The organism is Streptomonospora halophila (assembly GCF_039542725.1).
GTDB lineage: Bacteria > Actinomycetota > Actinomycetes > Streptosporangiales > Streptosporangiaceae > Streptomonospora > Streptomonospora halophila.
Genome location: NZ_BAABIK010000025.1, coordinates 1 through 85,304, shown reverse-complemented (window position 1 = coordinate 85,304; position 85,304 = coordinate 1). Strand labels below are relative to the sequence as shown.

The 85,304-nt window shown below is 71.9% G+C and carries 82 protein-coding genes, 1 tRNA gene and 2 pseudogenes; 69 read left to right on the top strand and 16 right to left on the bottom strand.

The features are described from left to right. Positions 1–912 precede the first annotated feature (912 nt). A complete protein-coding gene (locus tag ABEA15_RS19675) occupies positions 913–1,503 on the top strand; it encodes a TMEM165/GDT1 family protein (protein WP_345558108.1) in 591 nt (196 codons plus the stop codon). A gap of 1 nt (position 1,504) precedes the next feature. Here the strand turns inward: ABEA15_RS19675 and ABEA15_RS19670 are convergent, their stop codons facing one another. Both ABEA15_RS19670 and ABEA15_RS19665 read right to left on the bottom strand, forming a co-directional pair. Continuing rightward, the gene (locus ABEA15_RS19670; RefSeq protein WP_345558106.1) at positions 1,505–2,551 is read right to left on the bottom strand and encodes an adenosine deaminase; all 1,047 of its coding nucleotides are present in this window, start codon (positions 2,549–2,551) and stop codon (positions 1,505–1,507) included. 81 nt (positions 2,552–2,632) lie between these two features. Then, entirely contained in the window at positions 2,633–3,841 is a 1,209-nt protein-coding gene (locus tag ABEA15_RS19665; protein ID WP_345558104.1) for a pyridoxal phosphate-dependent aminotransferase, read from the bottom strand. A 243-nt stretch (positions 3,842–4,084) separates the two neighbouring features. On the opposite strand from ABEA15_RS19665, the gene ABEA15_RS19660 reads away from it, so the two are divergent. The 46 genes from ABEA15_RS19660 to truA all read left to right on the top strand — a co-directional run bounded on the left by ABEA15_RS19660 (position 4,085) and on the right by truA (position 43,646). After that, positions 4,085–4,157 (top strand) — tRNA-Trp (locus ABEA15_RS19660). Between the two features lie 114 nt (positions 4,158–4,271). Then, positions 4,272–4,556, top strand: coding sequence for a preprotein translocase subunit SecE (gene secE, locus ABEA15_RS19655; protein WP_344141908.1), 285 nt, complete (start codon positions 4,272–4,274; stop codon positions 4,554–4,556). Between the two features lie 124 nt (positions 4,557–4,680). Further along, positions 4,681–5,553, top strand: a complete 873-nt coding sequence (nusG, locus tag ABEA15_RS19650; protein WP_345558102.1) for a transcription termination/antitermination protein NusG — start codon at positions 4,681–4,683, stop codon at positions 5,551–5,553. Positions 5,554–5,812: 259 nt separating this feature from the next. Next, positions 5,813–6,241 (top strand): 50S ribosomal protein L11, encoded by a 429-nt coding sequence (gene rplK, locus ABEA15_RS19645; protein ID WP_344141906.1) that lies wholly within the window; start codon positions 5,813–5,815, stop codon positions 6,239–6,241. Between the two features lie 85 nt (positions 6,242–6,326). Further along, positions 6,327–7,028, top strand: coding sequence for a 50S ribosomal protein L1 (gene rplA, locus ABEA15_RS19640; RefSeq protein ID WP_344141905.1), 702 nt, complete (start codon positions 6,327–6,329; stop codon positions 7,026–7,028). A 412-nt stretch (positions 7,029–7,440) separates the two neighbouring features. Further along, complete coding sequence (gene rplJ, locus ABEA15_RS19635) at positions 7,441–7,974, top strand: 50S ribosomal protein L10 (protein WP_344141904.1); 534 nt, start codon at positions 7,441–7,443, stop codon at positions 7,972–7,974. Between the two features lie 87 nt (positions 7,975–8,061). Further along, positions 8,062–8,448 carry a 50S ribosomal protein L7/L12 gene (rplL, locus tag ABEA15_RS19630; RefSeq protein ID WP_344141902.1) on the top strand — a complete coding sequence of 129 codons (387 nt, stop codon included), beginning with the start codon at positions 8,062–8,064 and terminating at the stop codon, positions 8,446–8,448. Positions 8,449–9,263: 815 nt separating this feature from the next. Further along, on the top strand, positions 9,264–12,731 hold the full coding sequence (gene rpoB, locus ABEA15_RS19625) for a DNA-directed RNA polymerase subunit beta (protein WP_344141901.1): 3,468 nt from the start codon (positions 9,264–9,266) through the stop codon (positions 12,729–12,731). Positions 12,732–12,765: 34 nt separating this feature from the next. Beyond that, complete coding sequence (locus ABEA15_RS19620) at positions 12,766–16,641, top strand: DNA-directed RNA polymerase subunit beta' (protein WP_344141900.1); 3,876 nt, start codon at positions 12,766–12,768, stop codon at positions 16,639–16,641. A gap of 157 nt (positions 16,642–16,798) precedes the next feature. Continuing rightward, a complete protein-coding gene (locus tag ABEA15_RS19615; RefSeq protein ID WP_345558098.1) occupies positions 16,799–20,410 on the top strand; it encodes a hypothetical protein in 3,612 nt (1,203 codons plus the stop codon). A 537-nt stretch (positions 20,411–20,947) separates the two neighbouring features. Then, positions 20,948–21,319, top strand: coding sequence for a 30S ribosomal protein S12 (rpsL, locus tag ABEA15_RS19610; protein WP_040274940.1), 372 nt, complete (start codon positions 20,948–20,950; stop codon positions 21,317–21,319). Between the two features lie 2 nt (positions 21,320–21,321). Beyond that, positions 21,322–21,792, top strand: a complete 471-nt coding sequence (rpsG, locus tag ABEA15_RS19605) for a 30S ribosomal protein S7 (RefSeq protein WP_311545737.1) — start codon at positions 21,322–21,324, stop codon at positions 21,790–21,792. 45 nt (positions 21,793–21,837) lie between these two features. After that, entirely contained in the window at positions 21,838–23,952 is a 2,115-nt protein-coding gene (gene fusA, locus ABEA15_RS19600) for an elongation factor G (protein ID WP_344141897.1), read from the top strand. A 53-nt stretch (positions 23,953–24,005) separates the two neighbouring features. Continuing rightward, complete coding sequence (tuf, locus tag ABEA15_RS19595; protein WP_344141896.1) at positions 24,006–25,199, top strand: elongation factor Tu; 1,194 nt, start codon at positions 24,006–24,008, stop codon at positions 25,197–25,199. Positions 25,200–25,459: 260 nt separating this feature from the next. Further along, positions 25,460–25,768, top strand: coding sequence for a 30S ribosomal protein S10 (gene rpsJ / locus ABEA15_RS19590; protein ID WP_017621536.1), 309 nt, complete (start codon positions 25,460–25,462; stop codon positions 25,766–25,768). 13 nt (positions 25,769–25,781) lie between these two features. After that, positions 25,782–26,432 carry a 50S ribosomal protein L3 gene (gene rplC, locus ABEA15_RS19585; RefSeq protein ID WP_344141894.1) on the top strand — a complete coding sequence of 217 codons (651 nt, stop codon included), beginning with the start codon at positions 25,782–25,784 and terminating at the stop codon, positions 26,430–26,432. 3 nt (positions 26,433–26,435) lie between these two features. Beyond that, complete coding sequence (rplD, locus tag ABEA15_RS19580; protein ID WP_345558095.1) at positions 26,436–27,113, top strand: 50S ribosomal protein L4; 678 nt, start codon at positions 26,436–26,438, stop codon at positions 27,111–27,113. Then, a complete protein-coding gene (rplW, locus tag ABEA15_RS19575; RefSeq protein ID WP_311545732.1) occupies positions 27,110–27,400 on the top strand; it encodes a 50S ribosomal protein L23 in 291 nt (96 codons plus the stop codon). Before rplD ends, rplW begins: the two co-directional genes overlap by 4 nt. A gap of 74 nt (positions 27,401–27,474) precedes the next feature. Beyond that, positions 27,475–28,308, top strand: a complete 834-nt coding sequence (gene rplB, locus ABEA15_RS19570) for a 50S ribosomal protein L2 (RefSeq protein WP_311545731.1) — start codon at positions 27,475–27,477, stop codon at positions 28,306–28,308. Between the two features lie 12 nt (positions 28,309–28,320). Continuing rightward, complete coding sequence (rpsS, locus tag ABEA15_RS19565) at positions 28,321–28,599, top strand: 30S ribosomal protein S19 (protein ID WP_156001696.1); 279 nt, start codon at positions 28,321–28,323, stop codon at positions 28,597–28,599. Positions 28,600–28,670: 71 nt separating this feature from the next. Next, positions 28,671–29,048 carry a 50S ribosomal protein L22 gene (rplV, locus tag ABEA15_RS19560; protein WP_156001857.1) on the top strand — a complete coding sequence of 126 codons (378 nt, stop codon included), beginning with the start codon at positions 28,671–28,673 and terminating at the stop codon, positions 29,046–29,048. Further along, a complete protein-coding gene (gene rpsC / locus ABEA15_RS19555; protein WP_344141889.1) occupies positions 29,048–29,869 on the top strand; it encodes a 30S ribosomal protein S3 in 822 nt (273 codons plus the stop codon). Before rplV ends, rpsC begins: the two co-directional genes overlap by 1 nt. 3 nt (positions 29,870–29,872) lie before the next feature. Beyond that, the gene (gene rplP, locus ABEA15_RS19550; RefSeq protein WP_344141888.1) at positions 29,873–30,289 is read left to right on the top strand and encodes a 50S ribosomal protein L16; all 417 of its coding nucleotides are present in this window, start codon (positions 29,873–29,875) and stop codon (positions 30,287–30,289) included. A gap of 76 nt (positions 30,290–30,365) precedes the next feature. Continuing rightward, on the top strand, positions 30,366–30,620 hold the full coding sequence (gene rpmC / locus ABEA15_RS19545) for a 50S ribosomal protein L29 (RefSeq protein ID WP_040274920.1): 255 nt from the start codon (positions 30,366–30,368) through the stop codon (positions 30,618–30,620). Then, positions 30,617–30,892, top strand: a complete 276-nt coding sequence (gene rpsQ / locus ABEA15_RS19540) for a 30S ribosomal protein S17 (RefSeq protein WP_344141887.1) — start codon at positions 30,617–30,619, stop codon at positions 30,890–30,892. Before rpmC ends, rpsQ begins: the two co-directional genes overlap by 4 nt. A 105-nt stretch (positions 30,893–30,997) precedes the next feature. Then, on the top strand, positions 30,998–31,366 hold the full coding sequence (gene rplN, locus ABEA15_RS19535; RefSeq protein ID WP_311545726.1) for a 50S ribosomal protein L14: 369 nt from the start codon (positions 30,998–31,000) through the stop codon (positions 31,364–31,366). 3 nt (positions 31,367–31,369) lie between these two features. After that, positions 31,370–31,675: a 50S ribosomal protein L24 gene (rplX, locus tag ABEA15_RS19530; protein WP_311545725.1), complete on the top strand. Its 306-nt coding sequence runs from the start codon at positions 31,370–31,372 to the stop codon at positions 31,673–31,675. Next, a complete protein-coding gene (gene rplE / locus ABEA15_RS19525; protein WP_344141885.1) occupies positions 31,675–32,259 on the top strand; it encodes a 50S ribosomal protein L5 in 585 nt (194 codons plus the stop codon). The genes rplX and rplE overlap by 1 nt, the downstream gene beginning before the upstream one ends. A gap of 8 nt (positions 32,260–32,267) precedes the next feature. Beyond that, complete coding sequence (locus tag ABEA15_RS19520; protein WP_311545723.1) at positions 32,268–32,453, top strand: type Z 30S ribosomal protein S14; 186 nt, start codon at positions 32,268–32,270, stop codon at positions 32,451–32,453. A gap of 300 nt (positions 32,454–32,753) precedes the next feature. Continuing rightward, on the top strand, positions 32,754–33,152 hold the full coding sequence (rpsH, locus tag ABEA15_RS19515; RefSeq protein ID WP_344142033.1) for a 30S ribosomal protein S8: 399 nt from the start codon (positions 32,754–32,756) through the stop codon (positions 33,150–33,152). Positions 33,153–33,168: 16 nt separating this feature from the next. Next, positions 33,169–33,705, top strand: a complete 537-nt coding sequence (gene rplF, locus ABEA15_RS19510; protein ID WP_344141884.1) for a 50S ribosomal protein L6 — start codon at positions 33,169–33,171, stop codon at positions 33,703–33,705. 2 nt (positions 33,706–33,707) lie between these two features. After that, a complete protein-coding gene (gene rplR, locus ABEA15_RS19505) occupies positions 33,708–34,097 on the top strand; it encodes a 50S ribosomal protein L18 (protein WP_345558090.1) in 390 nt (129 codons plus the stop codon). Between the two features lie 46 nt (positions 34,098–34,143). Further along, positions 34,144–34,746, top strand: a complete 603-nt coding sequence (gene rpsE, locus ABEA15_RS19500; RefSeq protein WP_156001687.1) for a 30S ribosomal protein S5 — start codon at positions 34,144–34,146, stop codon at positions 34,744–34,746. A gap of 2 nt (positions 34,747–34,748) precedes the next feature. After that, positions 34,749–34,937 (top strand): 50S ribosomal protein L30, encoded by a 189-nt coding sequence (gene rpmD, locus ABEA15_RS19495; RefSeq protein WP_311545720.1) that lies wholly within the window; start codon positions 34,749–34,751, stop codon positions 34,935–34,937. After that, entirely contained in the window at positions 34,934–35,398 is a 465-nt protein-coding gene (gene rplO / locus ABEA15_RS19490) for a 50S ribosomal protein L15 (RefSeq protein ID WP_311545719.1), read from the top strand. The genes rpmD and rplO overlap by 4 nt, the downstream gene beginning before the upstream one ends. Positions 35,399–35,716: 318 nt before the next feature. Continuing rightward, complete coding sequence (secY, locus tag ABEA15_RS19485; protein ID WP_344141881.1) at positions 35,717–37,030, top strand: preprotein translocase subunit SecY; 1,314 nt, start codon at positions 35,717–35,719, stop codon at positions 37,028–37,030. Next, a complete protein-coding gene (locus ABEA15_RS19480; RefSeq protein ID WP_344141880.1) occupies positions 37,030–37,680 on the top strand; it encodes an adenylate kinase in 651 nt (216 codons plus the stop codon). The genes secY and ABEA15_RS19480 overlap by 1 nt, the downstream gene beginning before the upstream one ends. Next, the gene (gene map, locus ABEA15_RS19475) at positions 37,680–38,504 is read left to right on the top strand and encodes a type I methionyl aminopeptidase (protein WP_345558086.1); all 825 of its coding nucleotides are present in this window, start codon (positions 37,680–37,682) and stop codon (positions 38,502–38,504) included. The genes ABEA15_RS19480 and map overlap by 1 nt, the downstream gene beginning before the upstream one ends. Positions 38,505–38,639: 135 nt before the next feature. Further along, positions 38,640–39,107 carry a DUF1707 SHOCT-like domain-containing protein gene (locus ABEA15_RS19470; protein WP_344141876.1) on the top strand — a complete coding sequence of 156 codons (468 nt, stop codon included), beginning with the start codon at positions 38,640–38,642 and terminating at the stop codon, positions 39,105–39,107. Positions 39,108–39,392: 285 nt separating this feature from the next. Beyond that, entirely contained in the window at positions 39,393–39,614 is a 222-nt protein-coding gene (gene infA / locus ABEA15_RS19465) for a translation initiation factor IF-1 (RefSeq protein ID WP_017593374.1), read from the top strand. 67 nt (positions 39,615–39,681) lie between these two features. Beyond that, positions 39,682–39,795, top strand: a complete 114-nt coding sequence (rpmJ, locus tag ABEA15_RS19460) for a 50S ribosomal protein L36 (RefSeq protein WP_040274893.1) — start codon at positions 39,682–39,684, stop codon at positions 39,793–39,795. Between the two features lie 214 nt (positions 39,796–40,009). After that, positions 40,010–40,390 carry a 30S ribosomal protein S13 gene (gene rpsM / locus ABEA15_RS19455; protein ID WP_344141874.1) on the top strand — a complete coding sequence of 127 codons (381 nt, stop codon included), beginning with the start codon at positions 40,010–40,012 and terminating at the stop codon, positions 40,388–40,390. 82 nt (positions 40,391–40,472) lie between these two features. Then, positions 40,473–40,877, top strand: a complete 405-nt coding sequence (gene rpsK / locus ABEA15_RS19450) for a 30S ribosomal protein S11 (protein WP_156001680.1) — start codon at positions 40,473–40,475, stop codon at positions 40,875–40,877. A 130-nt stretch (positions 40,878–41,007) separates the two neighbouring features. Further along, positions 41,008–42,027, top strand: a complete 1,020-nt coding sequence (locus ABEA15_RS19445; RefSeq protein WP_344141873.1) for a DNA-directed RNA polymerase subunit alpha — start codon at positions 41,008–41,010, stop codon at positions 42,025–42,027. 106 nt (positions 42,028–42,133) lie between these two features. Continuing rightward, a complete protein-coding gene (gene rplQ, locus ABEA15_RS19440; protein WP_345558083.1) occupies positions 42,134–42,676 on the top strand; it encodes a 50S ribosomal protein L17 in 543 nt (180 codons plus the stop codon). Positions 42,677–42,797: 121 nt separating this feature from the next. Further along, positions 42,798–43,646, top strand: coding sequence for a tRNA pseudouridine(38-40) synthase TruA (truA, locus tag ABEA15_RS19435; protein ID WP_345558081.1), 849 nt, complete (start codon positions 42,798–42,800; stop codon positions 43,644–43,646). Positions 43,647–43,860: 214 nt separating this feature from the next. Here truA and ABEA15_RS19430 read toward each other — a convergent pair whose 3' ends face one another. Next, positions 43,861–44,751: a hypothetical protein gene (locus tag ABEA15_RS19430; RefSeq protein ID WP_345558079.1), complete on the bottom strand. Its 891-nt coding sequence runs from the start codon at positions 44,749–44,751 to the stop codon at positions 43,861–43,863. Positions 44,752–44,940: 189 nt separating this feature from the next. Here ABEA15_RS19430 and ABEA15_RS19425 point away from each other — a divergent pair, with 189 nt between their 5' ends. The 4 genes from ABEA15_RS19425 to glmM all read left to right on the top strand — a co-directional run bounded on the left by ABEA15_RS19425 (position 44,941) and on the right by glmM (position 49,412). Continuing rightward, positions 44,941–45,873, top strand: a complete 933-nt coding sequence (locus ABEA15_RS19425) for a hypothetical protein (RefSeq protein WP_345558077.1) — start codon at positions 44,941–44,943, stop codon at positions 45,871–45,873. 933 nt (positions 45,874–46,806) lie between these two features. Next, positions 46,807–47,256: a 50S ribosomal protein L13 gene (gene rplM, locus ABEA15_RS19420; protein ID WP_344141865.1), complete on the top strand. Its 450-nt coding sequence runs from the start codon at positions 46,807–46,809 to the stop codon at positions 47,254–47,256. 35 nt (positions 47,257–47,291) lie between these two features. Then, the gene (gene rpsI / locus ABEA15_RS19415; RefSeq protein ID WP_344141864.1) at positions 47,292–47,807 is read left to right on the top strand and encodes a 30S ribosomal protein S9; all 516 of its coding nucleotides are present in this window, start codon (positions 47,292–47,294) and stop codon (positions 47,805–47,807) included. Between the two features lie 258 nt (positions 47,808–48,065). Next, entirely contained in the window at positions 48,066–49,412 is a 1,347-nt protein-coding gene (gene glmM, locus ABEA15_RS19410; RefSeq protein ID WP_344141862.1) for a phosphoglucosamine mutase, read from the top strand. A gap of 236 nt (positions 49,413–49,648) precedes the next feature. Here the strand turns inward: glmM and ABEA15_RS19405 are convergent, their stop codons facing one another. From ABEA15_RS19405 to ABEA15_RS19395, 3 genes are read right to left on the bottom strand one after another with little or no spacing between them, the layout of a single operon-like run. After that, positions 49,649–50,539, bottom strand: coding sequence for an ABC transporter ATP-binding protein (locus tag ABEA15_RS19405; RefSeq protein ID WP_345558074.1), 891 nt, complete (start codon positions 50,537–50,539; stop codon positions 49,649–49,651). Then, positions 50,536–51,651: a FecCD family ABC transporter permease gene (locus ABEA15_RS19400; RefSeq protein WP_345558072.1), complete on the bottom strand. Its 1,116-nt coding sequence runs from the start codon at positions 51,649–51,651 to the stop codon at positions 50,536–50,538. The genes ABEA15_RS19405 and ABEA15_RS19400 overlap by 4 nt, the downstream gene beginning before the upstream one ends. Continuing rightward, positions 51,648–52,709, bottom strand: coding sequence for a FecCD family ABC transporter permease (locus tag ABEA15_RS19395; RefSeq protein ID WP_345558070.1), 1,062 nt, complete (start codon positions 52,707–52,709; stop codon positions 51,648–51,650). The genes ABEA15_RS19400 and ABEA15_RS19395 overlap by 4 nt, the downstream gene beginning before the upstream one ends. A 144-nt stretch (positions 52,710–52,853) precedes the next feature. Here ABEA15_RS19395 and ABEA15_RS19390 point away from each other — a divergent pair, with 144 nt between their 5' ends. Further along, the gene (locus ABEA15_RS19390; protein ID WP_345558068.1) at positions 52,854–53,867 is read left to right on the top strand and encodes an ABC transporter substrate-binding protein; all 1,014 of its coding nucleotides are present in this window, start codon (positions 52,854–52,856) and stop codon (positions 53,865–53,867) included. 552 nt (positions 53,868–54,419) lie between these two features. Here ABEA15_RS19390 and glmS read toward each other — a convergent pair. Next, a complete protein-coding gene (gene glmS / locus ABEA15_RS19385; protein WP_344141856.1) occupies positions 54,420–56,270 on the bottom strand; it encodes a glutamine--fructose-6-phosphate transaminase (isomerizing) in 1,851 nt (616 codons plus the stop codon). A 669-nt stretch (positions 56,271–56,939) separates the two neighbouring features. On the opposite strand from glmS, the gene coaA reads away from it, so the two are divergent. Next, positions 56,940–57,845 (top strand): type I pantothenate kinase, encoded by a 906-nt coding sequence (gene coaA, locus ABEA15_RS19380; RefSeq protein ID WP_344142032.1) that lies wholly within the window; start codon positions 56,940–56,942, stop codon positions 57,843–57,845. Between the two features lie 57 nt (positions 57,846–57,902). On the opposite strand, the gene ABEA15_RS19375 is transcribed toward coaA, so the two are convergent. Continuing rightward, positions 57,903–58,457, bottom strand: a complete 555-nt coding sequence (locus tag ABEA15_RS19375; protein ID WP_345558066.1) for a DUF4913 domain-containing protein — start codon at positions 58,455–58,457, stop codon at positions 57,903–57,905. Positions 58,458–58,863: 406 nt separating this feature from the next. Between ABEA15_RS19375 and ABEA15_RS19370 the strand changes: the two genes are divergently transcribed. From ABEA15_RS19370 to ABEA15_RS19360, 3 genes and pseudogenes are all read left to right on the top strand, one after another. After that, complete coding sequence (locus ABEA15_RS19370; protein ID WP_344141853.1) at positions 58,864–59,574, top strand: alpha/beta fold hydrolase; 711 nt, start codon at positions 58,864–58,866, stop codon at positions 59,572–59,574. Positions 59,575–59,729: 155 nt separating this feature from the next. After that, positions 59,730–59,953, top strand: a pseudogene (locus ABEA15_RS19365) (Uma2 family endonuclease); the annotation flags it as partial. 131 nt (positions 59,954–60,084) lie between these two features. Further along, positions 60,085–61,575 (top strand): NAD(P)H-hydrate dehydratase, encoded by a 1,491-nt coding sequence (locus ABEA15_RS19360; protein WP_344141850.1) that lies wholly within the window; start codon positions 60,085–60,087, stop codon positions 61,573–61,575. A gap of 79 nt (positions 61,576–61,654) precedes the next feature. Here ABEA15_RS19360 and ABEA15_RS25660 read toward each other — a convergent pair. Further along, positions 61,655–62,224: pseudogene (locus ABEA15_RS25660) on the bottom strand (IS982 family transposase); the annotation flags it as partial. A gap of 62 nt (positions 62,225–62,286) precedes the next feature. Further along, entirely contained in the window at positions 62,287–62,787 is a 501-nt protein-coding gene (locus ABEA15_RS19350) for an NUDIX hydrolase (RefSeq protein ID WP_345558064.1), read from the bottom strand. Between the two features lie 147 nt (positions 62,788–62,934). Between ABEA15_RS19350 and ABEA15_RS19345 the strand changes: the two genes are divergently transcribed. Beyond that, positions 62,935–63,975 (top strand): endonuclease/exonuclease/phosphatase family protein, encoded by a 1,041-nt coding sequence (locus ABEA15_RS19345; RefSeq protein ID WP_345558062.1) that lies wholly within the window; start codon positions 62,935–62,937, stop codon positions 63,973–63,975. A gap of 265 nt (positions 63,976–64,240) precedes the next feature. Continuing rightward, positions 64,241–66,469 carry a PrsW family intramembrane metalloprotease gene (locus tag ABEA15_RS19340; RefSeq protein ID WP_345558060.1) on the top strand — a complete coding sequence of 743 codons (2,229 nt, stop codon included), beginning with the start codon at positions 64,241–64,243 and terminating at the stop codon, positions 66,467–66,469. A gap of 406 nt (positions 66,470–66,875) precedes the next feature. Here the strand turns inward: ABEA15_RS19340 and ABEA15_RS19335 are convergent, their stop codons facing one another. From ABEA15_RS19335 to ABEA15_RS19320, 4 genes are read right to left on the bottom strand one after another with little or no spacing between them, the layout of a single operon-like run. After that, positions 66,876–67,976 (bottom strand): ABC transporter ATP-binding protein, encoded by a 1,101-nt coding sequence (locus ABEA15_RS19335; RefSeq protein ID WP_345558111.1) that lies wholly within the window; start codon positions 67,974–67,976, stop codon positions 66,876–66,878. A gap of 38 nt (positions 67,977–68,014) precedes the next feature. Further along, positions 68,015–68,869 (bottom strand): ABC transporter permease, encoded by an 855-nt coding sequence (locus ABEA15_RS19330; protein WP_345558058.1) that lies wholly within the window; start codon positions 68,867–68,869, stop codon positions 68,015–68,017. Continuing rightward, a complete protein-coding gene (modA, locus tag ABEA15_RS19325) occupies positions 68,844–69,629 on the bottom strand; it encodes a molybdate ABC transporter substrate-binding protein (protein ID WP_345558057.1) in 786 nt (261 codons plus the stop codon). The genes ABEA15_RS19330 and modA overlap by 26 nt, the downstream gene beginning before the upstream one ends. After that, entirely contained in the window at positions 69,622–70,032 is a 411-nt protein-coding gene (locus tag ABEA15_RS19320; protein ID WP_344141843.1) for a TOBE domain-containing protein, read from the bottom strand. Before ABEA15_RS19320 ends, modA begins: the two co-directional genes overlap by 8 nt. A gap of 233 nt (positions 70,033–70,265) precedes the next feature. On the opposite strand from ABEA15_RS19320, the gene ABEA15_RS19315 reads away from it, so the two are divergent. The 4 genes from ABEA15_RS19315 (at position 70,266) to ABEA15_RS19300 (ending at position 74,216) form a co-directional block, all read left to right on the top strand. Then, positions 70,266–71,624 carry a sensor histidine kinase gene (locus ABEA15_RS19315; RefSeq protein WP_345558055.1) on the top strand — a complete coding sequence of 453 codons (1,359 nt, stop codon included), beginning with the start codon at positions 70,266–70,268 and terminating at the stop codon, positions 71,622–71,624. 2 nt (positions 71,625–71,626) lie between these two features. Continuing rightward, positions 71,627–72,295, top strand: coding sequence for a response regulator transcription factor (locus ABEA15_RS19310; RefSeq protein ID WP_345558109.1), 669 nt, complete (start codon positions 71,627–71,629; stop codon positions 72,293–72,295). Between the two features lie 68 nt (positions 72,296–72,363). Continuing rightward, positions 72,364–73,344 carry a DUF4097 family beta strand repeat-containing protein gene (locus ABEA15_RS19305; RefSeq protein ID WP_345558053.1) on the top strand — a complete coding sequence of 327 codons (981 nt, stop codon included), beginning with the start codon at positions 72,364–72,366 and terminating at the stop codon, positions 73,342–73,344. A gap of 161 nt (positions 73,345–73,505) precedes the next feature. Then, on the top strand, positions 73,506–74,216 hold the full coding sequence (locus tag ABEA15_RS19300) for a M50 family metallopeptidase (protein WP_344141840.1): 711 nt from the start codon (positions 73,506–73,508) through the stop codon (positions 74,214–74,216). Between the two features lie 95 nt (positions 74,217–74,311). On the opposite strand, the gene ABEA15_RS19295 is transcribed toward ABEA15_RS19300, so the two are convergent. Then, positions 74,312–74,677, bottom strand: coding sequence for an STAS domain-containing protein (locus ABEA15_RS19295; protein WP_344141838.1), 366 nt, complete (start codon positions 74,675–74,677; stop codon positions 74,312–74,314). A 633-nt stretch (positions 74,678–75,310) separates the two neighbouring features. Between ABEA15_RS19295 and paaC the strand changes: the two genes are divergently transcribed. Next, complete coding sequence (gene paaC / locus ABEA15_RS19290) at positions 75,311–76,114, top strand: 1,2-phenylacetyl-CoA epoxidase subunit PaaC (protein ID WP_345558051.1); 804 nt, start codon at positions 75,311–75,313, stop codon at positions 76,112–76,114. 193 nt (positions 76,115–76,307) lie between these two features. On the opposite strand, the gene ABEA15_RS19285 is transcribed toward paaC, so the two are convergent. Continuing rightward, positions 76,308–76,916 carry a DUF6069 family protein gene (locus ABEA15_RS19285; protein WP_345558049.1) on the bottom strand — a complete coding sequence of 203 codons (609 nt, stop codon included), beginning with the start codon at positions 76,914–76,916 and terminating at the stop codon, positions 76,308–76,310. An 807-nt stretch (positions 76,917–77,723) separates the two neighbouring features. On the opposite strand from ABEA15_RS19285, the gene ABEA15_RS19280 reads away from it, so the two are divergent. The 6 genes from ABEA15_RS19280 (at position 77,724) to ABEA15_RS19255 (ending at position 85,019) form a co-directional block, all read left to right on the top strand. Then, positions 77,724–79,379 (top strand): glycine/sarcosine N-methyltransferase, encoded by a 1,656-nt coding sequence (locus ABEA15_RS19280; protein ID WP_344141832.1) that lies wholly within the window; start codon positions 77,724–77,726, stop codon positions 79,377–79,379. A 258-nt stretch (positions 79,380–79,637) separates the two neighbouring features. Then, the gene (locus ABEA15_RS19275) at positions 79,638–80,546 is read left to right on the top strand and encodes a universal stress protein (protein ID WP_345558045.1); all 909 of its coding nucleotides are present in this window, start codon (positions 79,638–79,640) and stop codon (positions 80,544–80,546) included. Positions 80,547–81,035: 489 nt separating this feature from the next. Continuing rightward, positions 81,036–82,019, top strand: coding sequence for an NADPH:quinone oxidoreductase family protein (locus ABEA15_RS19270; RefSeq protein ID WP_345558043.1), 984 nt, complete (start codon positions 81,036–81,038; stop codon positions 82,017–82,019). 144 nt (positions 82,020–82,163) lie between these two features. Beyond that, positions 82,164–82,967, top strand: coding sequence for an SDR family oxidoreductase (locus tag ABEA15_RS19265; RefSeq protein ID WP_344141829.1), 804 nt, complete (start codon positions 82,164–82,166; stop codon positions 82,965–82,967). An 11-nt stretch (positions 82,968–82,978) separates the two neighbouring features. Further along, positions 82,979–84,205: an acyl-CoA dehydrogenase family protein gene (locus ABEA15_RS19260; protein WP_345558041.1), complete on the top strand. Its 1,227-nt coding sequence runs from the start codon at positions 82,979–82,981 to the stop codon at positions 84,203–84,205. Positions 84,206–84,473: 268 nt separating this feature from the next. Then, positions 84,474–85,019 (top strand): hypothetical protein, encoded by a 546-nt coding sequence (locus ABEA15_RS19255; RefSeq protein ID WP_344141827.1) that lies wholly within the window; start codon positions 84,474–84,476, stop codon positions 85,017–85,019. The last annotated feature ends 285 nt before the right edge of the window (positions 85,020–85,304 follow it).

Genomic DNA, 85,304 nt, shown 5'->3' with positions numbered 1-85,304 from the left:
AATCGGGCATGGGGTGCTCTGGTCCGGCCCGCGCGGGCGAAGAGCCGCGCCGAAAACCCCTCACGCCCTCACCGCCGCCGTCGCGACCGCCACCGGCGGGCACGGGGACCGATGCGCGCGGGCTGGACCGTCCAGCGCCGGCGCCGGCGCCGCCCTCGTCGTGACCGCGACCGGCGGGCACCGGGACCAATGGCCGCGGGCCTGGCTACCCACCGCCGCCGTTGCTGCCCCCGTTGGATGCGTGATCGGCGGGCACGGGGACCGATGCGCGCGGGCTGGACCGCCCAGCGCCGGCGCCGTACCCGTTGCTCGGCCCAACCGGCGGGCACCGGGACCGATGGTCGCGGGCTCGGCCATCCGTCGCCGTTGCCGCCTCGTCGCGACCGCTACCGGCGGGCACCGGGAGCGATGGTCGTGGGCTGGGCCGTCCGCTGCCTTTGCTGCTCCGTTGGATGCGTGACCGGCGGGCACCGGGACTGATGGTCGTGGGCTGGGCCGTCCGCTGCCTTTGCTGCCCCCGTCGCGACCGCTACCGGCGGGCACCCGAACCGTCGGCCGCGGGCCCGGCCGCCCACCCACCCTCGCGCCGGCAATGGAAAACCGCCCTAAGCACCTTTTATGTTCGCCCCGCCCAACTCCGGTATTGGCCATTCTTTCCGCCGGTGGACGCCATTCCCAAGAATTGCGAAATCGAATTCCCCTGCTACCGTGGAAAACATCGAAGGGGAGTAGTCCTCGATTCGCGCGGTCGACACACCGGCGGATCCGCCGCGGGCACAGGTGCCCGGGCCGATCTGCCCGGCCGCGCGGGCCTGTGTTGCGAGCGGGCGGACGAGACCTTCGTCCCGGCGGTGAACGGCCGGGGCGAGGCGCCTTTTTTCGCTTCCGCCCGGCGCAGACGACGGAGGACGCATGGAGTTTCTGCTCGCGATCGCGGCCAGTACCGCTGTGGTGTTCGTCGCAGAATTGGGCGACAAGACCCAGCTGGTCGCGATGTCGCTGGCGACCCGCTACCGGGCCGCGACCGTGCTGCTGGGCATCACGATCGCCACCCTCCTGGTGCACGGGCTGAGCGTCCTCATCGCCGAGGTCGTGGGACTGGCCCTGCCGACCGATTGGATCACGCTCGCCGCGGGGATCGCCTTCGTCGGGTTCGGCGTGTGGACCCTGCTCGGCGACGAGCTGACCGACAAGGACGAGGAGCGCGCGGCCTCCCGCAGGATCGGATCCGGGCTCATCACCGTGGCCGTGGTGTTCTTCACGGCCGAGCTCGGCGACAAGACCATGCTCGCCACGATCACCGTCGGCACCCACTACGACTGGCTGCCGGTGTGGATCGGGTCCACCGTCGGCATGGTGGTCGCCGACGCGCTGGCCATCGCGCTGGCAGCCGTCCTCGGCAAGAAGCTGCCCGAACGGGCCGTGCAGATCGGTGCGGCTCTGCTGTTCTTCCTCGCGGGCGGCGCCATGGTCGTCGAGGGCGTGCGTGCGGTCGCCGGGTGACTCAGCCGGCCGAAGCGCCCTCCTCCGCTCCCGGCGGCGTGGTCAGCCAGGTGTCCACCCCCGCCAGCAGCTCCTTCTTCAGCGCGTCCGGGGCCGCGGACCCGCGGATCGACATCCGCGCCAGCTCGGCCAGCTCCCCGTCGTCGAATCCGAACACCTCGCGGGCGATGCGGTACTGCTCGGCCAGGCGCGGACCGAAGAGCAGCGGGTCGTCGGCGCCCAGGGCGATGGGGGCGCCCGCGTCGAAGAGCCGGCGCAGCGGGACGCGGCCCAGCTCGTCATAGACCCCAAGCGCCACGTTGGAGCTGGGGCAGACCTCCAAGGTGACGCCCTGGGTGGCGATGCGCTCCAGCAGATAGGGGTCGCCGGTCGCGCCCACGCCGTGGCCGACGCGGTCGGCCGCCAGCTCGTCCAGGCACTCGCGCACGCTGCGCGCCCCCAGCAGCTCCCCGCCGTGCGGGGCCGACAGCAGGCCGGCGCGCCGCGCGATGCGGAAGGCGCCCTCGAAGTCCAGGGCGCGCCCCCGCCGCTCATCGTTGTTCAGGCCGAAGGAGACCACGCCGCGGCCCGCGTACTGGGCGGCCAGCCGGGCCAGCGCCTTGGCGTCGAGGGGGTGCTTGGTGCGGTTGGCCGCGACCATGATCCCGATTCCCACACCGCTCTCGCGCTCGGCGGCGCGCGCGGCGTCGAGCACCAGCTCCAGCGTGGAGGTCAGGCCGTCGAAGCGCGAGGCGTAGCCGCTGGGATCCACCTGGATCTCCAGCCAGCCCGACCCGGCGGCCCGCTCCTCCTCGGCGGTCTCGCTGAGCAGCCGGTACATCACCTCGGGGGTGCGCAGCACCGACCGTGCGATGTCGTAGAGCCGCTGGAACCGGAACCATCCGCGCTCGTCGGTGGCACGCAGCCGGGGCGGCCAGTCCGTGGCCAGCGACTGCGGCAGGTGGACGCCGTGGCGCTCGGCGAGCTCGATCAGCGTCGCGTGCCGCATCGAACCGGTGAAGTGCTGGTGCAGGTGGGCCTTGGGGAGTCGGGAGATGGGACGTTCCATGTCCCAAGGGTGCCTCAGACGGCGGGGCGGTGCCGGAGGTCCCCCGAAAACCTCCGGCACCGCCCCGGGGCGCTCGGGTCCCTACGCGGACTCGCCGATGAGCTTCTGGATGCGGCCGACGCCCTCGGCGAGGTCGGAGTCGCCCAGCGCGTAGGACAGCCGCAGGTAGCCCGGCGTGCCGAACGCCTCACCCGGCACCACCGCGACCTCGGCCTGCTCCAGGATGACCTCGGCCAGTTCGGCGGAGGTCTGCGGCCGCCGCCCGCGGATCTCGCGGCCCAGGAGGCCCTTGACCGAGGGGTAGGCGTAGAACGCGCCCTCGGGCTCGGGGCACAGCACGCCGTCGATCTCGTTGAGCATGCGCACGATGGTCTGCCGGCGCCGGTCGAACGCCGTGCGCATCTCGGCGACGGCCGCCAGGTCGCCGGAGACCGCGGCGAGCGCGGCGGCCTGGGAGACGTTGGCGACGTTGGAGGTGGCGTGCGACTGGAGGTTGCCCGCCGCCTTGACGACGTCCGCGGGCCCCGCGATCCAGCCCACGCGCCAGCCCGTCATCGCGTAGGTCTTGGCCACGCCGTTGACGACCACGGTGCGGTCGGCGATCTCGGGCACCTCGACCGGCAGCGAGGTGAAGGTCGCGTCGCCGTAGACCAGGTGCTCGTAGATCTCGTCGGTGAGCACCCACAGCCCGTGCTCGGCGGCCCACCGGCCGACGGCGCGGACCTGCTCGGGCGGATACACCGCGCCCGTCGGGTTGGACGGCGAGACGAACACGAGCACCTTGGTGCGCTCGGTGCGGGCGGCCTCCAGGTCCTCGACCGAGGCGAGGTAGCCGGTGGACTCGTCGGTGACGACGTAGCGGGGCACACCGCCGGCCAGCTTGACCGACTCGGGGTAGGTCGTCCAGTACGGCGCCACGATCAGGGCCTCGTCGCCCGGGTCCAGCAGTGTGGCGAAGGCCTCGTAGATGGCCTGCTTGCCGCCGTTGGTGACCAGGACCTGGGAGGGCTCGACGGAGTAGCCGGAGTCGCGCAGGGTCTTGGCCGCGATCGCCTCCTTGAGCTCGGGGAGCCCGCCCGCGGGGGTGTAGCGGTGGAACCGCGGCTCGTGGCAGGCCTGCGCCGCGGCCTCGACGATGTAGTCGGGAGTCGGGAAGTCGGGCTCGCCGGCGCCGAACCCGATGACGGGGCGCCCTTGGGCCTTCATTGCCTTTGCCTTGGCATCCACCGCCAGCGTCGCTGACTCGGAGATGCCGCCGATACGTGCGGAGATGCGAGGTCGGTCAGTCATGTCACCATGCTTACACGCGCGGGCGAGTCGTTTTCAGCGTCCGGGCGCGAGGGTGCGGACCTCGTGCTGCGGCGGGTCCCGGACGTCCTTGGAGGCCCCTCCTCCGCGGATTCGGGTTGGTTCCGCAACGCGATTGGGCATACACTCGTGCAACCGATGGTCCGGACACCGGGCGCCGAGTGCTGTACTCGGTACACGGGCACTCCGAACCACGGTTATTGTGGGTGCCGCGGTATCCGCTGAAGGGCAGTGGCTCAATTGGAAGAGCACCGGTCTCCAAAACCGGCGGTTGGGGGTTCGAGTCCCTCCTGCCCTGCAAAGGACACTTGGGCGAGGCACGGCGCACCGCGCTCGGCGCGGTTGGCGTCCTCGATCGAGGCAGTTCCGCCGGAACAGTCCAGCCGAACCGTCGACTCCTAAGGACCTACAGGTGACACAGACTGACGCGGACGCCAAGCCGGAGAAGCCCAAGCGTCGTACCGGTCCGGTGACCTTCACCAAGCAGGTCGTCGGTGAACTCCGCAAGGTTCGCTGGCCCACGCGGCGCGAGCTCATCACCTACACGATCGTCGTGATCGTGTTCGTGCTCATCATGGTCGGTTACGTCTCGCTGCTCGACTTCGGATTCGGCGAGGCCGTCACATGGCTCTACGGCCAGTTCACCCCCGACGCCGGCGGCGGCGCGGGTGCGGGGACCGGGACCCCCGGCCAGTAACGGCGCGCGCGGTCGGCGAAGCATGGCCGCGAAGCGTCCGACTAGCCCCTAAGCTGGCAGTAACCGGCGACGGCGCTATCGAAGCGCGCCGTCCAGCGCGCAACCGACGAGAGAAAGAGCAGCCGTGTCCGAGTCCCCACTGAGCCCCGGCGATCTCCCTATTGAGGAGCGGGACGGGTCGTCGGAGGAAGAGGCCGGTCAGCGCGCCGAGTACATCGACCCCGCCGACGAGGCCGCGTTCGCGGCCGAGTCCGAGCAGGGCGGCGCCGACGACGAGGCCCGAGCCGAGCAGGCCGAGGGCGGCGACGCGGCAGGCGCCGGGGAAGCCTCCGAGGCCGAGGGCGGAGAGGAGGCCGACGAGTCTCTTGCGGAGGACGAGGCCGACGAGCCCGCCGCCCCCCGCGTCGACCCCGTCGAGGAGTTCAAGCAGGAGCTGCTGCTGCTCCCCGGCGACTGGTACGTGGTGCACACCTACGCCGGCTACGAGAACCGCGTCAAGGCCAACGTCGAGAGCCGCACCCAGTCGCTGAACATGGAGGAGTACATCTTCCAGGTCGAGGTGCCCACCCAGGAGGTCACCGAGGTCAAGAGCGGCAAGCGGCAGCAGGTCACCGAGAAGGTGCTGCCCGGCTACGTGCTGGTGCGCCTGGAGCTCACCGACGAGTCCTGGGCGGCCATCCGCAACACCCCCGGTGTGACCGGGTTCGTCGGCCTGTCGAACAAGCCCGCTCCCCTGAGCCTGCAGGAGGTCGCCGACCTCCTCGCGCCCGAGCCCGAGGAGCAGCCCGAGCAGCCGGCGAAGGAGAAGGCCGAGCCGCGCTCCGACGTCGCCTACGAGGTCGGGGAGTCCGTCACCGTGATGGAGGGTCCGTTCGCGACCCTGCCCGCCACGGTGAGCGAGATCAACGCCGATACCCAGAAGCTCAAGGTGCTGGTCTCGATCTTCGGCCGCGAGACCCCGGTCGAGCTCGGTTTCAACCAGGTCTCCAAGATCTAGGGCCCCCTCGGGGAGTCCCCGCCCAGCGGTCGCCGCGCCACCGGTGCCCGGCGGCGCGTAGACTTGACGGGTTCGCCCTTGGACGGGCGGACCCGTCGCGCCCCTCCGCGCCCGTGCGCCTGGGGCGTCCCACGCCTGAGCGCGGATCCCGCGCAGGTGTGGCCACCACCGCGGACGCGAAGCCTCCGCGCTGCGGTCAGGCCCGCGGGCCGACCGTCCGGGATCCACGACACACAGCAGATCAGGCAAAGGACCCGAAATGCCTCCGAAGAAGAAGATCGCCGCGCTGGTTAAGGTCCAGCTCCCCGCGGGCCAGGCCACCCCGGCGCCGCCCGTCGGTACCGCGCTCGGTCCGCACGGCGTCAACATCATGGACTTCTGCAAGCAGTACAACGCTGCCACGGAAGCCCAGCGCGGGAGCGTCATCCCCGTAGAGATCACCATCTACGAGGACCGCTCGTTCACCTTCATCACCAAGACGCCGCCGGCGCCCAAGCTGATCCTCAAGGCCGCCGGCCTCGACAAGGGCAGCAACGACCCCAGCCGCAAGACGGCCGGTTCGGTGAGCGAGGACCAGATCCGCGAGATCGCGCAGACCAAGCTGCCCGACCTCAACACCGACGACCTGGACGTCGCGTCCAAGATCGTCGCCGGCACCGCCCGCTCCATGGGCATCCGGATCAAGTAGGCGGACGGCCGGACCACGAGCCGACAGGCAACCCGTGGCAGGGCCCAGCGCTGGCCCCTACCACACCTCTCGATTTGGAGAAGCAGTGAAGCGCAGCAAGAACCACCGCAAGGCCAGCCAGCTGGTCGACCGCGACAAGCTCTACGCGCCCCTGGAGGCCGTAAAGCTGGCCAAGCAGACCGCCGTGGTCAAGTTCGACCCCACCGTGGAGGTCGCCCTGCGCCTGGGCGTCGACCCGCGCAAGGCCGACCAGATGGTCCGCGGCACCGTGAACCTGCCGCACGGCACCGGCAAGACCGCCCGGGTCCTGGTCTTCGCCACCGGTGACCGCGCCGAGCAGGCCCGCGAGGCCGGCGCCGACTACGTCGGCGACGACGACCTCGTCGAGGCGATCCAGAAGGGCTTCCTCGACTTCGACGCCGTCGTGGCAACGCCCGACCTGATGGGCAAGGTCGGCCGCCTGGGCCGGGTGCTCGGCCCCCGCGGCATGATGCCCAACCCCAAGACCGGCACCGTCACGCCCGACGTCGTCAAGGCCGTCACCGAGATCAAGGGCGGCAAGATCGAGTTCCGCGTCGACCGGCACGGCAACCTGCACTTCATCATCGGCAAGCTCTCCTTCGACGAGGCGCAGCTGGTGGAGAACTACGGCGCCGCGCTGGACGAGGTGATCCGGCTCAAGCCTTCCGCCGCCAAGGGGCGCTACCTCAAGAAGGCGACCATGACCACCACCATGGGCCCGGGCATCCCGGTCGACCCCAACATCACCCGGCCCGCCGCCGCCTGACGGCGGACCGTGTGACGGCAGCGCGACGGCGCCCCGGCTCCCGCGAGGAGCCGGGGCGCCGTTCTCGTGTGCAGGCCGCGGGCGGGCCGCCGGATCACGAGGCCCCATCCCCGGGGCGCGGTGGGCGCGGCCGTCCGCCGCGCGGGCCGGCGAGGGCCCGGACCGGCGGACGGCGGCGGCAGCACTCCCGGGCGTCGGTTAGACTGGTAGACGCCGAAGACCGCCGGTCGCCACCCCGAGGGTGGCCTAAGGTCCCATGCGAATGGGCGGCCCGCGCAGGTGTACCGAGAGCGACGGCGTTTTTCCCCGTCGCGCCCCGTGCCCCTGCGCCGGGGCTTTTTTCATGCGCCTCTCGCCTTCCCACCGCCAGGACCTTTGCTTCGGACCGGCGTTCACAGTTGGAAGGAGTCCCATGGCGAGGCCGGACAAGGCAGCCGCGGTCGCCGAGCTCAAAGAGGAATTCGAGAGCTCGCAGGGCGCAGTGCTGACCGAATACCGGGGGCTCAGCGTGGCGCAGGTTACTCAACTGCGCCGCAGCCTCGGCCAGAACGCGCGTTTCCGTATCGTCAAGAACACGCTGAGCAAGATCGCGGCCACCGAGGCCGGTCTGGACGAGCAGGTCCTGGACCTGTTCGAGGGCCCCTCGGCCATCGCCTTCGTCCGCGGGGACGTCGTCGAGGCCGCCAAGGGTCTGCGTGACTTCGCGAAGGCGAACGCGCCGCTGGTGATCAAGGGCGGCGTCATCGACGGCAAGGCGATGAGCCCCGAGCAGATCACCAAGATGGCCGACCTCGAGTCCCGCGAGGTGCTGCTCTCCAAGATGGCCGGCGTCCTGAAGGCCAAGCAGGGCCAGGCCGCAGCGGTGTTCCAGGCGCTGCCGCTCAAGACGGCGCGACTGGCCAAGGCGCTGCACGACAAGCGTTCCGATGAGGGCGCGGAGAGCTAGCGACGACCCCCGCCGGCGTACCCGCGCCGGTATCAGGCTTGGCACGGCCGCAGGGCGCGTGTCGGTAGAGGAAAGAGAGACCGCATTATGGCGAAGCTCAGCAACGAAGAGCTCCTTAGCGCCTTCGAGGAGATGACCCTCCTGGAGCTGTCGGAGTTCGTCAAGCTGTTCGAGGACAAGTTCGACGTCGAGGCCGCCGCTCCGGCCGCCGCCGTCGTCGCCGCCCCGGGTGCCGGTGCCCCCGAGGAAGAGGTCGAGGAGCAGTCGGAGTTCGACGTCGTCCTCGAGTCCGCCGGCGACAAGAAGATCCAGGTCATCAAGGAGGTCCGCGGGCTGACGAGCCTCGGCCTCAAGGAGGCCAAGGACCTGGTCGACAACGCCCCGAAGCCGCTGATGGAGGGCGTCAGCAAGGACAACGCCGACAAGGCCAAGGAGGCCCTGGAAGGCGCCGGCGCCACCGTCACGCTCAAGTAGGACCGGGCGTGCGACCGCCTGCCGCGTGCGCGCGGCCCGGCGGGTCTGCGCATCAGGGCGGCCGCCCCGCGGGGCGGCCGCCCTTTTCGCGTCGGGGCCCGGCGCACCGGGCCTCCGGTGCGCCTGCGGCGCGGAAGCCGCCTCGATGCGGCGGGCCCCTGCGGCCCCGTGGACGGGGCCGCCCGATGCGGCGCGGCGAGGCCGCGGCCGCCCGCGGACGGGGCGGTGCCGCGGACGGCCGGGCTCATGGGACCATGGCCGAAACCGGGATTCGATGATGCCCGGAACATGCTCGAAAGCGGTGCGCGACGCGGCCGGGCGAGGGGTGCGAAGAGGTGGTCGGGTGTCACACGCGGTGTGCGCGCCCGCGCGCGGCGGCACCGGCGCGGTAGCGGAGGGGCGTGGGGGCGGCTCCGGGAAAGAAGATACGTTCCCGCATGTCCGGCGCCTCACACCCCGAATTTCCTGTGGGGCCTCTCACGGGCACCGAACCGCGCGCACGGCGCCGCCCGGGCTTGACGGATCCGCCTGTTGGGGCGATGCTGCGTGGTGTCGTGACTGACTTCGGGGGGTGCGGTTGGACAGCGGTGTAGTATTCGGCTACACTGCCCTTTTGCGCTGCCCATTGACGATCCGTGTGCCGGTGTCCGTGCTCCGCGGCCGGATTCCGAGGCTCCCTCGGTGTTCCCGGACCCCACCGTACGTTCTCCACTTAGAGCTCCCGCCCGATGTCCGTCGGCGGGTCTCGGCCAGACATTCCGGATCGTCCGGCGTGCGCGCGCATCAACCGCCACAAGCCTTCGGAAGGACCCCTGTTGGCAGCCTCGCGCAACGCCTCCGCTAACGACCTTGGTCCGAACCGCGTTTCCTTCGCCCGTATTCGGGAGCCACTCGAAGTCCCGAACCTCCTGGCCCTGCAGACCGAGTCGTTCGACTGGCTGCTCGGTAACGAGAAGTGGAGTACCCGAGTCGAGGCGGCTCGTAACGCCGGCCGCAAGGACGTTCCGGAGCAGTCCGGTCTCGAAGAGATCTTCGAGGAGATCAGTCCCATCGAGGACTTCTCCGGGACCATGTCGCTCTCGTTCCGCGACCACCGGTTCGAGCCGCCCAAGTACTCCGAAGAGGAGTGCAAGGACAAGGACATGACCTACTCCGCCCCGATGTTCGTCACGGCGGAGTTCATCAACAACGACACCGGTGAGATCAAGAGCCAGACGGTCTTCATGGGCGACTTCCCGCTCATGACCGCGAAGGGCACGTTCATCATCAACGGCACCGAGCGCGTCGTGGTGTCGCAGCTCGTCCGTTCGCCTGGCGTGTACTTCGACCGCCAGGTCGACAAGACCTCCGACAAGGACCTCTACGGCTGCAAGGTCATCCCGTCGCGCGGCGCCTGGCTGGAGTTCGAGGTCGACAAGCGCGACTTCGTGGGCGTCCGCATCGACCGCAAGCGCAAGCAGGGCGTCACCGTGCTGCTCAAGGCGCTGGGCTGGACCACCGACCAGATCCTGGAGCGCTTCGGCTCCTACGAGTCGATCCGCAACACGCTGGAGAAGGACCCCACCGCGGGTACCGACGACGCGCTCCTGGACATCTACCGCAAGCTCCGCCCGGGCGAGCCGCCGACGAAGGAGTCCGCCCAGGCGCTGCTGGAGAACCTCTACTTCAATCCCAAGCGCTACGACCTCGCCAAGGTCGGCCGGTACAAGATCAACAAGAAGCTCGGCCTCGACACCGAGTTCACGCAGGGCACGCTCACCGAAGACGACATCGTCGCCACGATCGACTACCTCGTGCGGCTGCACGCCGGCGAGGAGGAGCTGGAGACCAGCCAGGGCGCCCGCCCGATCGAGACCGACGACATCGACCACTTCGGCAACCGCCGCCTGCGTACCGTCGGCGAGCTCATCCAGAACCAGGTGCGCCTGGGGCTGGCCCGCATGGAGCGCGTCGTCCGCGAGCGGATGACCACCCAGGACGTCGAGGCGATCACGCCGCAGACCCTGATCAACATCCGGCCGGTCGTCGCCTCCATCAAGGAGTTCTTCGGCACCAGCCAGTTGTCCCAGTTCATGGACCAGACCAACCCCCTGGCGGGGCTGACCCACAAGCGGCGGCTCAACGCGCTGGGTCCGGGCGGTCTGTCGCGCGAGCGCGCCGGCTTCGAGGTGCGCGACGTGCACCCGTCGCACTACGGCCGCATGTGCCCGATCGAGACCCCTGAGGGTCCCAACATCGGCCTGATGGGTTCGCTGGCGGGCTACGGCCGCGTCAACTCCTTCGGCTTCGTCGAGACCCCCTACCGCAAGGTCGTCGACAACAAGCTGACCGACGAGGTCTTCTACCTCACCGCCGACGAGGAGGACCGCTACGTCATCGCCCAGGCGAACACGCCTGTGGACGCCGAGGGCAACTTCCTCGACGACCGCGTGCTGGTCCGCCGGAAGGGCGGGGAGTTCGAGGCCGTCACGGTCGACGAGGTCGAGTACATGGACGTGTCGCCGCGCCAGATGGTGTCGGTCGCCACCGCCATGATCCCCTTCCTGGAGCACGACGACGCCAACCGCGCGCTGATGGGCTCCAACATGCAGCGCCAGGCGGTGCCGCTGCTGCGCGCCGAGTCGCCGATCGTGGGCACCGGCATGGAGTACCGGGCGGCCACCGACGCCGGCGAGGTCGTCCTCGCCGAGAAGGCGGGCGTGGTCGAGGACGTCACGGCCGACTACGTCACCGTGATGGCCGACGACGGCACGCGCAAGACCTACCGGCTCGGCAAGTTCCGCCGCAGCAACCAGGGCACGTGCTTCAACCAGCGCCCGATCGTCGAGGAGGGCCAGCGGGTCGAGGAGACCCAGGTGCTCGCCGACGGCCCGTCCACCGACCACGGCGAGATGTCGCTGGGCCGCAACCTGCTCGTGGCGTACATGTCCTGGGAGGGCCACAACTACGAGGACGCCATCGTCCTCTCCCAGCGCCTGGTCCAGGACGACGTGCTCTCCTCGATCCACATCGAGGAGCACGAGGTCGACGCCCGCGACACCAAGCTGGGCCCCGAGGAGATCACCCGCGAGATCCCCAACGTCAGCGAGGAGGTCCTGGCCGACCTCGACGACCGCGGGATCATCCGCATCGGCGCCGAGGTCATCGACGGCGACATCCTCGTCGGCAAGGTCACGCCCAAGGGCGAGACCGAGCTGACCCCCGAGGAGCGCCTGCTTCGCGCGATCTTCGGCGAGAAGGCGCGCGAGGTCCGCGACACCTCGCTGAAGGTGCCCCACGGCGAGTCCGGCAAGGTCATCGGCGTTCGCGTCTTCAGCCGCGAGGAGGGCGACGAGCTCCCGCCCGGCGTCAATGAGCTGGTGCGCGTCTACGTCGCGCAGAAGCGCAAGATCACCGACGGCGACAAGCTCGCCGGCCGCCACGGCAACAAGGGTGTCATCGCCAAGATCCTGCCGCAGGAGGACATGCCGTTCATGGAGGACGGCACCCCTGTCGACATCGTTCTCAACCCGCTGGGCGTGCCCGGCCGGATGAACGTCGGGCAGGTCCTGGAGATCCACCTGGGCTGGCTGGCGAAGAACGGCTGGAAGGTCGACGGCGACGACGAGGCCTGGAAGCAGGCGATGCACGAGATCGGCGCCGCCGACATCACACCCGGAACGAAGGTGGCCACCCCGGTCTTCGACGGTCTGCGCGAGGACGAGATCGGCGGTCTGCTGGCCTCCAGCCTCCCCAACGAGGACGGAGTCCGGCTGGTCGACGAGCACGGCAAGGCGCAGCTGTACGACGGCCGCACCGGCGAGCCGTTCGCCGAACCGATCGCGGTGGGCTACACCTACTTCCTCAAGCTGCACCACCTGGTCGACGACAAGATCCACGCACGCTCCACCGGGCCGTACTCGATGATCACCCAGCAGCCGCTGGGCGGTAAGGCGCAGTTCGGGGGCCAGCGCTTCGGCGAGATGGAGGTCTGGGCCCTGGAGGCCTACGGCGCCGCCTACGCGCTGCAGGAGCTGCTGACGATCAAGTCCGACGACGTCCTGGGCCGCGTGAAGGTCTACGAGGCGATCGTCAAGGGCGAGAACATCCCCGAGCCGGGCATCCCCGAATCCTTCAAGGTGCTCATCAAGGAGATGCAGTCGCTCTGTCTGAATGTGGAGGTGCTGTCCAGCGACGGTATGTCGATCGAGATGCGGGATACCGATGAGGACGTCTTCCGGGCAGCGGAGGAACTGGGAATCGACCTTGGCCGGCGCGAGCCGAGCAGTGTCGAAGAGGTCTAACTTCCGCGATCTTCAAGAGCAGGGGACGAATTAAGTGCTCGACGTCAACTTCTTCGACGAGCTCCGGATTGGCCTCGCCACCGCCGACGAGATCCGACAGTGGTCGCACGGCGAGGTCAAGAAGCCGGAAACCATCAACTACCGGACCCTTAAGCCGGAAAAGGACGGGCTCTTCTGCGAGAAGATCTTCGGTCCGACCCGCGACTGGGAGTGCTACTGCGGCAAGTACAAGCGCGTCCGGTTCAAGGGCATCATCTGCGAGCGCTGCGGTGTGGAGGTCACCCGGGCCAAGGTCCGGCGTGAGCGCATGGGCCACATCGAGCTCGCCGCCCCGGTGACCCACATCTGGTACTTCAAGGGTGTTCCCAGCCGCTTGGGCTACCTGCTCGACCTGGCGCCGAAGGATCTCGAGAAGATCATCTACTTCGCCGCCTACATGGTCACCTGGGTCGACACCGAGGCCCGCGAGCGCGACCTGCAGTCGCTGGAGGCCCGCATCTCGGTGGAGCGCCAGCACCTGGAGCAGCGCCGCGACTCCGCCGTCGAGGAGCGCCACAAGAAGCTCGAGAACGACCTCGCCGAGCTGGAGGAGCAGGGCGCCAAGGGCGACGCGCGGCGCAAGGTCCGCGAGTCGGCCGAGCGCGAGATGCGCCAGATCCGCGACCGGGTCCAGCGCGAGATCGACCGGCTCGAAGAGGTCTGGAACCGCTTCAAGAACCTCAAGGTGCAGGACCTCGAGGGCGACGAGATGCTCTACCGCGAGATGCGGGACCGCTTCGGCAAGTACTTCCGCGGCGGCATGGGCGCTCAGGCGATCCAGGAGCGGCTGGCCAACTTCGACCTCGACGCCGAGGCCGAGCGGCTGCGCGAGACCATCCGCAGCGGCAAGGGCCAGAAGAAGGCGCGTGCCCTCAAGCGCCTCAAGGTCGTCTCGGCGTTCCTCAACACCCGCAACAGCCCCATGGGCATGGTGCTTGACTGCATCCCGGTCATCCCGCCGGACCTGCGCCCGATGGTGCAGCTCGACGGCGGCCGGTTCGCCACCTCGGACCTGAACGACCTGTACCGCCGGGTCATCAACCGCAACAACCGCCTCAAGCGGCTGCTGGACCTCGGCGCGCCCGAGATCATCGTCAACAACGAGAAGCGGATGCTGCAGGAGGCCGTCGACGCGCTGTTCGACAACGGCCGCCGCGGCCGCCCGGTCACCGGGCCGGGCAACCGTCCGCTGAAGTCGCTGTCCGACATGCTCAAGGGCAAGCAGGGCCGCTTCCGGCAGAACCTGCTGGGCAAGCGCGTCGACTACTCCGGCCGCTCGGTCATCGTGGTCGGCCCGCAGCTCAAGCTGCACCAGTGCGGCCTGCCCAAGCAGATGGCCCTGGAGCTGTTCAAGCCGTTCGTGATGAAGCGCCTGGTCGACCTGAACCACGCGCAGAACATCAAGAGCGCCAAGCGCATGGTCGAGCGGTCCCGCCCGGTGGTCTGGGACGTCCTCGAAGAGGTCATCACCGAGCACCCGGTGCTGCTCAACCGCGCGCCGACGCTGCACCGCCTGGGGATCCAGGCCTTCGAGCCGCAGCTGGTCGAGGGCAAGGCCATCCAGATCCACCCGCTGGTGTGCACCGCCTTCAACGCCGACTTCGACGGCGACCAGATGGCGGTCCACCTGCCGCTGTCCGCCGAGGCCCAGGCCGAGGCGCGGCTGCTGATGCTGGCCAGCAACAACATCCTCAAGCCGTCCGACGGCAAGCCGGTGACCATGCCCACCCAGGACATGATCATCGGGCTGTACTACCTGACCACCCTCAAGGAGGACGGCCAGGGAGCCGGCCGGGCGTACCGCACCCCGGCGGAGGCCATCATGGCCTACGACCTGGGCGAGCTCGACCTTCAGGCGCCGATCAAGCTGCGTGTTGACGGCGATGTGCCGCCGCCGCGCGAGTGGGTCGAGCCCGAGGCCCACGAGCCCGGCGAGCCCTACACGCTCGACACGACCCTGGGGCGCTACCTCTTCAACGAGACCACGCCCTCGGACTACCCGTTCGTGAACTACCAGGTGGGCAAGAAGCAGGTGTCCTCCCTGGTCAACGAGCTGGCCGAGAACTACCCCAAGGTCCAGGTCGCGTCCACGCTGGACGCGTTCAAGGACGCCGGGTACCACTGGGCCACCCGGTCGGGCCTGACCATCGGGATCTCCGACGTGCTCGCGCCGCCGCGCAAGACGGAGATCCTGGAGGGCCACGAGCGCCAGGCCGACAAGATCCAGCGCGAGTTCGACCGCGGTCTCATCACCGACGACGAGCGCCGCCAGGAGCTCACGGAGATCTGGACCAAGGCCACCAACGAGGTCGCCAAGGACATGGAGGACAACGCTCCCGCCGACAACCCGGTGTGGATGATGGTGAACTCCGGCGCCCGAGGCAACCCGATGCAGGTGCGCCAGATCGCGGGCATCCGCGGCCTGGTCTCCAACACGCGCGGCGAGACCATCCCGCGTCCGATCAAGTCCTCCTACCGCGAGGGCCTGTCGGTGCTGGAGTACTTCATCTCCACGCACGGACAGCGCAAGGGACTGGCCGACACCGCGCTGCGTACGGCCGACTCCGGGTACCTGACCCGGCGCCTGGTCGACGTCGCCCAGGACGTCATCGTGCGCGAGGTCGACTGCCAGACGGACCGCTCGCTGTGGCACGAGTTCGGCGAGGAGAACGCCGCGGGCACCGTGGTGCGCAAGCACAACGTCGAGAACACCGGCTTCGGCCGGACCATCGCCGAGGACGTCGTCGTCGACGGCAAGGTCGTCGTGCCGGCCGGAACCGACACCTCCGAGCCGATCATCGACAAGCTGGTCGAGAACGGCGTCGAGCGGGTCCGCGTGCGCAGCTCGCTCACCTGCGAGGCCAAGATCGGCGTGTGCAGCACCTGCTACGGCCGTTCGATGGCGACGGGCAAGCCCGTCGACGTCGGCGAGGCCATCGGCATCATCGCCGCGCAGTCCATCGGTGAGCCCGGTACCCAGCTGACCATGCGGACCTTCCACATGGGCGGTTCGGCCGGCAAGGACATCACCCACGGCCTGCCGCGTGTGACCGAGCTGTTCGAGGCCCGCATCCCCAAGGGTGTGGCCCCGATCAGCGAACTCGAAGGCCGCATCCGCATCGAGGACACCGAGAAGAGCCGGAAGATCATCCTCGTGCCCGACGACGGGTCCGACGAGATCTCCTACCCGGTGCCCATGCGCGCCCAGCTGCTGGTGGGCGAGGGCGACCACGTCGCCGTCGGCCAGCAGCTCATCCAGGGCGCCATCAACCCGCACGAGGTGCTGCGCATCCAGGGCCCGCGGGCCGTGCAGCAGCACCTGGTGTCGGAGGTGCAGGAGGTCTACAAGTCGCAGGGCGTCTCGATCCACGACAAGCACATCGAGATCATCGTGCGGCAGATGCTCAAGCGGGTGAACATCCTGGAGTCCGGCGACTCCGAGCTGCTGCCCGGCGAGATGGTCGAGCGGCCCAAGTTCGAGTCCATCAACCGCCGCGTCGTGGCCGAAGGCGGTCAGCCCGCGGCCGGCCGCCCGGTGCTGCTCGGCATCACCAAGGCGTCGCTGGCCACGGAGTCGTGGCTGTCGGCGGCGTCGTTCCAGGAGACCACCCGGGTTCTCACCGAGAACGCCATCCACGGCAAGAGCGACCCGCTGGTGGGCCTCAAGGAGAACGTCATCATCGGTAAGCTCATCCCGGCCGGTACCGGCTTGCCGCAGTACCGCAACGTCCGGGTCGAGCCGACCGAGGAGGCGAAGGCGTCGATGTATTCGGTGTCGGGCTACGAGGAGCCCAGCGAGTACACCTTCGGGCAGGGTTCGGGAGAGGCCGTGCCGCTGGAGGAGTACGACTTCGGGCCCTACAACAGGTGACCTGAAGAGTCGATCGGCGAATTCGCTTGGTAGAACGAGCGGCGGCGGTGGTCCACCCGTTTACCGGGTGGGCTACCGCCGTTCGTCGTTGCGGCTCGGCATACTCGGTTATCGATGGGGAGAGCAGCGCCTAGGCGCGGTCGGGAGATCGAAGACAGTGACGGACAACGGGGGACAGCGGTACGTGCCGCCCGATGGTGACCACGGTGCCCGCCGGGACGCCGAGGGATCGTGGTTCAGGCCGAGCGGCGACCGCCACCGGACGCAGTCCCAGTACGAGGAGACCTATCAGGAAGCCGGCGCCGCCGAGGAGGGCGAGGCGGCCCGGCCCGGCGAGGACGGACGCGCGCAGGCGCGCCCGCAGGACCCCTACGCCGGGCACCCGCACGAGGGTGACCGGCAGCGGTCGGCCTTCCCCAACAGCGGGGGCTACCCGGGCGTCGGCGGCGGGCGCCCCGGCATGGCCGAGCCCTATCCCTCGGCGCTGGGCGACCTCGGGCTGCCCGGCGACGACCCGCGCGGCGCGGCTCCCGGGCAGGAACCGCCGCCGCTCAGCCGCCCGTACACGGCGTCCGCAGAGCCCGGGGGCGGCGCGAACGCCGGTGCGGATCGGCCGGTCTCCGAGCCGGCCCCGACCCGCGATCCCCGTTCCTTCGGCGAGCCCGGCAGCGGCGGCACGGGAGGGCCGGCGCACCAGGCCCGGTCGGGCTACGCCGAACCGAGGGGAGCCGGCACCGGCGAAGCCGGCACCGTCGGGGGGTACCGGCTGCCCGACGCCCCCGGCTCCGGTTCCCAGGACGCCCCGCTGAGCGCCCTTGAAGGCACCGGCGGCTACCCCGGATTCGGGTCGACGGTGCGCTCATCGCGCGACGACCACCGTCCGAGCGCCCCCGGCGCCGCGTACGCAGGTCCCTCCGCCGACGAGTCCCGGCAGTACCCGGGCTCCGGTCGTATGCAGGCCGGTCCCGGCCTCGGCGGCCGCCCGGAACCGGGCGAAGCCGACTCCGGACCCGATACCGAGCCGTTCTCCGCGAGGGATGTGGAGAACACGGCCGATCCGGCCCGCCCGACCGATCACCGCGGCTCCGGGACCGCTCCGCGGCCCGGCGGGGATCCCGCGCCCGCGGCGCGGGACGAGCGGGAGGGCGCCGGCCGGCAGCCGGGGGGCGCCCCTGCCCCCTTCGGCGAGCCGGGCGGCCCGGCCGCCCGCGAGGCGCCCGGCCCCTACGGCCGCGCCGAGACCGCGGGCCCGGCGGAGCCGCAGTGGCCGGCCGGCGGGTCCTACGGCGCGGGCGCGGGCGCGGGCGCGGGCGCGGGTGCGGGTGCGACCGGGTCCTGGGACCGCGCCTCGTTCGGCGAGCAGCGCGAGCCCGAGCGGTTCGGTCCCTCCGAACAGGCCCCCGACGACTTCCGCGGCGCTGCCGAGCGGTTCGGTCCCTCCGAACACGCCTCCGACGACTTCCGCGGCGCTGCCGACCGGTTCGGCGCGCCGGAGGCCGAACCGCACGCGGGCGCCCGGTCGGCGGGCGCACCCTGGCCGGCGGACCCCGCGCTCGGTGCGGCGGGCGGCGGCGCGCCGTACGGCGAGGCGTCCTACGGCGACCACTCCGCGTACGGCGACCGGCGCGACCCGCGCAGCGGCGAGGAGCCGCGGTGGGAGCGCCCCGGCACCGACCACCCGCATCAGGACGAGCGCCCCTCCTCCTATGGAACAGACTTCCCCGGCCCGGCCGAGCCCGGCGGTGCCGCAGGCGAGCCCCGGCGCTTCGCCTCCGGCGCCGCGTACCGGCTCGACCCCGAGTCCGGGCCGCTGCCCCGCTGGGACGCCGCGAACGCGGACCCGCTCGACCCGCCGCGCGGCGGGTCGGCCGGAAACGACCCCGCGGCGCGGCCCGGCGCCGAGCCGGACCCCGCCAGCGGCTACGACGACGAGCTGTCCCGCCCCTACTCCCACCGGATCCAGATGGAGGACGACCCGTCCTCGCGGTCGGCGTACTCCTGGTCGGACCCCTCCCGCGGCGAGCCCGGCCCGACCCCCTCGGAGTGGACCCCCGCTCCGTCCGAGCCCGGGGCTTCCCCGCCCGAGTGGACCCCCGCTGCGTCCGAGCCCGGATTCGGGCCGGAAGCCGGCTCCGGGCGGCCGGAGCCCGGCCGCGGCCCAGCGGAGGGCCCCTCCGGCGGTCCCGACGGCGGCCTGGGTACAGGCAGCGGCAACACCTGGGCGTTCAGCCGCGACGACACCCGGCTGCCGGACGAGGTCCGCCAGGCCGTCGACGAGGCGCAGCGCCGGCGCCGCGAGGGCTCGCCGGACCAGACGACCCGGTTCCCGCAGTCGCGGGACGAGGGCGGCTCGGGTGAACCGCCGGCGCCCGGGCCGGGCAGCGCATCCGCAGCGGGGCCGGGCTCCGGTCTCGGCGACGACCCGCTGTCGGCGATCGCGGCTCAGCAGGCGCGCGCCCGCGGCGGCGAGCCGGCCCGCGGCGCCCCCTACGCGGGGGAGCCCTTCGCGCCGGGCACCGCGGCCGGGGGCGAAGACGGGCCGCACACCGGGGCGGTGCCCGCCTCCGGCGACGAACTCGGGCCGGACCTGCGCGGCGGCGGCGACTTCCCCGCCGGCGACGAGCTCGGGCCGGACCTGCGCGGCGGCGGTCCCGCCGACGCCGGCGTCGGGGGTCCGCACGGCGGATTCGACGAGTACGGCGAAGGCCACCACGACCGCCACGGTCGGCCCGGCTATGAGGAGCGGTACGGCGACGCGCGGTCCGGCGAGTACGGACGCGAAGCCGACTACGGGCAGTACGGCGGCTACGGGCGCGAAGCCGACTTCGGGTACGGCCGCGGCGAGGCCGCGGGCGGGCCCGCACCGGAGTACGGCCCCGGCCCCGAAGGCGGCATCGGGTACGACTCCTACACCCAGGCGCCCGGCCCGGACCACCGGCCCGGCGGCCAGGACGGCCCCGGCTCCGTCGCCGATTCCTACCCGGAGTACGCCGACCGGCGCGGCGGCGAGCCGCCGCGCGGGGACGCCTTCTCCGGAGGGGACGGTTCCGCCTACGAGGGCCTGTCCACCGCGGGCGCGCCGCCCGCCGACTACGGGCGGCCGGGCGGTGCGGGGCCCGAAGGCCCGGAGACCGCCGCCATGGACCTCGGCGCGTACGCGGCGGACGCCGGCGGGTACGGCTCCGGACCCACACAGGATGCGGACCCCTACGGCGAGGGGTACGGCACCTCGCCCTACGGCTCGGGCGGCTACGGAGGCGCGCCGCCGGAGGGCTACGGCGGCGGCTACGGTCCCGGCGGCGAGGGGTACGGCACCCCGCCCTACGGCCCGGGCGGCTCCGAGGGCATGCGGCCCGAGGACTACGGCACCGACCCCGGCGCCTACGGCGAGGACGACCGGAGCGGCCGGGCGCCCCGCGACTCCCGCGATCCGATAAGGCAGGAGTTCCCCGGCTTCGACCGCCCGCTCGGCGGCGCGGCCGGCGACCCCTACCCCGGCTACGACAACATCGACCACTGGCCCGACACCGCGCCGGAGGCGTCGGCCACCCTGTGGCTGGGCATCGCCGCGCTGGTGCCGGTGATCGGTCTGTTCACCGCCGTTGCGGCCCTGATGACGGGCTCGCGGGCGCGGCGCGCGATCCGCCGCTCGCAGGGTGAGCTCGAAGGACTGAACCTGGTCCGGCTGGGCACGATCCTGGCCTGGGCCGGCATCGGGCTGCTGCTGGTGGAGGTCGCGGTCTACGTGGGGGTGTTCGTGCTCTCCTGACGCCGCTCCGCAGGCACCCGCCGCGGGTGCCTGCAAAGGAGGCTCCGGTGCCCGGTGCGGCCGCGACCGCACCGGGCACCGGTGTCTTCGGCCACATCCGCGGGCGCGCCGCGCGGACAGTGGCGGGAAGTCCCGGACCTGATGGGGATTATTCCGCACGAGCACTCCTGAGAGCCCGTACACTAGAGGAAGACCTACGACAGCATGAGGCTGCGGAATCAGGAGTACCGAAGCTGGCGGTCGTCATTTTGACCTGCTACAGAGCCTTCGGTACTCTGTAAATTCGTGCCCGTGAGTCGACGGGTCAGCACGTGCGCACTCTGCGAACGGCTTTCGCCGGACAGTGCAGAGCGCGGAGCGTGACACCTCCTCCCAGCGAAACGACCGCAGGGTCGGACGTTATCCGGATTCCGCCATGCTTGGGGTAGAGCGCGACACGCCCGGGTGCGGGGGTAGGGGAGGACGGGAAGTCCAGCAGGTCACAGGACACATCGGCTAAGAAGAACCGGCGTAGGTCACGAGAAAGACGGAGACGCGGTGCCCACCATCCAGCAGCTGGTCCGCAAGGGCCGACAGGACAAGGTCGCAAAGAACAAGACCCCGGCGCTGAAGGGGAGTCCGCAGCGTCGTGGTGTGTGCACGCGTGTCTACACCACTACGCCGAAGAAGCCGAACTCCGCCCTGCGCAAGGTCGCCCGTGTGCGCTTGAGCAGCGGGATCGAGGTCACGGCCTACATCCCCGGTATCGGACACAACCTCCAGGAGCACTCCATCGTGCTCGTGCGCGGCGGTCGTGTGAAGGACCTGCCGGGTGTCCGGTACCGGATCGTCCGCGGCTCTCTCGACACCCAGGGCGTGCGTAACCGCAAGCAGGCGCGAAGCCGTTACGGCGCTAAGAAGGAGAAGTAAGCATGCCGCGCAAGGGCCCGGCGCCGAAGCGCCAGCTCATTACCGACCCGGTCTACGGATCGCCGCTCGTCACCTCGCTGATCAACAAGGTGCTGCTCGACGGCAAGCGCTCGATCGCCCAGGGGATCGTCTACAAGGCCCTCGAAGGCGCGCGCGAGAAGACCGGCCAGGACCCGCTCGTGGTGCTCAAGCGTGCGCTGGACAACGTGAAGCCCGCCCTCGAGGTGCGCAGCCGCCGTGTCGGCGGCGCCACCTACCAGGTGCCGGTCGAGGTCCGCTCGTCCCGCAGCACGACCCTCGCTCTCCGCTGGCTGGTCACCTACTCGCGCAAGCGCCGCGAGAAGACCATGACCGAGCGGCTGTTGAACGAGCTGGTCGACGCCAGCAACGGGCTGGGCGCCAGCGTCAAGCGCCGCGAGGACACCCACAAGATGGCGGAGTCGAACAAGGCCTTCGCCCACTACCGCTGGTAATCCCCGCGGCTTTATCGATACGAGACCGAGAGAAGACGAGCCCTCATGGCTACCACTGCTCTTGACCTTGCCAAGGTCCGCAACATCGGGATCATGGCGCACATCGACGCGGGTAAGACCACGACCACCGAGCGCATCCTCTTCTACACCGGCGTGAACTACAAGCTGGGTGAGGTCCATGACGGCGCGGCCACCATGGACTGGATGAAGGAGGAGCAGCAGCGGGGTATCACGATCACGTCCGCGGCTACGACCACCCACTGGGACGACCACACGATCAACATCATCGACACGCCCGGCCACGTCGACTTCACGGTCGAGGTCGAGCGTTCGCTGCGTGTGCTCGACGGTGCCGTCGCTGTGTTCGACGCCAAGGAGGGTGTCGAGCCGCAGTCGGAGCAGGTCTGGCGCCAGGCCGACCGCTACGGGGTTCCGCGGATCTGCTTCATCAACAAGATGGACAAGATCGGTGCGGAGTTCCAGCGCTGTGTCGACATGTTCTCCGACCGCCTGAACACGAACCCGCTGCCGGTGCAGCTGCCGATCGGCGCCGAGTCGGACTTCAAGGGCGTCATCGACCTGGTGCACATGAAGGCGCTGGTCTGGAGCGAGGAGACGAAGCTGGGGGAGATGTACGACACCGTCGACATCCCCGACAGCCACGCCGAGGCCGCCCGTGAGGCCCACGACAAGATGATCGAGACGCTGGCCGAGGCCGACGACGAGATCATGGAGCTGTACCTGGAGGGCGTCGAGCCCACGATCGAGCAGGTCAAGCCGGCCATCCGGCGCGCGACGATCGCCGGCACCGCTATCCCGGTGCTGTGCGGCACCGCGTTCAAGAACAAGGGTGTGCAGCCGCTGCTCGACGCCGTGGTCGACTACCTCCCCGCGCCGCTGGACGTCGAGGCCATCGAGGGCCACGACCCCAAGGACGAGTCCGAGGAGGCCGCACTCTCCCGGCGTCCGTCCGAGGAGGAGCCGTTCTCGGCTCTGGTCTTCAAGATCATGAGCGACCCGCACCTGGGCAAGCTCACCTACATCCGGGTCTACTCGGGTGTGCTGGACACCGGCACGCAGGTCCTGAACAGCGTGAAGGGCCGCAAGGAGCGCATCGGCAAGATCTACCGGATGCACTCCAACAAGCGCGAGGAGATCCAGCGTGTGGGCGCCGGCGACATCGTCGCGGTGATGGGTCTGAAGGACACCACCACCGGCGAGACGCTGTGCGACTCCGCCAAGCCGATCGTGCTGGAGTCGATGACGTTCCCGGCGCCGGTCATCGAGGTCGCCATCGAGCCCAAGAGCAAGAGCGACCAGGAGAAGCTGGGTGTGGCCATCCAGCGCCTCGTCGACGAGGACCCCTCCTTCCGGGTGTCCACCGACGAGGAGACCGGCCAGACGGTCATCTCGGGCATGGGGGAACTGCACCTCGAGGTGTTCGTCCACCGCATGCGCGACGAGTTCAAGGTCGAGGCGAACATCGGCCGGCCGCAGGTGGCCTACCGCGAGACCATTCGCAAGAAGGTCGAGAAGGTCGACTACACCCACAAGAAGCAGACGGGTGGCCAGGGCCAGTTCGGCCGCGTGGTGATCGACCTGGAGCCGCTGCTGTCCGAGGACGGCGGCGACAGCGCGGGCTACGAGTTCGTCAACAACATCACGGGCGGCCGCATCCCCCGGGAGTACATCCCCTCGGTGGACGCCGGCTGCCAGGAGACTGCCGAGTTCGGCATTCTCGCCGGATACCCCCTGGTGGGGATCAAGGTGACGCTGCAGGACGGCGCGTACCACGACGTCGACTCCTCCGAGCTCGCCTTCAAGGTCGCCGGCTCCATGGCGTTCAAGGAAGCGGCGCGCAAGGCCAAGCCGGTTCTGCTTGAGCCCGTCATGGCGGTGGAGGTCACGACGCCCGACGACTACATGGGCGACGTGATCGGCGACCTGAACAGTCGGCGCGGTCAGATCCAGTCGATGGAGGAGCGCTCGGGCACCCGTGTGGTCAAGGCCCAGGTGCCCCTCTCGGAGATGTTCGGCTACGTGGGTGACCTGCGCAGCCGTACGCAGGGTCGAGCCACGTACACGATGGTGTTCGACTCCTACGCGGAGGTCCCGTCCAGCGTCGCAGAAGAGATTGTGGCGAAGGCGCGCGGCGAGTAACCGCGATACGTATCCAGTCCAGCTAGCAACCCTGTACGTCTAGGAGAAATCCAGTGGCGAAGGCCAAGTTCGAGCGGAGCAAGCCGCACGTCAACATCGGCACCATCGGTCACATCGACCACGGTAAGACCACGCTTACCGCCGCCATCACCAAGGTTCTGCACGACGCTTACCCGCAGCTGAACCCGTTCACGCCGTTCGAGGACATCGACAACGCTCCTGAGGAGCGCGAGCGCGGTATCACCATCTCCGTCGCGCACGTCGAGTACGAGACCGAGCAGCGCCACTACGCGCACGTCGACTGCCCCGGCCACGCCGACTACGTGAAGAACATGATCACCGGTGCGGCGCAGATGGACGGTGCCATCCTGGTCGTGGCCGCCACCGACGGCCCGATGCCCCAGACCAAGGAGCACGTGCTCCTGGCCCGCCAGGTCGGCGTGCCCTACATCGTGGTCGCGCTGAACAAGGCCGACATGGTCGACGACGAGGAGATCTTCGACCTGGTCGAGCTGGAGGTCCGCGAGCTCCTCAACGAGTACGAGTTCCCGGGCGACGAGGTTCCGGTCGTTAAGGTCTCCGCGCTGAAGGCGATGGAGGGCGACGCCGAGTGGAGCCAGAACGTCCTCGAGCTGATGAACGCCGTTGACGAGAAGATCCCGAACCCGGAGCGCGACGTCGACAAGCCGTTCCTGATGCCGATCGAGGACGTCTTCTCGATCACCGGCCGCGGGACCGTCGTCACCGGCCGCGTCGAGCGCGGTGTCATCAACGTCAACGAGACCGTCGACATCGTCGGCATCAAGGAAGACAAGCAGACCACCACCGTCACCGGTGTGGAGATGTTCCGCAAGCTGCTCGACCAGGGCCAGGCGGGCGACAACGTCGGTCTGCTCCTGCGCGGCACCAAGCGCGAGGACGTCGAGCGCGGCCAGGTCGTCATCAAGCCCGGCACGACGACCCCGCACACGCAGTTCGAGGCGCAGGTCGTCATCCTGTCCAAGGACGAGGGCGGGCGCCACACGCCCTTCTTCAACAACTACCGTCCGCAGTTCTACTTCCGCACGACCGACGTCACCGGCGTCGTCACGCTGCCGGAGGGCACGGACATGGTCATGCCCGGTGACAACACCGAGATGTCCGTCCAGCTCATCCAGCCGGTCGCGATGGAGGAGGGCCTGCGGTTCGCCATCCGCGAGGGTGGCCGGACCGTCGGCGCGGGCCGAGTGACCAAGATCATCAAGTAGCACGGGACGTGCGGGGGCGGGCCCGGCGACGACGCCGGAACCGCCTCCGGGGGCGGCCGGGCCGCGCGAGACTCGGCCCGGCCGCCCCCGACATGACCGACGTCATCGGGCTCTGTAGCGGTGATGCGCCTCAGGGGACAGCCCTGTTGCAGATTCTCAGGTGAATAGAGCCACCCAAGGGCAAGCCCCTGTGGGGCACGTGCCGGCGGCAGCCGGCGCCGCGCCTCTACGGACACTAAGCGAAGGACGAAAAGGCCACCATGGCGGGACAGAAGATCCGCATTCGGCTCAAAGCCTATGACCATGAGGTCATCGACAGCTCAGCTCGCAAGATCGTCGAGACCGTGACGCGGACTGGTGCGAGCGTCGCTGGCCCGGTGCCGTTGCCGACGGAGAAGAACGTTTACTGCGTCATCCGCTCGCCGCACAAGTACAAGGACTCGCGCGAGCACTTCGAGATGCGCACGCACAAGCGGCTGATCGACATCATCGACCCGACGCCGAAGACCGTCGACTCGCTCATGCGGCTCGACCTCCCGGCCGGCGTCGACATCGAGATCAAGCTTTAAAGGACGCACTGACATGGCCACCAAGCAGATCACGGGAGTACTGGGCGAGAAGCTCGGCATGACCCAGGTCTTCGACGACGCGGGCAGGATCGTGCCCGTGACGGTTCTGAAGGCCGGTCCGTGCGTCGTGACGCGCGTCCGTACTCCGGAGACCGATGGCTACTCCGCCATCCAGATCGGCTACGGGAAGATCAACCCGCGCAAGGTGAACAAGCCGCTCGGCGAGTACCTGCGCAAGCACGATCTCACCCCGCGCCGCCACTACGTCGAGGTTCGCACCACCGACGCCGCCGAGTACCAGCTCGGCCAGGAGCTCACCGCCGACGCCTTCGAGGTCGGCGAGTTCGTCGACATCACCGGCAAGAGCAAGGGCAAGGGCTTCGCCGGCGGGATGAAGCGCCACGGCTTCCGCGGCCTGAGCGCCACCCACGGCACCCAGCGCAAGCACCGTTCGCCCGGCGCCATCGGCGGCTGCGCCACGCCCGGGCGCGTGTTCAAGGGCACCCGGATGGCCGGGCGGATGGGCAACGTGCGCAAGACCATCCAGAACCTCTCCGTCCACTCGGTGGACGCGGAGAAGGGGCTGATCATGGTCAAGGGCTCGGTTCCCGGTCCGAACGGCGGACTGGTGCTCGTCCGCACCGCCGTGAAGGGGGGTAAGTAAGCCATGGCTTCGACCATCAACGTGAAGGACGCCCAGGGCAAGGCCGGCCGCAGCGTCGAGCTGCCCGAGTCGATCTTCGACCAGAAGGCGAACATCCCGCTGATGCACCAGGTCGTGCTGAGCCAGGAGGCCGCCGGCCGCCAGGGCACGCACGCCACCAAGACCCGCGGCATGGTCCGCGGCGGCGGCAAGAAGCCCTACCGCCAGAAGGGGACCGGTCGCGCCCGCCAGGGCTCGACGCGCGCTCCGCAGTTCGTGGGCGGCGGCACGGTCCACGGCCCGCAGCCGCGCGACTACACGCAGCGGACTCCCAAGAAGATGAAGGCCGCGGCACTGCGCAGCGCGCTCTCCGACCGCGCCCGCCACGACCGCGTGCACATCGTCAGCGAGTTCGTCGGCGAGGACGTCGCCACCAAGCGCACCCAGACCGCGCTGAAGGCGCTGCGCCAGGTCACCGCCTCCGCCAAGGTGCTGGTCGTGCTGGAGCGCGCGGACGAGCACAACCGGCTCGCCCTGCGCAACGTTCCCGAGGTGCACATCCTCGACGCCGACCAGGTGAACACCCGCGACGTCCTCTACTGCGACGACGTGGTCTTCACCGAGCGGGGCTACGAGGAGTTCCTGGCCCACGCTCAGGGCACCGCCAAGGCGGTGCGCGAGTCGCAGGAGGAGGACCAGTGAGGATCCCCGACCCTCGGGACATCATCGTCGAGCCGGTGATCTCCGAGAAGAGCTACGGGCTCATGGACCAGAACAAGTACACGTTCCTGGTCCAGCCCACGGCCAACAAGACGCAGATCAAGATCGCGGTGGAGAAGATCTTCGAGGTGAAGGTCACCAGCGTGAACACGATCAACCGTCCGGGCAAGCGCAAGCGGACCCGCTTCGGGTACGGCAAGCGCCCCGACACCAAGCGGGCGATCGTGAGCCTGCGCGACGGCGACCGGATCGACATTTTCGGCGTGTGAGCGTTTCGCCGCACAGGCGAGCCGGTCCCCCGAGCGATCGCAACGAGTAATACGCAAAGGAATGCGCGAAGAAGATGGGCATTCGTAAGTACAAGCCGACCTCACCAGGTCGCCGCGGCGGAAGCGTGGCCGACTTCGTCGAGATCACGCGCGACCACCCGGAGAAGTCGCTGGTGCGGCCGCTCCACTCCAAGGGCGGTCGCAACGGCAAGGGCCGCATCACCGCCCGCCACCAGGGCGGCGGGCACAAGCGGGCCTACCGGGTGATCGACTTCCGCCGCCACGACAAGGACGGCGTCCCCGCCAAGGTCGCCCACATCGAGTACGACCCCAACCGCACCGCGAGGATCGCGCTGCTGCACTACGTGGACGGCGAGAAGCGCTACATCCTGGCGCCCGCCGGCCTCAAGCAGGGCGCCCGCGTGGAGAACGGCCCCAACTCCGACATCAAGCCGGGCAACTGCCTCCCGCTGCGCAACATCCCCACGGGTACCTTCGTGCACGCGGTCGAGCTGAAGCCCGGCGGCGGCGCGAAGCTGGGCCGGTCGGCCGGGTCGCAGATCCAGCTCCTGGCCAAGGAGGGCGCCTACGCCACGCTGCGCATGCCCTCCGGCGAGATGCGCCAGGTCGAGGTGACCTGCCGCGCCACCGTCGGCCAGGTGGGCAACGCCGAGCAGTCCAACATCAACTGGGGCAAGGCCGGACGCAACCGCTGGCGGGGCAAGCGCCCCACCGTCCGCGGTGTCGCCATGAACCCGGTCGACCACCCGCTCGGCGGTGGCGAAGGCAAGAGCTCGGGCGGCCGGCACCCGGTCAGCCCCTGGGGCAAGCCCGAGGGGCGCACCCGCAGGCCGAACAAGCCCAGTGACCGGCTCATCGTGCGTCGGCGTAGCAAGAAGAAGCGGTAAGGAGCACGTCTGATGCCACGTAGCCTTAAGAAGGGCCCCTTCGTCGACGACCACCTGATCAAGAAGGTGGAAGAGCAGAACGAGAAGGGCACCAAGAACGTCATCAAGACGTGGTCGCGGCGTTCCATGGTCGTTCCCGAGATGATCGGGCACACCATCGCCGTCCACGACGGCCGCAAGCACGTCCCGGTGTTCGTCTCCGAGTCGATGGTCGGTCACAAGCTCGGCGAGTTCGCTCCCACGCGCACTTTCCGCAGCCACGTCAAGGAAGACCGCCGTAGCCGCCGCTAGCGGTTGCATTAGGAGTAAGAGCCATTACCCCACGGTGCGTGGGGGTGATTTCCGTGAGCGAGGGAAAAGCGATGGGAACGAGGGCACAGGCACGGTTCGTCCGTGTTACGCCCCGAAAGGCCCGCCGGGTGGTGGACCTTATTCGCGGGTTGCCCGCTGACGAGGCACAGGCGGTGCTCCGGTTCGCGCCTCAGGCGGCGAGTGAACCGGTGGGCAAGGTGCTCGCGAGCGCCATCGCCAATGCCGAGCACAACGACAAGCTGGACCGCGAGACGCTGGTGGTCGGTGGAGCTTGGGTGGACGAGGGTCCGACCCTGAAGCGCATCCGGCCGCGCGGCTTCGGCCGCGCGTTCCGGGTCACCAAGCGGACGAGCCACATCACTGTGGTCGTTGAGCCGCGTGAGACCGCGGGCGCCTCGTCGACCAAGACGAAGGAGAGGACCCGATAGTGGGGCAGAAGGTCAACCCGCACGGGTTCCGACTCGGCGTTACCACCGACTACAAGACCCGGTGGTATGCCGACAAGCTGTACAAGGACTACGTCAAGGAAGACGTGGCCATCCGCCGGATGCTGAACCGCGGCATGGAGCGCGCCGGGATCTCCAAGGTCGAGATCGAGCGCACCCGTGAGCGCGTCCGCGTCGACATCCACACCGCCCGGCCGGGCATCGTCATCGGCCGCCGCGGTTCGGAGGCCGACCGCATCCGCGCCGACCTGGAGAAGCTGACCAACAAGAAGCAGGTCCAGCTCAACATCCTCGAGGTCAAGAACCCGGAGACCGACGCTCAGCTCGTCGCTCAGGGTGTGGCGGAGCAGCTGTCCAGCCGAGTCGCGTTCCGTCGGGCGATGCGCAAGGCCATGCAGAGTGCGATGAAGAGCGGGGCCAAGGGCATCCGCATCCAGTGCGGAGGCCGCCTCGGCGGTGCCGAGATGTCGCGTTCGGAGTTCTACCGCGAGGGCCGCGTGCCCCTGCACACGCTCCGCGCCGACATCGACTACGGCTTCTTCGAGGCCCGCACCACCTTCGGCCGGATCGGCGTGAAGGTGTGGATCTACAAGGGCGACGCTCCCGCGACCCGCGCCGAGCGCGAGGCGGCCCAGGCCGCGCAGCGCGCTCCGGGCGGTGGCGGCGGCGGTGGCGCGGGCCAGCGCCGTGAGCGCCCCGGGCGCCGTCGCCGCGGCGGCCAGGGCCAGCAGGGCGAGGCCAAGGCCGGCGCCGGTGCCGAGTCCGGTCAGGGCGCGGAGAAGTCCGGGAACGAGGGGAGCTGACCGATGCTGATTCCCCGCAAGATCAAGTACCGCAAGCAGCACCACCCCGACCTCACGGGGCGGGCCAAGGGCGGCACGAAGGTCAACTTCGGCGAGTACGGCATCCAGGCGCTGGACGCCGCCTACGTCACCAACCGGCAGATCGAGGCCGCCCGTATCGCCATGACGCGGCACATCCGCCGTGGCGGCAAGGTGTGGATCAACATCTTCCCGGACCGCCCCATCACCAAGAAGCCGGCCGAGACCCGCATGGGCTCCGGCAAGGGTTCGCCCGAGTGGTGGGTGGCGCCGGTCAAGCCCGGGCGCGTCATGTTCGAGCTGTCGGGTGTGCCGGAGCCGATCGCCAAGGAGGCCATGCGCCGGGCGATGCACAAGCTCCCCATGAGGTGCAAGTTCGTGAAGCGCGAGGTGGAGGCGTGATGCGGGCGACGCAGAAGCTCCCCATGCGGTGCTTGCCGAAGACATGCAAGTTCGTGAAGCGCGAAGTGGAGGCGTGATGGCGAAGTCCCTGACCGCCCAGGAGCTGCGCGGCCAGTCCGTCGAGGACCTGGTGGGCAAGCTCAAGGAGGCGAAGGAAGAGCTGTTCAACCTCCGCTTCCAGGCCGCCACCGGGCAGCTGGACAACCACAGCCGGCTGCGCACCGTCAAGCGTGAGATCGCCCGGATCTACACGGTCATGCGCGAGCACGAGCTCGGAATCATGCCGCTTACCGGTGAGTCGGCTGAGAAGACGAAGGAAGCAGCCGAATGAGCGAGACCACGCAGAGTTCGACGCGGAACTACCGCAAGGTGCGCGAGGGCTACGTCGTCAGCGACAAGATGTCCAAGACGGTCGTCGTCGAGGTCGAGGACCGCGTGAAGCACTCGCTTTACGGCAAGGTCATCCGCCGCACCACCAAGTACAAGGCCCACGACGAGGGTGAGACCTGCGGCGTCGGCGACCGGGTGCGAATGATGGAGACCCGGCCGATGTCCGCGACCAAGCGCTGGCGCGTCGTGGAGATCCTGGAGAAGGCCAAGTAACCCCCGGATCCGGCGGCCGGTTCGTGGAGATCGGCCGCCCCAGGGGTGTGACCACCTAGCAGCGCGGGCCCTGGCGGGCCACGCGCGCACAAATCAGGAGCAGACGTGATTCAGCAGGAGTCGCGACTCAAGGTCGCCGACAACACGGGGGCCAAGGAGATCTTGACCATCCGTGTCCTCGGCGGCTCGGGTCGGCGCTACGCGGGCATCGGCGACACCATCGTGGCGACAGTCAAGGACGCCCTCCCCGCCGCGGGCGTGAAGAAGGGCGATGTCGTCAAGGCCGTGATCGTGCGCACCTCCAAGGAGCGCCGCCGGCCCGACGGCTCCTACATCCGCTTCGATGAGAACGCCGCCGTGCTCATCAAGGACGGTGGGGACCCGCGCGGCACCCGCATCTTCGGACCGGTCGGCCGCGAGCTGCGGGACAAGAAGTACATGCGCATCATCTCGCTAGCGCCGGAGGTGCTCTAGGCGATGAAGATCAAGAAGGACGACGAGGTCGTCGTCATCGCCGGCAAGGACAAGGGTGCCACCGGGAAGGTCATCAAGGCCCTGCCCCGGGAGCAGCGTGTCGTCGTCGAAGGCGTCAACCTCATCAAGAAGCACAAGCGGGCGAACCCGGCGGGCGGCCAGCAGGGCGAGGTCGTCACCATGGAGGCCCCGATCCACGTGAGCAACGTCGCGATCGTGGACGACGGCCAGCCCACGCGCGTCGGTTACCGCTTCGAGGAAGACGGAACCAAGGTTCGGATCTCCCGCCGTACCGGTAAGGACATCTGATGACGGTCGACACTGAGACCTCCGCCCCGAAGGCCCCGGAGATGCCGCGGCTGAAGGAGAAGTACCGCTCGGAGATCATCGCGGCCCTGCGCGAGGAGTTCGGGATCGGCAACATCATGCAGATCCCCGGTCTGACCAAGATCGTGGTGAACATGGGTGTGGGCGACGCCGCGCGCGACGCCAAGCTGATCCAGGGCGCGGTGAACGACCTCTCGCTGATCACCGGCCAGAAGCCGCGGATCAACCGGGCGAAGAACTCGATCGCGCAGTTCAAGCTGCGCGAGGGCATGCCGATCGGCGCCAGCGTCACGCTGCGCGGCGACCGGATGTGGGAGTTCCTCGACCGGCTGCTCTCGCTGGCGCTGCCCCGGATCCGCGACTTCCGCGGGCTCTCGCCCAAGCAGTTCGACGGGCGCGGGAACTACACCTTCGGGCTGACCGAGCAGGTCATGTTCCACGAGATCGACCCCGACAAGGTCGACCGGCAGCGCGGAATGGACATCACGGTCGTCACCTCGGCGACCACCGACGACGAGGGGCGCAGCCTGCTGAAGCGGCTCGGCTTCCCCTTCAAGGAGTCCTAGGGGAGACCATGGCTAAGAAGGCTCTGATCGCCAAGGCGAACCGCAAGCAGAAGTTCGGCGTTCGCGCATATACTCGGTGCTCGCGGTGCGGCCGTCCGCGCGCCGTCTTCAGGAAGTTCGGCCTGTGCCGCATCTGCTTCCGCGAGATGGCCCACCGCGGCGAGCTCCCCGGCATCGCCAAGGCGAGCTGGTAGGTCCCCTGCGCCCGTGCCCGCCGGACCAGCGCCACGGTGCGCGGTCCTCGGCGGGCACAGGCGCGGCCGCTCCGGCGGCCGCCTGCTCGCACAGCGGACTGTAGGAATCGCGGTCCCGGCCCCGGCCGGAACCGCGAGCGACAACCGACACCAACCGACAGGGCACGGTGCCGAGCACATCGGCGCGGTGTCCATGACCACGCCGTAGGTCCTAGAGGAGCCCGCGTCCGGCGCGGGAACAGGCGCTGAAGGGAAGCGCCTGTCCTTGGGGAAACCGCGGTGAGGAAGGGCCTATCGGCCATGACGATGACCGACCCGATCGCAGACATGCTTACGCGTCTGCGTAACGCGAATTCGGCTTACCACGACAGCGTGGTCATGCCGTATTCCAAGATCAAGGCGCACATCGCCGAGATCCTCCAGCAGGAGGGCTTCGTGCAGGGCTGGAGCTCCGAGGACGCCACCGTGGGCAAGAACCTGGTGGTGGAGCTCAAGTACGGCCCCACGCGCGAGCGCTCCATCGCCGGCGTGCGGCGGGTCTCCAAGCCCGGCCTGCGCGTCTACGCGAAGAAGGACAACCTTCCGCGCGTGCTGGGAGGCCTCGGCGTCGCCATCATTTCGACGTCCGGCGGCCTGATGACCGACAAGCAGGCCAAGAAGCGCGGCGTGGGCGGCGAAGTCCTCGCCTACGTCTGGTAGAGGGAGGGATTTCGACATGTCGCGTATTGGTCGACGGCCGATCTCGGTTCCCAAGGGCGTCGAGGTCACCATCGACGGGCAGGACGTCACGGTCAAGGGCCCGAAGGGCGAGCTGAGCCACCGGGTGGCCGAGCCCATCACGATCGCATGGGAAGACGACGCGCTGCGCGTGGACCGGCCCGACGACAAGCCGGACAACCGCTCGCTGCACGGGCTCACCCGTGCGCTCATCGCCAACCTCGTCGAGGGAGTCTCCAACGGATACTCCAAGACGCTGGAGATCCACGGTGTCGGTTACCGGGTCCAGGCGCGGGGCTCCAACCTGGAGTTCTCCCTGGGCTTCAGCCACCCGGTCGTGGTGGAACCGCCCGAAGGCATCAGCTTCCGCGTCGAGAAGCCGACCGTGCTGCACGTCGACGGCATCGACAAGCAGCTCGTGGGCCAGGTCGCCTCGAACATCCGCAACCTGCGCAGGCCCGACCCCTACAAGGCCAAGGGCGTGCGCTACCAGGGTGAGCGCATCCGCCGCAAGGCCGGAAAGGCTGGTAAGTAGTCATGGGCAAGTCCACGACGCTGACCCGCAGCAAGGGGACGGCCAAGCGCGCGAGTTCCCGTGCGCGGCGCCACCTTCGGGTCCGCAAGAAGATCTCGGGCACCCCGGCGCGCCCGCGTCTGGTGGTGTTCCGCTCCTCCAAGCACATCGTCGCCCAGATCGTGGACGACACTCGGCACCACACGCTGGTGGCGGCCTCGACGCTCGACCGCGACATCCGCGACGGCGAGGGCACCAAGTCCGAGAAGTCCCGCAAGGTCGGCGAGCTGCTTGCCCAGCGCGCGAAGGCGGCCGACATCACGGCGGTCGTGTTCGACCGCGGCGGCTACCGGTACCACGGCCGCGTGGCCGAGCTCGCCGACGGCGCGCGCTCCGGCGGACTGGAGTTCTGATGAACCCGGTCGCAAGCATTTTCACCAACGGGAAGAGGAACCACTGATGGCTGCAGCTCCGCGGCGCGGCGCCGGTGGCGAGCGGCGTGACCGCCGTGACGATCGCCGCGGCGGCGCCGCAGACAAGGGTGTCTCCTACATCGAGAAAGTCGTGACCATCAACCGGGTCGCCAAGGTGGTCAAGGGCGGTCGGCGCTTCAGCTTCACCGCTCTGGTCGTCGTCGGCGACGGCAACGGCATGGTCGGCGTCGGCTACGGGAAGGCCAAAGAGGTCCCCGCGGCCATCGCCAAGGGCGTCGAGACCGCGAAGAAGAACTTCTTCCGCGTCCCGCGCGTCCAGGGCACGATCACGCACCGGGTCCAGGGCGAGGACGCCGCCGGCGTCGTGCTCCTGCGCCCGGCCGCGCCCGGTACCGGTGTCATCGCCGGCGGTCCGGTCCGCGCGGTGCTGGAGTGCGCGGGCATCCACGACGTGCTGAGCAAGTCGCTGGGCTCGTCGAACCCGCTGAACATCGTGCACGCCACCGTCGCCGCGCTCAAGGACCTCAACCAGCCCGAGGAGATCGCCGCTCGGCGCGGTCTCCCGCTGGAGGACGTGGCTCCGGCCGCCATGCTGCGCGCCCGTGCAGAGGCGAAGGCGGGTGCCTGACCATGGCGAACAAGCTGAAGATCACCCAGGTCCGCTCCAAGATCGGCGGCAAGCAGAACCAGCGCGACACTCTGCGGTCGCTCGGACTGCGCAAGATCGGCTCGTCGGTGGTGCGTGAGGACAACCCCTCCGTCCGCGGGCAGATCAACGTCGTCGCGCACCTCGTGAATGTCGAGGAGGTCGACGCATGAGCGACTACACGCCTGACGAGCCGCTGAAGCTGCACCACCTGAAGCCGGCTCCGGGCTCCAACAAGGCCAAGATCCGCAAGGGTCGCGGCGAGGCGTCCAAGGGCAAGACCGCGGGCCGCGGCACCAAGGGCACCAAGGCCCGCTCCACGGTGCCGGCCGGGTTCGAGGGCGGCCAGATGCCCCTGATCCGGCGCGTGCCCAAGCTCAAGGGCTTCAGCAACGCCCGGTTCAAGACCACCTACCAGGTGGTCAACCTGGACCGGCTGGGCGAGCTGTACCCCGAGGGCGGCGAGGTCACCGTCGAGAGCCTGGTCGCCAAGGGCGCGGTTCGCAAGAACCAGCCCGTCAAGGTGCTGGGCGAGGGCGAGATCTCGGTCGCCGTCCAGGTGTCCGTGGACGCGTGCTCGTCGTCGGCCCGGGAGAAGATCACCGCGGCCGGTGGCAGCGTCACCGAGCGGTAGGAATGACCTACGCGTCGCGTCAGAGGCGCCTGCCGGACCTCCCACGGGGTGGGAACCGGCGGGCGCCTCTGCGCGTTCAGCGGCGGGTTGAGGTAGTTTCGGGGGCACTGCCCGCGTGCTGTCGCCTCGCCACGGGGCGTGACGCCCTGTGAGCTGGACGATCCTTATCCCCCCGCGATTGGCTGTTACAGTGCGATACTGCTTGACCCAAGACCTCAGGGTCCCGGGGCCCCTCCCGGGACCGACGTGCTACGACGATTCTGGATCGGCCGCGATGTCTGGAACCGGTTCCGCCGCCGAAACCTCGCAGGAGGAGACGTGCTAGGTGCGTTCATCCGTGCGTTCCGCACGCCTGACCTCCGCAACAAGCTGCTTTTCACGCTGTTCATCCTGACCATCTTCCGGTTGGGGGCGGTGATTCCGGCGCCGGGCATCAACTCGGCCGCCATCCGCGAACAGCTGGAGTCGGTTCAGGCGCAGGACTCCACCGGAGTCTTCACGCTGCTGAACCTCTTCAGCGGAGGCGCACTGTTCCAGCTGGCGGTCTTCGCGCTGGGGATCATGCCCTACATCACCGCGAGCATCATCATCAACCTGCTCACGGTCGTGGTTCCGCGCCTGGAGGCCCTCAAGAAGGAGGGCCAGGCCGGCCAGGGCAAGATCACCCAGTACACGCGCTACCTGACCCTGCTGCTGGCGGTCCTGCAGTCCTCCAGCATCGTCGCCATGGCGCGCACCGGGCAGCTGTTCCAGGGCCAGATCCCGGTGAGCACGTACATGCCCAACCAGGATCCGCTGACCCTGGTGACCATCGTCATCACCATGACCGCGGGCACCGGCGTGATCATGTGGTTCGGCGAGCTGATCACCGAGCGCGGGGTCGGCAACGGCATGTCGCTGCTGATCTTCACCACGGTCGTGGCGGGCTTCCCCTCGGCGATGACCACGATGTTCCAGGAGCAGGAGACCTGGATCTTCGCCGTCATCTGCGTGGCGGGCCTGGTGCTGATCGCCGGCGTGGTCTTCATCGAGCAGGCGCAGCGCCGGATCCCGGTGCAGTACGCCAAGCGCATGGTGGGCCGCCGGATGTACGGGGGCAGCTCCACCTACATCCCGCTGAAGGTCAACCAGGCCGGCATCATCCCGGTGATCTTCGCGTCGTCGCTGCTGTACCTGCCGCAGCTGGCCGTGGGCCTGATGGGCCAGGACGCCGACAACCCGGTCGCCGACTTCATCAACCAGTACTTCATCTCGGGCACGCACCCGGTGTACATGGCCACGTTCTTCGCGATGATCATCGGCTTCGCGTTCTTCTACGTGGCCATCACCTTCAACCCCGCTGAAGTCGCCGACAACATGAAGAAGTACGGTGGGTTCATCCCGGGTATCCGGCCCGGACGTCCGACCGCCGAGTACCTGGACTACGTCCTCACCCGGCTGACGACGCCCGGTTCGCTGTACCTCGGGCTGATCGCTCTGCTGCCGATGATCGCGCTGGGAGCCTCCGGTGCGACGCAGAACTTCCCGTTCGGCGGTACGAGCATCCTGATCATGGTCGGTGTCGGGCTGGACACGGTGAAGCAGATCGAGAGTCACCTCCAGCAGCGGAACTACGAAGGTTTCTTGCGATAGTGCGTGCCGTATTGGTGGGACCCCCGGGAGCCGGAAAAGGCACCCAGGCCCAGATCTTGGCGTCCGAATTGTCCATTCCGAAGGTGTCCACAGGCGACATCTTCCGTGCCAACGTCAGCGGTGGCACCGAGCTCGGGAAACAGGCGAAGGCCTACATGGACCGGGGCGACCTCGTCCCCGACGAGGTCACCAACGCGATGGTCCGCGACCGGCTCAAAGAGGAGGACGCCCGGGGCGGCTTCCTGCTCGACGGCTTCCCGCGCAACGTCGCCCAGGCCGAGGAGCTGAACAAGATCCTCGACGACCTGGGCGTGCGGCTGGACGCCGTGCTGGAGCTCAAGGTCGACGAGGAGGAGATCGTCAAGCGGCTCTCCGGTCGCCGGCAGTGCCGCAACTGCAACCGCGTCCACCACGTCGAGTTCGAGCCGCCCGCGGCCGAGGGCGTGTGCGACGACTGCGGCGGCGAGCTGTTCCAGCGCGACGACGACCGCGAAGAGGTCGTCCGCCACCGCATGGAGGTCTACCGCGAGCAGACCGAGCCGCTGGTGTCCTTCTACCAGGGCGAGGGCATCCTGGTGGCGATCGACGCCACAGGCGGCGTGGACGCCGTGACCGAGCGGGCCAAGGCCGCACTGCGAAGCGACGCCTGATGTTCCGCAAGGCGGATCCGCCGGTCCAGCTGAAGACGGCCGCCGAGATCGCGAAGATGCGTGAAGCGGGCAAGGTGGTGGCGCGCACGCTCGACATGCTGCGCGCCGCCGTCGAGCCCGGTATGAGCACGCTGGACCTCGACGCCGTCGCCGAACGCTGCATCCGCGACGCCGGCGCCGTGCCCTCGTTCAAGGGCTACTACGGGTTCACCGGCTCCATCTGCGCCTCGGTGAACGAGGAGGTCGTCCACGGCATTCCGCGCGCCGGAAAGACGCTGCGCGAGGGCGACCTCGTCTCCATAGACTGCGGCGCGATCCTGGACGGCTGGCACGGCGACTCCGCGATCACCCTCGCGGTCGGCGAGGCCCGCCCGCAGGACGCGAGGCTGATGGACGTCTGCGAGGAGGCCATGTGGCGGGGGATCGCCGAGCTGCGGCCCGGTAAGCGGCTGGGCGACATCGGCGCCGCGATCGACGGCTACATGCGCTCGCAGGGGCGCTTCGGCAACGTGCAGGAGTACGGCGGGCACGGCATCGGCACCGAGATGCACATGGACCCGCACGTGCTCAACTACGGGCGGCGCGGCAAGGGCCAGGAGCTGGTCGAGGGCATGTGCCTGGCGATCGAGCCGATGGCCAACGCCGGCACCCGCCACGTGGTCGAGCTGGACGACGGCTGGACCGTCGTCACCCGCGACGGCGAGCGTTCGACCCACTTCGAGCACTCGGTGGCCATCACGGCCGACGGCCCGCTGGTGCTGACGGCCCGCGAGGAGAACCGCGAGCGCATCGCCGCGCTCGGGTTCTGCGACCCCGGCTTCTAGTACTTCGGGCGCCACGGGGATCGGGTCCGGTCCGGGGGGACGCGCGCCGAGCGGTACGGGGGCCGGGTCCGTCGCCTACGATGGGCACTGCGGGCGGGCGCGCCGCTCTCGCGCGGATGCTGGAGGAGATGGGCGATGCCGGAGTCCTCACCCGAGATGCGGGCATCCGACACCGACCGCGACCTCGTGGCGAAGGTCCTCCAGCGGCACTTCGCGGAGGGCCGGCTCGAAGGCGAGGAGTTCAACCTGCGCCTGGAGAGGGCCTACAACGCGCGCACCCGCGCCGAACTGGAGGCGCTCACCGCCGACCTGCCCGAAAGCGAGCTGATCGGCCCGCCGATCGACGAGCAGGCTCCGCCGGCGCCGGTCCTGGGCGCCGACGGCGGGCTGCTGCGCGATCCCGCGCTGGCGATCCCGTGGGCGCTGTGGGCCGGGGTGAACCTGCTGTGCTTCACCATCTGGCTGATCCTGTTCTTGACCGGAGCGTCCGCCGGATATCCGTGGTTCCTGTGGGTGCTCGTTCCATGGGGTATCGTGATGGGGTTCATAACCCTGGCGCTGGCAGCCGTGAACCGCGGCGGGCCGCAGAGCGGCGGCGGATAGCCGCATGCGACCGCGGCCGTGCACGCCGTCCGGTGGGCCGCGGGGCGGTACGTCCTCGCGGCCCGGTCGGCAGCACCCGCGCAAGAGGGTAGAATGGCTATGCCCACACTCGGGCTGTTGGGTCGGGCTGCCCGCCATCGCCCGCGTCCGCTCGCCGCACGCGGGTTGCTGACGCAGTCGACCTGATCTCTCAGTGTTCGCTATCGCTTCAGCAGTGCCCGGGCGCAGTGCTCGGGTCATTCCGTATGTTCCCCGTTTCCGACGGGGATGGTCCCGGTGGAGGATATGGCTAAAAAAGACGGCGCCATCGAAATCGAGGGCTCCGTTATCGAGTCCCTACCCAACGCAATGTTCCGAGTGGAGCTCGACAACGGGCACAAGGTCCTTGCCCACATCAGCGGCAAGATGCGCATGCACTACATCCGCATCCTTCCCGACGACCGAGTCGTCGTAGAGCTGAGCCCGTACGACCTGACGCGCGGGCGCATCGTTTACCGATACAAGTAGTCCGCCACCGTCGCCGGGGCCTCCGGCGGTAGCGGTGACGCACGAGTTCCATGAGTTCGGAGCCACCATGAAGGTCAAGCCGAGCGTCAAGAAGATCTGCGCCAAGTGCCGGGTGATCCGCCGCCACGGCACGATCATGGTCATCTGCTCGGACCCGCGCCACAAGCAGCGCCAGGGCTAGTTCCCGCAGCTGCCCGGCGCGCTCTTGAGCGCAGTGCACTGACGACACGAGAAACAGGCCCCCGCGGCGAGCCGCGGAGGCGCACAGACGGTCCTGTCCCGATCCCTCCGCGAGGAAGGGACAACCCCCGGTCGGAGGCCGGGGCCTCGTCGATTGGGCGACGAGAGGGTGGGACGGGAACAACCTCCGCAGAGAGAATCGAGGAGTCGCCCATATGGCACGCATCGCCGGCGTCGACCTCCCCCGCGAGAAGCGGGTGGAGATCGCCCTCACCTACGTCTACGGGATCGGGCGCACCCGCGCCGTCGAGACCCTCCAGAACACGGGCGTCAGCTCCGAGACCCGCGTCCACGCGCTGAGCGAGGACGACCTCGTGAAGCTGCGCGACTGGATCGACGCCAACTACCAGGTCGAGGGCGACCTGCGGCGCGAGGTCCAGGCCGACATCCGTCGCAAGATGGAGATCGGCAGCTACCAGGGCATGCGCCACCGCCGCGGCCTGCCGGTGCACGGACAGCGCACGCAGACCAACGCGCGCACCCGCAAGGGCAAGAAGAAGACCGTGGCCGGCAAGAAGAAGGTCGGCAAGAAGTAAGTAGTCCGTCCTCACCGACCGGCCGCCGCGCCGATGCGGCCGGACACCGCGAACGGACCGATGATCTTGGGAGTTATCAGGTATGCCGCCTAAGGGCCGTCAGAGCACTGCACGCAAGGTGCGCCGCAAGGAAAAGAAGAATATTTCCCATGGCCATGCGCACATCAAGAGCACCTTCAACAACACGATCGTGAGCATCACCGACCCCAACGGCGCGGTGATCTCCTGGGCCAGCTCCGGCCAGGTCGGGTTCAAGGGCTCCCGCAAGTCCACCCCGTTCGCCGCGCAGATGGCCGCCGAGGCCGCGGCCCGCCGCGCGCAGGAGCACGGGGTGCGCAAGGTCGACGTCTTCGTGAAGGGCCCCGGCTCCGGCCGCGAGACCGCGATCCGCTCCCTCACGGCGACCGGCCTGGAGGTCGGCTCCATCCAGGACGTCACGCCGGTGCCGCACAACGGCTGCCGTCCGCCGAAGCGCCGCCGGGTCTGACACCGGCGGACAGCCGCGCTGCCCCCGCGCCCGCAGGGCGTAGGAGGTCAGGGCAGATCGGGTCCCGCGACCGCGGGGCCGTCCAGTGGCCGTCAAATAGCGGGCGGCCCGGGGAAAGGAATCATCCACCATGTTGATCGCTCAGCGTCCGACGCTCTCCGAGGAGTCCCTCGGCGAGTTCCGGTCCAAGTTCGTCATCGAACCGCTGGAGCCGGGCTTCGGTTACACGATCGGCAACTCGCTGCGCCGCACCCTGCTGTCCTCCATCCCGGGGGCAGCGGTCACCAGCATCCGCATCGAGGGAGTCGAGCACGAGTTCACCACCGTGCCCGGCGTGAAGGAGGATGTCACCGAGCTCATCCTCAACCTCAAGGGCCTCGTCATCAGCTCCGAGCACGACGAGCCCGTGCTGATGTACCTGCGCAAGCAGGGCCCCGGTGTGGTCACCGCTGCGGACATCGCTCCGCCGGCGGGCGTCGAGGTGCACAACCCCGACCTGCACATCGCGACCCTCAACGGCAAGGGCAAGCTGGAGATGGAGCTGACGGTCGAGCGCGGCCGCGGCTACGTCTCGGCGACGCAGAACAAGCAGCCCGGCCAGGAGATCGGGCGCATCCCGATCGACTCGATCTACTCGCCGGTACTGCGCGTCACCTACAAGGTCGAGGCCACCCGTGTGGAGCAGCGCACGGACTTCGACCGGCTGATCGTGGACATCGAGACCAAGCCCAGCATCCGGCCCCGCGACGCGGTCGCCAGCGCGGGCAAGACCCTGGTCGAGCTGTTCGGCCTGGCGCGCGAGCTCAACGTCGACGCCGAGGGCATCGACATGGGCCCCTCGCCCACGGACGCGGCCCTGGCCGCCGATCTGGCCCTGCCGATCGAGGACCTGAACCTGACGGTGCGGTCCTACAACTGCCTCAAGCGCGAGGGCATCCACACTGTGGGAGAGCTCGTCGCCCGCTCCGAGCAGGACCTTCTCGATATAAGGAACTTCGGCGCGAAGTCCATCGAGGAGGTCAAGCAGAAGCTCATCGACATGGGGCTGTCGCTGAAGGACTCCCCGCCCGGGTTCGACCCGAGCAGCGCGGCCGACTCCTACGGCTCCGAGGACGACGACGAGGCGTACGTCGAGACGGAGCAGTACTAGAAGTAGGACGCCGGCGCTCTGCGCCGCAGTGTTTCCAAGCCGTCGCAATGGTCCCCGCCGCGCCCCAGCGGCGCGGCGGGGACCGCACCACTAGGAGAACGACACCATGCCCACGCCGACCAAGGGGCCCCGCCTGGGGGCCGGCCCGGCACATGAGCGGCACATGCTGGCGAACCTGGCGACCTCGCTGTTCCAGCACGGCCGGATCAAGACCACCGAGACCAAGGCCAAGCGGCTGCGCCCTTACGCCGAGAAGCTCATCACCCTGGGCAAGCGCGGGGACCTGCACGCTCGGCGGCAGGTGCTGACCAAGATCACCGACAAGGCCGTCGTGCACGAGCTGTTCACCGAGATCGGCCCGCGCTACGAGAACCGCAACGGCGGGTACACCCGTATCACCAAGATCGGGCCGCGCAAGGGCGACAACGCTCCCATGGCCGTGATCGAGCTGGTCGAGGCCGGCCCGGCGACGCCGCCCGCCACCCGCAGCTCGCAGGCCGCGGCCCCGGCGGAGCCCGCCCAGGCCGAGAAGGCCGAGGCCGCCGAGTCCGCGGCCGCCGAGCAGGAGGCCCCGGCCCAGGAGGCCGAGACCGCCGAGGGCACCGGGCAGTCCGCCGAGTCGTCCGAGGACAAGAAGCAGGCCGAGTAGCAGCGACCAGCAGGCACTGCCGGAGGCCGCGACCGGGTGCCCGGTTCCCGCAGGACGGGACCGGGCATCTGTGCGTTGTGCGCGCCTCGGCCGGCCGCGCAGGAGGGTGTGGCGTCCGCGCATGGGTGAGACCGCCGAGGTCCGGCTGCGGCTGGACATCGCCTACGACGGCACCGGCTTCTCCGGCTGGGCCGAGCAGCCCGACCGGCGCACCGTGCAGGGAGAGCTGCAGGCGGCGCTGAGCCGCGTCCTGCGGCTGGAGCCGGAGCACGCGCGGCTGACCGTCGCGGGGCGCACCGACGCGGGCGTGCACGCCCGCGGCCAGGTGGCCCATCTGGACGTGCCCCAGGCCCTGTGGGCCGCGGAGGGCCCCGAGCGGCTGCTGCGCCGCCTGGCGGGCGTGCTGCCGCCCGACGTGCGCGTGAGCGGCGTCAGCGCCGCTCCTGAGGGCTTTGACGCCCGCTTCTCGCCGCTGTACCGCCGCTACGTCTACCGCGTCAGCGACGCGCCCGGAGGCGTCGACCCGCTGCGGCGGCGCGAGGTGCTGTGGAACCGCCGCCCGCTCGACGTGGACGCGATGAACCGGGCGGCCGAGGGCCTGGTGGGCGAGCACGACTTCGCCGCCTACTGCCGCCGCCGCGAGGGTGCCACCACGGTCCGCGAGCTGCTGCGCCTGGAATGGCGCAGGGAGGACCGGCACCTGTGCGCGGCCACCGTGCAGGCCGACGCGTTCTGCCACAACATGGTGCGCGCTCTGGTCGGCGCGATGCTGGCGGTGGGCGAGGGCCGCCGCGGCGAGGACTGGCCCGCGGGGGTGCTCGGCGCCGGGGTGCGCGACTCCGCGGTCCACGTGGTCGCCCCGCACGGCCTCACCCTGGAGGAGGTCGCCTACCCGGCCCCCGGGGAGATGGCCGCCCGCGCCGCCGCCACCCGCCGCGTCCGCACCCTCTCCGCCACGCCCCCCGCCTGAGCACGGCGGCCGGGTGGGCGCCACCCGGCCGGCCGCCGCCGGATACGCGACGCGGCGGCCTCTCGGGCGAGCTGTGGACAGGCCGGTCGGCCGAGTGCGCGCAACAAGGCTCCCTGGTCCGGCGGCCGCCGCGGGCCTGCCGGAGGTTCGCGCCGGGCCGGGAAGGTCGGCCCGGGAGGCGGCGGTCCTCCGTGCGGCGCCGCCGCCTCCGCGGCTACACGTTCTCGCCCAGGGAGTTCAGCGGGACGTCCAGGAAGCCCTCGCTGACCTCGGCCATCTCGTCCGCGCGGCTCTCGTTGACGCGGCCGTCGCTGGCCGCCGCGAGGGAGAAGGCCAGGTAAGGGCCCCAGCGGGCGCCCGAGCCGTGGCCGCCGGCGACGCCCATCCGCTCGGCGCCGCCGCCCTCCTCGCCCTTGAGGCCCGCGAACCACTGCGCGGAGCCGAGGTCCTGCTCCTGCTCCGCCGCCTGGGCCTCCTCGGGGCTGCCCATCGCCGCGATGCCGACGGTGACCGCGGTCGCCCCGTCCTCGCCGACGTAGGTCGCCCGCACGATCTGCTGGCAGTTGTTATCGGTCAGCACCTCGCCGTAGTCGCCGTGGGCGGCGGTCTGGCATTCGTCGGTGTCGTCGGTGGTGCTCAGCGTGAAGGACTCGCCCGCCACGTCCACGGACTCGGGGAACAGGTCGCCGGTCTCCAGGTCCGTCGGGGTCTCGGGGGCTTCGCCGGCGGCCAGGTCGGCGTCGGAGCCGGCCCCGCTGGTCGCGATGAAGAAGGCGCCTCCGCCGCCCAGCAGCAGGATCGCCACGAAGCCCGCCACCAGGAGCAGCGTGTTGCCGCCGGGCAGGCTGCGGCGTCCGCCGCCGCCGTAGTCGTAGTCGTCGCCGATGTCGGACAGGTCGATCTCGGCGGTGCTGTGCCCGCCCGGACCCGCGCTGGAGTCGTCGCGGAACATGGGGCGGCCGCCGAAGTCGTCCTCGACCCGGTTGACGTTCTGGGTGGCACCGTCGTCGGCCACCGCGTTCATGTTCTGCGTGGACGCGCCGGCGTCGGCCGGGAACAGCGGTTCCTCCTCGACGCCTTCCGGTGTGGGGGTGCCGGGAGCCACGACGCGGCCCTGGATGGGCTGGTTGGGGTTGTACGGGGGCTGCGGCGCGCCGGGCGGCGGCTGGTGGGGCTGCTGCGGCCCGCCGGGTGCACCAGGCGGGGCCTGGCCGGGATGCGGCTGCCCGGGGTTGCCGGCGCCCGGAGGGGGCGGCCACTGCCCGCCGGGTCCGCCGGCTCCGGGGGGCGGCTGGTGAGGCTGCTGCTGGTAGGGCTGCTGCGGACCCGGTGCCGGAGCGGCCGGAAGACCGGGGCGCTGCTGCTGCGGGTCCTGCGCAGGCATGCCGCCGGGCGCTCCGTAGCCGCCCGGCGGCTGGGGCTGCCCCGGCTGCGGCTGGCCGGGCGCGCCCTGCGGCACGCCGCCCGGCTGCTGCGGCCCCGCCTGCGGCGCCTGCTGATGGCCCTGGGGGCCGGGCTGTCCGGGCTGCTGCTGCCACGCCTGCTGGGGCCCCGGGCCCGGCGCCCCGGGCGGCTGTTGGCCGCCCGCGGGGTACTGCGGGGCCGGGCCGCCGGCCGTCGGCCGGCCGGGCACGCCCGGGTGGGGCTGCTGAGGGCCGGAGGGGGGAGGCTGGCCCGGCGCGCCGGGGTGCGGCTGCTGCGGCGCCGCCGGCGGCACCTGGCCGCCGGAGGGGTGCTGCTGGTGCGGGTGTGGCTGCTGGGGTCCGGGAGCCTGGCCCGGCGTGCCGGGGTGCGGCTGCTGCGGCACCTGGCCACCCGAAGGCCCCGACTGCGGATGCGGCTGCTGCGGTCCGGACGACGGCGCCTGGCCGGACCCGGGGAAGCCGGGGGGCGGCTGGGGGTGCCCGGGGTGCTGCGGCGCAGGCCCGCCGGCCGGGTGGGGCTGCTGGCCGCCGGAGGGGTGCTGGTGCGGGTGGGGCTGCTGGGGTCCGGAGGGGGGAGGCTGGCCCGGCGCGCCCGGCTGCGGCTGGTGCGCGGCGCCGGGCGGCACCTGGCCCCCGGAGCCCCCGCCGGGCTGCTGGGGGTACAGGGGCTGCTGCCCGCCGGACGGGCTGTAGGAGGGCTGCTGGGGCTGGTGGGGGTGCTGGCCGGCGGGTGCCTGCGGCCCCGACGGTCCGGGCTGCGGAGCGCCGCCGGGGTGGCCCGGCTGCGGTCCCTGCGGGGGTGAGGGCGCCTGCGGTACGCCGCCGCCCGGCGGCGCCATCGGTCCCAACGGGCTCTGCCCGCCCGGGTCGGGCACCCCGCCGAGGAGGTCTCCGCCGTCCGCGGGCGCGCCCTGGTACGGCTGCTGCGGCCCTTCGGCGGCGGGGTGATCAGCGGAGTCCGGGTGGGTGGCTGCGTGCCGCGGATCAGGGCGGCCGTCGTTCGGCTCGTTTGAATGCGGTGTGATGGCGGTACTCCGAAGACTGTCCTGGGGGAGACGGATGGGGTGGAGGGCAGGCGGTCGCCTTCGTGTCTGCCCGGCCGGGCCTGCGGTCGCGGCCGCACGCTCCCGGTCGGGCGGCCGGCGTCAGGTGGTGTCGGCGGCGGCTCGCCGCCGCGGCGCTCTCGGCGCAGCCGCCGTTCCTGCCGGCGGTTCCGGGCGGCCGCCGCGGCGGAGCAGCGCTGGGGGCGCTTCGCGCTCGGCCGGTGCGATCGACGGTGCGGGCCCGAGGATAACCCCTCGGACGCCGAGTGCGCCGCTTCGGAACGTGGAGCAGGGGGTGCGCGGGAGCCGCGGACGCCCGGTGGTCCGCAGCGGAGCTTGCAGGGGTGGTGGGCGGGCTGGCGGGCGGGCGGACAAAGCACTCGCCGGGCAAGGCATAATGGAAGCGGAGTATTCATTGGTCGCCGTGCCGCTGCGGGTCCGTGCATGACTCGGCAGTGTATGATCTTCGCTCGCTTTGACCAGCAGTGCGTCCGGTCGATAGTATATTCCGTTGTTGTGCGTTGAGTTGCCGTGGGCTCCCGTATGCTCATTCGCGGGTGCCGGCCACGCATCCTCCGCACCCACTCGCCGGAGCCGCCCTCGCAAGGGTGCGGCACCCGGCCCAGCAATTACGAGTTCTCCATCTCCGTCCGCGGGGATGGGCCCCGCCGACTGAGACGAAGGCTTACGATCGTGCGCACATACAGCCCTAAGCCCAGCGATGTCCAGCGTCAGTGGCACGTCATCGACGCCAGCGATGTCGTGCTCGGGCGGCTGGCCAGCCACGTCGCCACTCTGCTCCGAGGCAAGCACAAGACCTACTACGCGCCGCACATCGACACCGGCGACTTCGTGATCGTCGTGAACGCCGGCAAGGTGGCGCTGACCGGTAACAAGCTGCAGCAGAAGCGCGCCTACCGGCACTCCGGCTACCCCGGCGGCCTGCGCTCGGTCCCCTACAGCGAGCTCCTTGAGAAGCACCCGGAGCGGGCCATCGAGAAGGCGGTCAAGGGCATGCTGCCGAAGGGCTCCCTGGGCCGCCAGATGGCCAAGAAGCTCAAGGTCTACGCCGGAGCGGAGCACCCGCACCAGGCGCAGCAGCCGGTGCCCTACGAGTTGAAGAAGATCGATCAGCCCGCCTAGGCGTTCGCGAGACTGAAGGAAGTACGAGGAGAACCGTGGTCGAGCCGACCGGTATCGAAGACGTCGCAACTCAGGACTTCGAGGGGAATTCCGAGGACTTCCCCGCTGAGTACACCAGCGAGACCCCCGAGGGCGCGGCCGCCGGGTACGTCCCGACCGCTTCCGGCCCGGGCGCCGGCACGGGCCGGCGCAAGCAGGCGATCGCCCGCGTCCGGATCACGCCCGGCTCGGGCGAGTGGAAGGTCAACGGCAAGTCGCTGGAGGACTACTTCCCCGACAAGGTGCACCAGCAGGTCATCAAGGAGCCGCTGGTCGCCCTTGGCTTCGAGGGTGCCTACGACGTCTTCGCCCGGCTCAACGGCGGCGGCCCCAGCGGCCAGGCCGGTGCGCTGCGCCACGGTCTCGCCCGCGCCCTCGCCGGGCTGGACGCCGAGAACAACCGCCCGGTCCTGAAGAAGGGCGGCTTCCTCACCCGCGACGACCGCGAGGTCGAGCGGAAGAAGGCCGGCCTGAAGAAGGCCCGCAAGGCTCCGCAGTACTCCAAGCGCTAAGCGCTCGGCCGCGATGCCGCCGGCTCCGGTCGGCGCGTCCGGTCACGGCCCGCCTTTCCCCCGGACTGCTCCGGGTGGTCTGCGCGGGCCGTACGTTTTTCGCCGGTGCATCCCACTTCGGCGCATGCGTGCGGGTACATCGGCCGACCGGGCTATCGTCCCGTTCCGCAGCGCGCGGGCCGCGGCCGTCCCGGCGGTCGCGGAGCCGTGTGGGATGGGCCCGGTCCGCTACTACCCAGACGAAGGGGCGATTGGTTCGTGACTCGGCTGTTCGGTACCGACGGAGTCCGTGGGGTCGCGGGTCGCGACCTCACCGCTGCTCTGGCGCTGGAGCTGTCCATCGCCGCCGCCCGGGTACTGCCCGGTGCGCACTTCGTCGGGGAGCGCCCCAGAGCGGTCGTGGGCCGCGACCCCCGGGCCTCGGGCGAGTTCCTGGAGGCGGCGGTCGTCGCCGGACTCGCGAGCGCCGGTGTGGACGTCGTGCGGCTGGGTGTGCTGCCCACGCCCGCTGTCGCCTATCTCACCGCCGAGATGGACGCCGACTTCGGCGTGATGCTCTCGGCCAGCCACAACCCGGCGCCCGACAACGGCATCAAGTTCTTCGGGCGCGGCGGGCACAAGCTTCCCGACGCCGTCGAGGACGACATCGCGGCGGCCCTGAAGGACCCCGCCGAGGGCGCCGTCGGCCCGGGTGTGGGACGGGTCACCGACGCCGCCGACAGCGCCGAGCGCTACATCCGGCACGTTGTGGGCACCGTCCCGCACGGGCTGGACGGACTCCGGGTCGTGGTCGACTGCGCCAAAGGCGCCGCCTCCGCGGTCTCGCCCGAGGCCCTGCGGCGCGCCGGCGCCGACGTCGTCACGCTGCACGACGACCCCGACGGGCTGAACATCAACCACGAGTGCGGCTCGACCCACCTGGACGACCTGCGCGCGGCCGTGGTCGGCCACGGGGCCGACGCCGGGATCGCCCACGACGGCGACGCCGACCGCTGCCTGGCCGTGGCCGCCGACGGCTCGGTGGTCGACGGCGACCAGATCATGGGCATTCTCGCGCTGGAGCTGCACGAGGCCGGCCGCCTGGCGAAGGACACCCTGGTCATCACGGTGATGTCCAACCTGGGACTGAAGCTGGCCATGCGCGAGGCGGGGATCACCGTGGTCGAGACCCCCGTGGGCGACCGCTACGTGCTTGAGGCGATGCGCGAGGGCGGATACTCGCTGGGCGGCGAGCAGTCCGGCCACGTGGTGATCACCAACCACGCCACCACCGGCGACGGCCTGCTGACCGCGCTGCACCTGCTGAGCGCGATGAGCCGCCGCGGCCTGGCGCTGGACGAGCTGGCCAAGGTGATGACCCGGCTGCCGCAGGTGCTGATCAACGTGCGCGGAGTGGACAAGGCCCGTGCGAAGTCCTCGGCGGCCTTGGCCGAGGCCGTGTCCGCGGCGGAGGCCGAGCTGGGCGAGACCGGCCGCGTGCTGATCCGTCCCAGCGGCACCGAGCCGATGGTCCGCGTCATGGTCGAGGCGGCGGCGGAGGCGCACGCCCACGAGGTCGCCGAGCGCCTGGCCGGAGTGGTGCGCGAGGACCTGGAGATCAGCTAGCCGCATCTCCGGGGCCGGTCGCCGCCCGGCCCCCGGGTGCCTCCACCTGAGCGCCGCGCCGGCGCCGCCCTCAGCCGCGCTCACTCACGGGGACGAACTCCCTCAGCAGGCGCACGAGCTCCTCGGGCCGGTCCTGGGGGACCAGGGCGTCGGAGTCCTCGACCTCCGGCCTGCGCGCCCTGCTCGCGTGGCGCGGCCTCCGCGCCGACGCCGGCTCCGGGCCGGGGACCGGGCGATCAGCCGGCGGGCGCGTCCGCGGGCCCCGCGCGGACGGATCCGCCCCCCGTGGCGGCGGCCCCGTGAGCCGGTGCGGTGTCGTGGGCGCTGACGGGGACCACCAGCGGTGTGCCGGAGACGGGGTCGGGAACCACGGCGCACCGCAGGCCGAACACCTCGGCGAGCAGCTCGGGGGTGAGCACCTCCTCGGCCGTGCCCTCGGCGCGGACCGCGCCCCGGGACATGGCGACCAGCCGGTGGGCGTAGCGCGCGGCCAGGTTCAGGTCGTGCAGCACCATCACCACGGTGCGCCCGTGCCGCTCGTTGAGCTCGCGCACCAGGTCCAGCACCTCGATCTGGTGGGCGAGGTCGAGGAAGGTGGTGGGCTCGTCCAGCAGCAGCAGATCGGTCTCCTGGGCCAGGGCCATGGAGATCCACGCGCGCTGGCGCTGGCCGCCCGACAGCTGCTCCAGGGTGCGGTCGGCGCAGTCCAGCATCCCGGTGAGCTCCAGCGCGTGCGCGACCGCCTCGCGGTCGCCGGAGGACCACTGCCGGTACCAGCTCTGGTGCGGATGGCGCCCGCGCGCGACCAGGTCGGCGACGGCCAGCCCCGGCGGGGCCTGCGGCGACTGCGGGAGCACCGCGACGGTGCGGGCGACGTCGCGCGGAGGCACCGAGCGGATCGGGCGACCGTCCAGCACGACCCGGCCCGCCGCGGGTCGCAGCAGCCGCCCCAGCGCCCGCAGCAGAGTGGACTTGCCGCAGCCGTTGGGGCCGATGACGGCGGTCACCGCGTGGTCGGGCACCGCGAAGTCGAGGCCGCGCGAGACGACGGTGTCGCCGTAGGCCAGCGTGACCCGCTCCGCGCGCAGCCGCGCGGGCTCGGCGGGGGAGGGGTCGTCGGGGGTCATAGCCGGGCCTCCCGGTGTCGGACGACGATCAGGTACATCAGGAAGGGTGCGCCGAGTACGGCGGTGAACACGCCGACGGGGAGCTGGGTGGGCGCGAAGAGTCCGGCCGCCAGCTGGTCGGCGACCAGCGTCAGCGCGCCGCCGAGCAGCATCGAGGTGAACGGCGGCGGCTGGGCGCACCGGCACAGCCGCATCGCGATCTGCGGTGCGGCCAGCGCGACGAAGTTGATCGGTCCCGCCGCCGAGGTGGCCACGCACACCAGCAGGGCGGAGACCGTCAGCAGCACGAGCCGCGCGGCGCTGACCCGCACGCCCAGCCCGAGGGCGGCGTCGTCGCCGAGCCCCAGCGCGCCGAGCGTGCGGTTGGCCCCCAGCGCCACCGGGATGATCACCGCCAGGGCGACCGCGGCGGCGCCGGCGCGGTCCCAGTCGGCGGCGTGCAGGCTGCCGGTGATCCACGTCTGGGCGCGGGCAGCGCTTTGCAGGTCGGTCCAGGTGATGATCCAGTAGACGAGGTTCGCGCAGGTCAGCGAGACCGCGATGCCGACCAGGAGCAGCCGGTTGCTGTGCACGCCGGCGCGCCAGGACAGGCCGAAGACCGCGAACGCCGCAACGAGCCCGCCGGCGATCGCCCCCGCGGGCACCCCGAACTGGCCGACGGCGCCGCTGATCCCCCCGGCGCTGCCGCCGAACACGATCACGGTGACCGCGCCGATCGCCGCGCCCCAGCCGATCCCCAGCGTGTCGGGGCTGGCCAGCGGGTTGCGGGCGAGGGACTGCAGGATGGCGCCGGAGAGCCCCAGCGCGGCGCCGACGAGGGCGCCGGTGAGCGCGCGCGGCATGCGCAGTTCGAGGACGATGAAGCGCTGGCCGAAGTCGCCGCCGCCCAGCAGCACCGCCGCGACCTCGGACAGGCCCACGTCGCTGGAGTCGAAGGCCACCAGGGCCCGCAGGAAGGCGGCGGCCAGCAGCACGGCGACGGCGAGGCACACCAGGGCCGCGCGGGGCCGCCAGGGCCAGGATGCGGCGCCGATGCGCAGCGCCGGGCGGTCCAGTCCGGCACCGGCAGGGCGGCGGCGCGCGGACTCGGGGGCGGGAGCGGGCGCGCTCACAGTTCGATCAGCCTCCTGCGGCGCACCAGCGCGATGAAGAAGGGGCCGCCCAGCACGGCGAGCACGATGCCCACCTCGACCTCGCCGGAGCCGCGCACGACGCGTCCCGCCACGTCGGCGGCGAGGATGAGCGCGGCGCCGCACAGCGCCGCGTAGGGCACCATCCACCGGTGGTCGGGCCCGGTGACGGCGCGTGCGGCGTGCGGCGCCATCAGGCCCAGGAACCCGATCGGTCCGGCGGCGGCGACGGCCGCGCCGCACAGCAGCGCGATGGCGGCGACGCCGGAGGCGCGGATGAGCCGCACCCGGTGGCCCAGGGCGGTGGCGACGTCGTCGCCCAGCGCCAGGGCGTTCATGCCCCGCATCCCGGCCAGCGCGAGCGCCGCGCCGGCGGCGGTGAACGGCAGGATCTGGTACACGACCTCCGCGGGCCGGCCGCTGAGCGACCCCACGCGCCAGAACCGGTAGACCTCCAGGCTGCGCTCGTCCAGCAGTACGACGGCCGAGGTGATCGCGTTGAGAAGGGCGGTCATGGCGGCGCCGGCCAGCAGCAGGGTCATCGGCGTGGGACCGCGTGCACCGCCGGAGGCGATCGCGAACACCGCGACGCTCGCGGCCAGCGCGCCCCCGATGGCGAACCAGACGTAGGCGGAGAGCTCGCCGAGCCCGAGCAGGAAGACGCTGAGCACCACGGCGCACGCCGCGCCGTAGGCCACGCCCAGCAGACTCGGGTCGGCGATGGGGTTGCGGGTGTGGCTCTGCATCAGGACGCCGGCCACGCCCAGCGACGCTCCCACGACCAGGCCGAGCAGGGTGCGGGGCAGGCGCAGCCCGTGCACGATCGCGCCCGCCTCGCCGCCGTCGGGGGCCACGAGTCCGCGCCAGACCTCAGCGGGGGCGAGGCCGCGCGCGCCCACGGCGACGCTGAGCACCGTGCACAGCGCGAGTACACCCAGCAGCAGCGCCAGGCCCGCCAGGCGGCGCCGCACGCGGGCCCCGGCGTCGGCCGTCGCGCTGTCGAAAGCGCCGCGCGGCGGGGCGACCGGGCTCGTTCTCACCGCGCCAACCCTCTCCTTCGCCGACCGACCTGCGAACACGCGCTGGACAAAGCGCCGCAAAACTCACATACTTCCAGTTTCACGACACACGCCTTGCATTAGGCAAGACGAACCTAATCTACCGTGAACTGCAAAGGGAGACCGATGGCGCCCACCGCACGCCTGCGCACGACCGCGCGGATGCTCGCGACCGGATCCGCAGCCGCAGTGCTGGCTCTCGCGACCGCCTGCGGATCGGACACCGGTGGCGGCGACGCCTCCCCAGGCTCCGACGGCGGACCCGGGGGCTTCCCCATCACCGTCGAGCACGCCATGGGCGAGACGGAGATCGAGCAGAAGCCCGAGACCGTCGTGGTGCTCGACACCAGCTACCTCGACTCCGCGATCGGCCTGGAGGCCGAGGTCGTCGGCCGCACCGCCTACTCCGACGGCGGCGGGCTGCGGGACTACCTCGGCGACAAGGGGCGGACCTACGCCGGCGACGCCGAGGTCGTCGGGACCCTGGAGGCCCCCGACCTCGCCAAGATCGCCGAGCTGGACCCCGATCTGATCCTGTCGGCCAAGGTCCGCCACGAGGACGTCTACGACCAGCTGTCCAAGATCGCGCCGACGGTGTTCTCCGAGACCACCGGCGCGACGTGGAAGCAGAACCACCTGCTGGCGGGCGAGGCCCTGGGCAAGAGGGGCATGGCCGAGGAGCAGATCGCCGGCTACGAGGAGCGGGCCGCGAGCCTGGGCGAGGCCGTCGCCGCGGAGAACGGCGGCGAGATGCCCACCATGACCCTCGCCCGCTTCGCCGGCGAACCCACCGTGCGCCTGTACGGGCCGGAGTCCTTCCCCGGCATCATCCAGAAGGACGTGGGCCTGCCCCGCCCCGAGGGCGCCCCGATGCCCGAGGACGGCGGCATCGCCGCGAACCTCAGCCCCGAGGAGATCCTCGACCTCGACGCCGACCACATCATGGTCTCCACGTGGGACGACGGCAGCGGCGAGGCGGCGGAGAAGTCCGAGAAGTTCACCTCCAACCCGCTGTGGGACCAGCTCGAAGGCGAAAAGCACGAGGTCTCCGACAAGGTGTGGCTCACCTCGGTCAGCGTCCTCGGCGCCGACGCGGTCCTCGACGACATGGCCGACGTCTTCGGCGTGAAGGCGCCTTAGGTCGTGTTCGGCGATGCGCGGTTCCGCCGGAACAAGGCGCTGACCGGCACCGATCCCGCCCCGTAGTGGCGGGCGAGCGGGTCGGAGCGTGTCGCGGTCGCCCGGTGGTGCTCCAACCGGCCGGTACAGCGTTCGACCGGGTTGCGGTGCTCGCAGGCCTGCCGGTCGAAAGCCGGCGGGTGGCCGCCCGAGGAACGGCGCCGGCGGCGCCTGCCCCACTGGCCGCTGCGCTGGGGGACGGTGCAGGCGGTCCGGCGGCTGCGCAGCAGCCGCCGGACCGCCTCGGAAGGCGCGCAGCGCCGTCCTGTCGGCCGGCGAGAACGCGGCGGGAGTGCTGCCGGGGCGCTGCGCAGGAGTACAGCGACCCGTCGATCACGCCCGCACGGCGCCCAGCGGCCGGTCCCGGCGGAGCGGCCGGTCCCGGCGCTCCGGCCGCGGGATGCAGCGGGATGCCGCACGGCCGCAGGCGAGCCGCGGCAAGGCCCGCCGGTCCCGGAGCGCTCCGGGACCGGCGGGCGGGCCCGCGTGTGCGGCGGCCGACAGGGCCGCGCCCTACTCGACGGTGACGCTCTTGGCGAGGTTGCGCGGCTGGTCGACGTCGTTGCCCTTGGCCAGCGCCAGCTCGCAGGCGAACACCTGCATCGGGATCGACGAGACGATCGGCTGCAGCAGGGTCGGCACCGCGGGGATCTCGATCAGCTCGTCGGCGAAGGGCCGCACGCTCTCGTCGCCCTCCTCGGCGATGACGATGGTGCGGGCGCCGCGGGCCCGGATCTCCTGGATGTTGGACACGATCTTGTCGTGCAGCACGCCGCGCCCCTCGCGCGAGGGCACCACGACGACCACCGGAAGACCGTCCTCGATCAGCGCGATCGGACCGTGCTTGAGCTCGCCGGCCGCGAAGGCCTCGGCGTGCATGTAGGCCAGCTCCTTGAGCTTGAGCGCGCCCTCCAGCGCCACGGGGTAGCCCACGTGGCGGCCCAGGAAGAGCACGGTGCCCGAGTCGGCCAGCGAGCGGGCGAGCTCGCGCACCGGGCCGACCGTGCCCAGCACCTTCTCCACCTGCTCGGGCATGTTGGCCAGCTGCCCGATGACGGCGTTGATCTCGTCGCCGAACTTGGTGTTGCGCACCTGGGCCAGGTACAGCCCGATCAGGTAGCAGGCCACCAGCTGGGTCAGGAAGGTCTTGGTGGCCGCGACGCCCACCTCCGGCCCGGCGTGGGTGTAGAGCACGCCGTCGGACTCGCGCGGGATCGTCGACCCGTTGACGTTGCAGATCGCCAGCACGCGGGCGCGCTGCTCGCGGGCGTAGCGCACCGCCATCAGCGTGTCCATGCTCTCGCCCGACTGCGAGATGGCGATGACCATGGTCTGCCGGTTGAGGATGGGGTCGCGGTAGCGGAACTCGCTGGCGACCTCGACCTCGCACGGGACGCGGCACCAGTGCTCGATCGCGTACTTGGCGATCAGGCCGGCATGGTAGGAGGTCCCGCAGGCGATGATGACGATCTTCTCGATCTCGCGGAGCTCGGACGGGGCCAGCCGCATCTCGTCGAGGGTGAGCGTCCCGTCGACGGCCACGCGGCCCAGGAGGGTGTCGGCCACCGCCTGCGGCTGCTCGACGATCTCTTTGAGCATGAAGTAGTCGTAGCCGCCCTTCTCGGCGGCCGAGGCGTCCCAGTCGACGTGGTACTCGCGCACCGGGGCGGGGTTGCCGTCGTAGTCGGTGACCGCCACCGAGTCCCGGCGCAGCTCCACCACCTGGTCCTGGCCCAGCTCGACGGCGTCGCGGGTGTGGGCGATGAAGGCGGCGACGTCGCTGGCGAGGAAGTTCTCGCCGTCGCCGCGCCCGACCACCAGCGGGGAGTTGCGGCGGGCCGCCACGACCAGGTCGGGGTCGCCCGCGTGCATCGCGACCAGGGTGAAGGCGCCCTCCAGGCGGCGGCAGACCGCGCGCATGGCGGCGGCCAGGTCCTCGCCCTGCTCCTTGACCTCCTCACCGAGCAGGTGGGCGGCCACCTCGGTGTCGGTCTCGGAGGAGAACTTGCAGCCGCGCTCCTCCAGCTCCAGGCGCAGCGAGGCGAAGTTCTCGATGATGCCGTTGTGGATCACCGCCACCCGGTTGTCGTTGTCGACGTGGGGGTGGGCGTTGACGTCGTTCGGGGCACCGTGGGTGGCCCAGCGTGTGTGCCCGATTCCGATGCCGTCGGCCGAGCGCGGCGCTTCGGCCAGGGCCGCCTTGAGGTTGGCGAGCTTGCCGGCGCGCTTCTCGGTGTCCATCCGGCCGTCGGCCAGAACGGCGACTCCCGCGGAGTCGTACCCGCGGTACTCCAACCTTTTGAGGCCGTCGACGACGACCTCAAGCGCCGGTTGCGGCCCGACGTAGCCAACGATTCCGCACATGAGGGCCAGCGTAAGCGATGAACGGCTTCCAGCCGACCACCCGGGCGCCATACCAATAAGAGTTTCCGCAGGTAAGGGTATAGACCATTTGGTGGCCGCGGTAAGACCGCGCACGTCAGAGGGGCCGCTGGCGCCGCTGCGCCGTCGCCGGGCGCTCCGGTGAACAGCGGGAGAATTATCCGCGCCTGTCCGAGGCCGGCCGGCGGTTCGCGCCGCGCCGTGCGCGCGGCGTGCCGGTACGGCGACGTTAAGCGGCGGATAAAGATCACCCAATCGCCTCGCATCCCCCCGTGTCCGTCGAGGCCCGCACCGGGGCTCAGGGCACACGATCGGGTCCTGTCCGCCCGGCCGGTCCGACGGGGCCGCCATGCGCACGGCGGCAAGGGGGGTACCGGCCCGCGCCGCCGGACGGCGTCGGCGCCCGGCGCGGTGGGTCCCCCGACCGCCGGCCCCGGTCGAGTACTGCGCCGGACGGGCGGCGGCGGTCCCCGGACCGGCGGGGCGCAGCGGCCCCGCGCGATCGTCCGGTGGTGGTGCGGGGAAACGGCATCCCGCACCACCATCGGGCCCTCACCGGCGCTGTCCCGGGGGAGGGCGCTTCCGCCAGATAGGGCTCGTCTAGTGTGGGCAGGCGTGGCTTCGACGAAGAACGGCTTCTCAACGCCGTATGTGGAACTCGACCGGCCGGCATGGGCGGCGCTGCGCGATACGACACCGCTCCGGCTGACCGAGGACGACCTCGAAGCGCTGCGGGGCACCACCGATCCCACGTCGCTTGACGACGTGCGCGACATCTACCTGCCGCTCTCCCGGCTCCTCAACCTCTACGTCAACGCGACCCGGCAGCGGCACGCCGCGGTGCGCGGGTTCCTGGGCGAGGGCGACCAGCCGATGCCGTTCGTCATAGGCGTCGCCGGCAGCGTGGCGGTGGGCAAGTCCACCACCGCCCGCCTGCTGCGCACACTGCTGGCGCAGTGGCCCGACCACCCGAACGTGGAACTGGTCAGCACCGACAACTTCCTCTACCCCAACGCGGTCCTGCAGGACCGGGGCATCATGAACCGCAAGGGGTTCCCGGAGAGCTACGACCGGCGCGCGCTGGTGCGGTTCGTGTCGGAGATGAAGGCCGGCGCGCCGCGGATGGAGATCCCGGTCTACTCCCACCTCGCCTACGACCTGGTCCCCGGCGAGACGCAGACGGTGCAGCGGCCCGACATCCTCATCCTCGAAGGCATCAACGTGCTGCAGCCGCCGCTGCCGGGGCGGCTCGCGGTGGCCGACTTCTTCGACTTCTCGATCTACGTCGACGCCAAGGCGGAGCACATCCGCTCCTGGTACCTGGACCGCTTCCTGGAGCTGCGGCGCACCGCCTTCTCCGACCCGCGCTCCTTCTTCCACGCGATGTCCAGCGAGCTGGACGAGGAGCAGGCCGTGGAGTTCGCGACGGGCGTGTGGCGCAGCATCAACGAGGTGAACCTGGTCGAGAACATCGCGCCGACGCGCGGTCGGGCCACCCTGGTGCTGCACAAGGGCGCCGACCACGCGGTGCGCCGGGTGCGGCTGCGCAAGACCTGAGGCCGTGCGGTGCCGACTGCGCCGCGGGCCCGCGCCCGCCCCGGCGGCGGGCCGGGCTCAGGCCGGCTCGGAGCGGGTGCTCCCGCGGTGGCCCGTCGTCGCCGAGCACGCGGCGAACGGGCCGTGGGGCGAGCGCAGCCGCTCCAGTACCGGGTCGAGGTGGTCGCGGTGCCATACGGCCGGACCGGAGGGGCCCGACACCCGGGTGTCGCACAGCTCCTCGTAGGCCAGGCGCAGCGCGTGCAGCCGCCCGACCGCCTCGTGGTGCTCCCACCACGCCGGGCACCAGGGCGCGCGACCGGAGGCGCGGTCGCCGTGCAGGTCCTCGCCCGAACCCGCGTAGACCGGGACGAGGAACTCGTTCACCCAGGTGACGAGGGTCGCCAGCTCGCCCTTGTAGGCGTCGCGGGACATGTTGAAGATGAACGGCGGAGCCCCGCCGTCCTCCTTCTGCGGCTCCGGCGCAGCGGCGAGCTCGGTGAGCTGCGTCTGCAACCTGATGACGTCCGCACCGAGCCGGTGCATGGCGTCCTGCAGATGTGTCACGCGCTCGAAGAGTCCGTCCCGGTGCGGCCCGCCTTCGGTGGCGATGCGGTCGTCTGTGGAGGTCATGCGGCAAGTCCCGTGCTGCTGTCCGTGTCCGGGACCAGCGTCCCGGTCGAGTCGTCACATATGGGCCGGTTGCCGACACCCGGGCGCCGCGCGTGCGGAGGCGTCCGGTGCGGTGGTGAGGGCTTCTCCAGACCGTATGCCACACGGCGTGCCGCACTGTCCGGCCGGGGCCCCGGCGGCCGGACGTCCGCGACCGGCCCCGGGGGAGAGTGCGCCTGCCGCCGGGCCCTCGGCGGCCGGGCGAATGCCGCCAATTCCGCGAATCGGGACGATTTCCATTGCCGGAACGGTTCCCCGCCCGGGCTCGATGATCATAGGTTTGTCGCGACGGACCTACTGGTGAGGGGTGCCGGGGAGATTGCGGGGGCCTCCTGGCGCCGGGGCCGCGACTCGCGAAGGAAGCGCCATGGACTACGTCCTCGTACACGGAACCACGCAGTCCCCCCGGGGTTGGGACCGGCTCACCGCGGCACTGGCCCGGCGAGGGCACCGGGCGGTGGCCGTCGACCTGCTGGAGGGCGGATCCGACCTCGACGCCGACGGCTACGCGGAGATCGCCGCGAGGCAGGTCGCGGCCGCGGCGGCGGGCTCGGAGGCACCGGTGGTGGGGAGTTCCGGCGCGGGGCCCGTTGTGGTCGTGCACTCGGGCGCGGGCGCACTGGCGTCCGCGGTGGCCGCCCGACTGGGCGCGAGCCGGGTGGTCTGGCTGGCGGCCTTCGTGCCGGACACCGTCCGCCGGCGCAGCCTGCTCAGCGAGATCCAGGGGTCGGCGGCGGAGATGTTCAGCAGCGAGTGGAGCGGTCTGGCCGCCCCGCCCACCGGGGATCCGGTGACGGCGGGCTACTTCCTCTTCCACGACGGCGACCTGGCGACACTGCGCTGGGGACTGGACACCGTCCGGCTGTTCCAGCCGGCCCGCGTCTACGCGCAGGAGCCCCGCCCGCTCCCGGACGGCGTCGCGTCCACCTACCTGCTCCCGGTACGCGACCGCACCCTGCGCCCGCAGTGGATGCGCGTCGCCGCCGAACTGCGCCTGCGGATCAAGGCGCTGGAGGTCGACGCCGGCCACTGCCCGCACGTCTCGGCCCCCGAAGAGGTCGCCGGCATCATCGGCTGACCGGCGCCCGGAAGCCGCACCGGAACACGCTCCGTGGCACGGCCGATTCCCTGTGCACGGCCCGGGTATTGTCCGATGCAGGCGATGAGCGCGGCGGTATGCCGGAAAGCACCGTGACGGGGTGACACGAATGGCTGCTCTGGGCGACGACAGAGGAGTCGGAGGTCCGCGACCGGGAGCGCAAGCCGCAGCTGTACGCGCAGGCGGGGATCAAGCACCACTGGCGGTCGAGAACGAGGACGGGCGCCCGGTCGTCTACGTCTACGAGCTGGACCCCGCCACCGGCGCCTACGTCGCCTCGGGTATCCATCGCGACCGGTTGAAGCTCGCGGTGCCCTTCGACATCGACGTCGATCTCACCGCGATCGACGACATGTGACACCCGGTCTGCGCAGTGGAGCCGGTCGCTGTTCGCGGCGGGCCGGGTTTCCGGGATCGGGCGGGCTGCGGCATGCTCGCAGTAGCGCCGAGCCGGGCGCGGGACCGGGCGACGACCGAAGAGGAGGCCCCGTGCGCAACGCACACTCCGCCGCCGCGGTGCGCAAGGCCGAGGGCGCGCTGATGGAGCGGCTGCCCGAGGGCGCGCTGATGCAGCGGGCCGCCGCCGGGCTTGCGGCCGCGTGCTCGCGGATGCTACCGCGCACGTACGGCGCGCGGGTGGTGCTGCTGGTCGGCAGCGGCGACAACGGCGGCGACGCGCTCTACGCAGGCGCCCTGCTGGCGCGCCGCGGCGCGTCCGTGCGCGCGGTGCTCGCGGGTTCGCGCGTGCACGAGGGGGGACTGGCGGCGCTGCGGGCGGTCGGCGGCCGCACCGTGGCGGCGCCCAGCGGCGGCCGGAGCATCGGCGACTCCGCCGCGGCCGAGGAGATCGCGGCGGCCGACCTCCTCGTCGACGGCTTGGTGGGCATCGGCGGCAGCGGCGGCCTGCGCGAGCCCCACGCTGCGCTCGCGGGGCTGGCGGGCGCGGCCCTGGCGCCGACGGTCGCCGTCGACCTGCCCAGCGGGATCGACGCCGACACGGGCACCGCCTCCGGCCCCACCGTGCGGGCCGACGTCACGGTCACGTTCGGCACCCACAAGCCCGGCCTGTTCGTCGACCCCGGGGCCGAGCGCGCGGGTGTCGTGGAGCTGGTGGACATCGGGCTCGGTCCCGAGCTGTCCGGTCCGAGCCTGGAGTGCCCGCAGAGCGGGGACGTCGCCCGGCTGCTGCCGCGGCCGACGGGCGAGTCCGACAAGTACCGGCGCGGCGTGCTGGCGATGGCGGTGGGCTCGGACCGCTACCGGGGCGCCGCGGTGCTGGCGGTCGGCGGCGCGTTGCGCGCCGGCGTGGGCATGGTGCGCTATGCCGGGTCCGAGGGTGTCGTCGGCGAGGTGCTCAGCCGCTGGCCCGAGGCGGTGGCCTCCGTGCTGGACCCGATGGACCCCCTGGCCGCGCTGCCCCGCCGGGTGGCGGCCTGGGTCGTGGGCCCCGGTCGCGGCCTGCACCCGATGGCGCGGGCCGAGCTGGAGGCCGTCGTGGAGACGGAGCTGCCGGTGCTGCTCGACGCCGACGCGGTCACCCTGGTGTCGAAGAAGCCGGAGCTCGTGCGCGAGCGCTCCGCGCCCACCCTGCTCACACCGCACGCCGGCGAGCTGGCCCGGCTGCTGCCGGGCACCGAGCGCACCGACGTCGAGGGCGGCCGGCTGTCGTACGCGTCGCGTGCCGCCGACGAGTACGGGTGCACGGTCCTGCTGAAGGGGTCGACCACCGTCGTGGCGGAGCCGGGGCGCCCCGCGGTCGCCAACCCCACCGGCAGCCCGCTGCTGGCCACCGCCGGTACGGGCGACGTGCTGGCGGGCGTGATCGGCTCCTTCATGGCCGCGGGCCTGGCACCCCGCGAAGCGGCCGCGGCGGGCGCCTACGTGCACGGCCTCGCCGCCCGGCTGGCCCGCGACGGAGCCCCGGTCTCGGCCTCGGACCTGTTCGACGCCCTGCCCGCCGCCCTGGCCGAGGTCGGATGAGGGTTCGGACGGTGTCCTGGGGCGTGTTCGACGGGGTGCTGTCCTCCTGCGCGGCGCCCCGGCACCTCTCCCGCCGCGTTCTCGCCGGTCGGCAGGGGCCCGCCCCGGCTTCTTCCCCGGCTGTGTGCGAGTGCGGCACCGGGAAGCCCTCGTGGCACACGATCAGGCATTCACCCGGCGCGCACCGGTGCGCATGGAGCACGCGCAGCGCCTGCTCGTGCTCCTCCGGCTCCTTGGGTGGGCCGGGCCGAACGCGCACACCGGCCCCTCGGCGGTGGTAACCGGCGTCAGCTCGGCGCCCCAGCAGAAGGCGTGGTGGGACTCGTCCTTCCCGTAGCCGGCGATCTCGCCCGGGCCGGCCACATCCCCGCGGCGAGCAGGGCCGGTGCCGTATCGCGCAGGTGGCGGTTGTACTCGGACCGGGCCGGCAGGCGCGGGAGGAGACGACCGATCCGGGCCGGGGCCGATCGCAGCCATCGGCGCTCGTCGTCGCAGGGCAGCGGGCCTGAGCCACGGCCACGCAGACGGGTTCGGCGTCGGTGCGCAGCCGTATCGAGCCGCGATTGCGCGGTTGTCGGGCCGAATGCAGGACGTGGTCGTCCAGGTGGATATAGAGTGCGATCAGAAGGGCGTCGAGGTTTGTCTTCACACACTGATCTTCGGCGCCCTTCGCCATGCCCGCAGCCGGTTCGGGAAACTCCCATCAACGATCTACTGGTCGGCCTGATCCGTCTTTGCGCGGGCCAGGCCGCGGGCGGCCATGTCGGCGACGAACGTGTCGCCGGGGTCGCGGCTGTCCTTGAGCAGGCCCAGGTCCCCTTCGCCGATCCAGCGGAACTCGGTGTGCTTGCCCGGCTCCAGGCGGGGCGTGGCGAGGTCGCCCGACACGCGCACCAGGTAGTCCGCCTCGTTGCGGCGCACGCCGTCGCCGGGCGTCCACACCAGCCGGTCGAGCTCGGCGACGACCGCGGTCAGCCGCCAGCCGGTCTCCTCGGCGATCTCGCGGGCGAGCGCCTCGGGCATCGTCTCGCCGGGCTCGACATGGCCGCCGACGAGGTCCCAGCAGCCGGGGAACAGCCGCCGGTCGGGCGAGCGGCGCTGCACGAACACGCGCCCCTCGCCGTCGGAGACCACGGCCCCCGCGACCCACAGCCCGCCGTCGGCGGTGTCGGGGAAGCGGATGCCGGGCGCCACGCTGACTCCCTCTGCCACGGATGCCTCCTTTCCCCCTGAAGCGGACCGCCCGCGGCAGTCCGTCCCGACCCTGGCCCCACGACGCGCAGTGGTGGTACACGTGAACAGTAGGCGATGGGGCCGACGCAAGGGACGGGGACAGCCGTGGCTCGAACTGGGGGCGCCGTGCCTTCATCCCGCGCCGGCCGGCCCACCGGGGGCGGGCAGGGGGACCAGGCGCCGGCTCCGGCCGGCGGCTCCGGCGGCCGCGCCCGGCTGGGCTGGGTGACCGCCCTGGTCGCGGTGAGTGTGGTGCCGTGGGCGCTGTGGGCGGCGGTGCGCGCCACCGGAACGGAGGCCGGCTTTCCCGCGGTCGCCCTGATCGCGTTCACGCCCTACGTCGCGGCGACCTCGGTCGTCCCGCTCGCGCTGGCACTGCTGACGCGGCGCGGCTGGGCGGCCCTCGCCGCCGGCGCCGCGGCCGTCGTACTGCTGGCCTGCGTCCTGCCGCGCGGCCTCCCGGGGCCGGCGCCCCAGGCCGACCCCCGCGGCCCGCGCATGACCGTGCTGACGGCCAACGTCTACTTCGGCCTCGCCGACCCCGACGCGCTCGTGCGGCTGGTGCGCGAGCGGGGCGTCGACGTGCTCAGCCTGCAGGAGCTGACCCGCCAGTCCGACGACGCGCTCACCCGCGCGGGCCTGCGTGCCCTGCTGCCCTATGACGTCACGCACGCCGGGACGGGCCCGGTCGGCGGAGCGGTCTACTCGGCGCACCCGGTGGAGGAGGCGGGCGACAGCTCCCGGCACGAGTACTTCGCCATGCCGCGGGCCCGCGTGCTGGTCCCGGGCGCACCGCCGGTCGAGGTGGTCTCGACGCACCCCATGCCGCCGGCCGGTTCCGGCGCCGTCGCGGGCTGGCGCGACTCCCTGCGCGAGCTGCCCGACGCCCGCCCCGGCGGCGGCCTGCGCGTGCTCGCCGGCGACTTCAACGCGACCCTCGACCACGCCGAGCTCCGCGCGCTGCTCGACACCGGCTACACCGACGCCGCCGACGCCTCCGGCGACGGGTGGCGGGCCACCTGGCCCTCCGACGGCTCGCTGCCCGGAACGACGATCGACCACATCCTGGTGGACCGCCGCGTCGAGGTCCGGCGGACCTCCGTGCACACCCTCCCCGATACCGACCACCGCGCCGTCCTCGCCGAGCTGTCCCTGCCGCGGGCCTGAGCGGGGCCGCCCGGCCCGGCGCCCTTGCGCCCGGCTACCGCGGACGGCGCGGACCCCGCCTGAACCCGGGCGCGGGCGCCGTCGTCGCGCTCACCTGCCATCACGCGCGAACCCCTTCGAGTACGGCGGATCGGGGCGGCGCGGCGCAGGGGCGCCGCGATAGCGTAGGCGCTCGCCGCGCCACGGACCCGTGGCCGAGGCCGATCCTCCCGACACCGCCGGCCGGGTCGCCGGTGCCGGGCCGGGACACCGCCGTAGGGGGCTTATGGACGAGCAGGCCATGATCACCCGCGACCTCGCGCTGCGGCTCTGCGCCAACGCGACCGAGTTCGACCAGGGGTGGATCGAGGCGGACGCCAAGATCGTCGTCCCCTTCGCCGCGCCGCGCGACACCGCGCTGATCCACCGCGTCGTCGCGGCCGGGCGCGCTCTGGGCGTCGAACGGCTGCTGGTGGGCCGCACCCGCGCGGAGTTCGCCTATGAGCCGGTGACCGAGGTGGCGGCCGACACGGCCAGCGTCGTGCACGTCATCCGCTCGTGGGGGGACGAGCCCACCGACGTGCTGGTGGCGGTGGAGGACTTCTCCGCGGCGGTGCTCGTCACATCGACGACGCTGACCGTGGCGGCCGGCCCGCCGGACTTCCTGCGGCCGCTGGTCGGTCCCGACCTGGAGTCGGCCCGCACCGCGTTCGCCGAAGAGGCGCGGGACAGCCGCGACCCCGAGCTGCTGCGCGCCGCCCAGGCCTACAACTGCCTGGAGCCCGGAGCACGCCACGCCCGCACCCCGCGCGGTCCGGGCCCCGACCTCGCCGAGCGGCTGGCGGTGCGTGCCCGCTCCCTGCAGGAGGGCTCGCCCGGCGCCGCCGCGGTACTGCGCGCGCTGCGCGGCGGCTGGGCGTGGGCGATGCTGGCCGTGCTGCTGGTGGCGCCGTTCTTCGTCCCGGCGACGGCCGCCGCCCTTCCCGCCGCGGCGGGCATGCTGTGGCTGGTGGCGCAGCTGGCCTGGCTGTCGCGCTCGCGGACCGTCGCGTTCTCGACGCTGGTGCGCGTGCTGCTGCTGGGCGCCCTGCTGGTGTGGCCGCTCGCCGTCGCGGAGGACGCCTTGACCGCCTATGCGGGCGTCGACCGGTGGGTGGCCTACACCTACGTCGCGGTGTGGGTGGAGGAAGCGGGCAAGCTGCTGCCGCTGCTGCTGGTCGGACTGCCCGCGCGGCGCCGGTTCCGCAGGCTGGCGGCGGTGGACTACCTGCTCCTGGCGGCCGCGTCCGGCGCCGGCTTCCAGGCGGCCGAGACCCTGCTGCGCGCGCTGCCCGCCGGCGGCGCGGCGGCGCTGCCCTTCCCCGGCCCGGCGGCGTTCCTGCCCGGCGCGGTGGCGGTGCCGGAACTGGGCGTGCACTTCTCCGGCCACGGCGTGCTGACCGGCCTCGTCGGCGCGGCGCTCGGCCTCGCTGTCGTGGGCCGCCGCAGCGGGGGTGCATGGCTGTGGCTGCTGCCGCCGGCGGCGTTCGCCCTGGCGGTCCTGCAGCACATGATGTTCAACGCCGCCGTCGCCGAGGCGGCGCTCGGCTCGCCGCTGGAACCCCACCCCGCCACCGCGGTCCTGTACGGCTTCACCGGCGGCGGGACAGCGGACCGGTGGCTGCTGCTGTTCCTGCTGGTGTGCGCCGTGCTGCTGGACTACCGGACGGCCCGGTGCGCGGCAGCCGTGACGCCGCCCCTGCCGGGGCACCCGCCGCTGCCCGGTCTGCGGCGGCGCGCCTACGGCCGGGCGATCCGGCTGGGCGTGCGCGTGCCCGGCGACATCGCCCCGGTCTTCCGCCGCGCCGCGCTGCTGTGGGCCCACGCGCCGCTGCGGCTGGCGCTGACGCTCTCCGACATGCTGCACGAGGCCGCCGTGATGCTGGCCGCCGCACGGCGCGGTCCCGCCGTCCTCGGCACGGCGTGGCGGTTCCTGCGGGAGCGCCGCGCCTACGCCATGGGCGCGGCGCGGTCGGGGGAGCGGCCCTGGCGGCGGTTCCCCACACGCGAGGACCTGCGCTCGACCGAGCACCGGCTCGGCGCGACCCTCTTCGGCGCGGCCGGCGCCGCCGGTGCGGCCGCGGGCGCCTTCGTGCTGGTCGCGGTGTGCGCGGCCGCCGACGCGTACGGCCCGGCGGGCGGGTTCCACGCACACGCCGCCGCGTCCCCGGGCGGGACGCCGTTCACCGCCTACGCCGCCGAGGCGCTGCGCCACGCCGCCGACTGGTACCGGGCGCTTCCGCCCTCGGCGCTGCCGTGGGTGTGGGCGTGGTGGGCGGCGCTGCTCACGCTGCCGGCGGCCGGGTGGTCGGTGCCCCGCGCGTACCCCGATGCGGAGTCGTTCCTGCGCGAGCCGTCGCGGATGGCGGGCCGTGTGCTGGGAGCGGCGGCTCCGGGGCAGGTGCCGTATGCGGTGGCCGGGCTGGCGGGTCTGCTGCTGCCGTCGGTGGTCGAGCGGCCGCTGCGCCGCCGCTGAGCCCGCGGGGAGGCGTCGCCGGTCCCGCGGTCCCGCCGGTTCTCGGGCGGGCTGCGGCGGCCCGTCAGGCGCGGTGGTCGTGCCCGCCGCGCCGCCGCCCCGGTCCGCGATCGATCCGCCCGGGGACTCGTCGCCGTGATGGCCGTGCTTGTAGTAGCCCTCGTGGTCGTCGGCCTGTGCGGCTCCCGCGGAGACCAGGGCGCCGGCGGCGCCGCGGCCACGGTAAGTCCCCCGGTGGCGACATGGTGTTCCACGGACACGGAGGGTTCCCTCGTACGTGGTCACTGCTCCTGCATTCCGTGGTCGCAGCGATCAGCGTCCGCCGTGGCCTCCAGAACTCTCCGCGCCTGCGGGTGAACCGCCGGCTCCGCCCGTTGCGCCCCCGAAGCGGGCCGCCGGGTGGCGGCTACGCCGGGTAGCAGCGGACCTCGGTCGCCTTGACCGCGGCCCAGACCTCGGCTCCGCCGACCGGCCGCAGCTCGGCCAGCGCCTCCGGCGTGATGTCGGCGAGCAGCGGGAGGGCGCCCTCCAGGTGCACCCGCACCTGGTCGCCGAACCGCTCCACCCCCTCGATCCGCAGCCGCCACAGGTTGCGCGGCGTGCCGTCGGGGCGTTGCCGGTACAGGGCGACGGCGCGCGGCGGGAACGCGACGAACACCTCGCCGTCCCAGCGCTCGGACAGCGAGACCTCCGCCGGCGCGGACTCCGCCCCGCCCGCCAGCGCGACCCGCGTGCCCCGGGCGCTGCCGCGGTAGAGGTTGAGCCCCACCAGCCGCGCGACGTAGCCGGTGCGGGGGTGCTGGGCGACCTCGCCGGGGGTGCCCTCCTGGACCACGCGGCCCGCTTCGAGCACGGTGATGCGGTCGGCGAGCACCATCGCGTCCAGCGGGTCGTGGGTGACCAGCACGGTGGCGCAGTCCAGGTCGGCCAGCCGGCGGCGCAGCTCCGAGCGCACCGAGGCGCGGGTGTGCACGTCCAGCGCGGCCAGCGGCTCGTCGAGTAGCAGCAGCCGCGGGCGCACGGCCAGCGCGCGGGCCAGCGCGACCCGCTGCGCCTGGCCGCCCGAGAGCGCGCGCGGGCGGGCGGCCGCGTACTCGGCCAGCCCCACCCGCTCCAGCAGTTCGGCGGCGCGCTCGCGCGCCTCGGCGCGGCCGGCGCCCTGGCAGCGGGGCCCGAAGGCGACGTTGTCCAGGGCGCTGAGATGACCGAAGAGCAGGTAGTCCTGGAAGACCATGCCGACAGGGCGGCGCTCGGTCGGCATGGTGGTCACGTCCTGGGCGTCCAGCCCGATCCGCCCGTCGGCCAGCGACTCCAGCCCGGCCAGCGCCCGCAGCGCGGTCGACTTGCCCGACCCGTTGGGGCCCAGCACCGCGACCACCTCGCCCGGCCGCGCCCGCAGTTCGGCGTCCAGCCGGAACGCGCCCCGGTCGACCACCAGGCGCGCGTCCAGTCCCCGGCGCGCGCCGTCCCCGCGGTCCGCGCCGTCCCCGCGGTCCGCGCCGTCCACGACGCCCCCGCCCCCGGCTCCGGGCGCCCGTTCCGCTGTCACAGCGCACCCACCCACCGGTCGCGCAGCGCTATCAGGATCACCAGCGACACGCCGAGCAGCACCAGGCTCAGCACGATCGCCGACTCCGGGCTCTCCTGCATGGCCAGGTACACCGCCAGCGGCATGGTCTGGGTGCGCCCGGGGAAGTTGCCCGCGAAGGTGATGGTGGCGCCGAACTCGCCGAGCGCGCGCGCCCAGGCCAGCACGCCGCCGGCGAGGACGCCGGGGGCCACCATCGGCAGCGTGACGCGGCGGAAGACGACCGCACGCGAGGCGCCCAAGGTGGCGGCGGCCTCCTCGTAGCGCCGGTCGGCGGCCCGCAGCGCCCCTTCGACGCTGATGACCAGGAACGGCATCGCGACGAACACCTGGGCGACCACCACCGCCGCCGGCGTGAACGGCAGCGTCAGCCCGAACCACGCGTCGAGGTAGCGCCCCACGAGCCCGCGCCGGCCCAGCGCCAGCAGCAGCGCAACACCGCCCACGACCGGCGGGATCACCAGTGGAACCGTGACCAGCGCGCGCACCACGCGGCGGCCGGGGAAGTCCGTGCGCGCCAGCAGCCACGCCAGCGGCACCCCCAGCAGCACCGCGACGGCGGTGGCGGCGGTCGCGGTCGTCAGCGACAGCCACAGCGCTCCGCGCACCTCCGGCATCAGCAGCCGGGTGCCCAGGGTGGGCCAGGGGGCGCGGGCCAGCAGCCCGGCGAACGGCAGCACCAGGAACGCGAGCCCGACCAGGGCAGGCACGGCGAGCGGCCACGGGAAGCGCCCCGAGCGCACGCGCAGCCGGCCGCTCCCGCGCGCGGCCGGGCGCGCGGGCGCCTCAGGAGGTGGTGAAGCCCGCGTCATCGAAGACCTCGGCGGCGCCGTCGGATCGGACGAACTCCGTCCACTCGCGTGCGAGCCCGGGTCGGGCCGCGTCGTCGAGCACCGCGATCGGGTAGTCGTTGGCGGCCTGCTCGGCTTCGGGGAAGGCGATGCCCTCGACCCTCCCGCTCGCGCGGACGTCGGTGCGGTAGACGAGGGCGGCGTCGACCTCGCCCAGCTCGGCCTTCGTCAGCGCGGCCTTGACGTCGCGCTCACGCGAGACCGGTGTGACCTCCAGGTCCGCGGCCTCCAGCACCTCGGCGGCAGCGGCGCCGCAGGGCACCTCCTCCGCGCACAGCGCGACCTTGACGCCGGAGTCGGCGAGGTCGGACAGGGAACCGACGCCCGCGGGGTTGTCCGGGGGCACGGCGATCCGCAGCGTGTTGCGCACGAAGACGACGGGGTCGCCGGCGGTGAGGCCGTCGCCGGCGACCGTGTCCATGGTCTGGGTGTCGGCGGAGGCGAACACGTCCGCCGGTGCGCCCTCGGCGATCTGATTGGCCAGTTCGGAGCTGCCCGCGAAGTTGAACTCCACCCGGGTGCCGGGGCGTTCCCGCTCGAAGCGCCCGCCCAGCTCCTCGAACGTCCCGGTCAGCGACGCCGCGGCGAACACGGTGAGGGTCCGCTCCGCCCGCCCGCCGCCCGAGCCCGCGGAGCCGTCGCTGCCGTCGACCGGGGCGCAGGCCGCTGCCGCGGCCAGCACCAGCCCCGCCGCTGCGCCCGTGATGAGGCGGCTAGCCATGCCGCTGTCCCTTCGCCGGTTCGTTCTCGACGACCACGTGTGTCGACTTCACGATCGCCGAGGCCACCGAGCCGACGTCCAGCCCCAGCTCGTCGGCCGCTTCGCGGCTCATCAGCGACACCACGCGGTGCGGCCCCGCCTGGATCTCGACCTGGGCCATCACGCCGTCGCGGTGGACCGCGGTGACCAGGCCGCGGAACCTGTTGCGCGCCGAGGAGACCTGGCGGCCCGGGTCCTCGGGTGCGTCGGCGCGCAGGAACGCGGCGAGGTCGGCGCCGTCGACGGTGCGGTGCCCGTGTGCGCCGCGCGCCGCGGGCAGCCGCCCGGAGTCGACCCAGCGGCGGACCGTGTCGCCGCTGACGCCCACGAGCCCGGCGACCTCACTGATTCGGAACATCGGCACGCCGCAGAATCTACACCTCGCAGAAGCGAAGGGAAACCCGAAATCCATTCGCTTCTGCGACAGGGAGGGCCGATGGTGGCACGCGTATGCGAATCCGACCCACACGCCCGGCCCCGGTGTTGCTAGCACTACCCGGGCGCGGTGTGGTGACGTCATGGCGCCCGGGGCCGCCGCATCCTAGGTTTGGTAGCGCGGACAGGACGATCGGCCTGCGGACAGAGGGGGTGGCGCGGGTGCGTGCAGTCGCCGCCGCCGCGACGGCGGGTGCGCCCCTGCTCGGCGACGCCGAAGCGCGCTCGCCGAAGGGCCGCCTGCTCGGCCTGCTCCACCTGGTGACCTCCTTCGCGCTGTCCGTGGGCTACCTGGTGCCCGGCACGCTGGTGCTGCTGCCGGTCGTGGCCCTGGTGCTGCTGGTCTTCACCGGCTTCGTCGACCTGCTGCCGGCGGGCGAGCCCCCCTCGCCCGCCGCTCTCGCCGCCTTCTCCGCCGTCCTGCTGACCTGCGCGCCCCTGCTCGGGCGGCTGGCCTGCACCATCCAGCGCCGCCGCCTGGAGGACGTGTTCGGCGTGGTCGAGTCCCGCGCACCGCGGCCCGCCGCCCGACCGCGCAACCCGGCCGAAGCGCTGCTGCGCGGCCTCGGCTACCTCTACGGCCGCGACGCCTGGACTGCCGTCATCTGCGCCACTCTCACCGGCGTGCAGGGCGTGGTCTTCGGCGGGATCGTGCTGGGCCTGGTCGTCTACGGCACCGCGCTGGCCGCGGGTTCGCTGGTCGGCCTCGGCTACGCGCTGGTCAGCGGTTCTCTGGAGAACGCCGCGGCGCCGCTGGCGGCGGTGTTCCTCGGGCCGGTGGGCGCCGTGGTCGGGCTGTGGGCGGTACCACTGCTGGTCCGGCTGGAGTTCGAGGTCAGCCGCCGGCTGCTCCTCGACGCGCCGGAGATGGTGGTGCGGCGCCGACTGGCCCAGGTCCAGGACAGCCGGCTGCGGATGGTCGACGCCGCCGAAGCCGAGCGCCGCCGCATCGAGCGCGACCTGCACGACGGTGCGCAGCAGCGCCTGCTGGTGGTGACCATGACGCTGAGCCGGGCGCGCGCCCGCGCCGCCGACCCCGACGAGGTCCGCGCCCTGATCGACGAGGCCCGCGGCGAGGCCAAGGCCGTGATGGCCGAGCTCCGCGAGGTCGCCCGCGGCCTGCACCCCCGGGCCCTCACCGACCACGGCCTGGACGCGGCGCTGCCGGTGGCCGCCGGGCGCTGCCCCGTGCCCGTCCAGGTACGGGTGGACCTGCCCGAACGCCCCTCGGCGCGCGCCGAGGGGGTCGCCTACTACGTGGTCTGCGAAGCCCTGGCCAACGTCGCCAAGCACGCCGGCGCCGAGAGCGTCGAAGTGCGCGCCGAACGGGCCGCGGCCGAAGGCGCGGACCTGCTGCGCATAACCGTCACCGACGACGGCAAGGGCGGCGCCGACCCCGATTCCGGAACCGGCCTCTACGGCCTGTGGGACCGCGTCAACGCCGTCGACGGCGCCCTGGCGGTGGACAGCCCGGCGGGTGAGGGCACAGTTTTGACAGCCGACATCCCCTGGGAGGCGTGACCGTGCGCATCATCATCGCCGAGGACTCCGTGCTGCTGCGCAGCGGCATGGTCAAGCTCCTGGAGGACGCGGGCGTCGAGGTGCTGGCCGCAGCCGGCGACGCCGAGGAGTTGCTCGCCGCCGTCGACAACGAACCCGCCCCCGACCTGTGCCTGATCGACATCCGCATGCCGCCGGGATACGCCGAGGAGGGGCTGCAGGCCGCGATCGAGATCCGCCGCCGCAAGCCCGGCGTCGCGGTGCTGCTGCTCTCCCAGCACGTGGTCAGCCGCTACGCCGCCGAGCTGCTGGGCGGCGACACCGGCGGCGTGGGCTACCTGCTCAAGGACCGCGTGGCCGACATCGACGAGTTCCTGGTCACGCTGCGCCGGGTCGCCGGCGGCGGCGCGGCCATCGACCCCGAGGTGGTCGCGCAGCTGCTCAGCCGACGCGAGGACAGCGCCATCGATCGGCTGAGCCGCCGCGAGGGCGAGGTCCTCAGCGCGATGGCCGAGGGCCTGAACAACGCGGGCATCGCCGCGAACCTGTTCATCACCGAACGGGCCGTGGAGAAGCACATCCGGGCCATATTCACCAAGCTCGACCTCGGCCAGGACGACCACGACCACCGCCGCGTGCGCGCCGTCCTGGAGTACCTGCGGGGCAGCGACCGCCGCAGCGCCGCACCGTGACCGAGCGGGCACCCGCCCCCACCACACCAGCGAGCAAGGGAGCAGCCGCTCCCGGAGGGAAGCAGGAGATGACATTCACGGGACGCGGGCTTTACGCCGCATCCAGCAAGGAGCCGCGCGGGCGCAGCTCCGGCTGGCTGCTCATCGGGGCCGCGCTGGCGCTGGCGGTGCTGGTGGGTGGAGCGCTGCTCAGCTTCGGCAGTGTCGAGTTGGGCGGCGACACACGCAGTGACGACTTCTCGGGCGTCGAGAAGGTCGAGGTGCGCACCGGATCCGGCGGCGACGTCACCGTCCACGGCACCGAGGACGACGAGGTCACCGTCGAACGCAGTCTGCGGGGCACCCCCTTCGCCGACCCCCGCGAGCGGCTGGAGGCGGACGGCGGAACCGTGAAGGCCGAGGCCACCTGCGGCGGCGGCGCCTGGTTCCTCGGCGACTGCGCGGTGGACTACACGATCAGCGTCCCCGAGGGCACCGCGGTGAGCGTCGACTCGGCGTCCGGCGACGTGGAGCTCGACGAGGTCGTCGGCACCGTCGACGTCTCGGCGGGCTCCGGCTCGATCCGGGGCGAGGACCTCACCGGCGACATCCGCGCGGCCACCACCACAGGGGAGATCGACCTGGGCGACGTCGAGGGCGACGTGGAGATGGAGTCCAACACCGGCTCCATCAGCGCCGAGGGCAGCGGCGGCACCGTGACCGCCGAGACCACCACCGGCGAGGTGGACCTTGAGGAGTTCGCAGCCGAGAGCTTCGACGTCGAGACCACGACCGGCAGTGTCAACCTGGAAGCCGGGTTCGCCAAGGCCCGGGTCGAGACGACCACGGGCTCCGTCGGGATAGAGGCGCTCAAGCCCTTCGACAGCCTGGAGGTCGACACCACCACCGGCTCCGTCGAGGTCGATGTCCCCGAAGGCTCCTACCGCGTCACCGGCGACTCCACGACCGGCGAACGGGACGTCGACGTCGACACCTCCGCCGCCGGCGGCGCTCCCCGCATCGCCGTCTCCACCACCACCGGCTCCTTCAACATCGAAGCCGAGGACTGATCGGTCCCCGGCCGTGACCGGCCCCGTGCGGCACGCCCGGAGCGGGCCGCGTACGGTCCGCGCGCATCCACCGGCAGGGGGCGTCCTCCGCACACGGACGGGCGCCCCCGCGCCATGCCCTACAGTTTGCGCCTGAGCGGCGATCCGAGGGGAGCGGGCCAATGGAGGCGACAACGTTCGGCGACGTCTGGCAGGAGGCGTTCACCGTGCAGGCTCCGCCGCCCACCTGGCTGGTCGTCGCGGCGGGCGTCGCAGCCCTGGTCGTCGTGGTCACCCGCGGCCCCTGGCGGCTGGCCCGCAACGTCGTCACCATCGCCCACGAGGGCGGGCACGCCGTCGTGGCCCTGCTCAGCGGCCGCCAGCTCACCGGCATCCGGCTGCACTCCGACACCTCGGGTGTCACCGTGTCGCGGGGCAAGCCGCGCGGTCCGGGCATGATCATGACGGTGGCGGCCGGCTACATCACTCCCTCGATCGTGGGACTGCTGGCCATCCTGCTGCTGGTCAGCAACCGGATCACCGCGCTTCTGTGGATGAGCGTCCTGGTGCTGGCGGCCATGCTGCTGCTGATCCGCAACGTCTACGGCGTGGTCTCGGTCGTGGGCACCGGCGCGGTGGTGTTCCTGGTCTCCTGGTTCACCCCGGCCGAGGTGCAGGCGGCCTTCGCCTACTTCTTCACCTGGTTCCTGCTGCTGGCGGGCATCCGGCCGGTGATCGAGCTGCAGGCGCAGCGCCGCCGCCAGCCCTCACCGGAGTCCGACGCCGACCAGCTGCACCGGCTGACGGGGGCCCCGGGCGTCCTGTGGGTGGCGTTCTTCGGCGTGGTCAACGTCGCGGTGACCGCGACCGGGGTCTGGCTCTTGATGTTCTGAGGGCCGGCGCCCGCCGCGCGTGCGGGCGCCGGACACGACGCAGGCGCCGCACGTTGGACGTGGGCGCCTTTTCTCTCGGGCTGGGTGGGGGAGCGCTAGCTCGCGCTGGAGCTCTCCTGAGGGGCCGCCAGGGCGGCCTCGACGGTGGGGAAGACGGCGACGCGGGTGTCGATCGCCGTCACGTGCAGAATGCGTGCGATGCGCTCGGACGCGGCGGCGACCGCAAGGCTGCCCCCGGCGCCCTTGGCGGCCTTGTGCGCCTGGATGAGCACGCGCAGCCCGCTGGAGTCGATGAAGGCCAGGCGGCTGAAGTCGAGGACGAGGCGTTCCTGCGGCCGCGCGTCGACGGCCGCGCGCACCGCCTGGTGGAACTGGTCCTCGGTGGCCATGTCGACTTCGCCGCTGAGCGCGAGGACGACGCCGTCGTCGCGATCGCGGCGGGTGATCTTCAGCGCGGCCATGTTCGCTCCGGGATGTTGCGCCGATGCCGTTGCCCTGGGGACCGGTGCGGCGTCGCCACCAGGGCGAGGGCTCTTACCGAACGTGCCGGTCAGCACGTTCGACGACGCGCCGCACAGGCGTGGCTGGTTGTTCAAAGTCGGCTACCCCCATGCTGACAACCGATGTGTCAGGCATATGTGGATCTGAGCTGCCTGCCGTGCCGTGGCGCCGCGGGCGCATAGTCGGCGGAAGGCGGTCGGCGGCAGATGGTTCTGGCCTGCTCGGCCCGATGGGCGGCTCGCGTCGCGCGGTCGCCGCTCCCCCTCATTCCTAAGATGCTTAGAATCAAGCATCCGTCGGGGACGATACCACAGGGCTGTGGCCTTTTCGTGACGCGAGTGACGCACATGCGTGTCCCTAACCGTATTCACACTTCTCTTACCTGCGGTTATCGACGGGGCCCGGGGAGAGGGCGACATCGGCCACACCCGCCCTCCGGTCCACCGCACGCTCCGCGGCCGCCCCACCGGGCTCAGCCGCCGCACCCGTTTCGTCCCGCATCCTCCCGCCGCACCGCATCGCCGCGACGGCAGGTGTCCGAACCCGCGCAGAGGGGGTAGGGAACGACTGCACGTGCACCGCGGGGGGATGCGATGAACGAGAGAGGCGCCGCGGCCGCCGCGGCCGACACCGCCGCCAACGCCTACGTGCTGCGGTTGGGCGACGACGCGCTCGTCGCGGGCCACCGGCTGGCCGAGACCGAGGGCAGCGGGCTGTGGCCGGCTGCCCACGACGGCGAGACCGAGGCCGCCCGTATCGCGCGCGGCCAGCTGAGGCTGGCCCGCTCGCTCCTGGGCTCCGCCGCACGGATGGAGGAGCAGCTCACCGGCGTGCTGCGCACCGAGGACGACCTCATCATGGGCCGCGGCGCCGACCAGTTCCTCAACCTGCGGCTGCTGGAGCTGCCCAATACCGACCTCGCCCACGCCGTCGTGCGCCAACTGCTGTTCTCCGCCTACGCGCTGGAGCTCTACACGGCGCTCACCGCCTCCGCGGACTCCGCGCTGGCGGCCATCGCCCGTACCGCCGTGCGCGAGCTCCCCTTCCACCGCGACCACGCCGTCCGCTGGACGCTGCGGCTGGGCTCGGGCGACGACGACCGCCGCCGGCTCGACGCGGCGCTGAGCGAGGCGTGGCCGTACACCGGCGAGCTGTTCCTCTCCGACGAGGTCTCGCGCAGCGCCGCCGAGGCCGGTATCGGGACCGATCCCGCACTGCTGCGGCCCGCGTGGGAGGCGGCCGTGGAGGGAGTGCTGCGCGACGCGCGGGTGGCCCGGCCGGACCCGGTGCCGCCGGTCGGCCCGGTGGAGATGTGCGGCCGCGGAGGCGTCCACGCCGAGGCCTTCGACCGGACGCTCGCCGACATCCGCCGCGACCGCGCGCCGGAGGGGCAGTGACGCTCGCGCTCGGCCCGCGCGCCCGCGCGCACGCGCGCGCAATGGCTGCAGGAGTCATGCGGGGAGCCGGCGCGGAGAAGGGCCCGGCCGGCGCGGAGCGCGCGCCCCACCGGAGCGGGCGGAGGTGGAGCCCGGCCCCGGAGGGACCGGGCTCGGGACCGCGTCGCGGGCGGCCCGCGGCCCCGCGGGCCGCTCAGTCGCGGGGGAGGCGCGTGGTCTGGTCGGGCGCGTGCGGAGCGCCGCCGCGGTGCCGGCCTCCCGATCGGCGCTCGGGCGCCTCGCCCAGGGCGTCGCGGTAGCCGCTGGAGTAGCCGGAGTCGTCGAACTCCGCGCCTTCGGGTACGTCGCGCTGGACCGGCTCGCGCCGGGTGCGGCGGACCGCGGTCGCGCCGACGCTGGTCAGCAGCGAGACGATCGCGATGCCGACGACGGTGTTGATGACGGCGGTGGATAGCTGGCTGGCCGGCGTCGCGCTCTGGGTGAACGGGCTGACCGCCGCGACGACCGTGGCCAGGCCCACGATCCAGCCGAAGAAGATCGTGGCCCGCGGAGCGCTGATCAGCAGCAGGTGCAGCAGTGCGGTGGCCACCAGTGCGGCGATGCCCGCCGTGGCGGCGTAGGCGGCCGTGCCCGCGCCGCCGGTGTAGCCGGCCTCCTCGGGAGCCAGAATCGGGATGCCCAGCACGCCTCGCACAACCAGCGTGCCGACGAGGACGATCAGGGCCGCGACGACGGCGGTGGCGAGACCGCCGGACCACAACCTGACGGCGTTCACACGCCGTTCGTTGCCATATTCGCTCATGCCGTTTCCCCCCGATACGGCCCGAACACGGTTGCTGGCCCCATACCCGGCGCCGACCGGCGAAAACACGGGTGCCCCGCGGGCGCGGCCGATCCGGCGCGGGGGGCCGCGCGCGCACGAGGCCGGCCAACGGGGCGGTCGGGGTAGGGGCGCGAGAGGCGGCACCGCGGCCACGCCGACCGGGCGCGGCCCTACGCCGTACGGAGGCGCGGCCGGCGCCCGAGTGTGTCCGGAATCACCGTGGAATCTCCGCTCGACCGGTCATCGGACGCGGTGTCCGGCACTGCGACGCAGGTCACAGGGGCGCCCGCCGACTCGGTGCCGAGGGCGGTGTGCGGGGCGCGCCCGCGGCGGCGCCCGCGTTCGCCGAGCCCAGCTCAACGACCGGTCGGCCCGGCGCGGAAGGCGGCCTCCGAAGCGCGTGGAACCGCGGCGCCCGCGCCGTTTGCGGGCCGCGGGCTGGCGCCGAAACGGCGCTTACTCGCGCCGGGGAGAACGCATTATAGACTATCGAGAATTCGCATCGGATTCCTGGTCGCGCTTTGGGAATTCGCGGTGCGTCTTGCGCAATGTGTTGCGTAGTGCGGTTCGCGGCGGGCTCAATAGGTGCTCCGAAGGGCCTCTGACGTGGGCGGAGGCGCTGTGTCACTATGATGACCCGGGGTGAATTTTTCGGCTCTGACCTGCGCGGACAAGCTAAAAATGCCTCTTGCCACTTGAACTATGGTGGGGGTCATGGCTTTCAATGTATATGCGCGAAGTTTGACCCTCGGCGTCGTGTGTGTCTGGTGAGAGGGTTTTTCGAGTGTGAGGAGTCGAACAATTAAGGGACAGGATCAGCAAGATTTTGGTGACGACCCGCTGGCCGTTCGCGACACCGATCACTACAAAGACGAGTACGTGACGGGGTTCGTCGACAAGTGGGACGAGCTGATCGACTGGAAGAAGCGCTGGGCCAGCGAGGGCAACTTCTTCATCGAGCAGCTCAAGGCTCGCGGCGTCGAGAAGGTGCTCGACGTGGCCACCGGCACGGGCTTCCACTCCGTCCGCCTCATCGAGGACGGGTTCGAGACCGTCAGCGCCGACGGCAGTGCGGAGATGCTGGCCAAGGCCTTCGCCAACGGACAGACCTACGGCGGCCACATCCTGCGCGTCGTCCAGGCCGACTGGCGCTACCTCAACCGGGACGTGCACGGCAGCTACGACGCCATCATCTGCCTGGGCAACTCGTTCACCCACCTGTTCTCGGAGCGCGACCGCCGCAAGGCGCTGGCTGAGTTCTACGCGATGCTCAAGCACGACGGCGTGCTCATCCTGGATCAGCGCAACTACGACGCCCTGCTCGACGGCCAGTACGGGAACAGCCACACCTACTACTACTGCGGCGACGAGGTCTCGGCCGAGCCCGACCACGTCGACGAGGGCCTGGCGCGCTTCCGCTACCAGTTCCCGGACCAGTCGCAGTACTACCTGAACATGTTCCCCCTGCGGAAGAACTACGTGCGGCGGCTGATGCGCGAGGTGGGCTTCCAGCGCGTCGACACCTACGGCGACTTCCAGGAGACCTACCAGGCCGACGAGCCGGACTTCTTCATCCACATCGCGGAGAAGTCCTACCGCACCGAGGACGAGCTGACCGGCTCGTACTCCTCCGCGGTCCAGACGGCCCGCGAGTACTACAACTCCACCGACGCCGACACCTTCTACCACACGATCTGGGGCGGCACCGACATCCACGTCGGGCTCTACGAGTCCGACACGGACGACATCGGTGCGGCCAGCGTGCGCACGGTCGAGCGCATGGCCGGCAAGGTCCAGGTCACCCCCGCCACGAAGGTGATCGACATCGGCGCGGGCTACGGCGGTTCGGCCCGCTTCCTGGCCCGCACCTACGGCTGCCACGTGACCTGCCTCAACCTCAGCGAGGTGGAGAACGAGCGCAACCGGGAGAAGAACCGCGAAGAAGGCCTCGACCACCTCATCGACGTGGTCGACGGCTCCTTCGAGGACATCCCCGTCCAGGACAACGGGTACGACGTCGTGTGGTCGCAGGACGCCTTCCTGCACAGCGGCGACCGCATCCGTGTGATGGAGGAGGTCGCCCGGGTCATCCGCCCCGGAGGCCACTTCGTCTTCACCGACCCCATGGCCGCGGACAACGCCGACCGCGGTGAGCTCAAGCCCATCCTCAAGCGGCTCCACCTGGACACCATGGGCACGCCCGGGTTCTACGACCGCGAGGCCGCCCGGCTGGGCCTGTCCAAGGTCGAGTTCGACGACCTCACTCCGCAGCTGCCGAACCACTACGGCCGCGTGCTCGCGGAGACCGAGAGCCGGGAGTCGGAGCTGAGCGGCAAGATCAGCGACGAGTACCTGGAGCACATGAAGACCGGACTGCGCAACTGGGTCAACGGCGGCCGGTCCGGCTCCCTCGCCTGGGGCATCCTGCACTACCGCGCCTGATCCCCTGGCGACTCACCAGCGGCCCCGCGGCCCCCTCCGCGGGGCCGCTGGTGTCTCCGCCGGCGGTTCGGCCCGTGTCGGCACGGGGTCTCGCGGGTACTCGGCAGGACGGGACACCGCCGCCCTCCGCCGCGGTCGCCCCGAACGCAGCGGGGCAGGACCCGGGCGTAGGCGGCGCGCAGCGTGCGCGGCCGGCCCCGGTCGGTCTCGTCCGCCCGCCCCGGCCCAGGTACCGCGCCGGTAGAGAGGAAGCGCCAGATGGACGGCACATCGGAGCGGCTCTGGGTGGTCGTCGGCGTCGACGGCTCCGATTCCAGCCGCTACGCGCTGGAGTGGTCGGCCAACCAGGCGGCGCAGCGTGGACGCGGACTGACCATCCTCACCGCGGTGGGCCCGCCCGACGCCGCGGGCGCCTTCCGCGAGATCGTCCCGCGCGGCGGCGAGCAGGAGACCTCCGACCGCCTCCGCGACGCCCAGGCGCTGCTGGACTACGCCCGCGACTGGATTCTGCGGCTGTTCCCCGAGCTGTCGGTGCGCACCCGCATGCCCACCGCGCGCGCCGCCGACGCGCTCCTGGACGAGGCCAAGCAGCCCGACACCTCCGCCGTGGTCGTGGGCTCGCGCGGGCTCGGCGGTCTGGCGTCGGCCTTCGTGGGGTCGGTGGGCATCGAGCTGGCCGCGCACTCCCCGGTGCCGGTGATCGTGCTGCCGAAGAAGCACGAGGCCGCACACCGCGCCAAGGGCCGCGTCGTCGTCGGCGTGGACGGATCGGAGTCCAGCCGCCGGGCCGTGGAGTTCGCCTTCGCCCAGGCGCGGTGGAACGAGGCCGAGCTGGTGGGGGTCTGCGCCTGGCAGCCGATGGCGGCGTTCGTCTCCGCGATGGGGCCGGTGCCGCCCGAGGCCTTCGACGACGAGGCCGTGGAGGCCACGGCCCGCCGCACCGCCGAGGCCGAGCTGGCGGAACTGCGCGAGGCGTACGCCGACGTGTCGGTGGACCTGCGCACGCTGCGCGCCCATCCGGTGGTGGCGATCCTGGAGGAGGCCACGCCCGCCGACCTGGTCGTCGTGGGTTCGCGCGGCCGAGGCGGTTTCCGCGGCCTGATGCTGGGTTCCGTCAGCCAGTCGGTCCTGCACGGCGCGCACGGTCCGGTGGCCGTGGTGCGCTGACACCGGCCGGCCCCGGCGGCCCGGTGCTCCGGGCGGTGCGCCCGAGGGCGCCCTCGGCCGGAGCCGAGCGGCTCCGCGAGGGCGGGTGCGCGCGTCCCGGGGCGAGCGCGGCGACGCGGCCTGCGCCGACTCCGGCGCGTACGAAGCGGGCCTGTCCGGTGATCGCCTCGACGGCGGCGCGGCCGCCGCAGGCGACGACCGTCCGCCCGCGGAGGGCGGTACCGCCTGTTCGGAGAACGGGAAGGCGCCCGGCGCATGGCGGCGCTCCCGGTGGTCGGCGTGATGCAGGACGTGCTGCTCGGCGTCCTCGGCGGAGCCGGTGCCGGTGCCGGCGAAGCGGAGTACCTGCAATGCGCCGTCATCCAACCGGGTGCGCGACCGCCGCCGGGTCGTCGGACGGGCGCGGTGCGGCACTTGACGGAGAGGCGCCCACCACGGTTGACTCGGACAGACCGACCAGTTGGTATTCGACGACCGCGGAGGCGGCCAGTGAAAGCGTTGCGGGTGCACGAGACCGGCGAGCCCACCGACGTCCTGCGTGTCGAGGAGGTCGAGGACCCGCGTCCGGGCGCGGGGCAGGTGCTGGTGCGGGTCCGCTCCGCCGCCGTCAACTTCCCCGACGCGCTGCTGTGCCGCGGCATGTACCAGGTGAAGCCGCCGCTGCCCTTCACGCCGGGCGTCGAGCTGTGCGGCGACGTCGCCGAGACGGGCGAGGGGGTCAGCGGCGTCGAGGCGGGGGCCCGCGTCGTCGGCAGCGCCGACCTGCCCGCCGGCGCCTTCGCCGACTACGCGCTGATGAGCGCCGACGCGGTCTTTCCGGCACCCGCCGCCCTCACCGACGACGAGGCGGCCTCCCTGTTCATCGGCTACCAGACCGGGTGGTTCGCCCTGCACCGCCGCGCGCGGCTGCGCGAAGGCGAGACCGTGCTCGTGCACGCCGCCGCCGGCGGGGTCGGCAGCGCGGCGGTACAGCTCGCCAAGGCCGCCGGCGCGCGCGTGGTCGGGGTCGTCGGCGGTCCCCGCAAGGCCGAGACCGCGGCCGCGCTGGGTGCCGACGTCGTCGTGGACCGCCGTAGCGAGGACTTCGTCGCCGCGGTCAAGGAGTACACCGGCGGCCGCGGCGCCGACGTCGTCTTCGACCCGGTCGGCGGCGACTCCTACCAGCGCTCCACCAAGTGCATCGCCTTCGAGGGCCGCATCGTGGTCGTCGGCTTCGCGAGCGGCACGATCCCCTCGCCCGGGCTGAACCACGCGCTGATCAAGAACTACTCCATTCTCGGGCTGCACTGGGGCCTGTACCGCCAACGGGCGCCCGAAGCCGTACCGGAGGCCCACGCGCGCCTCACCGAGCTCGCCGACCGCGGCCTGGTCAAGCCGCTGGTCAGCGAGCGCCTCGGCGCCGCCGAGCTGCCGGCCGGCGTGCAGCGGCTCGCCGACGGGGACACGGTCGGCCGCCTCGTGTTCACCCCCTGATCCCGCCTTGAGGCGCCGCCCCGCCGCCCCGCGGCGCCCGGGCGGGTTCTGATGGCCCGACGGGCACCCGGCCGGTCCCGCGGCGGCCCCGGCCCCGGCCCGGCCACCGCCACTGCGCCGCCCAGTCAGCGAAGGAGCCCCCGCATGCCCGAACCGTTCTCGATCCCCGGTACGACGGCGGTCGTCACCGGAGCCGCCGGCGGCATCGGGCTGGCGATCGCCCGCCGGCTGCTGCACCAGGGCGCGGCGCGGGTGGTGATCATCGACCTCGACGCGGACCGCGTCGCCGCGGCGGCCGAGGAGCTGGGAGACCGCGCCGACGGCGTCGCGTTCGACGTCGCCGACGAGGCGGCCGCGGCCGCCGCCGTCGCCCGCATCGAGGAGGACCACGGGCCGATCGACCTGTGGTGCTCCAACGCCGGGGTCGCCGCCGGCGAGGGACTCGGCGACGACGCCGCATGGGAGCTGTCCTGGCGGGTGCACGTCATGGCGCACGTCTACGCCGCCCGTGCGCTGTTCCCCCGCATGGCCGAGCGCGGCCGCGGCCACTTCCTGGTGACCGCATCGGCAGCCGGCCTGCTCACCCAGCTCGACTCCGCTCCCTACACGGCCACCAAGCACGGCGCCGTCGCGCTCGCCGAGTGGCTGGCGATCCGGCACGCCGACGACGGGATCTCCGTGTCGTGCCTGTGCCCGCAGGGCGTCAACACCGCTATGACCGCCGGCGACGGCGGTACCTCGGCCACCCGGCTGGGCGGTGCCTACATCGAGCCGGAGGACGTCGGGGAGGCCGTCGTGGCGGCGCTGCACGCCGGCCGGTTCCTGGTCCTCCCGCATCCCGAGGCGGCCGACTACGAACAGCGGCGCGCCGCGGACCGCGACCGCTGGCTCGAGGGCATGCGCCGCGCCTGGGCCACCATCCGCGCGGGTGCCGCCCGCGGCGAGTGAGAGAGGCGAGCATGGACTTCGGCTACGACGAGACCACCCGCGCCCACCTGGAGCGCCTGCGGGCGTTCATGGACGAGCGGGTCATCCCCGCCGAACCCGTCTACGCCGAGCAGGCCGCCCGGCGCAGCGACCCGTGGTCGGCTCCGCCGGTGGTCGAGGAGCTGCAGGCCGAGGCGCGCAAGCGCGGGCTGTGGAACCTGTTCCTGCCCGCGTCGGACTACGGCGCCGGGCTGACCAACCTGCAGTACGCACCGCTGGCCGAGCTGACCGGACGCTCGCCAGGCCTGGCGCCCAGCGCCCTCAACTGTGCCGCCCCCGACACCGGCAACATGGAGATCCTGGCCATGTTCGGCACCGAGGAGCAGCGCAGGCGGTGGCTGGAGCCGCTCCTCGAAGCCGAGATCCGCTCGGCGTTCTGCATGACCGAGCCCGACGTGGCCTCCTCGGACGCCTCGAACATCCGGCTGAGCATCACCGCCGACGGCGGCGACTACGTGCTCGACGGGCGCAAGTGGTGGACCTCCGGCGCCCTCAGCCCCGACTGCCGGCTGCTGATCGTCATGGGCGTGACCGACCCGGGCGCCGCGCCCTACCGGCGCCAGAGCATGGTGCTCGTGCCCGCGGACACCCCCGGCGTCGAGGTCGGCCGAGGGCTGCCCGTCTTCGGCTACACCGACGGGACCAAGGGCGGACACGCCGAGGTCTCCTTTACCGGCGCCCGGGTACCCAAGAGCAACATCCTGCTCGGCGAGGGCGAGGGGTTCCGCATCGCGCAGGAGCGGCTGGGGCCGGGGCGCATCCACCACTGCATGCGCGCGATCGGCGTCGCCGAACGCGCCCTGGAGCTGATGTGCGCCCGGGCCGCCGAGCGGACGGCATTCGGCGGGCCGCTGGCCGAGCAGGGCACGGTGCGCGAGTCGATCGCGCGGGCGCGGGTGCGCATCGAGCAGGCCCGGCTCCTGGTGCTCAAGACCGCCTGGCTGATGGACACGGTCGGCAACAAGGGCGCGCGCACGGAGGTCTCGGCGATCAAGGCCGAGGTGCCGCTGATGGTCCAGCAGGTGCTCGACGACGCGATCCAGGTGCACGGCGGTGCGGGAGTGTCCGACGACTTCCCGCTTGCTCAGCTGTGGGCCGCCAACCGCACGCTGCGGCTGGCGGACGGCCCGGACGAGGTGCACCTGCGCTCCATCGCGCGCCGCGAACTGCGGCCGTACCTGGCGGACGCGCAGGCGTAGCGGCCCGGCCGCCTGCGGGGAACCCCTGCGCAGGCGGCCGCCGTTCCGGTGCACCGCCCACCCGCCGCGTGCGCCGCGCCGGGCGCGTGCTCCGCCGAAATCCCCGTCAATTCCGGTAATACTTCGGTGAAGTCGCTTCCGGAACGCGTTCATGCCGATACGTTCGGTGGCGAGGCCCTCCGCGGTCCGCGGCCGGGCGCGGGGACGCGCCCGGCGGCGCGTTCGAGCGGAGCATCGGAGGCGGCCGGCGACGGAAGGGGTTGTGGGCGTGCGGACTCCCAGTGCGATGACGCTGTACCTGGCCGGAGGCGCCGCCGCGCTGCTCGCGGCTTCCGGCTGCGGCCTCGGCCTCTCCGGCGGCGGCCTGGGCGACGACCCCGACCTGCCGGGCGCCGACGCCGCGGACCAGACCAGTGCCACGATCGGTGTCGTCGAGGACACCGAGGCCGGGCCCGTGGTCAGCGACTCCGACGGCTACACGCTCTACGCCTACACCGGCGACACCGCCGAGCCGCCCACCTCCACCTGCAGCGGCGAGTGCGCCGAGCAGTGGCCCCCCGCGCTGGTCCGGGGCGGGCTCTCCACCGACGGCGTCGCCCGGAGCCTGGTCGGCCGGATGAAGCGCAGCGACGGGGGGACCCAGCTCACCCTGTCCGGCTGGCCGCTGTACCGCTTCTCCGGCGACGTCGACCCGGGAGACGTCTACGGCCAGGGCGCCGACGGCACCTGGTTCGCCATGACGCCGTCCGGCACCCGCGCCGAAGCGCTGCCCTACGGCACCGAGGAGGGCACCGGCGGCCTGCGCGACGACTAGCGGCCTTGCCCGCACGGTCCGCGCTACGCCAGTGGTGTGACGCGGATCATGCCGTGTGGTGAAGCCGCGGCGGCGCCGCCGCGCGCGGGCGCCGGGCCGGACGCGGAGCAATCGCTTTCCCGAAGCGGAGTCGGCGGCTGCGCTCCGCGCGGCCCCGGGTGCCGAGCGTTGCGCGTATCGGCCGTGGTCTGCGAAGACGTCGCCGCGCTGGCGCCTCCGCCCGGCGGCGCGCCGCCCACCGGACCGGGCGCGGGCGGCCGCCGGCGCGCGGCGGTGCGCCCGCAC

Excerpts from the sequence above, each read along its gene's own strand:
- ABEA15_RS19675 (WP_345558108.1), top strand. The coding sequence starts at position 913 with ATGGAGTTTCTGCTCGCGATCGCGGCCAGTACCGCTGTGGTGTTCGTC.
- ABEA15_RS19670 (WP_345558106.1), bottom strand. The coding sequence starts at position 2,551 with ATGGAACGTCCCATCTCCCGACTCCCCAAGGCCCACCTGCACCAGCAC.
- ABEA15_RS19665 (WP_345558104.1), bottom strand. The coding sequence starts at position 3,841 with ATGACTGACCGACCTCGCATCTCCGCACGTATCGGCGGCATCTCCGAG.
- rplK (WP_344141906.1), top strand. The coding sequence starts at position 5,813 with ATGCCTCCGAAGAAGAAGATCGCCGCGCTGGTTAAGGTCCAGCTCCCC.
- rplJ (WP_344141904.1), top strand. The coding sequence starts at position 7,441 with ATGGCGAGGCCGGACAAGGCAGCCGCGGTCGCCGAGCTCAAAGAGGAA.
- rplL (WP_344141902.1), top strand. The coding sequence starts at position 8,062 with ATGGCGAAGCTCAGCAACGAAGAGCTCCTTAGCGCCTTCGAGGAGATG.
- rpsG (WP_311545737.1), top strand. The coding sequence starts at position 21,322 with ATGCCGCGCAAGGGCCCGGCGCCGAAGCGCCAGCTCATTACCGACCCG.
- fusA (WP_344141897.1), top strand. The coding sequence starts at position 21,838 with ATGGCTACCACTGCTCTTGACCTTGCCAAGGTCCGCAACATCGGGATC.
- rpsJ (WP_017621536.1), top strand. The coding sequence starts at position 25,460 with ATGGCGGGACAGAAGATCCGCATTCGGCTCAAAGCCTATGACCATGAG.
- rplC (WP_344141894.1), top strand. The coding sequence starts at position 25,782 with ATGGCCACCAAGCAGATCACGGGAGTACTGGGCGAGAAGCTCGGCATG.
- rplD (WP_345558095.1), top strand. The coding sequence starts at position 26,436 with ATGGCTTCGACCATCAACGTGAAGGACGCCCAGGGCAAGGCCGGCCGC.
- rplB (WP_311545731.1), top strand. The coding sequence starts at position 27,475 with ATGGGCATTCGTAAGTACAAGCCGACCTCACCAGGTCGCCGCGGCGGA.
- rpsS (WP_156001696.1), top strand. The coding sequence starts at position 28,321 with ATGCCACGTAGCCTTAAGAAGGGCCCCTTCGTCGACGACCACCTGATC.
- rplV (WP_156001857.1), top strand. The coding sequence starts at position 28,671 with ATGGGAACGAGGGCACAGGCACGGTTCGTCCGTGTTACGCCCCGAAAG.
- rplP (WP_344141888.1), top strand. The coding sequence starts at position 29,873 with ATGCTGATTCCCCGCAAGATCAAGTACCGCAAGCAGCACCACCCCGAC.
- rpmC (WP_040274920.1), top strand. The coding sequence starts at position 30,366 with ATGGCGAAGTCCCTGACCGCCCAGGAGCTGCGCGGCCAGTCCGTCGAG.
- rpsQ (WP_344141887.1), top strand. The coding sequence starts at position 30,617 with ATGAGCGAGACCACGCAGAGTTCGACGCGGAACTACCGCAAGGTGCGC.
- rplX (WP_311545725.1), top strand. The coding sequence starts at position 31,370 with ATGAAGATCAAGAAGGACGACGAGGTCGTCGTCATCGCCGGCAAGGAC.
- rplE (WP_344141885.1), top strand. The coding sequence starts at position 31,675 with ATGACGGTCGACACTGAGACCTCCGCCCCGAAGGCCCCGGAGATGCCG.
- ABEA15_RS19520 (WP_311545723.1), top strand. The coding sequence starts at position 32,268 with ATGGCTAAGAAGGCTCTGATCGCCAAGGCGAACCGCAAGCAGAAGTTC.
- rpsH (WP_344142033.1), top strand. The coding sequence starts at position 32,754 with ATGACGATGACCGACCCGATCGCAGACATGCTTACGCGTCTGCGTAAC.
- rplF (WP_344141884.1), top strand. The coding sequence starts at position 33,169 with ATGTCGCGTATTGGTCGACGGCCGATCTCGGTTCCCAAGGGCGTCGAG.
- rplR (WP_345558090.1), top strand. The coding sequence starts at position 33,708 with ATGGGCAAGTCCACGACGCTGACCCGCAGCAAGGGGACGGCCAAGCGC.
- rpsE (WP_156001687.1), top strand. The coding sequence starts at position 34,144 with ATGGCTGCAGCTCCGCGGCGCGGCGCCGGTGGCGAGCGGCGTGACCGC.
- rpmD (WP_311545720.1), top strand. The coding sequence starts at position 34,749 with ATGGCGAACAAGCTGAAGATCACCCAGGTCCGCTCCAAGATCGGCGGC.
- rplO (WP_311545719.1), top strand. The coding sequence starts at position 34,934 with ATGAGCGACTACACGCCTGACGAGCCGCTGAAGCTGCACCACCTGAAG.
- map (WP_345558086.1), top strand. The coding sequence starts at position 37,680 with ATGTTCCGCAAGGCGGATCCGCCGGTCCAGCTGAAGACGGCCGCCGAG.
- ABEA15_RS19470 (WP_344141876.1), top strand. The coding sequence starts at position 38,640 with ATGCCGGAGTCCTCACCCGAGATGCGGGCATCCGACACCGACCGCGAC.
- infA (WP_017593374.1), top strand. The coding sequence starts at position 39,393 with ATGGCTAAAAAAGACGGCGCCATCGAAATCGAGGGCTCCGTTATCGAG.
- rpmJ (WP_040274893.1), top strand. The coding sequence starts at position 39,682 with ATGAAGGTCAAGCCGAGCGTCAAGAAGATCTGCGCCAAGTGCCGGGTG.
- rpsM (WP_344141874.1), top strand. The coding sequence starts at position 40,010 with ATGGCACGCATCGCCGGCGTCGACCTCCCCCGCGAGAAGCGGGTGGAG.
- rpsK (WP_156001680.1), top strand. The coding sequence starts at position 40,473 with ATGCCGCCTAAGGGCCGTCAGAGCACTGCACGCAAGGTGCGCCGCAAG.
- ABEA15_RS19445 (WP_344141873.1), top strand. The coding sequence starts at position 41,008 with ATGTTGATCGCTCAGCGTCCGACGCTCTCCGAGGAGTCCCTCGGCGAG.
- rplQ (WP_345558083.1), top strand. The coding sequence starts at position 42,134 with ATGCCCACGCCGACCAAGGGGCCCCGCCTGGGGGCCGGCCCGGCACAT.
- truA (WP_345558081.1), top strand. The coding sequence starts at position 42,798 with ATGGGTGAGACCGCCGAGGTCCGGCTGCGGCTGGACATCGCCTACGAC.
- ABEA15_RS19405 (WP_345558074.1), bottom strand. The coding sequence starts at position 50,539 with ATGACCCCCGACGACCCCTCCCCCGCCGAGCCCGCGCGGCTGCGCGCG.
- ABEA15_RS19390 (WP_345558068.1), top strand. The coding sequence starts at position 52,854 with ATGGCGCCCACCGCACGCCTGCGCACGACCGCGCGGATGCTCGCGACC.
- glmS (WP_344141856.1), bottom strand. The coding sequence starts at position 56,270 with ATGTGCGGAATCGTTGGCTACGTCGGGCCGCAACCGGCGCTTGAGGTC.
- ABEA15_RS19375 (WP_345558066.1), bottom strand. The coding sequence starts at position 58,457 with ATGACCTCCACAGACGACCGCATCGCCACCGAAGGCGGGCCGCACCGG.
- ABEA15_RS19370 (WP_344141853.1), top strand. The coding sequence starts at position 58,864 with ATGGACTACGTCCTCGTACACGGAACCACGCAGTCCCCCCGGGGTTGG.
- ABEA15_RS19340 (WP_345558060.1), top strand. The coding sequence starts at position 64,241 with ATGGACGAGCAGGCCATGATCACCCGCGACCTCGCGCTGCGGCTCTGC.
- ABEA15_RS19330 (WP_345558058.1), bottom strand. The coding sequence starts at position 68,869 with ATGACGCGGGCTTCACCACCTCCTGAGGCGCCCGCGCGCCCGGCCGCG.
- modA (WP_345558057.1), bottom strand. The coding sequence starts at position 69,629 with ATGGCTAGCCGCCTCATCACGGGCGCAGCGGCGGGGCTGGTGCTGGCC.
- ABEA15_RS19305 (WP_345558053.1), top strand. The coding sequence starts at position 72,364 with ATGACATTCACGGGACGCGGGCTTTACGCCGCATCCAGCAAGGAGCCG.
- ABEA15_RS19300 (WP_344141840.1), top strand. The coding sequence starts at position 73,506 with ATGGAGGCGACAACGTTCGGCGACGTCTGGCAGGAGGCGTTCACCGTG.
- ABEA15_RS19295 (WP_344141838.1), bottom strand. The coding sequence starts at position 74,677 with ATGGCCGCGCTGAAGATCACCCGCCGCGATCGCGACGACGGCGTCGTC.
- paaC (WP_345558051.1), top strand. The coding sequence starts at position 75,311 with ATGAACGAGAGAGGCGCCGCGGCCGCCGCGGCCGACACCGCCGCCAAC.
- ABEA15_RS19285 (WP_345558049.1), bottom strand. The coding sequence starts at position 76,916 with ATGAGCGAATATGGCAACGAACGGCGTGTGAACGCCGTCAGGTTGTGG.
- ABEA15_RS19275 (WP_345558045.1), top strand. The coding sequence starts at position 79,638 with ATGGACGGCACATCGGAGCGGCTCTGGGTGGTCGTCGGCGTCGACGGC.
- ABEA15_RS19265 (WP_344141829.1), top strand. The coding sequence starts at position 82,164 with ATGCCCGAACCGTTCTCGATCCCCGGTACGACGGCGGTCGTCACCGGA.
- ABEA15_RS19260 (WP_345558041.1), top strand. The coding sequence starts at position 82,979 with ATGGACTTCGGCTACGACGAGACCACCCGCGCCCACCTGGAGCGCCTG.